The organism is Pseudomonas parakoreensis, assembly GCF_021602155.1.
In the GTDB taxonomy this organism is placed as follows: domain Bacteria; phylum Pseudomonadota; class Gammaproteobacteria; order Pseudomonadales; family Pseudomonadaceae; genus Aquipseudomonas; species Aquipseudomonas parakoreensis.
The window spans coordinates 402004-492170 of the sequence record NZ_BQHY01000003.1; the positions used below are offsets into that span (position 1 = coordinate 402004).

Below are 90167 nucleotides of genomic sequence, written 5' to 3' on the forward strand. Positions count from 1 at the left end.
AGCGCCGATACGCAAATCCACGCCTTGCTCGCACCGCTGCATCATGCCGATACCGCTTCGCGCGTGACCGCTGAACGTGCTCTGAACAAACATCTGAATGGCGGCTGCCAAGTGCCGATCGCCTGCTACGCCGTGCTTGAGGGTGAGCAATTGTGGCTACGTGGCCTGGTGGGCGAGCCGAGCGGTGGCAAGCTGCTCAGCGCCCAGGCCCGTGCGTCGCGCGCCGATGCTGAAACGCTGGGTGTGAAGGTCGCTGAAGACCTGCTCAGTCAGGGTGCCGACGAGATTCTCAAAGCGGTGTATGGCGAGGCAGGTCACGAGTGACTGCCTGGCGCCTGCTGCTGACGCGTCCTGCGGATGACTGCGCGGCGCTGGCCGGGGTGTTGGCCGCAGAAGGTTTTTTCAGCAGTTGCCTGCCGCTTCTGGACATCGTGCCGCTGCCGGTCTCTGACAAGATACGTCGGGCACTGGCGCAGCTTTCGGGTTGCAGCGCGGTCATTGTGGTCAGCAAACCGGCGGCGCGGATTGCGCTTGATCTGCTGGACGCTCATGGGCCTGGGTCGTTGTCGATGCCGTGGTTCAGCGTCGGCGCGGCGACCGCGCAGATTCTTCGCGATCACGGTCTCGACGTACACTTTCCCGCCGACGGCGATGACAGCGAAGCTCTGCTGCAATTGCCGCGTCTGCGCGAAGCGGTCAGCGGGGCCGACGCGCAGGTGCTGATCCTGCGCGGGGAGGGCGGTCGCGAGTTGCTCGCCGAGCGCCTGCGTGCGCTAGGTGCTAGTGTCGAGTATCTGGAGTTATACAGGCGTGACCTGCCAGCCTATGCCCCGGATGAACTGCCAGGACGGATCGAAGCGGAACGCTTGAACGGGCTGGTGGTCAGCAGTGGACAGGGTTTCGAGCACCTGTGCCAACTGGCCGGCGCTGCCTGGCCGGCGATTGCGCAGTTGCCGTTGTTTGTGCCAAGCCCAAGGGTCGCCGAGCTGGCACGTGCCGCCGGGGCCCAAACAGTTGTGGATTGCCGTGGCGCGAGTGCTGCGGCTTTGCTGACGGCGTTACGGGAGCATCCCGTGCCCGTTCTCTAATGCAAAGGATGGATACGTGAGCGAAACAGCCTTGCCTAAAGATGATGTCCAGCCTGTGATCGATGCCCAGGTTGAAACGCCACCGCCGGCCCAAGCGCCGCGCCGAGGCAACGGCCTGGCCATTGTCGCCCTGTTGCTCGGCGCTGCCGGCGTGGCGATCGGTGGCTGGGGTGTCTGGCAGGTGCGTCACCTGCAGACCAACACTGCGCAGCAGTCCGGCCAGGTGCAGGCGTTGAACGATCAGGCGCAGAGCCTCAAGCTCAACGAACAGCGCCTGACCGAGCGCCTCGCGCAACTGCCCGGTGCCGATGAGCTCGCCGAGCGCCAGCGTCTGGTGACGCAACTGCAGGGTGATCAGCAACGCCTCAATCAGCGCCTGGAAACCGTCCTCGGTGCCAGCCGCAAGGACTGGCGTCTGGCCGAGGCCGAGCATCTGCTGCGACTGGCCAGCCTGCGCCTTTCGGCCTTGCAGGACATCAGCAGCGCGCAGGCGCTGGTGCAGGGCGCTGACGAAATTCTCCGTGAGCAGAATGATCCGGGATCGTTCGCCGCCCGCGAGCAAGTGGCGAAAACCCTCGTCGCGCTGCGCAGCACCGAACAGCCGGATCGCACCGGCCTGTTTCTGCGCATTGGTGCCTTGCGTGACCAGGTCATCGAACTGACCGAACTGGCCCCGGAGTACAAGGATCGTGGCGAGTCACTGCTGGGCCTGACCGCTGACGGCGATGGTGCCAGTCGCTGGGCGCAGTGGTGGGATCAGGTGTCGCGTTACATCCGCATCGATTTCAATGCCGACAAGAACGTGAAGCCACTGCTGGCCGGGCAAAGCCTGAGTCAGGTGCGTCTGGCCCTGAGCCTCGCGCTGGAGCAGGCGCAATGGGCGGCGCTCAATGGCCAGGCGCCCGTCTACACCCAGGCGCTGACCGAAGCGCGGGACGTGCTCAAGGGCAATTTCAACCCGGACAATCCGCAGAGCAAAACCATGCTCGAACAGGTTGCCGAACTGAGCCAGCAACCGGTCACCGTCAAGACGCCGGACCTGACCGGCACATTGAGCGCGGTGCAGGCTTATCTGGAGCGGCGTAACGTCAACGCTGAAGAGTCGGTCAAACCGTTCGCCAAACCTGCCGCCAGCACCGCGCAGGAGACCACGCCATGAAACGCCTGTATGTGATCGTGTTTCTGGTGATTGCGGCGACAGCGGCACTGGGCCTGGCGATTGCCGAGCACTCCGGTTACGTGCTGATCGCCTACAAGAGCTTCCGTTATGAATCGAGCCTGTGGGCGACGCTGGCACTGATCGCCGTGTTGTGGCTGCTGATTTGGGGCATCAAAGCCCTGATCGAGCTGGTCATGGCCTCCAGTGGTGTGGTCAACCCGTGGTCGCGACGTAATCGCAGCCGGCGGGTGCAGGTGGCCATCGAACACGGGCAACTGGATCTGGCCGAAGGTCGCTGGGCCAGCGCGCAACGTCATCTGTCTCGCGCCGCCGAGGCCGAGCGCCAGCCGTTGTTGTATTACCTCGGCGCGGCGCGCGCGGCCAACGAGCAAGGCAAGTACGAGGAGTGCGATCAGTTGCTTGAGCGTGCGCTGGAGCGCCAGCCGCAGGCCGAACTGGCGATTGCCTTGAGTCATGCGCAATTGCAGACCGATCGCGGTGATACCGACGGCGCCCTGGTGACCCTGCAAACGATGCACGAGCGGCATCCGCATAACGTGCAGACTTTGCGGCAGTTGCAGCGTCTGCATCAGCAGCGCGGCGACTGGTCGGCGGTGATTCGCCTGTTGCCGGAACTGCGCAAGGACAAGGCTCTGCCGCCAGCCGAACTGGCTGAACTGGAAAGGCGAGCCTGGGGTTACAACCTGTCGCTGGCGGCGCATCGTGACGAGGACGGCAAGGTTGGTCTGCAGTCACTCACCCGTGCCTGGGAGCAATTGACGTCCGCGCAGCGCCAAGAGCCGGCACTGGTGCTGGCATACGCCGAGCAACTGCGTCAGCTGGGCGCACAGGTTGAAGCGGAAGAAGTCCTGCGCAGCGCCCTCAAGCGCAAGTACGACAGCCATCTTGCACGGCTGTATGGCCTGGTGCGCGGCAGTGATCCGGCGCGTCAGTTGCAGACCGCCGAAGGCTGGCTCAAAGAGCATCCGGCCGATCCGAGCCTGTTGCTGACCCTCGGTCGTCTCTGTCTGCAAACCAGTTTATGGGGCAAGGCACGGGATTACCTGGAAAGCAGTCTGCGGCTGCAGCGCAATCCGGAGGCCTGTGCAGAGCTAGCGCGTCTGCTCGCGCAACTGGGTGACACCGAGCGCAGTAACCAGTTGTTCCAGGAAGGTCTCGGATTGCTGGATGAGCGCCTGCTGGCCGCGCCGTTGCCAGTGCCGGTTCACGCCTGATATCGCGAGGGAGCATGCTCCCTCGTGAACGTTCAGTGAGCGAATAATTACCTCCGGCGGGCGTCTTGGGCGATGTCCTACAGCGGACTACGCCTATTCCTCTCGCGTCTGTCGGGTTTTCCCTACACTTCTGGTGAACTGTCGCCAGAGCTCCGCCTTGAAAGGCTGACAAGCTTTCCTCTACCGTAACTGCCTGTCTCCATTGCTACGGAAAAGCCATGTCGTTGGCCTGTTCACGCTCCTTGTTATTCACGGCTTTCACTGCAGGGGCTATGGCCCTGGGAGCTTCCTATTATCTCGAGTATGCGGTCGGGCTGACGCCCTGCAGCCTGTGCCTGGCGCAAAGATTCTTCATGGCGGTGCTGACGTTGTGTTGCGGGGTGGCGGCAGTCCATGGACCACGGCGTTTCGGCCTGTCGCTGTACTGGGGCGCTGCGCTTGGCCTGAGCCTGGGCGGGACGACGGCAGCCTGGCGACAGGTGTTGTTGCAGAGTGACCCTCTGGTGCAGATGACGAGATGCGCGCCAGATTCCGAAGCGTTGTTCAGCAATCTGCCATGGTTGTGTGCCACGGTGCGGATGCTCAGAGGGGGTGGTGATTGCGCAGAAATTTCCTGGACACTGTTCGATTTGAGTATCCCCGAGTGGAGCCTGCTGTTCTTTGTGGCAATGTTCATCCTGTCTGTGTACCAATTGCTGAGGCTGGTCTGGAGCGCTCTGCAGCGCTCCCCCAGCGGCGAAGCGTCGCACCGCGCGCTGGTCAGGGATTAAACACTTGTATGAACTTTATCTCCTGCGTACCTTGAAGCCACAGGCGTGCGGGCATAATCTGGCCCGCACGTGTCATTGGATTTATGTTGCTCGATGACGCTCTGCCCGGTTCGCCTCCAAGCGATAACAGCCAGAAAAGGGGCGCGGGTGTAGAGCAGCATGACCCACAAGGGAAGAGAGATCGCCATGCTCGAAAGTTGTCAGAATGCTCAGGAACGCTGGGGTGGAGTTCATCTGCTGATCGACCGCTGGTTGCAAGAGCGTGAAGAACTGATCGGTGCCTACGACAAGCTGGGCGACAAGCCGCAGGCTCTGTCCGAGAACCGTAAACCCTTGCTGGAATTCTGCGGTGTGCTTGTCGATTATGTCTCGGCCGGGCACTTCGAGATCTACGAACAACTGACCGGTGAAGCCAAGGCGTTCAACGACAAGCGCGGCCTCGAACTCGCCGAAACCCTTTACCCACGCATTGACGTCATCACCGAAAAACTCCTCGCGTTCAACGACCTTTGCGATGCGGGCAAATGCGTCGCCGAGAAGTTCAAGGAACTGGGTGGCCTGCTGCACGAGCGCTTCGAGCTGGAAGACTGTCTGATTGAAGTGCTGCACACGGCACACAAGCAGGAAGATCCGGTTCAGGCCTGACAGGTTTCTCGCAGGCATAAAAAAACGCGGTGCGCCGAAAGCGCATCGCGTTTTTTTATGCCCGTGAATCGGCGTGAATCAGCTCGTTGCACCGCGCAATTCGATCTCAAACACCAGCGGTGTGAACGGCGCGATCAGATCGCCCGCACCGTCGGCGCCATAGGCCTGATCCGATGGAACCACCAGTCGCCATTTGGCACCTACCGGCATGTTCTGCAATGCGGTACGCCAGCCGGCAATCACACTGTCGAGGCTGAACCATTGCGGTTGAGTGTTCTGGTCGAACACCGTGCCATCCGGCAGTCGACCGACGTACAGCACCTGCACTTTTCCATCGGGCCCGGCCTTGGCACCAGTGCCTGGGGTCAGCTCGGTCAGGAGAATGCCGTCGGCCAATTCTTTCACCCCCGGTTTGGCTTTTTCGGCGGTGAGAAAACGTTGTTCGTTTTCCATCGCGGCATCGCTTGAAGGCAGCGTTGAGTGTTCGGCGTTTTGCGATTCGTGATCGGCGAGGATCTGCTCGATCCGTGCTTCGCTCAGTGCCAATGGCTTGCCTTGATAGGCCTGCTGCAATCCGTCGACCAACGCCTGAATCTGCAATTGCGGGACCTCTTGGCGCAAGCGCTCACCGAGGCTGGCGCCGAGGCTGTAGGCCAGATCGTGAGCATCGTTCGCGGTGGCTTTTTCGTCGGCGTGGGCGGCGGAAAAAATCATCCAGAGGGATAAAACAAGGTAGCGCGACATGGGCACACTCCGTCCTGAGATGCGGGCGATTATGCCAGCGCGAACGTCTGCAACGGTGAACTGCTTTTGTCTTTGTGCAGAACATTTTCGCTTCGTTGCAACGCAACGGTTTCGTTACTGTCAAGATGACCTAGCGGCGGTAACTGCAGAGGTCTAGTATGAGCCGCACTCACGTCAGCCAGGAGGTAAACCATGTCGGCCACCAAGAAGCCTGTAAACACTCCGTTGCACTTACTCCAACAACTCTCGGGCAGCCTGCTCGAGCATTTGGAAAACGCTTGCTCCCAAGCCTTGGCTGATGCTGAAAAACTGCTCGCCAAACTGGAAAAGCAACGCGGCAAGGCGCAAGAAAAGCTGCACAAATCCCGCACCAAATTGCAGGACGCAGCCGCTGCCGGTAAAGCCAAGGCGCAGAACAAGGCCAAGGCTGCGGTCCAAGAACTCGAAGATCTGCTCGATGCGCTGAAGAATCGCCAGTCCGACACTCGCAGCTACATTCTGCAACTCAAGCGAGACGCCCAGGAAAGCCTGAAACTGGCCCAGGGTGTCGGTCGTGTGCAAGAAGCCGCCGGCAAGGCGTTGACCTCTCGCGCAGCAAAACCTGCAGCAGTGCCTGCGAAGAAAGCGGCCGCGAAACCTGCGGCGGCAAAAGCGCCGGCGAAAACTGCTGCAGCCAAACCAGCGGCAAAACCCGCGGCCAAGGCACCGGCTAAAACCGCCGCCAAACCTGCTGCCAAAACCGCAGTGAAAAAACCGGCTGCAGCGAGCGCTGCGAAACCGGCTGCTCGTACTGCCGCTGCCAAACCTGCAGCGACAAAACCGGCTGCCAAGCCAGCGGCAAAACCTGCTGCGCGCAAAGCCGCTCCGGTAAAAACCGCTGCTGCTAAACCAGCTGCCAAAGTCGCGGTAAAACCGGCTGCCAAACCTGTCGCGAAAACCGCCGCTGCCAAACCGGTCGCGGCAAAACCTGCTGCCAAGGTTGCTGCCAAACCAGTGGCCAAGCCTGCTGCTAAAACCGCGGCCAACCCAGCGACCAAACCGGCAGCAGCAAAACCTGCGACCGCTGCGGCCAAGCCTGCTGCCAAACCAGTAGCCGCTAACCCAGCCGCCAAGCCGGTTGCAAAACCCGCCGCGAAAAAACCGGCCGCTGCCAAACCCGCTGCCGCCAAACCGGCCACCGCACCTGCCGCCAAGCCAGCTGCTCCAGCGCCAGCCGCGGCACCTGCTCCAGCCGCTTCCACCTCGACCACCTCGACTGCGCCAACGCCAGCCGCTGCGTCGAGCGTCAGCAGCAACCCGACCAGCGCTTCCTAAGTGCCGGTTGCCGCGACGCGCAGCACTTGCAGCGCGTCGCGGTTCGGGCTGGTGGTCGCCCCCGCAAGACTCTCCAGCCATTGCCCCGACGCTGAGGCGTCATCGCGAGGCCAGTGCTGAGCGACCTGTTCCAGCTGCCACAGCAGATGCCGTTCGGCTTCCAGCTCCAGCGCTTTCATTTGTTCTCGCAGACCCTTGAGTACCGGATCATCTTCGGCCAGGGTTTTCCATTGAGTGCGCAGCGCACGCAGTGGCTGCACCACCTCCCGATCCCAAGGCCCCACCAGTTTTTTCAGCTGCTCTACGCGCTGTTCGTCACAGGCCGCGCCACGTTGCTCAAGCCACAAACCACAGAGCAGCAGGCAGACGTTGGCCCCCGCCGTTTGCAGTTGCAGGCAGGCAGGTTCCACGCCCGGTCGGGCGTAGGTGGCAAGGGAAAAGCTCCACAGGTCAGAGGACATCGTGCTACTCGCGCCAGTTGTGAGCGAAGCTGGTAGACTCCGCCGCCATTATGATCCGACTTCAGAACCTGACTTTACAGCGTGGCCCGCAACGTCTGCTAGAAGACGCCGAGCTGACCCTGCACGCCGGCCACAAAGCCGGCCTCATCGGTGCCAACGGCGCCGGCAAATCCAGCCTGTTCGCCTTGCTGCGCGGCGAGTTGCACCCGGACTCGGGCGATTGCCTGCTGCCGGCCGACTGGCGCATCGCGCACATGCGCCAGGAGGTCGACACCCTCGAGCGTCTGGCGGTCGACTATGTGCTCGATGGCGACCTGCGTCTACGTGAGGTGCAGCGTGACCTCGCCGTCGCCGAAGCGGCCCACGATGGCACGGCGCTGGCCCGCCTGCACGCCGAACTCGACAGCGCCGACGGCTATACCGCCGACGCTCGCGCCCGCAAACTGTTGGCCGGCCTCGGGTTCACCAATGAGCAGATGGACCGTCAGGTAGGCGATTTTTCCGGTGGCTGGCGGATGCGTCTGAACCTGGCGCAGGCCCTGATGTGTCCGTCGGATTTGCTGCTGCTCGACGAACCGACCAACCACCTGGATCTCGATGCGATCATCTGGCTCGAAGAGTGGCTGAAAAGTTACCCGGGGACCTTGCTGCTGATTTCCCACGACCGCGACTTCCTCGATGAAGTGGTCGATCACGTGGCCCATGTCGATCAGCGCAAACTGACCCTGTACCGGGGCGGCTATACCGCGTTCGAGCGTGCCCGTGCCGAGCGTCTGGCCCAGCAGCAACAGGCCTACGAGAAGCAGCAGGCGCAACGTGCGCACATGGAAAGCTACATCGCCCGCTTCAAGGCCCAGGCCACCAAGGCCCGTCAGGCGCAGAGCCGGATCAAGGCGCTGGAACGCATGGAAGAGCTGTCGGCGGCCCACGTCGATTCGCCGTTCGACTTCGTCTTTCGTGAATCGACCAAGATCTCCAGCCCGCTGATCGACCTGTCCGATGCGCGTCTGGGTTACGGCGAAAAAACCATCCTGGAGAAGGTCAAGCTGCAACTGACCCCGGGTGCGCGGATCGGCCTGCTCGGGCCGAACGGTGCCGGTAAGTCGACCCTGATCAAGAACCTCGCCGGCGAGCTCGAACCGCTGGCCGGGCGCCTGACACGCGGCGAGAACACCGTGGTCGGCTACTTCGCCCAGCATCAGCTCGACTCGCTGGATGCCAAGGCCAGCCCGTTGCTGCACCTGCAGCGTCTGGCGCCGACCGAACGCGAGCAGACCCTGCGCGACTTCCTTGGCGGTTTCGACTTCCGTGGCGCGCGTATCGACGAGCCGGTACTGAATTTCTCCGGTGGCGAAAAAGCGCGTCTAGCCCTGGCGTTGATCGCCTGGGAGCGGCCGAACCTGTTGCTGCTCGACGAACCGACCAACCACCTCGACCTGGAAATGCGCCTGGCGCTGACCATGGCGCTGCAGGAATTCAGCGGCGCGGTACTGGTGGTGTCTCACGATCGGCACTTGCTCAAGAGCACCACCGACAACTTCTACCTCGTCGCTGACGGCAAGGTCGAAGAGTTCGATGGCGACCTTGAAGACTACGCGCGCTGGCTGGTGGAATATCGCCAGCGCAACGCGCCGGTCAGCAACACGCCGGTTAACCCGGACAAAACCGACAAGAAGGCCCAGCGCCAGGCCGCCGCTGCATTGCGTCAGCAACTGGCGCCGCACAAGCGCGAAGCCGACAAGCTCGAAGCCGAGCTCGGCAAACTGCACGAGAAACTCGCCAAGGTCGACGCCAGCCTCGGTGACAGCGACATCTACGAGCCGGCGCGCAAGAACGAGTTGCGTGATCTGCTGGCCGAGCAGGCCAGGCTGAAAGTGCGCGAAGCCGAGCTGGAAGAAGCCTGGATGGAGGCGCTCGAGACGCTGGAAAGCATGCAGGCGGAGCTGGAGGCGCTGTCCTGATGGACGCGTTCAAGTGGCCATTGCCGGCGGTGTGGGTCGAGCCGATCTGGCTCGGCGTGCAAATTCTGTTGATCCTGCTGGCCGGCTATCTGACCCAGCGTTTCGTTGCCAAAGGCCTGACCCGTCTGGGTGAGCGCTACCCGTTTCCGCCGCAGTTGCTGATGCCGCTGCGCGGCGGTCTGCGCTGGCTGATCATGGGCAGTGCGCTGATCTTTGTGCTGGAGCGCCTCGGCGTGTCGGCCACGGTGTTGTGGACGGCGCTGTCGGGTTTCGTCGCAGTGGCGGCGGTGGCGTTCTTCGCGATGTGGAGTGTGCTGTCGAACCTGCTCTGCGCGATCCTGATCTTCACCGTCGGCCCGTTCCGCCTCGGCGATGTGGTGGAGCTGGTCGACACCACTGACAAACCCGGGGTCAAAGGCCGGGTGGTGGCGATCAATCTGCTTTACACCACGTTGATCGAGGCAGAGGAGCTCGGGACGGGCAGCGCCATGGTACAAGTGCCGAACAGCCTGTTCTTCCAGCGCTCGGTGCGACGTTGGCGCGGCAGCGATGTGTTTCCGTCCAGCGGGTTCGAGAAGTAGTTTTTCCAGACACGATCAAAAGATCGCAGCCTGCGGCAGCTCCTACAGAGATCGCACTTCAATGCAGGAGCTGCCGCAGGCTGCGATCTTTTGCTTTTAGGCCCAAACCGCATTAGCTTTGACGTCTGTCACGATTCAAAGTCGAGGTGTGCGATGGAGCTTCAAACATGGCTGGCATTTTTCGCCGCCTGCTGGGTGATCAGTCTGTCCCCGGGTGCTGGCGCCATTGCGTCGATGTCCAGCGGCCTGCAATACGGATTCTGGCGCGGTTACTGGAACGCGCTGGGCCTGCAAGTGGGTCTGGCGGTACAGATTGCGATTGTCGGTGCTGGGGTCGGCGCGATCCTCACTGCTTCGGCCACCGCGTTCTATGCGATCAAATGGTTCGGTGTGGCCTATCTGGTCTATCTGGCGGTCAAGCAATGGCGTGCGCTGCCCATGGACATGAGCGATGACGCAGCAGTCCGGCCGATCGGCAAACCGCTGGCGCTGGTGTTTCGCGGCTTCCTGGTCAACATCAGTAACCCCAAGGCGCTGGTGTTCATGCTGGCGGTGCTGCCGCAGTTCATCAATCCCCATGCACCGCTGCTGATGCAGTACCTGGTGATCGGCGTGACCATGATCTGCGTGGATCTGGTTGTCATGGCTGGCTACACGGGTTTGGCGTCCAAGGTGCTGCGTCTGTTGCGCACGCCGAAGCAGCAGAAACGCATGAACCGCACGTTTGCCGGGCTGTTCATTGGTGCGGCTGCCTTTATGGCGACGTTGCGTAAAGCGGCGGTCTAAAAGCTTCGGCCAGAAAAAAGGCGACCTCTTGAGGTCGCCTTTTTCGTCTCTGACGATACATCTGGGTTACACCCAACTGTGGTGAGGGAGCTTTTGTGGTGAGGGGATTTATCCCCGATGGGCTGCGTAGCAGCCCCTTCTTTCAAGATCAAGAGGGGCTCGCTTCGCGAGCCATCGGGGATGAATCCCCTCACTACAGAGTTGTTCACTCAGCCGGTCAGTGCAAAATCACCGGCGCCGTATCACGGGGCAGGTTGTTGCGCTGCTGTGCCTCGCGCGGCTGCTCGTAACCGCCGCCACCGAGCTGCATGCTCAGTTGCCCGGCGACGTCTTCGCCCAGGGCTTTCGACACTTCACGCACCACCCGCGGGCGGTTCAGCGAGATCTTGATGTCGCGACCATTCACCAGTTTGGTGTCCTGCGCTTCGCCCATCGCCGTGAAGGCCGAGGTGATCTCGTAGGTCTTGGTGTTGATCAGACTGAAATCCGCCACCAGCGTCAGACCCAACACCGCCGAATAGCTGTCGGTGTGCGCCAGCTCGTTCATGTCCTGGGTGAAGTCGATGTCGGATACGGTGCCGAACAGCACGTAGTCGGCGCCTTTGAAGCTGCCGGCCTTGATCCGCTTGATCACGTCATAGACGTCACCCTTGGACGACGCCGTATACGGCGTGCCCTGCACCAGCTGGAACATCCCGGTGCGCAGGATCTCGCCCTTGATGTCGCCGGTGAATTTACGCAGTTCACCCTGTTCGATGTAGCTGGTGGTCGCTTCCAGCTCGTTGTAGTTCGACGAACCACTGGCGCTGTAGTAACCCTCGCGGTAATTGCTCTGCGCCGAAACGATGTGGATGTACTGCTCCACGCGCTCCTGATACGCCAGATCCGTTACCGCGACTTTCGGGGCCGCTTGCACGCTGAACGCGCAAGCCAGGGCCATCATGCCAATCCATGCGCGCATTGCTTAACGCTCCGTGGTTTTGCGGATCTCTTTTTCGTCCATCCACTCGGCCAGACCGCTTTCAACGTCGATCAGTTGCAGGCTGAATTTGTAGAAGACGTCCTTGTAGTCGCTGCTGCGCTTGACGATCGAGCTGATCGAGCCTTCCAGACGGTATTTGGCGGCGATCATGTTGCCGGTCTTGGCCACGGTGCTCTTTTTGTACAGACCGCTCTGGTTTTGCAGCTTGAGCTGATCGACCTGGCTCTGCATCGCGGTGTTGTCGCTGGCGAAGCGGGCAGTGCCGGACTTCATCAGTTGAGTCTTGATGCTGGTGGTGATTTCGCGGGTATCGATGTACTCGCTGGTCTTGTTTTTCACGTCGTAGACCTGCACCACCGGGCGGCCCTGCAGAATGCCGGACTGGGCCAGGGAGCGGGTCATCGATTCGGCGATCATCTGCAGGTCGGTCGAACCGAATTCGTTGGTCACGGTTTCAACCGCTTTGGTGTCGCCGTAGCTGATGTTCTTGCTACCCAGGGTCGGCGAGGTGTTGGCGCAACCGGAGGCCAGCAGGGCGAGGACAGCGATCAGGGAAAAGCGTGCAAACATGGGGATGCTCTCTAATACAGGAATAGGTTGGCGGGCTTAAGGCGTCTTGAGTTCGAGACGGAAGTCCACGGCTTTCGGGGTCGGGGCGATGCCCTGGATGAAGCTGGTCTGAGCGCCGTACATCATCTGGCTTTTCCAGACCTCTTCCTCGGCGATCGGGAAACCTTCCGCACCGAGCCAGGCGAAGCGGTAGTAGAACGTCTTGTTGCTGTTGAGGGTGTTGGTCAACTGCACATTGACGGTCATGAAACCGTTCTCGCGGGCGACGCGCATGGCGCCGACCGCGACGTGTTTCTGCGGGCCCATGGCCACGACCTTGCTCGCGGCGCTGCCCGGCTCCGGCGGTGGCGGGGTGGCGCAGCCGCTGGCCAGGACGGCGAGGGCGGCAACGGCGATGAGTTTCAAGCGCATGCAAAGACTCCGTTCTTAAGGTTGTTTGAGGCTGGCGACGTTGGTCGCGCCGGCGCTCGGGATGACGTGGGCGGCGACGCCACCGGCAAATACCTGGTTGCCCACCGCTCGCAGGCTGATCACTTGATAACGCTGATCGACGGTGACCTTGACCAGCGAACCGCCGACGGCGCTCGGCAGGCTGACTTGATGCTCGCCTTTCTTCAAGCGCAGACGTACCACTTGGGTGTTGTCCGGCAGGGTGCGCCACGTACGGGTATCGGCACCTTCCAGCACGGCTGAAGAGATACCCACGGCCAGACCGGCCAGCGGATTGGTTTCGTTGATCTTCTTCTGTGCCACGCCTTTGGTGATTGCGCGCACGGTGGTGCGCACAATGATCCCCGGCATGTCATCGCGCAGGGCGCGGCGGGACATGGCGGTGGTGCTGTTGAGGGCCGTCAGGTTGACTTGCTGGCCATCGACACCGATCTGCGCAAGCGGTGCGGTGGAGGTGTCCGGCTTGATGATCGGGAACGACAGTGGAGTGATCACCACATTGTTGGAGATCGGCAATGGCAGCGGCACGCGGATCGAATCGCGCGAAGGTGCCAGACCGCTTTGCACCACGATCAGGATGTCGCTGTCGTCGGATTTGCTCGGCTTGTCGAGGTTGACCAGCGCCTGCTCCAGCAGCGGGGTGTTCGGGCGCAGTTCGGCCGCCTTGCGGTAGCCCGGTGCAGCCAGGTCTTTCTCGCCCAGGGCTTCGTAGACGAAACCGGCCAGGTAATGGCTGAACGCACTCTGGTAGCTGTTTTTCAGGCTGACCACTTCCGGCGCGTCGAGGCTGGCGACCGGGTAGCCTTGCAGATCCTTGTACTGAGTCTTGATCCCTTCTTTTTCGGCCTCTTCCTCACTCTTGAGGTATTCCTTGTCGCGCAGGTCGGCGATCACCGCTTCACGTTCGTGGGTTTTCTTGATCGCGGTGCGGGCGCCTTCGAAGTCGTTGACGGCCAGCAGGTTGAGGGCCATCTGCGTGGTCAGCATGACTTTCTCGTAGTCGTAACCTTCGTAGCGACGGACCTTGTCGTTGACGATGAAGCTGCCGAACTGGGCCAGGTATTTGCCGGAGTCGAGCTTGACCGAATCCTCCCACTGACCGACCACCTGGTCGGCGCTGGTCCAGGCGTTCTGGCTGCCGGACAGGTCACCCTTGGCGCGCAGCAACTCACCTTTCTCGAAGTAATAGAGCAGATCTTTGTCGGGGCCGGTGTTGTTCTTTTCCAGCAGGCTCAGCGCGGCGTCGACGTTGCCGGTGGCCAGTTGCTGGTTGGTCTGGGCCAGTTCCGAATCGTAGTTGCGAAACGCCGAACAGCCGGACAGCAGAGTGACAGCGCTGAGCGCGATCAAGGTGGGAGTGCGCAATGCCATGGGGGTACTTCTTCCCTGAGCTAGTAACTGCATCAGCCGCCGGTGCTGGTCGGGCTGGTGTGACCCATCGGCAGTGGCGCTGGCCTCCTGCCAATTCCTCATAACCAGAGGAGCTTTTATGCCGCGTCGCTATAGCGAGGGCGCGGCATTATAAGCGGGCGATGCTGGCCATGTAATAGCTTTTTAATCGCACTTGTTAGTTTGGTGCCATTACTTATTTCAGGCTGGATACTCGATTTTCCACTGAGATGCGGGACTGAAAAGCGCTGCCGTTGGCGTAAATCTGTCCACCGAGCACGCGCAGGCCGATCATCTGCCGGTGCTGGTCGATACGGATCTTCAGCGGCGCCGTGGTATTCGACAGGCTGATCAGATGCTCGCCCTTTTTCAGGCGCAGGCGCACAACCTGTGTCAGGTCAGGCAGGGTGCGCCAGGTGCGGGTGTCGGCGTGTTCGAAATTGTCCCAGTGGGTCACGTAGGACGCCTTGCTCGGGTCGCGTCGATTGTCCGTGCCTTGAACATCTGCGGCGAGGAATGCCCGATAGGTCGTGCGCTGGATAATCCCGGGCATGTCGTCACGCAGCGTGCGCAAGGACATTTCGGTGATGCTGTTGACCGTGATCAGTTTCTTCTGGCGACCATCGATACTCACCTGGGTAAGCGGCGGGGTTGAGGTGTCCGGCACCATCACTGGAAACGAAATGTTGGCGACGATGACTTGCCCGTCTGCCAGCTTCACCGGGTACGGCACGCGTACTGAACTGCGAGCAGGTGCCAGCCCGCTTTGCACAATGATCAGCACGTCGCTTTCATCGGCCTTGAGTCCGGGGCTGTCGAGGTCGCGCAGTGCCTGTTGAAAAAAGGCTACGTCCGGGCGCAGTTCAATGGCCTGACGATATCCGGGCGCGGCAAGATCCTTTTCACCCAGCGCTTCATAAGTGAAGCCCGCGAGATAGTGACTGAATGCACTTTGGTAACCGTTTTTCAGGGCAATCACCGCAGGCGATTCGAGCATTACCACCGGGTAGCCCTGCAGATCCCTGTAATGCACACGTGCGCCCTGGGCCTTGGCTGCTTCCTCGATTTTTTCGTATTCCAGCTCCCGTTGCCGAGCGATCAGCGCTTCGCGCTCGTGGGTTTTCTTGATGTCGGCGCGAGCGCCATCGAAGTCATTTAGCGCCAACTGATTGAGGGCCATTTGCGTGGTCAGCATGACCTTTTCATAGTCGTAGCCATCGTAGCGGCGCAGCTTGTCGTTGATGATGCTGCCCCAGTGATCGCCCATTGCAGCAAGCAACTTGTCGCCAGTGGTCTGGATCGTGTCCTGGCGTTCGATAATCATCTGTTCGGCGCTGCGCCAAGTGGTCTGGCTTTGCGCAAAATCGCCGCCGGCACTGAGTACGGCGCCTTTTTCGAAGTAGTAGAGCAGGTCTTTTTCCGGGTCCGGATTGTTCGCTTCGATCACCGACAGGGCACCTTCGATGTTGCCGTTTTTGAGCGGCGCGGTGGTCTGTTGCAGCTCCAGATCGTAATTGCGATACGCACCGCAACCGTTCAGTTGCACAACGGTGGCGATCAACAGGGGTAGCAGCAAGCTATGGCGCATGAAGAGGGTTCGTCCTTGAGCGGCGAATGCAATGAGGTGGCGCAGTATAGAGTGCGGTAGTGGCCAAGTGATTTTTCCGTTTTCGCAGGTTCATGGCCCCCGTCCCAGGTGGCGTACGTCGACAACGCTTGAGTGAAAAGCGTTCGAAGTGAACAATATGTAACTTCGCATTTCCATTTGAGACTCATTCATGACTGCCGCGTCCCGATTTCTGGCCTGGCTGGTGTTCCCGTTGTGCGCCCTGAGCAGCTTCAACCTGCTGGCCGACACGGTGGAAGGCGCCCCGCAAGCGCTGCACCTGCTCGATTACATCAGCGCCGACTACCCGCCGACGGTCGAAGCGGGCAAGGTCGTCGACGACGGCGAATACCGCGAGCAGCTGGAATTCACCCAAGTGCTGCAAGGACTGATCGGCGGTCTGCCGGCCAAACCGGAGAAGGCTGCGCTGGAGCAGGGCGTCGAGGCTCTGCATGCGGCTATCACGGCAAGGCAGGACGGTGCCGACGTCGCCCGTCAGGCCCGGCAACTGGGGGCGAAACTGGCGGTGGCGTATGAGGTCAGCCAGGCGCCGATCATCACGCCGGATCCGACCCGTGGCGCGCCGCTGTATGCGCAAAACTGCTCGGTTTGTCACGGTGCCAACGGGGCCGGTGACGGTCCGGCAGGTCTCGGCATGGCGCCGCCACCGGCCAACCTGCGCGATGCCGCGCGGATGGATCACCTGAGCCTGTACGCGATCTACAGCACCCTCGGCCAAGGTGTCGAAGGCACCGACATGCCGGCGTTCGCCGATCAACTGGACGACCGTCAGCGCTGGGACCTGGCGACCTACATCGCCGGTTTCAGCGCCGACCCGGCCGCCGCCAAGTCCGACAAGACCTTCAATATCGCTGATCTGGCACGCCAGACGCCGGCCGAAGTACAGGCTGCCGAAGGTGCGCCAGTCGCCGCGACCTTCCGTGCCCAGCGCGCCCAACCACCGCAGGTCAAACGCGGCCCGGCGCAATTGCTCGACTACACTGCCGCGACGCTGGACAAAAGCCTGGCGGCGTACCGCGCCGGTGATCGTGATCAGGCCTATGACCTGTCGGTGGCGGCGTATCTGGAAGGTTTCGAACTGGTCGAAAGTTCGCTGGATAACGTCGACGCCAACGTACGCAAGGACACCGAAAAATCGCTGATGGCCTACCGTCAGTCGTTGCAGGACGGTCTGCCGGTGGCGCAGGCTGAAGAGCGCCTGGCCGCGGCCAAGGGCAAGCTCAAAGCGTCTGCCGAGCTGCTCGGCAGCGATGGCCTGAGCTGGTCGCTGAGCTACATCTCCGGTTTGCTGATTCTGCTGCGCGAAGGCCTCGAAGCGATTCTGGTGCTGGCGGCGATCCTCGCGTTCCTGCGCAATACCGGCCAGCAATCGGCGGTGCGCAGCGTCAACGTCGGCTGGGGCCTGGCGCTGCTCGCCGGTCTGGGTACCTGGGCGCTGGCGGCGTATGTGATCGACGTCAGCGGCTCGCAGCGTGAACTGCTCGAAGGCGCGACGGCGCTGTTCGCCAGCGTCATGGTGCTGTGGCTCGGTGTGTGGATGCACGACCGGCGCCACGCTGCAGCCTGGCAGGACTACATCAAACAGAGTCTGGTGGGCGGCGGCGGGCGTTTCGGCTTCGCGATCCTCGCGTTTTTCTCGGTGTATCGCGAGTTGTTCGAAGTGATCCTGTTCTACGAAACCCTGTGGCTGCAGGCCGGTCCCGCCGGGCATGATGCGGTGCTGGCCGGTGGTGCGACGGCGCTGGTGCTGCTGATCGGTCTGGCCTGGGTGATCCTGCGTGGCTCGGCGAAACTGCCGCTGGCGCTGTTCTTCAGCATCAACGCCGGTCTGCTCTGCGCGTTGTCGGTGGTGTTCGCCGGGCATGGCGTGAAGGCGTTGCAGGAAGCCGGGATCTTCGGCACACGACCGGTGGCGTTCTTCGATTTCGACTGGCTGGGGATTCATGCCGACGCTTATTCGCTATCGGCGCAGGCCGTGGCGATTCTGGCGATTGTCGTGTTGTATGGGCGCAGCCGGATGGTTGAGAAGAAGCGGGTGATTGCTTAAGAGCATTCGCTGCGCTCACATTCGCGGGCAAGCCACGCTCCCACAGGTTTAGCGTTAACCTTGTGGCTGCGCGGCTTGCCCGCGATGCTTTTAGAAGAGGAAAAAATGATGCGCGTATGGATCGATGCCGACGCCTGCCCGCGGGCCGCCAAGGAGCTGGTGGTGAAGTTCGCCCTCAAGCGCCGGTTCGAAGTGGTGCTGGTGGCGGGGCAACCGCAGATCAAGCCGGGGCTGGCCATCGTCAAACTGATCGTGGTGCCCAGCGGCCCGGATGCGGCGGACGATTACCTGGTCGAACACGCGGTGCCCGGTGAGCTGGTGATCTGCAGCGATATCCCGTTGGCCGATCGCCTGGTGAAGAAAGGTGTGGCAGCGCTGGACCCGCGCGGCAAGGAGTTCGACGCGCAGAACATGGGCGAGCGCCTGGCCGTGCGCAACCTGTTCACCGACCTGCGTGAGCAGGGGCAGATCAGCGGCGGCCCGGCACCGTTCGGCGAGCGTGAGAAGCAGGCGTTTGCCAATGCACTGGACAGGATCCTCACGCGCCTTGCACGTCAGTCCTGATTCAACCGTATTCCTGTGGTGAGGGGATTTATCCCCGATGGCCTGCACAGCAGGCCCAATGCTTCAAGATGCAAAGGGCTGCTGCGCAGCCATCGGGGATAAATCCCCTCACCACGAAAACCCTTCAGAAAGGTCGCATCAAACATCGTTCTCGTGCGTCAGTTCGAGCACCCGGTCGACCAGCTTGTTGATCCCCGAAGCCGCCTCACTGATGTTCTGCGCCAGCATGTAGGCCGGGGTGGTCACCAGTTTGCGCGCCTTGTCTTCGATGATCTCGCTCACCGCACAGTCTTCGTGGGTGGCGCCCATCTTGTTCATCGCGGTGGCGGTATCGGCATCGTTGCCGATGGTGCAGGTTACGCCCGGGCCGTAGATTTTCGCCGCCAGTGCCGGCGAGATGCACATCAGACCCACCGGTTTGCCCGCTTCGGCAAACGCTTCAGTCAAGGCCAGCACCTCAGGCTGTACCGTGCAGCCGGCACCTTCGATGGCGAAGTTCGAGAGGTTCTTCGCGGCGCCAAAGCCGCCGGGCACGATCAGCGCGTCGAAGTCTTCGACGTCGGCCTCACGGATGTCCTTGATGTTGCCGCGGGCAATGCGCGCCGATTCCACCAGGACGTTGCGCGTTTCGGGCATTTCTTCACCGGTCAGGTGATTGATCACATGCAATTGCGCGATGTTCGGCGCGAAGCACTGCACCTGCGCGCCGCGTTGATCCAGGCGCAACAGGGTGATGACGCTCTCGTGGATCTCGGCGCCGTCGTACACGCCGCTGCCGGACAGGATCACTGCAACTTTTTTGCTCATGGGTTTCTCTCCAGATTCATGGCGCTAAATGTCCACTAAATTGTCGTACGTTGCCATAGGGGAAAAGGGCGGCTAGACCTAGGATCTGTCCATAGAATCCGACCGGGGCGCGCCATGGACTTCATTCTGTATGCAGTGCCGTTTTTCTTCGTGCTGATTGCCGCCGAACTGCTTGCCGATCGCTGGCGCGGGACCCGACACTATCGCCTCGCCGACTCGGTCAACAGCCTCAGCGCCGGGGTGTTGTCGACCACTACCGGGCTGCTGGGCAAGGGTGTCGGGCTGCTCACGTATGCGTTTGCCCTGGAACACCTGGCGCTGCTCAGGTTGCCGGCAGACAGTCTCTGGGTCTGGGTGCTGGCCTTTGTCTTCTATGACTTCTGCTACTACTGGCTGCATCGCCTGGGCCACGAGCGCAACATCCTCTGGGCCGCGCATTCGGTGCATCACCAGAGCGAGGAGTACAACCTCTCCACGGCGTTGCGCCAGACCAGTACCGGATTTGTGCTGGGCTGGATCTTCTACCTGCCGATGGCCGTGCTTGGCGTGCCGCTGCTGGTATTCGTCAGCGTCGCGGCGATGAATCTGCTGTATCAGTTCTGGGTTCACACCCGGCACATTCCCAAGCTCGGCTGGTTCGAGTGGTTCTTTGTCACGCCATCCAATCATCGGGCCCACCATGCACAGAACGCTCTCTACATGGATCGCAACTACGGCGGGGTGTTCATTCTTTGGGATCGGTTGTTCGGTACGTTTCAGGAAGAGGACGACAACGAGCCGGTGATTTTCGGTGTGACCACGCCGCTGGCGAGCTGGAATCCGCTGTGGGCCAATGTGCAGTTCTATGTGCAGTTGTGGGACGACGCACGCCGCACCGAAAGCCTTTGGGACAAGCTGCGGATCTGGTTCATGCGCACTGGCTGGCGTCCGGCGGATGTGGCGGCGAAGTACCCGCTGACCAAACCCGACTTGAGCCGCTTCCGCAAGTACGAGGTGCCACTCGACAGCCGTCGCCAGTGGTATGTGGCGCTGCAGTTCTGCGTCTATATCGCGCTGGGCAGTGACCTGATGGGGCGGGCGCAACATCTGTCGACCGCCGCGCTGCTACTGGGGTGGGGTGTAGTGGCGTGGGGTTTGTTCGTACTGGGGGTGATGCTGGAGAATCGCCCGTGGGCGTTGCGGGTCGAGCTGCTGCGGCTGGGGTCGAATGTGCCGCTGGTGTGGCTGGCGCCGCTGCTCGGGCTATGGCCGGCCAGCCCGTTGGCCTGGGCTGGTCTGCTCGGTTACAGCCTGCTCAGTGGCATCGGGCTGTATGGCTGTCGCCAGCGTGTTACTCGGCTGGCGTCTTAGGCTCGGCGGGTTTTGACTGTTCTGCCTGAAGCAGTGCGGCTTTAGCGGCTTGTTCATCGGCGTAAACCTGCTTGGCCAGGCGCGCATTCTTGAAGCGGCGACGCAGCCACAGGCCGACACCCAACACCAGCAGCGCGCCGAGTACCCACAACTCGTACTTTTTGATGCTGCCGAGCATGCCTTCGAGCACCGCGCCGAAATGGTAAGCGGCGGCTGCCAGGGCGGTGGCCCAGATCGCTGCGCCGATGCCGTTGAGCAGCAGGTAGCGTCCCGGCGGATAACCCGACAGGCCGATCGCCACCGGCATCACCGTGCGCAGGCCGTAAACGAAGCGGAAGCTCAGAACCCAGATGTCCGGATGCTTGCGGATATGTTCCAGCGCGCGGTCGCCCATCATCTGCCAGCGCGGCTTGCGCGCGAGCAATTTACGCCCGTGCTTGCGCCCCAGGAAGTACCACAGCTGATCGCCGGCATAGCTGCCGAAGAACGCCACGACCACCACCAGGTTGATGTCCATGTATCCACGGAACGCGAGGAAGCCTGCGAGCACCAGAATGGTTTCGCCTTCGAAGAACGTGCCGAGAAACAGGGCAAAGTAGCCGAAGTCATGCAGAAATTGTTGGAGCATTGTCTGGGTGCTGGCGAAATGAACGCGCAGCCTAACCCTTCGGACACATTCAGGAAAGTGTCGAAATGTGTCTCGACGTGAACAATTCCTACGCTAACAATGGAATGCGGCTACATGTCACGGGGTACGCACAACTGTAATCTGTTCGTCATAATGGCCGTCTATAACTGTCACGCTCGCCCGTATGCGCGGGCTCAGGAGTCTGCCGTGAGCTTTACCCCTGCCAACCGTTTGTTCCCCGCTACCCGTTTGCGCCGCAACCGTCGCGATGATTTTTCGCGTCGGCTGGTACGGGAAAACGTGCTGACGGTCGATGACCTGATCCTGCCGGTGTTCGTGCTTGACGGTGAGAACCGTCGCGAAGCCGTGGCCTCGATGCCCGGTGTCGAGCGCCTGACCATCGATCTGCTGCTGGAAGAAGCGGCGAAATGGGTCGAACTGGGCATTCCGGCGCTGGCGCTGTTCCCGGTCACGCCTGTCGAACTGAAATCCCTCGATGCCGCCGAAGCCTGGAACCCTCAGGGCATTGCCCAGCGCGCCACTCGTGCGTTGCGTGAACGGTTTCCCGAGCTGGGAGTGATCACTGACGTCGCCCTCGATCCGTTCACCACCCATGGGCAGGACGGCATTCTCGACGAAAATGGCTACGTGCAGAACGACATCACCGTCGACGCACTGGTCAAGCAGGCACTTTCCCACGCCGAAGCCGGCGCTCAGGTCGTGGCACCGTCAGACATGATGGACGGTCGGATTCAGGCGATCCGCGAAGCGCTGGAGATCGCCGGCCACGTCAATGTGCGGATCATGGCCTATTCGGCCAAGTACGCCAGCGCCTATTACGGGCCGTTCCGCGATGCCGTGGGTTCGGCAGCGAATCTGGGCAAGGCCAACAAAGCCTCGTATCAGATGGACCCGGCCAACAGCGATGAAGCGTTGCACGAAGTCGGCGCCGACTTGTCTGAAGGCGCGGACATGGTCATGGTCAAACCCGGCATGCCGTACCTGGACATTCTTTTCCGGGTAAAAGATGCCTTCAAAGTGCCGACCTTCGTCTATCAGGTTAGCGGCGAATACGCCATGCACATGGCGGCGATCCAGAATGGCTGGTTGAGCGAGGCGGTGATTCTCGAGTCACTGACCGCCTTTAAACGTGCCGGCGCTGATGGCATCCTGACTTACTTTGCTGTCCGCGCCGCTCAATTGTTACGAGAGCAGAAATAGCCCTCCCAGGAACATTCGATGAATACCGAAGGACTCACTGAAGTTGCCGTAAAAGAAGCTCAACCGGTGGTGGAGCAAATCACCGAAACCCCGCCGGAACTCGAGCCTGCGCCACCCGCGCCGGTCACCGAAGCCGTCGCGGCGGCGCCAGTGATTGCGATCCCGGGGCTGGATGACAGCAGCCTGTATATCCATCGCGAGCTCTCGCAACTGCAGTTCAACATCCGCGTGCTGGAACAGGCGCTGGATGAGTCCTATCCGTTGCTGGAGCGGCTGAAGTTCCTGCTGATTTTCTCCAGCAACCTCGACGAATTTTTCGAAATCCGCGTCGCCGGCCTGAAAAAGCAGATCACCTTCGCCCGGGAACAGGCCGGTGCCGACGGTCTGCAACCGCATCAGGCGCTGGCGCGGATCAGCGAGCTGGTGCACGGTCACGTTGATCGCCAGTACGCGATCCTCAACGACATCCTCCTGCCGGAGCTGGAAAAGCATCAGGTGCGCTTCATCCGTCGCCGTCACTGGACGACCAAGATCAAAACCTGGGTGCGCCGCTACTTCCGCGACGAGATCGCGCCGATCATCACCCCGATCGGCCTCGACCCGACGCATCCATTCCCGTTGCTGGTAAACAAGAGCCTGAACTTCATCGTCGAACTGGAAGGTATCGACGCTTTCGGTCGCGATTCCGGTCTGGCGATCATTCCGGCACCGCGCCTGCTGCCTCGGATCATCAAGGTTCCGGAAGAAGTCGGCGGCCCGGGCGACAACTATGTGTTCCTGTCGTCGATGATCCACGCCCACGCCGATGACCTGTTCCAAGGCATGAAGGTCAAGGGCTGCTACCAGTTCCGCCTGACCCGAAACGCCGACCTGGCGCTCGACTCCGAAGACGTGGAAGACCTTGCGCGCGCCCTGCGTGGCGAGCTGTTCTCGCGGCGCTACGGCGATGCGGTGCGTCTGGAAGTCGCCGACACTTGCCCGAAACACCTCTCGGACTACTTGCTCAAGCAGTTCAACCTGAGCGAGACCGAGCTGTATCAGGTCAACGGCCCGGTCAACCTGACCCGCCTGTTCAGCATCACCGGTCTGGACAGCCACCCGGAGCTGCAATACACGCCGTTCACCCCGCAGATCCCGAAACTGCTGCAGAACAGCGAGAACATTTTCAGTGTCGTCAGCAAGCAGGACATCCTGTTGCTGCACCCGTTCGAGTCGTTTACCCCGGTGGTCGACCTGCTGCGCCAGGCGGCGAAAGACCCGCATGTCTTGGCCGTGCGCCAGACCCTGTACCGCTCCGGCGCCAACTCGGAAATCGTCGATGCGCTGGTGGACGCCGCGCGCAACGGCAAGGAAGTGACGGCGGTCATCGAACTGCGCGCACGCTTCGACGAAGAGTCCAACCTGCAACTGGCCAGCCGTCTGCAAGCGGCCGGTGCGGTAGTGATTTACGGCGTGGTCGGCTTCAAGACCCACGCCAAGATGATGCTGATCCTGCGTCGCGAGGCCGGCGAAATCGTGCGTTACGCGCACCTCGGCACCGGTAACTACCACGCCGGCAACGCCCGTCTGTACACCGACTACAGCCTGCTGACTTCCGACGACGCCTTGTGCGAAGACGTCGGCAAACTGTTCAGTCAGTTGATCGGCATGGGTAAAACCCTGCGTATGAAGAAGCTGTTGCATGCGCCGTTCACCCTGAAGAAGGGCATGCTCGACATGATTGCCCGGGAAACCCAGTTCGCCGTCGAAGGCAAACCGGCGCACATCATCGCCAAGTTCAACTCGCTGACCGATCCGAAGATCATCCGCGCGCTGTACAAGGCCAGCCAGTCCGGCGTGCGCATCGATCTGGTGGTGCGCGGGATGTGCTGCCTGCGTCCTGGCATTGCCGGGGTTTCGCACAATATCCATGTGCGCTCGATCATCGGTCGCTTCCTTGAACACACTCGAGTGTTCTACTTCCTCAACGGCGGCGAGGAGCAGATGTTCCTCTCCAGTGCCGACTGGATGGAGCGCAACCTCGACAAGCGCGTCGAGACTTGCTTCCCGGTGGAAGGCAAGAAGCTGCTGACCCGCGTCAAGAAAGAGCTGGAGCTGTACCTGACCGACAACACCCACAGCTGGAGCCTGCAGTCGGATGGTCGATACATCCGCAACACGCCGACCGGCAACCAGAACCCGCGCAGCGCGCAGGCGACGTTGCTGGAGCGGCTGGGCAGCCCGATTCTGCCGGTGAGCAGCTAAGCCTCGGTTTCAGGTGAAATAAAAAGGCGATCCCTCGGGATCGCCTTTTTTGTACGCCAAACACCGACCTGTGTAGGAGCTGCCGAAGGCTGCGATCTTTTGATCTTGCCGTTTAAAGAGCAAAAGATCGCAGCCTGCGGCAGCTCCTACAGGGGTTATCAGTGGACTGTCAGCACGATGCCAACCCGCGTCAGCCACTCGGCCTCCAGGCCAAAGTCAGCCTGAGTCAGCTGATTCTCATCCAGCCAGTGCTCCGGGAATTCCACGTCGAGCGTGTTGCCCTTGGCGTGCAGCGCCACTTGCGGCATCGCCTGGGTGCCACGGATGTGGTGGAACAGGATCGCGAAGCGCAGCAGCACGCACAGGCGGATCAGCTTGTCGCCGTCGTCACCGAACTCGGCGAACTTGTCCTTGGGAATGTTGCGGCGGTGGCCACGCACCAGCAGGGCGAGCATTTGCTGGTCTTCGCGGGAGAATCCGGCGAGGTCCGAGTGCTCGATCAGGTAGGCGCCGTGCTTGTGATAGTGGTAGTGCGCGATGTCGAGGCCGACTTCGTGGACTTTCGCCGCCCAGCCGAGCAGTTCGCGCCAGATGCCGTCATCCAGCTCCCAGTCTGCAGCGACCTGATCAAAGGCGTGCAGCGCTTTGCGTTCAACCCGCGCCGCTTGTTCCAGGTCGACGTGATAACGCTCCATCAACGAAGTCAGGGTGCGTTCGCGCACGTCTTCGTGGTGATGGCGGCCGAGCAGGTCGTAGAGCACGCCTTCACGCAGCGCGCCTTCGCAGTGATCCATGCGTTGCAGTTCGAGGGCGTCGAAGATCGCTTCGAGAATCGCCAGACCCGCGGGGAAGATCGCCCGGCGGTCAGGTTTGATGCCTTCGAAATCGATCTTGTCGACGTCACCCAGTTTGAACAGGCGACGCTTGAGCCAGGCCAGGCCTTCGGCATTCACTTCGCCGGTGCCATGCCCGCCGGCCTTCAGCGCCAGGCCGATGGCGCGGATGGTGCCCGAGGAGCCGATGGCTTCATCCCAGGTCAGGCGGTGCAGGGCGTGTTCGATGCTCATGATCTCCAGCCGCGCCGCCGTGTACGCCTGAGCGTAACGAGCCGGGGTGATCTTGCCGTCCTTGAAGTAGCGCTGGGTGAAGCTGACGCAGCCCATTTGCAGGCTTTCGCGCAGCAGCGGTTCAAACCGCTGCCCGATGATGAATTCGGTACTGCCACCGCCGATGTCGGCCACCAGGCGCTTGCCCGGGGTGTCGGCGAGGGTGTGTGACACGCCCAGATAAATCAGCCGCGCTTCTTCACGGCCGGAGATGACTTCCACCGGGTGACCGAGGATTTCTTCGGCGCGGTGGATGAATTCCAGGCGATTGCGTGCTTCGCGCAGGGCGTTGGTGCCGACGATCCGCACGGCGCCCAGTGGCATGCCGTTGATCAGTTGGGCAAAGCGCTTGAGGCAGTCAAGGCCACGCTGCATCGATTCTTCGTTGAGATGGCGCTCATCGTCGATACCGGCGGCAAGCTGCACTTTCTCTCCGAGGCGCTCCAGGATGCGGATCTCACCGTTCTGGGCCTTGGCCACGACCATGTGGAAGCTGTTGGAGCCCAGGTCGATTGCGGCGATCAGGGACAGATTCTTGGCTTTGGATTGCGGCATGGTCAGGGGGTCTCGGTCGATAACCCCGCCATCGTGCCACGATCAAACGCTGGCGCCAACGCGCATGGTTCAAACCGTTGATCCAACACAGTTTCTGTGGCGAGGGAGCTTGCTCCCGCTGGGCTGCGAAGCGGCACTCAAGCCATTCACCTCGAGATTCAGGTAAATCGCGGTCGGCGGCTTTCACGACTGCTGCGCAGCCGAACGGGAGCAAGCTCCCTCGCCACAGGAGCGTGCCGGCTCAGTTGGCGGCTTCAACGGTACCAATGAAATTCGCCAGCTCCGCCGTCTGCGGGTTGGCAAACAACACCTTCGGATCCCCCGCTTCATGCACCTTGCCATGGTGCATGAACACCAGTTTGTCGCCGACCTCCCGGGCGAAACGCATTTCGTGGGTGACCATGATCAGCGTCATGCCTTCTTTCGCCAGTTGGCGCACCACGGCCAGCACTTCATTGACCAGTTCCGGGTCCAGCGCCGAAGTGATTTCATCGCACAGCAACACTTTCGGCGACATCGCCAGTGCCCGGGCAATCGCCACGCGCTGTTGCTGCCCGCCAGACAACCGATCCGGAAACGCATCGAACTTCTCTCCCAGGCCGACGCGTTCGAGCATCTTGCGCGCCAGTTCGGCCGCCCTGGCCTTCGGTACCTTCTGCACCACTTGCGGCGCGAGCATCACGTTTTCGCCCACGGTCAGGTGCGGGAACAGGTTGAACTGCTGGAACACCATGCCGACTTTCTGCCGCAGGCTGCGCAGGTCGGCGCGGGCGGCGTCGAGGTACTCGCCGTCGACTTCGATTACCCCGTCATTGATCGACTCCAGGCCATTGAGGGTGCGCAGCAGGGTCGATTTGCCCGAGCCGCTGCGGCCGATGATCGCCACCACCTGGCCTTCCTCGACGCTCAGGTCGATGCCTTTGAGCACGTGGTGATCGCCGTAGTATTTATGCAGGGCGGAAATTCTAAGCAGAGGCATGCAGTCTCCTTTCCAGGTAGCGCGCACTGAGCGACAAGGGGTAGCAGAGCAGGAAGTAGCCGAGGGCGACGAGGCCGTAGACCATGAAAGGTTCGAATGTGGCGTTGGCGAGCATGCCGCCGGTCTTGGTCAGCTCGGTGAAACCGATGATCGAGGTCACTGCCGTGCCCTTGACCACTTGCACCGAGAAGCCCACGGTCGGCGCGACCGCGATGCGCAGCGCCTGCGGCAGGATCACGTAGCGCAGTTGCTCCAGCGGATTCAGCGCCAGGCTCGATGACGCTTCCCACTGACCGTGAGGGATCGCTTCGACGCAACCGCGCCAGATCTCCGCCAGATAGGCACTGGTAAACAGCGTCAGGGCAATCGCCGCGGCCATCCACGGCGAAATTTCGATCCCGGCCAGCGCCACGCCGAAGAACACCAGGAACAGCTGCATCAGCAGCGGTGTGCCCTGGAACAGTTCGATCCAGGTGCGGGCAATGTTGCTCGGCAACGGGTTTTTCGAGATGCGCATGACCAGAATCAGCAAGCCGACGATCCCGCCACCAATGAACGCCACCAGCGACAGCGCCAGCGTCCACTGCAGGCCGGTGAGCAGGTTGCGCAGGATGTCCCAGAAGGTGAAGTCGCTCATCGGCTGCTCCTCGCGATATAGCGGCGGCCGACCCAGTTCAGCAACTGGCGGATCAGCAGCGCCATGCACAGGTAGATCAGCGTGGTCAGCGCGTAGGTTTCAAAGGCGCGGAAGTTGCGCGACTGAATGAAGTTGGCAGCGAAGCTCAGCTCCTCGGTGGCGATCTGCGAACACACCGCCGAGCCGAGCATGACGATGATGATCTGGCTGCTCAGTGCCGGCCAGACCTTGCCCAGCGCCGGCAGCAGGATCACATGGCGGAACGCTTCGAAACGGCTCATCGCCAGTGCGGCAGCGGCTTCCAATTGCCCGCGCGGAATCGCCTGGATGCCCGCGCGGATGATCTCGGTCGAGTACGCGCCGAGGTTGATCACCATTGCCAGCACCGCCGCCTGCCACTCGGAAATCTGCACCCCAAGCGACGGCAAGCCGAAAAAGATGAAAAACAGCTGCACCAGAAATGGCGTGTTGCGGATCAACTCGACGTAGACGCCGAAGAGTGCCGAGAACGGGCGAATGTTCCACGCCCGTACCAACGCGCCGACGATGCCCACGCCGACCCCGAATAGCGCGCCAATCGCCGTCAGTTCCAGGGTGAACAGAGCGCCGCGCAGCAGCAGGTCGGTGTTTTGCACCACCGGCATGAAATCGAACTGATAAGCCATCAATTGTCTCCCGCGCGATCGATCAGAGATCGGCCGGCAGCGGCTCTTTGAGCCATGTCTGCGAGTTTTTCTCCAGCGCGCCGTCGGCCTTGGCGGTGGCGAGAATCTCATTGATCTTGCCCAGCAGCGCCGGCTCGTTCTTGTTCACGCCGACGTAGACCGGCGAATCCTTGAGCTTCACTTTCAGCGCCGGCACGCGTTTTGGGTTTTTCTCGCTGATCGCGACCATCACCACGTTGCCGCTGGCGATCAGGTCGACCTGGCCGGCGAGGTAGGCAGCGATGGTCGAGTTGTTGTCCTCGAAGCGTTTGATGGTCACGCCTTCGGGGGCGACCTTGGTCAACTCGATGTCTTCGATGGCGCCACGGGTGACGCTGATGGTCTTGCCCTTGAGGTCGTCGAGGCTGCTGATCGCTGCGTCAGGCGGGCCAAACACCGCGAGGTAGAACGGCGCATAGGCGTGGGAGAAGTCGATGACCTTTTCGCGCTCCGGGTTCTTGCCGAGGCTGGAAATCACCAGATCGACCTTGCCGGTGGTGAGGAACGGGATGCGGTTGGTGCTGTTGACCGGGGTCAGTTCGAGTTTGACCTTGAGCTGCTCGGCCAGCAGTTTGGCCGTGTCGATGTCCAGGCCACGGGGTTTCATATCCGGGCCGACCGAGCCGAACGGCGGGAAGTCCTGAGGCACGGCGACTTTCAGTGTGCCGCGTTTGACCACGTCATCCAGACCGTCGGCGTGGGCGGGCACCTGGCTCAGCATCAGGCTGGCAAACAGGGCGGTGAGGAGGGCGCTGTAACGCAGGCTCATGGCAAATCTCCGGATCGGCGGGAAGTGTTTTCTGCGATCGGACAGAGCATGCGCCGTGCCAACACCGCGCCGGATGCCGCGCAGGCCGCGGATTTGGCGTGTTCTTTCGGTCTTACTGGTCTGAACAGTCAGGATGTTTTTCGCACCTCGATAGCGCATTGCGCCAAGGCGTCGAACCCCGCTGGGGCACGACTTGCCGGATCCGGCGAATAGCTTTACAACTAGCCGCACCTTGGCCTGACTCATCTTAAAAACCATGAACTCGATCTCCCGCGCCGTACCCGAAGTGGCGCTGCAAGCGATTCGCAAACTGATCACCGAACAGGGGTTCGGTGCGGGCGATGCGTTGCCGTCGCAACGGGATCTGGCGGTGCAACTGGGGGTCAGTCGGGCGTCGTTGCGCGAGGCGCTGTCGTCGCTCAGTGCGCTAGGCGTGGTCAGCATCCAGCCGGGCAAAGGCGTGTTCGTGCTGGCACCGGTGGACATTGCGCAGGGTGACCATGCGCCGGGCTGGCCGTTTGCGGCGCAGGCCTCGCCGCTGGACATCTTTCAGTTGCGCTATGCACTGGAGGGGTTTGCCGCCGGGCTGGCGGCGGTGACCTTGAGCACGATCGATCTGGATGCGCTAGAGGACAACGTTGCGGCAATGCGCGAGCAATTGAAGGCTGGGGACTTCGAGGCCGCAGCGAAACTCGACTTCGAATTCCACCGGCGCATTCTGCTGGCCAGCGGCAATCAGGCGATGCTGAGCATCCTCACCGCCAGCGCCGAAATCTTTCTTGAGAGCCAGAAGCTACCGTTCATCCGCGCCGAACGGGCGATGGAGACCTGGCAGGAACACCGCAAGATCCTTCGTGCCCTCGCGCGCCGGGCTTCCGCCGCCGCCCAGAAGGCCATGCAAGAGCACGTGCGCAATGCGGCGCTGCGCACCGGGATCGCCTTCATCGCCCCCGCCACTGCGTGACTTGGGCTATACCCAGACTCATGGGGCGCCATAGCAAGACTCAATCAACTGCGGCTTCCTGAACAAGGGAAGGGCGGATATGATGGGCCACGTTTTTTTGCTTACAACCTGGAGAATTCCATGAGCAGCGATCTGATCAAACACGTTAGCGACGCCAGCTTCGAAGCCGACGTACTCAAGGCCGAAGGCGCTGTACTGGTCGACTACTGGGCTGAATGGTGCGGCCCTTGCAAAATGATCGCTCCGGTTCTGGACGAGATTGCCGAGACCTACAAAGGCAAACTGACCGTTGCCAAACTGAACATCGACGAAAACCAGGAAACCCCGGCCAAGCACGGCGTGCGTGGTATTCCGACGCTGATGCTGTTCAAGAACGGCAACGTTGAAGCGACCAAAGTCGGCGCCCTGTCGAAGTCGCAACTGGCTGCTTTCCTCGACGCCAACATCTAAGCGTCGCTGTAAATCGCCAAAAAAAAGCCTCGCAATTTGCGGGGCTTTTTGCGTATTCAGGGCTAGACGCTCCGAAACTCAGGTGGTACATTCGGCCCCGCACTGGTTTCTCCACTGCCCCCTGCTAGCCGTCGCCGACGCACTCCTTTTCGAACAAGTTCGCGATCCTGTCGCCTTCTCCGCGGCGCGGCCTCATTAAGCCAAAAGCTTAATTTCCCCCCTCCATAAATGATTACGTCATTCCTATATGAATCTGACTGAACTCAAGCAAAAGCCGATTACCGAACTGCTCGAATTGGCCGAACAGATGGGCATAGAAAATATGGCCCGTTCGCGCAAGCAGGACGTGATTTTCTCCCTGCTGAAAAAGCACGCGAAAAGCGGCGAGGAAATCTCCGGTGATGGCGTGCTGGAGATTCTCCAGGACGGCTTCGGCTTCCTGCGCTCCGCTGACGCTTCCTACCTCGCCGGCCCGGACGATATCTACGTCTCGCCGAGCCAGATCCGTCGTTTCAACTTGCGTACCGGTGACACCATCGTTGGCAAGATCCGCCCTCCAAAGGAAGGCGAGCGTTACTTCGCGCTGCTCAAGGTCGACACGATCAACTTCGATCGTCCCGAGAACGCGAAGAACAAGATTCTCTTCGAGAACCTGACCCCGCTGTTCCCGACCGTGCGCATGAAGATGGAAGCCGGTAACGGTTCCACCGAAGACTTGACCGGTCGTGTGATCGACCTGTGCGCCCCGATCGGCAAAGGCCAGCGTGGTCTGATCGTTGCACCGCCGAAGGCCGGTAAAACGATCATGCTGCAGAACATTGCCGCGAACATCGCGCGTAACAACCCTGAAGTTCACCTGATCGTGCTGTTGATCGACGAACGTCCGGAAGAAGTGACCGAAATGCAGCGTACCGTGCGCGGCGAAGTGGTTGCCTCGACCTTCGACGAACCGCCGACCCGTCACGTGCAGGTTGCCGAAATGGTGATCGAGAAGGCCAAGCGCCTGGTCGAACACAAGAAGGACGTGGTGATCCTGCTCGACTCCATCACCCGTCTGGCCCGTGCCTACAACACCGTGATCCCGAGCTCCGGCAAGGTGCTGACCGGTGGTGTCGATGCTCACGCCCTGGAGAAACCGAAACGTTTCTTCGGTGCTGCGCGCAACATCGAAGAAGGCGGCTCGCTGACCATTATCGCCACCGCGCTGGTTGAAACCGGTTCGAAGATGGACGAAGTGATCTACGAAGAGTTCAAGGGTACCGGCAACATGGAGCTGCCTCTGGATCGCAAGATCGCCGAGAAGCGTGTGTTCCCGGCCATCAACATCAACCGCTCCGGCACCCGCCGCGAAGAGTTGCTGACTGCCGATGACGAACTGCAGCGCATGTGGATTCTGCGCAAGCTGCTGCACCCGATGGACGAAGTGGCTGCCATCGAGTTCCTGGTCGACAAGCTGAAAACGACCAAGACCAACGACGAGTTCTTCCTGTCGATGAAACGCAAGTAACATCGCCGCTGAACCGATAAAAATGGCGTCCCGCGCGGGGCGCCATTTTTTTGCCTGAATTTTGCCCGGATTATGGGAGGTTCCCGATCTGGTAAGGTCTGTGATCGGGCACTACAACCAGCAGCGCTCGCGAGCCTCTCGACTCGGGCTCGCGCTGTATAAAAACCACCATCTGATTGGCATTAAAGATTTTATGAGCACACTCGCTTATCGAAGGGATATCGACGGCCTGCGCGCAGTTGCGGTGATCGCCGTGGTGCTGTTCCACTTTGGCGTTCCGGGGTTTACCGGCGGTTTTGTCGGCGTGGACGTGTTCTTCGTGATTTCCGGCTACCTCATCACCTCGATCATCTGGAACCAGCGTCAAGCCGGGCGTTTCAGTTTCGTCGAGTTCTGGGCTCGGCGTGCGCGGCGGATTCTGCCGGCGCTGTTCGCGATGATCATTGCGGTGCTGGCGGTGGGCTGGTTCCTGCTGGCGCCCAAGGACTACGAAGAGCTGGGGCGCTCGGTGCGCTATCAGGTGACGTTCGTCTCGAACATTCTGTTCATGCGCCAGGACGGTTACTTCGACGTCGCCTCTGACTTGAAACCGCTGCTCCATACCTGGTCACTGGCGGTGGAAGAGCAGTTCTACATCTTCTTCCCGCTGCTGCTGACGCTGCTCTCGAGCCGGTTGAAACACTGGCGGCTGGCGCTGTTCGCTGTGCTGCTGGTGTCGTTCGGGCTGAGTGTGTGGGCGATCAATCATCATCCGGAAAAAGCTTTCTTCTTGCTGCCGATGCGTGCCTGGGAGCTGCTGGCCGGGGCGATGCTGGCGATTGCGCCGAAACACGCCTGGCGTTTGAAACCGCTGGCCGCCCAGGCCTTGAGCCTGCTGGGCATGGGGTTGATCCTGCTGGCAGTGTTCGTCTACGACAAGTCGACGCCGTTCCCGGGTGCCACAGCGTTATTGCCGGTACTGGGCGTGGTGCTGCTGATTCTGGCCAACGGTCATCGCGAAACGCTGGTTGGTCAATTGTTGAGCAGTCGGGTGATGGTCGGCCTCGGCCTGATTTCCTATTCCTGGTACTTGTGGCACTGGCCGGTGTTCGTGTTTTCCAGCTACGCCAGCGTCGATGAGCCGGGCGCGCTCGACACGGCCGGGTTGATCCTGCTGACCCTGGTGCTGGGTTATCTGTCATGGAAGTTCGTCGAAACGCCGTTCCGTGAACGGCGTTTGCTCGCCGGCCGTCGGCAGATTCTGTTGGCCGGTTTCTGCGGCATCCTGGTGCTCGGTCTGGCCGGGCAATCGCTGCGCTGGACCGATGGCCTGCCATGGCGCCTGTCCGAGCAGGCCCTGCAATACGCCAAGGGCCGCGAGTGGCGGCCTGAGCTGATGGCGTGTCTGGCGGATGACAAGACCCCGGACGACAAGCTGTTCTGCCATTACGGCATGACGGACCTGCCGAGCCGCGCCATGGTCTGGGGCGACAGTCACGCCACGGCGCTGATCCCGGTGTTCGATGACGGCGCCAAGGCCTACGGCGTGAGCGTGATCCTGGCCAGTTCTCCCGGCTGCATTCCGGTCGATGGGCTGGAACATGACGGTGTCTGTGCGCGTTTCAACCAGCGTGTCGAGCAGGGGCTGAAGGCGCAATCGGTCAGCGATGTGGTGCTGGTTGCGCGTTGGAGCCTGTACCTGTACGGCGATGCCAAAGGTGATCTGGGCCATGTGCTGAGAACCACCGATGGCCGCTATGATCGTGCCGACGCCGAGCGGCGCCTGGCCGAAGGTCTGCGGGCCCGAGTGGCGCAATTGCGTGCCGGCGGGCATCGCGTATGGCTGGTGAAAGAGGCGCCGCTGCAGGCGTTCAGTCCGCCCTATCGGCTGACACGTCTGGCGATGCTTGATCGTCCGGTCGATGACGTCGGGCTGGACGTCGAAGCGCACCACAAACGCCAGGTGTTCATCAGTCAGCTGTTTGCGCAACTTGCGCAGGAGGATCCGGCCGTGCGCGTGGTCGATCCGGCGCCACGGCTGTGCGATGACAAAGGCTTGTGCCACGCTGAACTCGGCGGCTATTCGCTGTACACCGACGACAATCACTTGTCCGAAGTCGGCGCACGCTTCGTTGCGCCGATCCTCGAGCCGCTGTTTATGAGCCTGCAAGCCCGGGAAAACCGGGGGAAAGCGCAGACCAATGCAGCCAAGTAAGCAGCGACAGGCTGCCACAGGGCTGCATAGCAGGTAGGATGTACGCCTATTTTGAGGGTGCCATCGTCAATGAAATTCAAGGATCTTCGGGATTTCGTGCAGCAGCTTGAGCAGCGCGGAGAGTTGAAACGCATCCAGATTCCCGTCTCGCCGGTGCTGGAAATGACCGAGGTGTGCGATCGCACGCTGCGGGCCAAGGGCCCGGCGCTGCTGTTCGAGAAACCCACCGGTTATGACATTCCGGTGCTCGGCAACCTGTTCGGCACCCCTGAGCGGGTAGCCATGGGCATGGGCGCCGAGTCGGTCAGCGAGTTGCGCGAGATCGGCAAGCTGCTGGCCTTCCTCAAGGAGCCGGAGCCGCCGAAGGGCTTGAAGGACGCGTGGTCGAAGCTGCCGATCTTCCGCAAGATCATTTCGATGGCACCGAAAGTCGTCAAGGATGCGGTGTGCCAGGAAGTGGTTATCGAAGGTGACGACGTCGACCTGGCGATGCTGCCGGTGCAGACCTGCTGGCCCGGCGACGTCGGTCCGCTGATCACTTGGGGCCTGACTGTCACTAAAGGCCCGAACAAGGAGCGCCAGAACCTCGGTATTTACCGTCAGCAAGTGATCGGCCGCAACAAGGTGATCATGCGCTGGCTCAGCCACCGTGGCGGTGCGCTGGACTTCCGCGAGTGGTGCGAAAAGCATCCGGGCCAGCCGTTCCCGGTGTCGGTCGCGCTGGGCGCCGACCCGGCGACCATCCTCGGCGCCGTGACGCCGGTGCCGGACAGCCTTTCCGAATACGCTTTCGCCGGCCTGCTGCGCGGTAACCGCACCGAGCTGGTCAAGTGCCGCGGCAACGACCTGCAAGTGCCGGCCACTGCCGAAATCATCCTCGAAGGCGTGATCCATCCGGGCGAAATGGCCGATGAAGGCCCGTACGGCGACCACACCGGTTACTACAACGAAGTCGACAGCTTCCCGGTGTTCACGGTCGAGCGCATCACCCACCGGATCAAACCGATCTACCACAGCACCTACACCGGCCGTCCGCCGGATGAACCGGCGATCCTTGGCGTGGCGCTGAATGAAGTATTCGTGCCGATCCTGCAGAAGCAGTTCCCGGAAATCACCGACTTCTACCTGCCGCCGGAAGGCTGCTCGTACCGCATGGCCGTGGTGACGATGAAGAAGTCGTATCCGGGGCATGCCAAGCGCGTGATGCTCGGTGTCTGGTCGTTTTTGCGACAGTTCATGTACACCAAGTTCGTTATCGTCACTGACGACGATATCAATGCCCGCGACTGGAACGACGTGATCTGGGCCATCACCACGCGCATGGACCCCAAGCGCGACACGGTGATGATCGACAACACGCCGATCGACTACCTCGACTTCGCCTCGCCAGTCTCGGGCCTGGGCTCGAAAATGGGCCTGGATGCCACCCACAAGTGGCCGGGCGAAACCACTCGCGAGTGGGGCCGTGTGATCGTCAAGGACGACGCCGTCACCCAGCGGATCGATGCCATCTGGAATCAGTTAGGAATAGATTGATGCGTGTAACCCTGCAGCCCTCCGGAGCGGTGCTTGAGATACGGCCCGGCGAGCGGATTCTCGATGGTGCGCGGCGCCTGGGCTACGACTGCCCGCAAAGCTGCCGCAACGGCAATTGCCACGTGTGTGCGGCGCTGCTGGTGGAAGGCCGGGTCGAGCAGGCCGGCAAGGTGCAGGACCACGGCGAGTTCTACACTTGCATAGCCGAGCCGCTGGAAGACTGCGTCCTGCTGTGGGATGGCGTGCTCGCGCTGGGAGAACTGCCGGTGCGCAGCCTGTCGTGTCAGGTCATCGAATGCCGGGACGTCGGCGGCGACACCTGGCGCGTGCGCCTGCGTGCGCCGGCCGGCAAGCCACCGCGTTATCACGCCGGGCAGTACCTGATGATCGAGCGCGAGAACGGTGAAAAGTCAGCGTTCTCCATGGCCTCGGCACCGCACGGCGGACGGGATCTGGAAATCCACGTGCTGGCCCGTGAGGCCAGTGCGCTGAGCCTGATCGAGCAACTGCAGCGCAACCCGCTGGTGCGCGTCGAACTGCCGTTCGGCGACACGCATCTTGCCGAATTGCCTGACGGGCCGCTGGTGCTGATCGCCGCCGGCACCGGCATGGGCCAGATTCACAGCCTGATCGAACACTGCCGCGCCAACGGCTTCAAACACCCGGTGCATCTGTACTGGGGCGTGCGTCGCCCGGACGATTTCTACGACATCGAGCATTGGGACGAATGGCTGAAGCTGCCCAATCTGTTCCTGCACAAAGTGGTCAGCGACCAGTGCGGTTGGGAAGGGCGCTGCGGGATGTTGCACCAGGCCGTGTGCGAGGACTTCGCCGATCTGAAGGCCCTCCACGTCTACGCCAGCGGCTCGCCGGCGATGGTCTACGGCACGCTGGATGCGCTGGTGGAAGCCGGGATGGATGCACACCAGATGCGCGCCGACGTATTTGCCTACGCGCCGCGTTCTTGAGCCCCGCCCCTAGAAACGTACGCCGCTAGTCACCATCGCCGCATTGGCGCCGAGAAACACCAGCTCGGCGGCCAATGGGCCGTAGTGAGTCCCGACGGACGGAATGATCACTGGCGCAACGCCATAGCGGTTCAACGGGATCTTGTCCTTGTAGTCACCGCGATAACCCTGCAACAGCCCACCGGTGACTTTCAGATACACCGGATACTCACTGCTGTCATAGCGCTTGCCGGCATAGGCGTAGTTCGAGCGCTGGCGGAACGAGTTACGGAAAGTTGCCCCGCCAAAGACCCAGCCTGAAGCCTCATTGCGTTCGATGCCGATCAAGTCCTGATGATTATTGTGTTCGGGGTCAGGCGAATAATGTCGGGTGTAGACGCTGGTCTGGGCATACCAGAAACCCTTGTCCTGCCCATCGTCCGCGGCCAATGCATGGCCGGTCTGAGTCATCAGCAATACGGTCAGAAGTCTTCGGATGTTCATTGTGCAGCCTCGGTTAAACGGGATGGCTTGCGCCAGAGGAAGGCCGTTATACGTAGGCGTTCAGCGACGGAGAAGAAAGAAAGTCCGACATTTTAGTAGGTAGTTTCCCGCGCCTTCATGAACGAAACCTGAACAAGTGAAGGCTTATGCATATTTCATTCGGGTATTTAAGATATTGCTGCAAGGGTATTAGGCTATATAAAACCGGATAACCGGGCAGATGATCCCGCATTATCGTTGTCAGGCGGGTCATACATCCTTTAGCACTTTTCGTTTTACAGTTACTGCTATATGTTCTATCAAGCGAATTGTGCTTACATCTTGTAATACTTGCGGGGCCGAACACTTCCGTCATGACAGCCATTGAATCTGCTTTTGTGAATCTGGCTTACCCTCCGCGGCTCGATCTGGGGCCGCAGCTGACCCACGAACAACTTCTCGTCTCGATGCAATCGACCATGGCGCGCCACAAGGGTGGACCGGTGTGGCTGTTCGCTTACGGCTCGCTGATCTGGCGCCCGGAGTGCACGGCGGTGGAGCGGGTGCGCGGGCGAGTCCACGGTTACCATCGCGGCTTGTACCTGTGGTCGCATGAGCATCGTGGAACGCCGGAAATGCCCGGGCTGGTGTTCGGTCTGGATCGTGGCGGTTCGTGCAGCGGCTTCGCCTATCGGCTGCCGGAAGAGAATCTGGACGCTGCGCTGTACGCGCTGTGGAAACGCGAGATGCCGTTCCCGTCCTATCGCCCGCACTGGCTGAACTGCCGGCTCGAAGATGGCAGTCAGGTTCAGGCGTTGGGGTTTGTTCTGGAGCGACACCTGCCCAGCTATGCCGGCAACTTGCCGGATCATGTGCTGAGTCAGGTGTTCGAAAGCGCTTGCGGGCGCTACGGCACCACTCGCGATTATGTCGAGCAGACCGCCCACGCCCTGCGCAGCCACGCCATGCCGGATCGAAATCTGGAGGCGCGGCTCAAGCGCTGTCAGGCAAAAGCCGATCAGGCGACGGCTTCGCGGCTCTGACTGGCGACTTGCTTGTGCCATAACGTCGGGGCCAGGAAGGCCATCGACAGCAGGCAAGCGCCCACCAGAAGGACAAAACCACCGTCCCAGCCGAAGTGGTCAACGGTATAGCCCATCGCCGCACTCGCTGCGACCGAACCGCCCAGATAGCCGAACAGACCGGTGAAGCCTGCTGCCGTCCCGGCGGCTTTCTTCGGTGCCAACTCCAGCGCCTGCAGACCGATCAGCATCACCGGGCCGTAGATCAGAAAACCGATCGAGAACAGCGCGATCATGTCCACGGTCGGGTTGCCGGCCGGGTTCAGCCAGTACACCAGCGTCGCCACGGTCACGAGTGCCATGAACACCATGCCGGTGAGGCCACGGTTGCCACGGAAGATCTTGTCCGACATCCAGCCGCACAGCAGCGTGCCCGGAATGCCCGCCCACTCGTAGAAGAAATAAGCCCACGAAGTCTTGTCGACGTCGAAGTGCTTGGCCTCTTTGAGGTAGGTCGGCGCCCAGTCCAGTACGCCGTAGCGCAGCAGGTAGACGAAAACGTTGGCCATGGCGATGTACCAGAGCATTTTGTTGCGCAGCACGTATTTGACGAAGATTTCCTTGGCGCTGAATTCGTCTTCGTGGCTGGCGTCATAGCCTTCCGGGTAGTCGTTCTTGTACTTCTCGATCGGCGGCAGGCCGACCGATTGCGGGGTGTCGCGCATGGTGATGAAGGCAAACACCGCCACGCCCAGCGCTACCGCTGCCGGGACGTAGAACGCCGCGTGCCAGTCATTGAACAGGCCCATGCCGATCAGGAACAGCGGGCCGATCAGACCGCCGCCGACGTTATGCGCCACGTTCCACACCGAGACCACGCCGCCCCGTTCCTTCTGCGACCACCAGTGCACCATGGTGCGCCCGCTCGGCGGCCAGCCCATGCCCTGGGCCCAGCCGTTGATGAACAGCAGGATGAACATCATGGTCACGCTGGACGTCGCCCACGGCGCGAAACCGAAAATGAACATCACTCCAGCCGACACCAGCAAGCCGAACGGCAGGAAGTAGCGCGGATTGGAACGGTCGGACACCAGGCCCATCAGGAACTTCGACAGACCGTAGGCGATGGCAATGGCCGACATCGCCAGACCCAGATCGCCACGGCTGTAGCCTTCGTCGATCAGGTACGGCATGGCCAGCGAGAAGTTTTTGCGCAGCAGGTAGTAACCCGCGTAGCCAAAGAAGATACCGGCGAAGATCTGCCAGCGCAGGCGTCGGTAAGTGCTGTCTATTTTTTCTTCAGGCAATGGAGCCTGATGTGCGGCAGGACGAAAGAAAGCAAACATTCAAGAGCTCCAGATTTCTTGTTTTGACTGCGGATGCGAATGTTACAGTTTCGTTACCGAAAATAGCACCGGTTCGCATCGGCAAAACAGCGGAAAATGTTGGAAGTCGCATGTTCTTTTACGAACCTGTCGCTCAGCTGTAAAAACAGGACGTTTTCACCACTTATCAACACGGTGTGGCATAGACTCGCGGCCCGTTCAGCCAATTGATCAGCAGAGATAGGAAATGGCCCTGAAGGTTCGCATGTTGGTGCCGAGGTTCTTGGTGGCGGCGGGGCTCGCCGTTGTGCTGCTGACATTGATCGTCACTGATCATCCTTCCCATTCCGGCCTGCGCAACGCTACGGTGCTGATCATCCGGCATGCGGAAAAACCGGATGTCGGATCTGTGCTCAACGCCCGGGGCGAACAGCGTGCAGCTGCCTACGTCGACTATTTCACTGCGCTGCAACTCGACGGCCAGGTGCTCACCCCGCAGCGTTTGATCGCTGCCGGCGACACCCCGGAGAGTTCGCGCTCGCGCCTGACCCTGACCCCGCTGGCCCAACGCCTGAACCTCGCGATCGAGCAGCCCTACGTCAATGGCGATCTGCATCAATTGGTCAAACTGTTGCGCAAGAGCAATCTGGCGCAAACGGTGCTGATCGCCTGGCACCACGGCCACATCAACAAACTGCTCAAGGCCTTTGGTGGCGATCCCACAGCGCTGATGGGGCAGGAAAAATGGCCGGATGACGTCTTCGACTGGCTGATCGTCCTGCGCTTCGATGACAAGGGACGGCTGCTTCCGTCTCGCAGCCTGAAGGTTCAGGAGCATCTATTGCCGGGCGACGCGGCAGCGACCAGCGGCGGCTAAACATCCGTCAGAAAATGTACCTGAAGCCCGTTGCGCAGGGCGTTCGCCTGTTTTCTTGTCAGGATCAGGAAATGTCCTGCATTCAATAGCGAAGCTGCGCCATTCAGTTAACAGGCAGTGCTCCGTAACCTTTCTGTTGTTGCCGGACAGGCATCTCAATCGGGAAGGGGCGAGATCATGCGGTGGTTCTTTGCTGGGCTTTTATTGACGATCTTCAGTCTTGCGCTGGCAGCGGAAGGGTTACTTATACCGGAAAACAATCCCAAGCCGATTTACCCGAAGCTGTTGCACAGGGCCGGGGTCGAAGGCGAAGTCAGGGTCAGTTTTGTCGTCAAGGCGGATGGTTCGGTCAGCGCGATCAGCATTGTGCAAAGTGATCACCCTGATCTGGCTGAGGCGGTCAAAGATGCAATAACACAGTGGCGCTTCAAGCCCTGGACGGCTGAAGACGGGCGGCCTGCAGAACAGCCCGTGGTGGCACCGATGCTCTTTCGACTGGGCCGGGACGAGCCGATCCACCTCAATCAGTGGCTGAAGTCAGTGAAGTGTCATGTCATCAATGGCAGTTTCAGGAGCATGCCTGAGTACGCCTGGGTCGACGCGGACGTGTTTCATTACACCCGCGCTTACCTTTCGAACGCGATCCACAAGAGTCAGTTGGCCGATGATCAACGTCTGGCAATCATCGCCAGGATGAATCGGCGCGTACCGATGATCGTCAGAGGCTGCCGGGAGGCCCCCATGCGGAGATACATGAGTTTTCTGCCGGGAGAGGTTCGTGAGTTGCTTTGATAACCAGCGCCGCTGAGAGTGAAGCTGTGTTGCTGCCTGGCGCGAATCGGGCCGGCTCCAAGGGGCGCCGGCCGGGAAAAACTCAGCGCACCTGCACCACCACCTTGCCCACCGCCTTGCGCTGCCCCAGATCGTTGATCGCCTGCGCCGCGTTGCTCAGCGGGTACACCTGCGACACCAGCGGTTTCAGCTTGCCTTCGGCGAACCAGCCGAACAGTTGCTGGAAGTTCGCTGCGTTGTCCTGTGGCTGGCGCTGGGCGAAGGAGCCCCAGAACACGCCGAGCACGGCTGCACCTTTGAGCAGCGCGAGGTTGACCGGCAGTTCGGGGATGCGTCCGCTGGCGAAGCCGACCACCAGCAGGCGGCCGTTCCAGGCGATGGCGCGAATGGCCTGGTCAAACAGGTCGCCGCCGACCGGGTCGTAGATCACGTCGGCGCCCTGGCCGTCGGTGAGGCGTTTGATTTCGTCCTTGAGGCTGGTTGCGCTGTAGTTGATCAGTTCATCGGCGCCAGCCGCCTTGGCGACGGCGAGTTTTTCCGCGCTGCTGGCGGCGGCAATGACCCGGGCGCCCATGGCTTTGCCGATCTCCACTGCCGCCAGGCCGACGCCACCGGAAGCGCCGAGCACCAGCAGGGTCTCGCCCGGTTGCAGGTTCGCCCGTTGCTTGAGGGCGTGCATCGAGGTGCCGTAGGTCATGCTGAATGCGGCGGCGGTGTTGAAATCCATCGACGGCGGGATTGGCAGCACGTTGTAGCCCGGCACCGCGACCTGTTCGGCGAAACTGCCCCAACCGGTCAGGGCCATGACCCGGTCGCCGACGTTCAGATGGCTGACCTTTTCACCGACGGCGCTGACCACGCCGGCCGCTTCGCCCCCGGGGGAGAACGGGAAGGGCGGCTTGAATTGATACTTGCCCTCGATGATCAGTGTGTCCGGGAAGTTGACCCCGGCGGCGTGCACCTCCAGCAGGATTTCGTTCTTCTTCGCGACAGGACTGGCGACGTCTTCCAGCACCAGCGATTCGGCAGGGCCGAAGGCTTTGCACAGCACGGCTTTCATCAGGGCTATTCCTTTGGGAGTGATGGCCGATAAGTGTAGGTATGTCAGTCAACGGGTCAACGAGCATGCCCGGCCCTGATAGTCAGCCATAAGCTTGTGCTTGCGCGGCGGGTCGTTATGCTAGGCCGCAAACCGGATAAGGAGCGAATTGTGAAAGCGTGGATCATGTTGTTGCTGGCCCTGTCTCTGCCTGTGGCAGCGCTGGCCGAAGAAGCCAAAGAAGGCGAGGCGCCGAAAGTCAACTACATCACCCTGAGCCCGCCGTTTGTGGGCAATTACGGGCTGGACGGCACGCCGAAGCTGAAAGTCTACAAGGCCGACGTGGCGCTGCGTGTGACCGGTGAAGAGGCGACCAAACTGGTCAAGGCCAATGAACCGCTGATTCGCAATCAACTGGTGGCGCTGTTCACTCAGCAGACCACCGAGGCGATGGGCAGCATCGAAGGCAAGGAAAAGCTGCGTCAGGAAGCCCTGAAGCAGACCCAGCAAGTGATGAATGACGAGACCGGCAAGCCGGTGGTTGAAGATCTGTTGTTCAACAACCTGATCATTCAGTAACCACACTGACCGCTGTTCAGGACGCCAGGCTTTTGCGAAAGCGTGCCAGCGCAATGAGGAAGAACAGCAGGCCGATGGCCGTCAGCGCCAGCAAGTCCGGCCAGACCACGCTCAGCCCGGCGTCGCGAAACAGAATCGCGGCGCTGAGGCTGACAAAGTGCGTGGACGGCGAGCCCTGCATCACCCACTGCAACCATTGCGGCATGCTGTCCAGCGGTGTGCTGCCGCCCGACAGCAGCAACATCGGGATGATCACTGGAATCGCCAGCAGGCCGAACTGCGGCGTCGAACGCGCCAGCGTCGCCAGAAAGATGCCCAGCGCGGTGCTGGCAAACAGATAAACCGCCGTCACCAGTAAAAACAGGCTCATCGAGCCGGCCAATGGCACGCCCAGCAGGCCTTTGACCACCACTTCCAGCGACAACCAGGTGCACAGCACCACCACCAGCAGGTTGCTCCAGATTTTCGCCAGCATGATTTCCAGCGCCGTCAGCGGCAGCACCAGCAAGTGGTCGAGCGTGCCGTGTTCGCGTTCGCGCAGCAGCGCCGTGCCGGTGAGGATGATCGCCAGAATGGTGATGTTGTTGACGATCTGAATCACCGCCAGAAACCAGCCACCCTCCAGATTGGTGTTGAACAGGGCGCGAGTAGTCAGTAGCACCGGCGCCTTGGTCGCTGCTTCACCCTGATCTGCATAGTCGAGTAACTCGCGTTGAAAGATCCGGCCAATGTAGCCAGCGCCCATGAATGCCTGGCTCATGGCCGTGGCGTCGACATTGACCTGAATCGCCGGTTGCCGCGCCGCCAGCAGATCGGTTTGAAACCCCGCCGGAATGTTGATGACGAAGGTGTATTGACCGCTGTCCATCACCTGGTCCAGCTGAGGGTAAGGCAACAGTACAGGCGTCTGGAACTCTGGCGGCTGCAGGGCTTGGGCCAACTGACGCGAGAGGGCGCTGTGGTCTTCGTCGACGATGGCCACGCTGGCGTTGTGTACGCCAATCACCGAACCCGCGGCGGGCATGTAGATCGCCACGGTGAAGGCGTAGAACAGAAACAGCAGCAACACGCTGTCATGGCGCAGGCTGGTCAGTTCCTTGAGTCCCAGGCGCAAGATATGTGCGAACTTGTGCATCAGGCCTCCTGCTTTTTCAGCATGATCAGGCTCAGCCCGGTGAACCCGACAAAGAACCCGAACAGCGCCAGGCACTGCGGCCATAGCTGACGCACGTCCAGCGCTTTGGTGAACGTGCCCACCGCGATGTCGAGGAAGTGCCCCGCGGGAAACAGCATGCCCATCACCGCAGCCGCACCCTCCAGTGACGAGCGCGGCACGATCAACCCGGAGAACTGGATGGTCGGCAAGCTGGTGATGATCATGGTGCCGAGGATCGCGGCGATTTGTGTGCGGGTGAACGCCGAAATCAGCAGGCCCATGCTGGTAGTCGCCAGCACGTACAGCAGGCCGCCGAATGCCAGCGTCAGCAGGCTGCCCTTGAACGGCACGCCGAACAGCCAGCGATTCATCGCCACCAGCAGCGCGAGGTTGACCAGACTGACCAGCAGGTACGGCGCCTGCTTGCCCAGCAGAAACTCCAAGCGGGTCAGGGGCGTGGCGTAGAAATTGGTGATCGAGCCCAATTCCTTTTCGCGCACGATGCCCAACGCCGTCAGCATCGCTGGAATGAAGGCGAGGATCAGCGCCATGACCCCGGGGCCGATGGCGTTGACGCTGACCACGTCCTGGTTGTAGCGAAAACGGGTTTCCAGACTGGCCGCTGTCGGGCGGGCCAGCGCAGGGCTGCTTTGCTCGGCCAGTTGTTGAAGATTGGCCAGGTGCACGGCTTCAACATAGTTGCGGCTGGTTTCGGCGCGAAACGGCATGCCGCCATCCAGCCACGCCGCCACAGCGGGTTGGCGCCCGGCGTACAAATCGCGGCCGAATCCGGGCGGGATCTCCAGTGCCAGTTTGATTTCCGAGCGTTGCAGGCGCCGGTGCAGCTCCTGTGGGTCATGAATGGCCGGCTGTTCGTCGAAGTAGCGGGAGCCGCGAAACGCCTCAAGATAAGCCCGGCTCTGCGGCGTCTGATCCTGGTCGTACACGGCGAACGCGAGGTTTTCCACGTCCAGGGAAATCCCGTAGCCGAAAATCACCATCATGAAAATCGCCCCCGCCAGTGCGAACGCCATGCGCACCTTGTCGCGCAGCAGTTCCTTGCCTTCGCGACGGGCCACCGCCAACAGGCGACCGAGGCTGAAACCGTGACGCGGCATTGGCGTTGTCGCTGCGCTCGGCGGCGCCATTTGCGGCTCGGCCTCAGGCGCCGATGCCTGAACGCCCTGCGCCTGTTCCAGGCAAGTGACGAAGGCCGCTTCCAGCGTCTCTCCGGCGAACTGGCGTTGCAGAGCCGCCGGGGTATCGCACGCGAGGACCTTGCCGGCGTGCATCAGTGAGATGCGGTCGCAGCGCTGGGCTTCGTTCATGAAATGCGTGGAGAGGAAAATCGTCACGCCTTGTTCACGGGACAACTCGATCAACAGTCGCCAGAAGTCATCGCGGGCTGCGGGATCGACACCGGAGGTCGGCTCGTCGAGGATCAGCACTTCCGGGCGGTGCAGCACTGCCACCGCCAGCGACAGACGCTGGCGCAGTCCCAATGGCAATGCCCCGGAAGGCTGGTCGGCGACCGCGAGCAGATTGAAGCGCTGAATCAATGCCTCGATGCGCTGTGCGCTCTCGGTTGTGGGCAGGTCGAACAGCCGCGCGTGCAGCTCGAGGTTCTGTCGCACACTGAGTTCGCCATACAGCGAAAAGCTCTGCGACATGAACCCGACCCGCTTGCGCGTGGCCAGATCCTTGGCGTTCACCGGGTTGCCGAGCAGCGTTGCACTGCCTTCACTGGCCGGCATCAGCCCGGTCAGGACTTTCATGGTGGTGGTCTTGCCGCAGCCGTTGGAGCCAAGAAAACCGAAAATCTCGCCACGGCCAATGGCAAAACTGACGTGATCCACAGCGGTGAAGTCGCCGAAGCGCAGCGTCAGGTCGTGGGCTTGGATGGCGATGTCATTGCTGTTGCCGGTGCGCGGTGGAATCACCAACGGTTGAGCGTCGTGCTGGCTGTCACCCTGGAAATGGGTAAAGGCGTCATCGAGTTTGCCGCTGGGGGTGACGGCCGCCAGCTCGCGGCTCAAGCCGGTGGCGATCAACTGGCCGGCGTCGAGCATCAGGCAATGCTCGAACTGCTCGGCTTCTTCCATATACGCCGTGGCGACCAGCAGCGTCAGTTGCGGGCGCTGGCTGCGCACGTCGTCGACCAGCTCCCAGAAACGCCGGCGCGAGAGCGGGTCGACGCCAGTGGTCGGCTCATCGAGGATCAACAGGTCGGGCTCATGGATCAGCGCGCAGCACAGCCCGAGTTTCTGCTTCATGCCGCCGGACAACTTGCCGGCGGGGCGCTCGGCAAATTTCAGCAAGTCGGTCGCGAGCAACAGGCTGTGCATGCGTTGCTTGCTTTCAGCCCTGGACAGGCCGAACAGCGTCGAGAAGAACTGGATGTTCTCGCGGATCGACAGTTCGGGGTACAAGTTGCCGCCCAGCCCCTGCGGCATGAAGGCGATGCGTGCATAGAGTGTGTCCCGATGTCGGCGATCCTGGATCGCGCCTCCGAGCACTTCCAGTTGTCCTTGTTGCAGGGTTTTCACGCCGGCGATCAACCCCAACAGGCTGGACTTGCCCGCGCCATCGGGGCCGATCAACCCGCAGCGGGTTCCGGCGGGCAGGCTGAAGGCGATCTCGTTCAGCGCTTGCTGTTTGCCGTAGCGGTGGGCGATACCGTTCGCTTGAACCGCAAGGCTGCTCATTGCAGATTGGCCGGCCATTCGACGGGTGCGATCCGCACATAGCCGGCGCCGGGCATGCCGGGCTTGGCCTGTGGCACGGCGCTGGGCTGGGTCAGGCGCAACTTGACGCGGAACACCAGTTTTTGTCGCTCGTCGCGGGTCTCGACTTCTTTGGGGGTGAATTGCGATTTGGCCGCGACGAAACTGATTTTTGCCGGCAGCGGTTTATCGGGCAAGGCATCAAGCAACACGCGCGCCTCGTCGCCCACGGCCAGGCGCCCGGACACCGCAGCTGACAGATAGAGGTTCATGTACTGGTCGTTGGGATCGATCAGCAACAAGACCCGGCCGCCGGCACCCAGCACTTCGCCGGGTTCGGCCATGCGCAGCTGGATCACGCCATCAATCGGCGCGCGCAGAAGGCTGTCGTCGATTTCGCTGGTCAGCTGCGCCACCTGCGCCTGCGCTGCGCCGATTGTTGCGCTGACGGCAGATACCTGGGCGCGGGCTGCGGTCACCGCAGCGTTGCCGGTGCCAATGCGCGACTGCAATTGATCGATGATCTGCGCGCTGACGTAACCGTGCTTGAACAGTGACTGCGAGCGGCCGAGCTCTTGCTGGGCCAGCAGTAGCTCACTCTGACGCAACTGCACATTGGCCTGAGCGGCGTTGAGATTCTCCCGGGCGCGCAGGACTTCGGCTTCGGCCTGATTGCGCTGGGCTTCGAGGGTGCGGGTGTCCATGCGCGCCAGCAGTTGTCCTTTGCTGACCTTGTCGCCTTCATCCACCAGCACCTCGGCCAGGCGCCCGGGAGTCTTGCTGGCGATCTGCACCTCGGTGGCTTCCAGGCGCCCGTTGCCCATCGACAGCCCCTCGACCAGCCGGCTGCTGATCGACATCCAGTAACCGAGGCCACCAGCGGCGGCGAGTAACACCAGGAGCGAACCGGCATATAGAAGTGAAGAACGGCTGTGCGTCGACATGGGGGCATCCTGCGGCTGTGGCGTCCAGTCTGACTGTTCAAGCGTTTCACTCGCTTGATGTCAGTCAAATGAGCGCCAAGCCTAGCCCTTTTTTCGGGTAAAAAACCGTGACCGGAGAGTTCTCAACGCAATCCGAGCACGACGGCCCACTGGTCGGCGGTCACCGGCATGACCGAAAGACGGCTGCCTTTTTGCACCAGCGGCATCTCGGCCAGTGCGGTCTGCTGCTTCAGATAATCCAGTTTCAGCACCCGGGCAAAGGTCTCGACGTGTGCAACATCGATGGCACTCCAGGCGTTTTTCTCGGGCGTGGCTTTCGGGTCGAAGTAATGGCTTTCGGGGTCCAGTGCGGTGGGATCCGGGTACGCTGCCTGAATAATCCTGCCGATTCCGGCAATCCCCGGTTCCGGGCAACTGGAGTGGTAGAAAAAGAACTCATCCCCGACCGCCATCGCCCGCAGGAAATTGCGCGCCTGATAGTTGCGAACCCCGTCCCAGCGCGCTTTTCCGAGTGTCTCCAAGCCTTTGATCGAGAGTTCGTCCGGCTCGGATTTCATCAGCCAATAGGCCATGTCTTTTGCTCCTCAAGCGGTGATTGGACAGGTTGTCGGGCAATTTTATGACAAACCGACGGTCGGTTGACGTCAGCATTTGCGCCCGGGTTCACGTTGTCGCAAAATGCCGGCCTTTAAAGCTTGACGCTGCTGCACGGCCTACGAACGGAAACCGCTGCTGTCATCGTGATGATGTGCCTTGAGGGGGGCAATCGATGAAACGCAAACCGGATTTGCTATGGACTTTGGTTATTTTGTTCGGCCTCGGCGTCGTAACCACCGGTTATGCGCAAAGTCTGTGGACCAGCAAGACCGATGCACCGATTGAAGTCGCGCAACAGGTCCAACAGTCGACCGCGTTCAAGCGCTGAAACAGCCTTCCCGACGCCGCTGACCTGCGCGGCGTCTATCCTGCGAAATACCACGCCTTATCGGTGACCGTGCCCTGCAACGGTACATCCCAGCTGGCCTGCGCCAGGCGTTCGACCTTCTGACATTCATGGGCCAGCCCCAGCAACGTCGGCTTGCGCCAGGTTTTGCGCCGGGCCAGGTAGGCCAGACTGCGGTCGTAGAATCCGCCGCCCATCCCCAGCCGTCCGCCGACATCGTCAAACCCAACCAGTGGCAGCAACACCAGATCCAGGGTCCAGATCCTGCGTTGCTGAGCCAGATTGGCTCGCGGTTCGAGAATGCGAAAGCGATTGGGCTTGAGCTTGTCGCCCGGGCGAATCCGCTGGAACACCATCTTGGTTCGCGGCCAGGCACTGAGCACTGGCAGGTAGGTGGCCTTGCCGCGCCGCTGGGCTTCGCGCAGCAGCAGGCGCGGGTCGATTTCACCGTCGGTGGGCAGGTACAGGGAAATGTGTCTGGCCCGGCGAAAGTGCGGGTCTTGCGCCAGTTGGCGGAACAGGCCTTTGGCGGCCTGGCGTTGTTCGCTCGGGGTCAATGCGCGGCGCGCCTTGCGCAGCAGACGGCGGAGTTGCGGGCGGGGCAGCAGCGCGGGTTCGGTCATGGTTCGGCTTCGGCAGGTGAGGGCGGAAACGCACGCATAAAAAATCCGATGCCGGCAAAAACCGGCATCGGATTCGAATCAGGCTCCCCGGATGAACCGCTGTCAACTTAGCCCTTGAACCCGAAAGTTCAAGGTGGAGGATGCAGTAGACTTTAAGGCTTTCCGTCTGGCGGACATGCACACCAGCCCAACGTGCAACCTCCAGGGTAGTGCAAATCGGCTCAGGGACATCGTCAACTGGCAAGCACCCCAGGGAGTGCCGCGAGTATACCTCAAGCGGCCCGGCGAATCAGCCCTTGGTGACGTCCGGATCGGTCGCCAGCACCAGATCGACACGATCGAGCAAGTCGCGCACCTGTTCACGGGTCGAGCCGCTGGCCTGGATGTCCGGGCGCTCTTCTTTGTGCAAGAGGTCGTGGGTGATGTTCAGCGCGGCCATCACGGCGATACGGTCGGCGCCGATGACTTTGCCGCTGCTGCGGATCTCGCGCATCTTGCCGTCCAGGTAGCGGGCGGCGCTGACCAGATTGCTGCGTTCTTCCTGGGGGCAGATGATCGAATATTCTTTGTCGAGGATCTGCACGGTAACGCTATTGCTTGAACTCATGAGTCTTGCTCCAGGGCCTTGAGGCGCGAAATCATCGATTCGACCTTACGCCGGGCGATTTCGTTTTTTTCAATGAGGTGAGCGCGTTCCTCGCGCCAGGTCTTTTCCTGAGCTAGTAAGAGTGCGTTTTGACTCTTAAGTTGCTCCACTCGACTAATCAGCAGTTCGAGTCTGGCCATCAGCGCTTGCAGGTCGGTGTCTTCCATTGTGTCCACTGAGTCGGAGTCTGTCTGATGGGATAGCTGGCGGACAGCCTTTAATAGTCTTGGCGAGTCTGTCGATGTAGGATACAAGGCCTTCATTCTAGACATAGCGCCGTCTGGCGCCTAGCTGCCCATGACCATTGCGAATTCCCCGTACCAAGCCTTTGCCACCCTGCTGACTGCCAGCGGCCACAACGTCTCGCCTGCCGAACTGCATGGCCTGCTGCTCGGCCGCAGCTGCGCCAGCGCCGGCTTCGATAACGAAGGCTGGTTGATCGACGCCGCCGAACTGCTCGAAGGCGATATCCAGGACAACGTCCGCAACGCCCTGATCGGCCTGCAAGAAATGGTCAAGGGTGAGTTGACCGGCAGCGACGTGACCGTCGTCCTGCTGCTGCCGACCGATGACGCGCCGCTGGCCGACCGCGCTGCTGCACTGGGCCAATGGTGCCAAGGCTTCCTCAGCGGTTTCGGCCTGAACTGCCGCGACAGCAGCATGCTCAGCACCGAAGCTACCGAAGTGCTGCAGGATCTGGCGGCGATTTCCCAGGTACAAGATGCCCTGGAAGAGTCCGAAGACGGCGAAACCGACTACATGGAAGTCATGGAATACCTGCGCGTCGCGCCGCTGCTGCTGTTCTCGGAAACCAGGAAAGCCGACGTGCCGCCAGCCGCCAAGCCGTCGCTGCATTAATCGCGTGCCAGGGAAAGCCATCTGCCCATGACCCATATCCCCAAAGCGGAATACAGCCGTCGCCGCAAGGCCCTGATGGCGCAGATGGAACCCAACAGCATCGCGATCCTGCCCGCCGCCGCGGTGGCGATCCGCAACCGCGACGTCGAGCATGTCTATCGTCAGGACAGCGACTTTCAGTACCTCAGTGGATTCCCCGAACCGCAGGCGGTCATCGTCCTGATGCCCGGCCGCGAGCATGGCGAGTACGTGCTGTTCTGCCGTGAACGCAACGCCGAGCGTGAGTTGTGGGACGGCCTGCGCGCCGGGCAGGAAGGCGCGATCCGTGATTACGGCGCCGACGACGCGTTCCCGATTACCGACATCGACGACATCCTGCCGGGCCTGATCGAAGGCCGCGACCGGGTGTATTCGGCGATGGGCAGCAACCCGGAGTTCGACCGGCACCTGATGGACTGGATCAACGTGATCCGCTCCAAGGCGCACCTCGGCGCCCAGCCACCGAACGAATTCGTTGCCCTGGATCACCTGCTGCACGACATGCGCCTGTATAAATCGGCGGCAGAAGTGAAGGTGATGCGCGAAGCAGCGCGGATTTCCGCTCAGGCCCACATCCGGGCGATGCAGGCCAGTCGGCCGGGTTTGTACGAGTACAGCCTTGAAGCCGAACTCGATTACGAGTTTCGCAAGGGCGGGGCGAAGATGCCGGCTTACGGCTCGATTGTCGCCGCCGGACGCAACAGCTGCATCCTGCATTACCAGCAGAATGACGCGCTGCTCAAGGACGGCGATCTGGTATTGATCGACGCCGGTTGCGAAATCGACTGCTACGCCAGCGACATCACTCGCACCTGGCCGGTCAACGGCAAGTTCTCGCCAGAGCAAAAAGCGATTTACGAGTTGGTGCTGGCCTCGCAGGAAGCCGCATTCGCTGAAATCGCCCCGAACAAAAACTGGAATCAGGCGCACGAAGCCACGGTTCGGGTGATTACCACGGGGCTGGTAAAACTTGGATTGCTGCAAGGCGAGGTCGACGAATTGATCGCGACCGAAGCTTACAAGGCGTTTTACATGCACCGTGCCGGGCACTGGCTGGGCATGGATGTACACGACGTCGGCGAATACAAGGTCGGCGGCGAATGGCGGGTGCTGGAGGTCGGCATGGCGCTGACCGTGGAGCCGGGCATCTACATCGCCCCGGACAACCAGAACGTAGCAAAGAAATGGCGCGGCATTGGCGTGCGCATCGAGGATGACGTGGTAGTGACCAAAACCGGTTGTGAAATATTCACCAGCGGCGTACCGAAAACCGTCGCCGAGATTGAAGCGCTGATGGCGCAAGCACGGACCCACGCGGCATGAGTCGAGTCAATCTGGCAATCATCGGCGGCGGCCTGGTCGGCGCCAGTCTGGCGCTGGCCTTGCAGGCCGGGGCCAAGGCGCGCGGCTGGAAAATCGTCCTGATCGAACCGTTCGCCCCCGGCGACAGCTGGCAGCCAAGCTACGACGCCCGTTCATCGGCGCTGTCCTTCGGTTCGCGGCAGATCTACCAGCGGCTGGGTGTGTGGCAGGAGATTTCCCGCCGCGCCGAGCCGATCAAACAGATTCACGTCTCCGACCGTGGCCGCTTCTCCACTGCCCGTCTGTCGGCGATGGAAGAGGGCGTGCCGGCCTTGGGTTACGTGGTGGAAAACGCCTGGCTCGGCCAGTGCCTGTGGCAGCACCTCGATAAAGACGTGATCAGCTGGCGTTGCCCGGCGGAAGTCACGCGCATGGAGCCGCTGGCTGACGGCTATCGCCTGACCCTCAACGATGAAACCACGCTCGAATGTGATCTGGCGGTGCTGGCCGATGGTGGCCGCTCCGGTCTGCGCGAGCAGTTGGGCATCAACGTACGCAAGCGTCCGTACAACCAGAGCGCGCTGATCGCCAACATCACCCCGAGCGAGGCGCACAACGGCATGGCCTTCGAGCGCTTCACCGACGAAGGGCCGATGGCCTTGCTGCCGCTGCCGGACAACCGTTGCGCACTGGTCTGGACCCGCCTGGGCATGGACGCGCAGCGTTTGGCCGATTTGAGCGAGCGCGATTTCCTCAGCGAACTGCAGGGCGTATTCGGCTACCGCCTCGGCACCCTGAAACAGGTTGGCGCGCGGCATCTGTACCCGTTGTCGCTGGTCGAGGCCGAAGAGCAGGTGCGCTCGCATCTGGCCGTACTCGGCAACGCTGCACACAGCCTGCACCCGATTGCCGGGCAGGGTTTCAACCTGTCCCTGCGTGATGCCGATGCCTTGGCCGCCGCACTGCTCGCCAGCGACCAGCCGCTGGGCGACTTCGCCACGTTGCAGGCCTATCGCGAGCGCCAGCGGCTGGATCAGGACCTTACAGTAGGCTTCTCCGATCAGGTCACCCGCCTGTTCGGCAGCACCCAGCCGCTGGTGTCGCTGGGGCGCAACATTGGCTTGCTCGGTCTCGATCTGCTGCCACCGGCCAAGCGCTGGTTTGCCCGTCAGGCCATGGGGCTGGGGACGCGGCCGGATGCTTGAGCGGCGGATCGTCACTTTCACTTTCAGCAGCGCGCCGCCCACTGGCGCGCTCGCTAAAACCCTTTACGGGCGGCGCATGCCGCCAGCGAGACAGGCTTAAAGCATGGAAATGCGCGCAGATCTGCTGATTGTCGGAGCCGGAATGGTTGGCAGCGCCATCGCGCTGGCGTTGCAGGACAGTGGCCTTGAAGTGCTGCTGCTCGATGGCAGCCCGCTGAGCGTCAAACCGTTCGACGCCGCCGCAGCGTTTGAGCCGCGAGTGAGCGCCTTGTCGGCGGCCAGCCAGCGGATACTCGAACGCCTTGGCGTGTGGGACGGTATCGCCAAACGCCGCAGCAGCCCGTACACCGACATGCATGTGTGGGACGGCAGCGGCACCGGGCAGATTCATTTCTCGGCGAGCAGTGTGCACGCCGATGTGCTGGGACATATCGTCGAAAACCGCGTGGTGCAGGATGCCTTGCTCGATCGTTTGCACGATTGCGATCTGGGTATGCTGGCCAACGCACGGCTGGAACAGATGCGCCGCTCCGGTGACGACTGGCTGCTGACTCTGGCCGACGGTCGCCAGTTGCGTGCGCCGCTGGTGATTGCGGCGGACGGCGCCAATTCGGCGGTACGTCGCCTGACCGGCGTCGCCACCCGCGAGTGGGATTACCTGCACCACGCCATCGTCACCAGTGTGCGCAGCAGCAGGCCGCATCGGATGACCGCGTGGCAGCGTTTTACTGATCACGGGCCGCTGGCGTTTCTGCCGCTGGAGCGTGACGGGCAGCAAGACTGGTGCTCGATTGTCTGGTCGACCACGCCGAGTGAAGCCGAACGCCTGATGGCGCTGGATGAAGCCGCGTTCTGCCGAGAACTGGAGCGTGCGTTCGAAGGTTGCCTGGGCGAAGTGCTAAGCGCTGACCCACGGTTGTGCGTGCCGTTGCGTCAACGGCATGCCAAGCGCTACGTCGCCGAAGGGTTGGCGTTGATCGGCGATGCGGCGCACACCATTCACCCGTTGGCCGGGCAGGGCGTCAACCTGGGTTTCCTTGATGCGGCGGTGCTGGCTGAAGTGCTGCTGCAAGCTGCGGAACGTGGCGAACGGCTGGCGGACGTGAAAGTGCTGAGTCGTTACGAGCGTCGGCGCATGCCGCACAACCTCGCGCTGATGGCGGCGATGGAGGGCTTCGAACGCTTGTTCCAGGCCGACCCGTTGCCAGTGCGCTGGTTGCGCAACGCCGGGTTGAAGCTGGTGGAGCAGATGCCCGAGGCCAAGGCTCTCTTTGTTCGTGAAGCACTTGGCCTCACAGGCGACCTCCCCGCGCTCGCCAAACCCTGAGTCGATAACGCTCCCTGTAGGAGCTGCCGAAGGCTGCGATCTTTTGATCTTGTTTTAAGATCAAAAGATCGCAGCCTCGTTTCACTCGGCAGCTCCTACAGGGGGTGTGTTGCCCTGTGCAACATCTGGTAACTCCTTGGAAAAGAGTTCGATTGAGGTGGTAAATGTGAGTCCTTATCATTTGGCCCACATTTTCCGACCGAGAGATCACTCCCATGTTGGCACCCAAGCGTCTTCTGACTGCACTGGCCCTGACCCTGATCGGCAGCACTACCGCCCAGGCCGCCGACGAGGTGGTGGTCTACTCCTCGCGTATCGATGAGCTGATCAAACCGGTGTTCGACGCCTACACCGCGAAAACTGGGGTGAAGATCAAGTTCATCACCGACAAGGAAGCGCCGCTGATGCAGCGGATCAAGGCCGAAGGTGCAAACGCCAGCGCCGACCTGCTGCTCACCGTCGATGCCGGCAACCTCTGGCAAGCCGAACAGATGGGCATCCTGCAGCCGTTCACCTCGAAGACCATCGACGCCAATATTCCCGCGCAATACCGTTCGTCCACCCATGCCTGGACCGGCCTGAGCCTGCGCGCGCGGACCATCGCTTACTCCACCGAGCGCGTTAAGCCGGGCGAACTGACCACCTACGAAGCGCTGGCCGACAAGAATTGGGAAGGACGCCTGTGCCTGCGCACGGCGAAGAAGGTCTACAACCAGTCGCTGACCGCGACCATGATCGAAGTGCACGGCGCCGAGAAGACCGAGAAGATCCTCAAAGGCTGGGTCAACAACCTGTCCACCGATGTGTTCTCCGACGACGTCGCGGTGCTGGAAGCGATCAACGCCGGGCAGTGCGACGTCGGCATCGTCAACACCTACTACTATGGTCGCCTGCACAAGCAGAAACCGGACCTGCCGGTAAAACTGTTCTGGCCGAATCAGGCCGATCGTGGCGTGCATGTCAACCTGTCCGGTATCGGCCTGACCCAACATGCACCGCACCCGGAGGCAGCCAAGGCGCTGGTCGAATGGATGACCACACCTGAAGCGCAGAAAATCTTCGCCGACGTGAACCAGGAATTCCCGGCCAACCCGGCGGTGGCACCTTCGGAGGAAGTGGCGGCGTGGGGCAAGTTCGTCGCTGACACCTTGCCGGTGGAAGTGGCGGGCAAGCGACAGGCTGAAGCGATCCGCATGATGGATCGTGCGGGCTGGAACTAAAACCTGGGTATATCCTGTGGCGAGGGGATTTATCCCCGATGGGGTGCGAAGCACCCCCAATGCCCTTAATCAAAGCGTACTGATACACCGCGGGCATAGTTTTTAAGAATGCTGCGCATCCGATCGGGGATAAATCCCCTCGCCACAATTGGGGCTGGCATTACTCTTGCGCCGACCCACGATTTATTAGAGAACCCCCTTGGCCCACCCCGCCCAACGCCGCTGGTACCCCATCGTCCTCGCCATTGCCGCGCTGGTGCTGCTGCCCCTGAGTGTCCTGCTGCTGTCGTGGCAGACCATTGATCAGCAAATCTGGTCGCACCTGTGGCAAACCCAGATGCCGCGCCTGCTGGGCAATACCCTGACGCTGGTGCTGGGCGTTGGCGTCGGCGTGACGCTGCTCGGCGTCAGTCTGGCATGGCTCACCAGCCTCTGCGAATTCCCCGGGCGGCGCTGGCTCGACTGGGCGCTGATGCTGCCGTTCGCCATTCCGGCCTACGTGCTGGCGTTCGTCTTCGTCGGCCTGCTGGACTTCGCCGGCCCGGTGCAAACCCTGTTGCGTGAGTGGTTCGGCAGCGGCTTGCGTCTGCCACGGGTACGTTCCACCGGCGGGGTGATTGTGGTGCTGGTGCTGGTTTTTTATCCCTACGTCTACCTGCTGGCGCGCACCGCGTTCCTGGCGCAGGGCAAAGGCCTGATGGAAGCGGCGCGGGTCCTCGGGCAATCGCCCTGGCAGGCGTTCTGGCGGGTGGCGTTGCCGATGGCGCGGCCAGCGATCGGTGCCGGTGTGGCGCTGGCGCTGATGGAAACCCTGGCGGATTTCGGCGCGGTGTCTGTGTTCAACTTCGACACCTTCACTACCGCGATCTACAAGACCTGGTACGGCTTCTTCAGTTTGCCAAGCGCGGCGCAACTGGCGAGCCTGTTGCTATTGGTGGTGATGCTGGTGCTTTACGGCGAGCGGCGTGCGCGTGGCGCCAACCGGGCGAGCAACGAACGGCCGCGGGTCAAGGCGCTGTATCACTTGCAGGGACTCAAGGCGTTCGCGGCGACCGGCTGGTGCGCTCTGGTCTTTGCCTGTGCGTTCGTGATTCCAGTCCTGCAACTCATTGTGTGGTTCTGGCAGCGCGGGCGCTTTGATCTCGATGAGCGCTACGCCGGACTGATCCTGCACACCTTGTACCTGGGTGGCATGGCAGCCTTGATCACCGTCAGCGTCGCGCTGCTGCTGGCTTTTGCCCGACGACTGGCGCCGACCCGGGCGATCCGTTCCGGAGTCAGTCTGGCCAATCTCGGTTATGCGTTGCCGGGTTCGGTGCTGGCGGTGTCGATCATGCTGGCGTTCAGTTATCTCGATCGCGAACTGGTGATTCCGCTGTCGGGCTGGCTCGGTGGCGCCGGCAAGCCGCTGCTGCTGGGCAGTCTGGCGGCGTTGCTGATGGCCTATCTGGTGCGTTTCATCGCCGTGGCGTACGGGCCGCTGGAAAACAGTCTGGCGCGTATACGGCCTTCATTGCCCGAAGCAGCACGTAGTCTGGGGGTCAGTGGGCCGCGACTGTTTTTCAAAGTGTATCTTCCGCTGTTGCTGCCTGGCACGTTGAGCGCGGCGTTGCTGGTGTTCGTCGATGTGCTCAAGGAAATGCCCGCGACCCTGCTGATGCGCCCGTTTGGCTGGGACACGCTGGCGGTGCGGATCTTCGAAATGACCAGCGAGGGCGAGTGGGCACGGGCGTCGCTGCCGGCGCTGACCTTGGTGTTGGTCGGCCTGTTACCGGTCATTGGCCTGATCCGCCGCTCGGCGCACCGAAACACTTAGTAGTGAGTCCTGAATCATGCGGCTACAATGCGCGGCATTCGGTGCGGTTCGTCTGACAGACCCGTTCGCTGAAATCGGCTGAAAGCCTTCTATTTCGCGGCTTTCATCCCGTACAGCGGCTGTCCGCACCTTCGCCACGCCCGGAAGGAGAAACCCATGGGACAGCGTACGCCTCTGTATGACCTGCATCTCGCCCTCGGCGCGAAGATGGTCGATTTTGGCGGTTGGGACATGCCACTGCATTACGGCTCGCAGGTCGAGGAACACCATGAGGTGCGCCGCGATTGCGGGGTGTTCGATGTTTCCCACATGACCGTGATCGATGTCGCCGGTGTCCAGGCCAAGGCCTGGCTGCAGCATTTGCTGGCCAATGACGTCGAGCGCCTGCATCGCCCCGGCCGCGCGCTCTACAGCACGATGCTCAACGAGCGTGGCGGCATCGTCGACGACATGATCGTCTATCGCCTCGAAGACCGTTATCGTCTGGTATTCAACGCCTCCACTCGCGACCAGGATCTGGCGTGGATGCAGGCGCAGGTCGCCGGTTACGACGTGCAATTGCATGAGCGTCAGGATCTGGCGATGCTCGCCATTCAAGGCCCGCAGGCCCGGCAGAAAATTGCCGAACTGGTGACCCAGTCCCGCGCCGAACTGATCAAACATCTCAAACCGTTCGAAGCTCACGTCGATGGCGACTGGTTCATCGCCCGCACCGGATATACCGGTGAGGATGGCCTGGAAATCGCCTTGCCGGCCGAGCAAGCGCCGGGATTTTTCAACGATCTGGTCGGTGCCGGCATTTCGCCGATCGGCCTCGGCGCCCGCGACACGCTACGGGTCGAGGCAGGGATGAACCTCTACGGCCAGGACATTCATCAGGATGTCTCGCCGCTGGCGTCCAATATGGCCTGGAGCATCGCCTGGGAACCGGCCTCGCGGCAGTTCATCGGGCGTGCTGCGCTGGAAGCGGAAAAAGCCGCCGGCGTTGCGCACAAACTGGTGGGGCTGGTGCTTGAGGAACGCGGTGTTTTACGCGCCCATCAGGTGGTTCGTATCGCCGATGTTGGCGAAGGAGAGATCACCAGTGGTAGTTTCTCTCCTACGCTGAGCAAATCGATTGCCCTGGCGCGTGTACCGATGGCCACCGCCGACCGCGCCGAAGTGGAAATCCGTGGCAAGTGGTATCCGGTACGAGTGGTCAAACCGACCTTCGTGCGCCATGGCAAAACCTTGATCTAACCTTTTCCGGCGGGCCTGACCGCTGACAATTTTTTGAGGACACCAAGCATGAGCAATATCCCCGCCGAACTGCGTTTTGCCGAAAGTCATGAGTGGGCGCGTCTGGAAGCCGACGGCACCGTTACCGTGGGCATCAGCGATCACGCGCAGGAAGCACTGGGCGATGTGGTGTTCGTCGAGTTGACTGAAGTGGGCAAGGTGTTTGCTGCTGAGGATCAAGCTGGCGTGGTTGAGTCGGTGAAAGCGGCCTCCGATATCTACTCGCCGATTGCCGGCGAAGTCATCGCCGTCAACGAAGAGCTGAGCGGCTCTCCGGAATTGCTGAACTCCGATCCGTACGGGGCGTGGATCTTCAAGCTCAAGCCAGCCAACGCTGCTGATCTGGACAAGCTGCTGGACGCCGCCGGCTACAAGGCTGCAATCGGCGAATAATCCTCGCTCTGTAGGAGCTGCCGCAGGCTGCGATCTTTTGATTTTGTTTTTGAAGCAAGATCAAAAGATCGCAGCCTGCGGCAGCTCCTACAGGCATGGCGGTTCAGGGCTTCAATACGGCTTTGACTGCCGCCACTGAACGCTCGACGTCGTCCTTGGTCATGCTGGTGAACATCGGCAACGACACAATCAATCGTCCGACCCGTTCGGCCACCGGCAACATCCCTTCCTTGAAACCGCGCTCGCGGTACAGACTCAACAAGTGAATCGGCGGGTAGTGATAGCCGATGCCGATGCCTTTGGCCTGCATCTGTTCCATGAACGTGGCCCGCGCCGGCAAGCCGTCCTTGCGCTCCGGCAGGACCAGCTGGAACAGATGCCAGTTGCTGTGGGTGAAATCCGCTGGCGGCAGTTGTGCGCCAGAGGTCACTTCGAAGTCATCGCCAAAGCATTTGAAGTAATGACGGGCCAGTTCCTGACGATGGGCGGTCAGCGCCTCGATATGGGCGAATTGGCCCAGACCGATGGTCGCGGCGACGTCGGTCATGTTGAACTTGCCGCCGAGCACATCAACGTCGAGACCGTCGAAGCCGTTGCGGGTCACGCCTTGCAGGCGATATTTCTCCGCCAGCCGCGCTTCTTCCGCAGTGTTCAGCACCAGACAGCCGCCTTCGGAGCAGGTCACGTTCTTGTTGGTCTGGAAACTGAACGACACGAAGTCGCCAGTGGCGCCGATGCGCTGGCCGTTCCAGCTCGAACCCAACGCCTGCGCGGCGTCTTCGACAATCCGCAGATTGTGTTTGCGCGCGATGGCATATAGCCGATCCATGTCCACCGGCAGGCCTGCGAGGTACACCGGAATCAGCGCTTTGGTGCGCGGGGTGATCGCTGCTTCGAGCTTGTCCAGATCAATGTTGCGGGTCACCGGGTCGATGTCGGCGAACACCGGCGTGGCGCCGACTTCGAGGATCACGTTGGCGGTGGCGACCCAGGAAATCGGCGTGGTGATCACTTCGTCACCCGGGCCGATGCCGGCGATGCGCAGGGCGATTTCCATGGTGCAGGTGCCGGAGTTGAACGTGCGCACCGGGCGCCCGCCGAAGTATTCCGACAGCTGTGCTTCAAAGGCCTGTACCTTCGGCCCGCTGGTGATCCAGCCGGAGCGCAGTACATCGCCGACGGCGGCAATCGTGGCTTCATCGATGACAGGTTTGGAAAACGGCAGGAACGGCAGTTGGCTCATGAGGGTTCGATCATCCGCAAGTTGGACGCCTGATGCAGGCGCTACAGCATGCCCCGGAACACCCGGCGCCGCCAAGCCGTGCGCGTCGGGATCGGCTGCTATGCTGGTTTGACCGTGTTGCATTGACGCCGAGCGCCAGCCAAGAGAGAGCCTGTCATGTCCCAGTTGCCATCCTTGAGCCAGTTACGCGACCCCGAAGCCTTCCTGCGCCGCCATTTGGGTCCCGATGCCGCCGAACAACAGGCGATGCTCGATAGCCTGGGCCTCGGCAGCCGGGTCGAACTGATCGAGCAGACGGTGCCGCCGGGCATTCGCCTGAACCGGGCGCTGGACTTGCCGCCGGCCCTCGACGAGCAGGCGGCGCTGGCCAAACTGCGCGGTTACGCCGAGCAGAATCAGGTGTGGACCAGTCTGATCGGCATGGGCTACTACGGCACGCTGACGCCGACCGTCATTCTGCGTAACGTGCTGGAAAATCCTGGTTGGTACACCGCGTACACCCCGTATCAACCGGAGATTGCCCAGGGCCGTCTTGAGGCGCTGCTGAATTTCCAGCAACTGACCATCGACCTCACCGGGCTGGAACTGGCCAACGCCTCGTTGCTCGACGAAGCTACCGCTGCGGCGGAAGCCATGGCCCTGGCTAAACGCGTGGCGAAGTCGAAGAGCAATCTGTTCTTCGTCGACGAAAACTGTCATCCGCAGACCATTTCCGTGGTGCAGACCCGCGCCGAAGGCTTCGGCTTTGAGCTGATCGTCGACGCTGTGGATAACCTCAGCCAGCATCAGGTGTTCGGCGCATTGCTGCAGTATCCCGACACCCACGGCGAGATTCGTGATTTGCGCCCGGTCATCGATCAACTGCACGCGCAGCAGGCGCTGGCCTGCGTCGCTACGGATCTGCTGAGTCTGTTGCTGCTGACGCCACCGGGTGAACTGGGCGCTGACGTGGTGTTCGGATCATCCCAACGCTTTGGCGTGCCAATGGGCTACGGTGGCCCGCACGCGGCGTTTTTCGCCAGCCGTGAGGCGTACAAACGGGCGATTCCCGGACGGATCATCGGCGTGTCGAAAGACGCTCGTGGCAATGTCGCGTTGCGCATGGCCCTGCAAACCCGCGAGCAACATATTCGCCGCGAGAAGGCCAATTCGAACATCTGCACCGCGCAGGTGCTGCTGGCCAACATCGCCAGTTGCTACGCGGTGTATCACGGGCCGCAAGGCTTGAAACGGATAGCGCAGAGGGTGCATCGGCTGACCTGCATTCTGGCGGCAGGCCTTGAACGCCATGGTATTGCGCGAGTCAACGGGCAGTTTTTCGACACTCTCACGCTGGAGGTCGGCGGCGCGCAGAGCGCAATCATCGACAGCGCCAGGGCTGCGCAGATCAATCTGCGGATTCTCGGCCGTGGTCGAGTCGGGTTGAGCCTCGACGAGACGTGCGATGAAAGCACGGTGGCCAAACTGTTCGACGTGCTGCTCGGTGCCGATCATGGTTTAAACGTCGAGCAACTCGATGCAGAAACGTTGGTTTCAGGCATCCCCGACAGCCTCCAGCGCAAGACGCCTTACTTGCGCCATCCGGTGTTCAACGCACATCACAGCGAAACCGAGATGCTGCGCTACCTCAAGCAACTGGAGAACAAGGATCTGGCGCTCAACCAGTCGATGATCCCGTTGGGTTCCTGCACCATGAAGCTCAACGCCACCAGTGAGATGATCCCGATCACCTGGCCGCAGTTCGCCAATCTGCACCCGTTCGCGCCTCGGGAGCAGGCAGTCGGATACACCTTGATGATCGAAGAACTGCAGCGCTGGCTGTGCGCGATCACCGGGTTCGATGCGATCTGCATGCAGCCCAACTCCGGGGCTCAGGGCGAGTACGCCGGGCTGCTGGCGATTCGCAAATATCACGAGAGCCGGCAGCAGGGCGCACGGGATATTTGCCTGATTCCGTCCTCGGCCCACGGCACCAACCCGGCCTCGGCGCAGATGGCCGGGATGCGCGTGGTGATCGTCGAATGCGACGAGGCCGGCAACGTCGATCTGGACGACCTGAAAACCAGGGCGGCCGAGGCGGGGGACAAGTTGTCGTGCCTGATGGCGACCTATCCGTCGACCCATGGCGTGTACGAGGAAGGCATCAGCGAGATCTGCGAAGTTATCCACCAGCACGGCGGGCAGGTGTATATGGACGGCGCCAATCTCAACGCGCAGGTCGGGCTGGCGCGGCCGGCGGACATCGGCGCCGATGTGTCGCACATGAACCTGCACAAGACGTTCTGCATTCCCCATGGCGGTGGCGGGCCGGGCATGGGGCCGATCGGCATTCGCGCGCACCTGGCGCCGTTCGTCGCCAGTCATCCGGTCGTGCCGATTGACGGCCCGCTGCCGCAGAATGGCGCGGTCAGTGCGGCGCCGTGGGGCAGTGCGAGTATTTTGCCGATCAGCTGGATGTACATCGCAATGATGGGGCCGCAATTGGCGGATGCCAGCGAAGTGGCAATCCTCGCGGCGAACTATCTGGCCCAGCATTTATCCGGCGCATTTCCGGTGCTGTATACCGGGCGCAACGGGCGGGTGGCCCATGAATGCATTCTCGATCTGCGGCCGTTGAAGGCGCAGACCGGGATCAGCGAAGAAGACGTCGCCAAGCGCCTGATGGATTACGGCTTTCACGCGCCAACCATGTCATTCCCGGTGCCGGGGACGTTGATGGTCGAGCCGACCGAGAGCGAATCCAAGGCCGAACTGGACCGGTTTATCGGCGCCATGCTGAGCATCCGTGCAGAAATCACCGAAGTGCAGAACGGCAACTGGCCGGCGGAAGACAACCCGCTCAAGCGTGCGCCGCATACCTTGGCCGATGTCACCGGAGTCTGGGAGCGGCCTTACAGCATCGAGCAGGGCATCACCCCGGATGCGCACACTAAGGCGCACAAGTATTGGCCGGCAGTGAATCGGGTGGATAACGTTTATGGCGACCGCAATCTGTTTTGCGCCTGCGTCCCGGTGGACGATTACCGCTGATTTCCAGGTTGTACAACCGCCCAAATGTGGGAGCGAGCCTGCTCGCGAAGGCGTCGTGTCAGAAGACAAACATGTATCTGACCCACTTTATTCGCGAGCAGGCTCGCTCCCACAGAGGTTGTGGTGAATTCGACATTACGGGCAAAAAAATGCCGCTCGATCGAGCGGCATTTTTGTTGGCGCCCGGTTTACTCGGAAGCCACTGCGTTCTTCGCCAGAATCGCATTCGCCAGTTCCATGTCCGTGGCCTGCAGGCCCGGATTGTCGGCGCGGACTTTCTGCATGGCTGCTTCCAGGTATGGCCCACGAATGCCGCCATCGCTGGCGACGAAGCTGCCGGCGTCGTCCTGCGCGGCAACGATCAGCTTGTGATCCTTGAAGGTCAGGTAGGTCGAACCGGTGGTGGCGCCGGACGAAATGACGTTACGCCAAAAGCTGTCGGCCATCGCTGAACCAACGGGAAGGGACAGCAAGGCAAGGGTGGCGACAGCAAGTTTGAGACGCATGATTGAGTGACTCCTGGGGGTTAACTACGGCGTTGGATAACGATTCCCCGGTCCGGTTCCGTAGCGGCCTATTTCTGCTCGCTCTGCGGTGTCACCCGCAGCACCTCTTCAAGGGTGGTCAGCCCTGCCGCGACCTTCTGCGCACCTGAAAGGCGCAGGCTGCGCATACCTTCCTTGAAGGCTTGCCGTCGGATGGAGGTAAGGTCGGTGTCCGGGGTGATGAGGGTTTTGAGGCTGTCGCTCAGTTGCATGATTTCGTAAACCCCGGCGCGGCCGCGATAACCGGTGTCGCGGCACTCCAGGCAGCCGATCGCCCGTTGCGCATTGCCCGGCAGCGGCGCCTGCCACGGGCGGGTCAGGGTCTGCCAGTCCTCCTCTTCCAGCGTCAGCGGCGCCTTGCAGTGCGGGCACAGGGTACGCACCAGACGCTGGGCCATGACCCCGAGCACCGTGGCCTTGATCAGATAGTGCGGCACGCCGAGTTCGAGTAACCGGCTGATGGCACTGGGGGCATCGTTGGTGTGCAGGGTCGACAGCACCAGGTGGCCAGTGAGTGCCGCCTGAATCGCCATTTCCGCGGTTTCCAGGTCGCGGATCTCGCCGATCATGATGATGTCCGGGTCCTGTCGCATCAACGCACGCACCCCGGCGGCGAAACTCAGGTCGATGTTGTGCTGCACCTGCATCTGATTGAACGCCGGCTCGACCATTTCGATCGGGTCTTCGATGGTGCAGAGGTTGATCTCCGGCGTCGCCAGTTTCTTCAGCGTGGTGTAGAGCGTGGTGGTCTTGCCCGAACCGGTCGGCCCGGTGACCAGGATGATGCCGTTGGGCTGGCGGGTCATGTCCTGCCAGCGGCGAAGGTCATCGGCAGAAAAGCCCAACTGATCGAAGTCCTTGAGCAACACTTCCGGGTCAAAGATCCGCATGACCATTTTTTCGCCAAATGCGGTGGGCAGCGTCGAGAGCCGCAGTTCCACCTCGCCGCCGTCGGGGGTCTTGGTCTTGACCCGGCCGTCCTGGGGTTTGCGCTTCTCGGCGACGTTCATCCGCCCGAGGCTTTTCAGGCGGCTGACGATCGCCATGGTCACCTGCGGCGGGAATTGATAGACGTTGTGCAACACGCCATCGATGCGAAAGCGCACGGTGCCTTGTTCGCGGCGCGGTTCGATATGAATATCGCTGGCGCGTTGCTGGAAGGCGTACTGGAACAGCCAGTCGACGATGTTGACGATGTGTGCGTCGTTGGCGTCCGGCTCCTGATCGCTGGCGCCGAGGTTGAGCAGTTGTTCAAAGTTGCCGAGGTTGCCGCTTTGCTGATCGGCATTGCTGGCGCCGCTGACCGATTTGGCGAGGCGGAAGAACTCGACGCTGAAGCGCTGGATGTCCACCGGGTTGGCGACCACCCGTTTGATCGGCAGCTTCAGCACGTGAGTCAGGTCGGCTTCCCAAGCGGTGACGTAGGGCTGGGCACTGGCCACGACCACGGCGTCGCGGTCGACCGCCACCGCAAGAATCCTGTGCCGCTGGGCAAACGCGTAGGACATCAGCGGGGTGATGGCGGCGACGTTGATCTTCAACGGGTCGATACGCATGTACGGCTGGCCGGCCTGCTGCGCCAGCCACAAGGTCAGGCTTTCCAGATCCAGATGTTTACCCGGACGGCTGAGGTCATCCAGCTGCTGGCTGGAAATGAACTCCAGCGGGTGCTGCTGGCCGTGGGTCGCGTGGCGGCGCCGGGCGTTGAGCGCCTGCTCCGCCGAATCCTGGCTGATGAAGCCTTGGGCGACCAATTCACGCAACACATCGTTGAGATCCAGCCAGCGGTCCTGAGTGGCGAGTTGAACGGACATGCAGGCTCCTTTTGAACGACAGTTCGCAAAGGATAGTCGTGGCCCCGCAGACCGTTGGGCCACTACCCGACAAAGCCGTTGCCGGATTTTTCAGCCAACCGCTTGCGCGGGCGTATCCCACGTCGTGTCGGCGTTTTGCAGGTTGACCGAGCAGACGCTGATCAGGTTACGAAGTTTTTCCGCAATCACTTGGGCGCGATGCCAACTGAAACCACCCATGACGATGTCGATCGACATCAAGTCGTCCATCCGCTGCACATTGACCTGTTCAGGCGTCAGGAACTGCAGCGCGAACAGGTTCAGCACCCGCACCAGCAGATCCGGCTCGGCTTCGGCGAGGATCTGATACTGCGCCAGGCAATGGCTGTTGTTGACGTTCCAGACATCGGCCCGGGTTGGTGCGGTATTCACGGCTTCGAGGTGCGGCATGGCGAGTCTCCAAAAAACACTGGAGAAATTTTTACATTCGGTGCCGGGCATTTCTTGGCTAAGATCGATGTGATTGGCGAATGATCGACCGGTTTGATTCGCATTAATTCATATTTGAGGTTTTTCTATGCACAGCGAGCTGGACAGCTACGACCGCAGGATTCTCGCCCTGCTGCAAGAGGACGCTTCCTTGTCCAGCGCTCAGATCGCCGAGCAGGTGGGCCTGTCGCAGTCACCGTGCTGGCGGCGTATTCAGCGAATGAAGGAGGAGGGGATTATTCGCGGTCAGGTGACCTTGCTTGATCGCAAGAAGATCGGCCTGAACACGCAGATCTTCGCCGAAATCAAGCTCAACGCCCACGGGCGGTCGAACTTCACCGAATTCACCGAGGCGATTCGCGGTTTTCCGGAGGTTCTGGAGTGCTACGTGCTGATGGGCGCGGTAGATTTTCTGTTGCGGATTGTCGCGGCGGACATCGAGGCGTATGAGCGGTTTTTCTTCGAGAAGCTGTCGCTGGTGCCGGGGATTCAGGAAGTGAATTCGATTGTGGCGCTGTCGGAGATCAAGTCCACCACCAGCCTGCCGGTAATGCGCTGATGGCCTCTGTGGCGAGGGGATTTATCCCCGATGGGTCGCGAAGCGGCCCCGCTTTAGTCGAAAGCAGGGACTGCTGCGCAGTCCATCGGGGATGAATCCCCTCACCACACAGTCATCACATACGCAGCAGCATTTTCCACGCACGATTCTGATAAACCGCAATCGCCTGCTGCTTGCGCGCATCGAGCAGTTCGTCAGTGATCGTCGGCTCATTGGCCAGTTGTGCCAGTTTGTTCAGTTCGCCGTACAGGCGATCCATTTCCGCGATCTCCAGCACGTTGCGCGCGTGGTGCAGCCATACCTGGATGCGCTCGATGCGCGGCAGTTGTTCGGCCAGATCTTCCGGTTGCTGCTGATAGCGCTGCAATTGCAGGGAGGTGGCTTCTTCGCCCAGCAGGCGCGGCAGCCAGCTGTGCAATTGCGCGGCGCCCTGGCGGTTGCCGCGGGTGTTGCGCTCGGCGGTCCAGGCGCGGGCCAGCAGCCAGCGTGATGCGGTCAGCGAGAACAGGCCCCAGCGCGGGTCTTCCAGTTCTTCGAGGAATTGCTCCGGCGCCGCCTTGCGTACGTCTTCGTCTTCGATGCCGACCTGAACCAGCGGGCGCCAGTCTTCAAGCAATGCGTCCAGCGCCACGCGCAGGTCGTGAGTGGCCGAACGCGGTGCGGCCTGGCCGAGGCTGCTGAGCAGGGCGCGCATTTCGGCGAGGTTCTCGACCCAGTCCTGCAGCAGGCGCCAGTGGCCATTGAAGCGATATTGTTCGGCCAGACGCTGGCTGCTGCCGAGCAAGTGCCAGGCCAGTGCGGCGAAGGCGTCGTCGAGTGGGGTTTCCGGGGTCAGTTGCGGCGCCGGCAGGCTCAGCGAGTAGCTGTTGGCGTCGTACAGACGGTAGCCGCGCTCGGCCTTGCTGATGTCGCACGGCATCAGGGCCAGGGTTTCGGCCAGCTCGGCGGCCAGTTCCAGCAGTGCGGCCGGCTCGCCTTCGCGCAGTTCCAGTTCCAGCTCGCAGATTTCTTCTTTCTGTTTGCCGACCACCACATGACCGAGGTCCAGCGCAGCTTCGATGACCACTTTGGCCTTGCCGCGGCCCCAGGCGATTTCCGCACGCTCGCGGACGAAATCGGTGGTGAAAATCGGTTTCAGGGTTTTTTTGTCCAGCTCGGCCAGCGACTCGGGCCAGCATTCGCCGTCGAGTTTCTTCACGTCGAGCTTGGCTTTGGGCAACTTCCAGTCGTATTCATTACGCTCGGACAGACCGGCAACGCTCTGGCCGCGGGTCTTGAGGGTCTGAATCACTTCGTCACCGTCCTTGCGCAGGCGCAGGGCGACTTTGGCCTGGGCCAGGTCACGCTCGGGGGTGTCGAAGTACTGGTTCATCAACTCACGGCGTTCCCAGCCATTTTTGTTGCGTTTTTTCAGTAGCGGGTGCTCGCGCAGGGCGGCGAGGGTTTCGCGGCTGACGCGGAGTTTGATTTCGGTTTCTTTCTGCATGGCCGGAAAATCCAGGATCGGGAGCGCAGCCGGGGGAATGTGTGGCTGCCAAGGCCGTGCAGTGTACAGGACTCAAACTTCCTACGCCCTGCGGCGGTTTATTCCTGGCGCCGGATGGCTCTATGATGGACTTCAAATCGGAGTTGGAGTCAGCGATGCCTTTGCCGTCTATGCAAGACCAGTTCGCTGCACTGATCGCCGCACCGTCGGTCAGCTGCACCCAACCGGGCCTGGATCAGTCCAACCGGGCGGTGATCGATTTGCTCGCCGGCTGGCTGGGTGATCTGGGCTTCAGTTGCGACATCCAGCAGGTCAGCCCCGGCAAATTCAACCTGCTCGCCACTTTCGGCAGCGGCCCCGGCGGCCTGGTCCTGGCCGGGCACAGCGATACCGTGCCTTATGACGATGCGCTGTGGCAGACCGATCCGCTGAAGCTCACCGAAGTTGACGGCCGCTGGGTCGGGCTGGGCAGTTGCGACATGAAGGGCTTTTTCGCGCTGATCATCGAGGCCGTGCAGCCGCTGCTCGATCAACCGTTCAAGCAACCGCTGCTGATTCTCGCCACCTGTGATGAAGAAAGTTCGATGTCCGGTGCCCGCGCCCTGGCCGAGGCCGGCAAGCCGCTGGGCCGTGCGGCGGTGATCGGCGAGCCGACCGGGCTCAAGCCGATTCGCATGCACAAGGGCATCATGATGGAGCGCATCGATATCCTCGGACAAAGCGGCCATTCGTCGGATCCGCGTTTGGGGCACAGTGCACTCGAAGCGATGCACGATGCCATCGGCGAGCTGCGCGGTTTGCGCCTGTTGTGGCAGCGTGAATTCAACAATCCGCAGTTCAGTGTGCCGCAACCGACGATGAACTTCGGTTGTATTCATGGCGGCGACAACCCGAATCGCATCTGTGGCCAGTGTTCGCTGGAGTTCGACCTGCGTCCGTTGCCGGGCATGGACCCGAAAGTGCTGCGTGCGGAGATCCTGCGCAAGCTCAATCCCGTGGCCGAGCGGCACCAGGTGAAGATCGATTACAAACCGTTGTTCCCGGAAGTACCGCCGTTCGAACAAGCCGAAGACGCCGAATTGGTACGCATCGCCGAAAAGCTCACCGGCCATCGTGCCGAAACAGTGGCGTTTGGCACCGAAGCGCCTTATCTTCAGCGCCTTGGCTGCGAAACCATCGTGCTCGGTCCCGGCGACATCGCCTGTGCCCACCAGCCCGGCGAATACCTCGAAATGTCACGTTTGCAGCCTACCGTGCATCTATTGCGGCAGTTGGTTGAACATTACTGCCTGAAGAATTGAACACATCCCTTGTAGGCGCTGCCGAAGGCTCGGGCCGCGTTCGGACGATCTTTTGATCTTGTCTCTTAAAAACAAAGTCAAAAGATCGCAGCCTGCGGCAGCTCCTACAGGGGAAGACGTTAAATTAGTGGGAATCCAACCCGTATTCATGAGGAGAACGCGCGTGTCGCCAAGCCTGTTCCGACGATAACCATCAGCCCGCTGTGCGTTTTCCGTTTCGCCCTTTTTTCCGGCTGCTATTTATTACAGGCCCAGGTTCATGCCCGAATACGTCAATTGGCTTCGTCACGCGTCCCCTTACATCAACGCTCACCGCGACTGCACGTTCGTCGTCATGCTACCCGGCGACGGTGTGGAGCATCCGAACTTCGGCAACATCGTCCACGACCTGGTGCTGTTGCACAGCCTCGGTGTGCGTCTGGTGCTGGTCCACGGTTCGCGTCCGCAGATTGAAACCCGCCTCGCCGCTCGCGGCCTGACCCCGCACTATCACCACGGCATGCGCATCACCGATGCGGCAACCCTGGAATGTGTGATCGATGCAGTCGGTCAGTTGCGCATCGCCATTGAAGCGCGGCTGTCGATGGACATGGCCTCGTCGCCGATGCAGGGCTCGCGTCTGCGGGTGGCCAGCGGCAACCTGGTCACGGCGCGGCCGATCGGCGTGCTCGAAGGCGTCGACTATCACCACACTGGCGAAGTGCGCCGCGTCGACCGTAAAGGCATTAATCGCCTGCTCGACGAGCGCTCGATCGTGCTGCTGTCGCCGCTGGGCTACTCGCCGACCGGGGAAATCTTCAACCTCGCCTGCGAAGACGTCGCCACCCGCGCCGCCATCGACCTCGGTGCCGACAAGCTGTTGCTGTTCGGCGCTGACCTCGGTCTGATCGACGAAAACGGCAAACTGGTACGCGAACTGCGGCCGCAACAGGTGCCTGCGCATCTGGCGCGTCTGGGCAACAACTATCAGGCCGAACTGCTGGATGCCGCCGCCGAGGCCTGCCGTGGCGGCGTGGCGCGCAGCCATATCGTCAGCTACGCCGAGGACGGTGCACTGCTGACCGAACTGTTCACCCGCGATGGTGGCGGCACGCTGGTGGCTCAGGAGCAATTCGAACTGGTGCGCGAGGCGGCGATTGAAGACGTCGGCGGTTTGCTCGACCTGATCAGTCCGCTGGAAGAGCAGGGGATTCTGGTGCGTCGCTCGCGCGAAGTGCTGGAGCGCGAGATCGAGCAGTTCAGTGTGGTTGAGCGTGAAGGGATGATCATTGCCTGTGCGGCGCTGTACCAGATTGCCGATTCGGACGCCGGTGAGCTGGCGTGCCTGGCGGTGAATCCGGAGTATCGCCATGGCGGTCGCGGCGATGAGTTGCTGGAGCGCATCGAGACCCGTGCCCGGGCGCAAGGGCTGAAAACCCTGTTCGTGCTCACTACCCGTACCGCGCACTGGTTCCGCGAGCGCGGGTTCGAGCCTAGCAGCGTCGAACGCCTGCCGGCGGCGCGGGCGTCGCTGTACAACTATCAGCGCAATTCGAAGATCTTCGAAAAGACCCTGTAATCCGAGTCCCCTGCAGGAGCTGCCGAAGGCTGCGATCTTTTGATCTTGATTCAGAAAACCAAAGTCAAAAGATCGCAGCCTTCGGCAGCTCCTACAGGGTTTTGTGTTTACTCAGCGATGAACTTCGCACTGACGTACGGCGAATAGTCCGGCAGCACCGTCTCGACCTTGCCCTGTTCCTTCAAAAACTTCGCCGTCTCACCAATCGCTTTCGCCGTGCCACCGTCCAGCAGTGCGGTGGATTGCTGCGCCTTGGCATCCGGGAAGGCCGAACCGGCCAGCAGCTCCGGCACGTCGGCCGCATTGGCACCCGTCAGTTTTGCGATTTTCTGCACCGGCGCCGAGTCCGCTGTCCAGCTGTCCTTATGGCTGGCGTAATCGGCAAACGCATCTAGAGTGACCTTGGCAAACCTGGCCACCACCTCAGGATGCTTTTCGACGTAGTCCTTGCGCGCGACCCAGACTTCGAAGGTCGGTGCGCCCCATTGGCCGACTTGTGCGGCATCGGTCAGGGTCTTGCCGGTCTTGCGGATTTCCCCCAGCGCCGGCGACCAGACAAACGCGCCATCTATATCTCCACGCTTCCACGCCGCTGCGATTTCTGCGGGCTGCAGGTTCACCACTTTGACTTTCGAGGTGTCCAGGCCCCAGTGCTTGAGTGCGCCAAGCAGGCTGTAGTGGGAAGTGGAAACGAAAGGCGTGGCGATGGTCTTGCCGACCAGGTCCTGCGGGGTATTGATCCCGCTGCCATTGCGCACCACCAGCGCCTCGGCGGCGTTGATCTGCGCTGAAACAATGAAGGCGACGATCGGCAGATTGCGCGATGCGGCCGCTGCAAAAGGACTGGAGCCAAGGTTGCCGATCTGTACGTCGCCTGATGCGATGGCTGTCACAACTTCCGGGCCGCTATTGAAGCGACGCCAGTTGATTTTCTCGCCGATGGTCTTCTCGTAGACGCCGTCGGCCTGAGGGACTTTGCTCGGGTCGATACCGGTTTGATAGCCAACGGTGAGGTTGGCGGCATGGGCGGAAAAAGAAATCAGCGCCGATACACAAACTGTAACAAATTGACTAGATAGTGCGCGTTTGGCCATCATGGCGTCGCCTTTTCGATAGGGTTTGACGAATCGGGGTTGCGCCAAAGCTAATCGATATAAAAAAAGGCTAACAAATACCATTTAGGAATGAGCTTAGTCGCCGATACGCTGTTTCCCGGCGGAGGTGGCACGATACTGGCCATATTTCGAAATGATATTAAAAAGAATGAATAAATTCTTTTTGGGTTTATCAGAAAATCTTTAATCTGCACGGACCAAATCACGGCGATTAGACCTTGGTCGTAGACACACAAGGTTACGATTGACTTGTCAGTCACGGTCTGGCGCTAATCGCGCATCTTAGGATCCAGGGCATCAGACCCCGGGCCAGGAACACAAGAATTAGAAACGAGAGGAGCTTTACATGAACAAGTCCACCTTGGCCCTGGCTGTGGCCGTAGGGGTTTTGGCGCAGCAGGCAGGCGCCGCCGGTTTCATCGAAGACAGCAAAGCTACTTTGGGGCTGCGTAACTTCTACATCAACACTGATAACCGTGACTCCGGCACCAAAGCGGCTGGCGCTCAGAACAAGAACGAAGAATGGGGCCAAGGCTTCGATCTGCGTTTCATCTCCGGTTACACCCAAGGCACCGTAGGCTTCGGTATCGATGCCATCGGCCTGTTGGGCGTGCGTCTGGATTCGGGCGGCGGCACCAACGGTGCAACCTCGACGTCCTACGGTGGCACAGTGTTCCCGAGCAAGTCCAATGGCGAAGCTGTTGATAACTTCTCGAGTCTGGGCCTGACCGCCAAGGCCAAAATCTCTCAGACCGAACTGAAGCTGGGCACGTTGCAGCCAAAGAACCCGGTCATCGTGACCAACGACGGTCGTCTGCTGCCACAAACCTGGCAGGGTGGCCAGATCACTTCCGGCGAGATCAAGGACCTGACTCTGGTCGCTGGTCAGATCGAAGCAGTGAAAGGGCGTAACTCCAGCAACAACGAGAACCTGTCTGTTGGCGGTGCGAACGCTCGCGTGGCCAACAGCAACAAGTTCTACTACGCCGGTGGTGACTACAAAATCACCAAGGACCTGACTGCCCAGTACTACTACGGCAACCTGGAAGACTTCTACAAGCAGCACTTCCTGGGTCTGGTTCACAACTGGGCAATCGGCCCAGGCGTACTGAAGTCTGACTTCCGCTACTTCCACAGCAGCGACGACGGCGCCAACGGCAACACCGCCGCCTACTTCGGCAACGGTAACTACGTCGGCAATGTCAGCGGTAAAGGTCCGATCGACAACAACCTGTACAGCGGCCTGTTCCTGTATACCGTTGAAGGTCACACTTTCGGTGGCGGCTATCAGGTTTCCAACGGCAGCTCCGACTTCCCTTGGCTGAACCAGGGCGACGGTTCGTCGAACTACACCATTACCGACATGCAGATCCAGAAGTTCGGTCGTGCTGGCGAGAAAACCTGGCAAGCACGCTACTCGTATGACTTCGCCAAAGTCGGCCTGCCAGGCCTGACCGCCGGCATGGTCTACCTGCGCGGCAGCGACATCGACACCGTGGGTTCCAACCGTCGTGAGAACGGCAACGGCAACTCCGAGTGGGAACGCGATCTGACCATCGGTTACGTTATTCCTGAAGGTCCGGCCAAGAACCTGGGCTTCATGTGGAAAAACGCTACCTGGCGCAACGACATCCCAGGTCAGCGTGACCAGGATGAAAACCGCCTGATCGTCAGCTACTCGATCCCGCTGCTGTAATAGCGCGCTCAAGCTACTGATGTAAAAAAGCCCCGTCCGGCATTGCGCCGGACGGGGCTTTTGCATTTTCGGGTCAGGCTCACCCCCGTAAGCCTGTCCCGACATTCCCTTCTTTTGCAGCTACTCAAGGCCTTCTCGAACCTTGGGGTCGATGTTCGTCGCGATGACGACGAGCGTCCAGTGAACGATGTTTAATATTCAATTAAATTCTAAATATCTAGTTATTTATTCTTTTTCATGATGGCAAATCCCAAGCTACAGTTGAGTTCTCCAACAACTCATCAGGAGCAGCATCATGAGCCTCAGACTCGGCGACATCGCCCCCGACTTCGAACAGGATTCCAGCGCCGGCAAGATTCGTTTCCACGAGTGGCTGGGCGATAGCTGGGGTGTGCTGTTCTCCCACCCGGCCGACTTCACCCCGGTGTGCACCACCGAGCTGGGCTTCACCGCCAAGCTCAAGGATGAGTTCAGCAAGCGCGGCGTCAAAGCCATTGCGCTGTCGGTGGACCCGGTGGACTCGCACCACAAGTGGATCGAAGACATCAACGAAACCCAGAACACCATCGTCAACTTCCCGATCCTGGCCGATGCCGATCGCAAGGTGTCCGATCTCTATGATCTGATCCACCCGAACGCCAACGACACGCTGACCGTGCGTTCGCTGTTCGTCATCGATCCGAACAAGAAGATCCGCCTGACCATCACCTACCCGGCGAGCACCGGGCGCAACTTCCACGAGATCCTGCGGGTGATCGATTCGCTGCAACTTACCGACAACTACAAGGTGGCCACGCCGGCCAACTGGCAGGACGGTGAGGAGGTGGTGATCGTGCCGTCACTCAAGGACGAGGAAGAGATCAAGCAGCGCTTTCCGAAGGGCTACCGCGCGGTGAAGCCATACCTGCGCCTGACGCCGCAGCCGAATCGTTAAGATCAAAAGATCGCAGCCTGCGGTGCTCCTACAGGAGGAGGCCGCTCCATGTAGGAGCTGCCGAAGGCTGCAATCTTTTGATGCATCCAAATAGCAGGGGATTTCAGGCCGTTTCGACGGCCTTTTTTTTGCGCGCAGTTTGTTGAAATTTATATCTCTAAAATGCATAACCAAATGAATAAATATGATTTATGGATATATAAATCAGCTGGTAAGGTCACTCCATCGAAGCGAGATCGCAACCCGCGAATCGCCTGTAACGCGCAAGGAATCGTCTGAATGCTGGTCGTCTCACTCGGTGGCAGTCCCAGCCAACGCTCCCGTTCCGGGGTGTTGCTGGAGCGCTCGCAACGCTGGTTGCAGGAGCAGGGGGTGGAAGTGGTGAGTTATCAGGTGCGGGACTTCCCGGCCGAAGACTTGCTCCACGCCCGCTTCGACAGCCCGAAGGTGCTCGACCTGCTGGCGCAGATTGAAAACGCTGACGGTCTGCTGATCGCCACGCCGGTGTACAAGGCGTCGTTTTCCGGCGCGCTGAAGACCGTGCTCGATCTGCTCCCGGAACGCGCCCTGAACCACAAAATTGTGCTGCCGATGGCCACGGGCGGCAGCATCGCCCACATGCTGGTGGTCGATTACGCCCTCAAGCCCGTGCTGTCGGCATTGAAAGCCCAGGAAATGCTGCAAGGGATTTTTGCCGAGGACAGCCAGATTGCTTACGGCGAAGGCAGTGCCCAGGCGCAACTGGCGCCGGCGCTGGAGCAGCGTCTGCACGAAGCACTGGAGCAGTTTGTCAGTGCCATGGCCCGCCGGCCGAAACCGCTGGAGCCGGGACTGTTGAATGAACGTTTGTTGAGTGCTCGCTGGAGCATTTAAGCCTCACCGAAATTGAAGTACTGGCCTTACTCGCCCGCCAACGGGCAAGCAGGTGCAGCCACAACCCAACAGCAAAAAGGAGAGCGCTATGCGCACTGTATTTTTGCGTCGTGGTCTGGTCGCTCTGTTTGCTGCGGCTGTGTCCTTCGGCGCCATCACCCAGGCTCAGGCCGAGACGCTAAGAATCGGTTATCAGAAGTACGGCACGCTGGTGCTGCTCAAGGCCAAAGGCACACTGAAAAAACGTCTGGCTGCCCAAGGCGTGGACGTGCAATGGACTGAATTCCCCGGCGGCCCGCAATTGCTCGAAGGCCTGAACGTAGGCTCGATCGACTTCGGTGTTACCGGCGAAACCCCACCGGTATTCGCTCAGGCTGCCGGCGCTGACCTGCTCTATGTCGCCTACGAACCGCCAGCGCCGAACAGCGAAGCGATCCTCGTACCGAAAGACTCGCCGATCAAATCGGTCGCCGATCTGAAGGGCAAGAAAGTCGCGCTGAACAAAGGCTCCAACGTGCACTACTTGCTGGTGCGCGCCCTTGAAGACGCCGGCCTCAAATACGCCGATATCCAGACCGTGTACCTGCCGCCGGCCGATGCCCGCGCCGCGTTCGAACGTGGCAGCGTCGACGCCTGGGTGATCTGGGATCCGTACCAGGCCGCTGCCGAGCAACAGCTGCAAGCGCACACCCTGCGTGACGGCAAAGGCATCGTCGACAACCATCAGTTCTACCTCGCGACCAAACCTTACGCGCAGAAAAATCCCGAGGTGATCAAGACCCTCGTCGAAGAAGTGCGCGCCGTGGGCGAGTGGTCCAAAGCCAATCCTGAAGACGTGACCCGACAGGTCGCGCCACTGCTCGGCCTGCCGGCTGACATCACCCTGACCTCGGTGAAACGCCAGGGCTACGGTGCGCTGTTCCTGACCCCGGACGTGGTCGCCGCGCAACAGAAAATCGCCGACACCTTCTACCAGCTCAAGCTGATTCCCAAGCCGTTGAGCATCAAGGATGTGATCTGGACACCACCGGCCGCTGTGGCCCAAAGCTCGGTCAGCCAAGCCCAGTAAATCGAATCCCCAAGGAGACCACTCCATGAGCCTTAACATCTTCTGGTTCCTGCCTACCCACGGCGACGGCCATTACCTTGGCACCGCCGAAGGCGCCCGCGCCGTTGACCACGGTTATCTGCAACAGGTCGCGCAAGCGGCGGATCGTCTGGGTTTTGGCGGCGTGCTGATTCCCACCGGCCGTTCGTGCGAAGACTCGTGGCTGGTGGCCGCGTCGTTGATCCCGGTGACCCAGCGTCTGAAATTCCTTGTCGCCCTGCGCCCCGGGATCATTTCCCCGACGGTGGCGGCGCGGCAGGCAGCGACCCTGGATCGTCTGTCCGGCGGGCGTGCGCTGTTCAACCTGGTGACCGGTGGCGACCCGGAAGAGTTGGCCGGTGATGGTCTGTTCCTCGATCACGAAGCGCGTTATCAGGCTTCGGTGGAATTCACCCGCATCTGGCGTCGGGTGCTGGAAGGCGAAACCGTCGATTACGACGGCGAACACATCAGCGTGAAGGGCGCCAAACTGCTCTATCCGCCGATCCAGCAACCGCGTCCGCCGCTGTACTTCGGCGGCTCTTCGGAAGCGGCGCAGGATCTCGCTGCCGAACAGGTCGAGATGGTCCTGACCTGGGGCGAACCGCCAGCGGCGGTGGCCGAGAAGATCGAGCAGGTGCGCGCCAAGGCCGCCAGGCTCGGGCGTACCGTGCGCTTCGGCATTCGTCTGCATGTGATCGTGCGCGAAACCAACGCCGAAGCCTGGCAAGCAGCCGACCGGCTGATCTCGCATCTGGACGACGACACCATCAAACGTGCGCAAGCATCGCTGGCGCGCTTCGACTCGGTCGGCCAGCAACGCATGGCCGCGCTGCACGGCGGCAGTCGCGACAACCTCGAAGTCAGCCCCAACCTGTGGGCCGGCGTCGGTCTGGTGCGCGGCGGTGCCGGTACCGCGCTGGTCGGCGATGGTCCGACCGTGGCCGCCCGCGTGAAGGAGTACGCGGATCTGGGGATCGATACGTTCATCTTCTCCGGTTATCCACACCTCGAAGAGTCGTACCGCGTCGCTGAACTGCTGTTCCCGCACCTCGACATCGAGCGTCCGGAGCTGCCGAAAAGCGCCGGTTATGTCAGCCCGTTCGGCGAGATGGTGGCTAACGACATTCTTCCCAAAGCCGCGTCGCAGAGCTGAGGCGCGCCATGAAGAAACTTATCCACAACCTCGCGCCCTGGGCGTTGCCGGTGTTGTTGCTGGCGGTGTGGCAGTTATCGGTGTCGGCCGGTTGGTTGTCGACGCGGATTCTGCCGGCACCAGTGGCGGTGATCGAGGCCGGTGTCAGCCTGGTGCGCAGCGGCGAAATCTGGACGCACCTGGCAATCAGCGGCTGGCGCGCCGCGCTGGGCTTCACCATCGGTGGCAGCATTGGCCTGGTGCTGGGCTTCATCACCGGCCTGTCGAAGTGGGGCGAACGCCTGCTCGACAGTTCGGTGCAGATGATCCGCAACGTGCCGCACCTGGCGCTGATTCCGCTGGTGATCCTGTGGTTCGGCATCGACGAGTCGGCGAAGATTTTCCTGGTGGCGCTGGGCACGTTGTTCCCGATCTACCTCAACACCTATCACGGCATCCGTAACGTCGATCCGGCGCTGGTGGAGATGGCGCGCAGTTATGGCTTGAGCGGTTTCAGCCTGTTCTGGCAGGTGATTCTGCCGGGTGCGTTGCCTTCGATTCTGGTCGGTGTGCGCTTTGCGCTGGGCTTCATGTGGTTGACGCTGATCGTTGCCGAAACAATCTCCGCCAGCTCCGGCATCGGCTATCTGGCGATGAATGCCCGGGAGTTTTTGCAGACCGATGTGGTGGTGCTGGCGATCCTGCTTTACGCGGTGCTCGGCAAACTCGCCGACCTCGCGGCCCGTGGACTTGAACGTGTGTGGTTGCGCTGGCATCCGGCTTATCAGGTTGCCAAGGGAGGTGTGGCATGACCGCTCAACAACCTCCACGCCTGCTGCGCGGGATTCCGCTGGTGGTGCGCAACCTGCAGAAAACCTTTGGTGCGCGACAGGTGCTGCGCGACATCGACCTGCACATTCCGGCGGGGCAGTTCGTCGCCGTGGTCGGGCGCAGCGGTTGCGGCAAGAGCACGTTCCTGCGTCTGCTCGCCGGCCTCGATCAACCGACGGGCGGCGACCTGTTGGCCGGTGCCGCCCCGCTGAGTGATGCGCGGGAAGACACCCGGCTGATGTTCCAGGAAGCCCGGCTGCTGCCGTGGAAAAAGATCATCGACAACGTCGGGCTCGGCCTTAACGGCAACTGGCGCCCGCAAGCGCTGGAGGCGCTGGAAGCGGTGGGTCTGGCCGATCGTGCCAGCGAATGGCCGGCCGCCTTGTCCGGTGGGCAGAAGCAGCGTGTGGCGCTGGCCCGCTCGCTGATTCATCAACCACGCCTGCTGCTGCTCGACGAGCCGCTGGGTGCGCTGGATGCGCTGACCCGGATCGAGATGCAGCAACTGATCGAACGCCTCTGGCAACAGCATGGCTTCACCGTGCTGCTGGTGACTCATGACGTCAGCGAAGCGGTGGCGATTGCCGACCGGGTGATTCTGATCGAGGACGGCGAAGTCGGCCTCGACCTGCCAGTGGAGCTGCCACGTCCGCGCGTGCGCGGATCGCATCGACTGGCGGCGCTGGAAACCGAAGTGCTCAACCGTGTTCTGTCCCTGCCCGGCGAGCCGCCGGAGCCGGAACCTGTTTCACCACTGCCTACGCAATTGCGCTGGGCTCAATAACTCAAGTTACCTCCAACGACAGGAATCAAAGCCATGACTATCAAAGCCATCAACGTGCGCAACCAGTTCAAAGGCTCGATCAAGGAGATCGTTCTCGGCGACGTGCTGTCGGAAATCGACGTGCAGACCGCCTCCGGCATCGTCACTTCGGTGATCACCACCCGCTCGGTCAAGGAGCTGGAACTGGCGGTGGGCAGCGAAGTGATCGCCTTCGTGAAATCCACCGAGGTGTCGATCGCCAAGTTGTAAGCCTGTGGATAAAAACAAACCCCGAAAGGCGTGAGCCCGTCGGGGTTTGTTATCTGCATCAGATGAGAATGGTGTCGCGGCGCTCCCACAGGTTATCTGTCGGTCACCAAATCTGCATACACAGCAGCTCCTTGTGGGAGCTGGCTTGCCAGCGATGAGGCCATTCAGTTCACCAGATGTCTCTTGGGCAGATAAGGCGGCAGATACAACCCGAGGTAGGCATCAAACACCCGCATCCCTTCCTCGGCCATGCGCGGCGTGATCTGCCCGTACTGCTGCACCGAACGTGCATACACGCGGTCGCCCAGTTCCATCGCCAGCGCAAACACGTCGACATCGGTCGGCAGGCGCGGCAATTCGAAGTGATGGTCGAACAGCTTGTGCATCAGGTCGCCGAGTTCGATGTCGTGCTGGCGGTCGGCCTGGGTCACTTCGGTCAGGCCGTGCTGGGCGAGGATCAACTGACGGGCCGCCGCGTCTTCGCCGTAGATCTCCAGCATTCGTTCCTCGATCAGCCGCGACAGGTCGCGCCAGTCGCGCAGGGCATCGTGGTCGATCGGCGCTTGCAGGCAGGCACGAAACGCCGCGTGCACGTCGGCGGTCAATGCTTCGAGCAGCGCCGGGACGCTGGCGAAGAAGTGGTAGACCGAGGAGGGCGGAATCTGCGCGCGTTCGGCGACGCTGTAGATCGACAGGCTGGCCACACCCTCGGCAGCCAGCAGCGTGCGCGCGGCGTCGAGTATCGAGTCGATGCGCGCCTGACTGCGGGCACGGGGTTTACGGACGGGGGCGGGACGCGTCATGAAAGTCTCCTGCGGGGCAGCGGGCATTGTACGAGCCGGGTTCGATGTTGTCTGCCCGGACGCCATCGCTGGCAAGCCAGCTCCCACAGGTATCCGTGTTGAACACAAATTTTGATTACACAACAGAACCCTGTGGGAGCTGGCTTGCCAGCGATCCGCCGCAGGCGGCCATGCATCCCAAACACAGAGATGTGTGTTTAGCCATAAAAAAAACGCCGTTGGCTGCAAGAGCCGACGGCGTTCTGTTTGGCACTACAACCGCTTAAACGGTATGCAGATACCAGTTGTACTCAAGGTCGGAGATGGAGTGTTCGAACTCCTCCAGCTCGCTTTCCTTGCAGGCGACGAAGATATCGATGTATTTCGGATCGATGTACTTGGCCATCACCTCGCTGTCGTCCAGCTCACGCAGGGCATCGCGCAAGTTGTTCGGCAGGCTTTGTTCGTTCTGCTCGTAGCTGTTGCCTTCGACCGGAGCGCCCGGTTCGATTTTGTTCACCAGACCGTGATGCACACCGGCCAGGACCGAAGCCATCAGCAGGTACGGGTTGGCGTCGGCACCGGCCACGCGGTGTTCGATCCGTACGGCGTCGGCAGAGCCAGTCGGCACGCGGATCGCCACAGTGCGGTTGTCCAGGCCCCAGCACGGCGAGTTCGGTACATAGAACTGCGCGCCGAAGCGACGATACGAGTTGACGTTCGGGCAGAGAAAAGCCATCTGCGCCGGCAGGGTCTCGAGCACACCGCCGATCGCGTGACGCAGCGCGGCGTTCTGCTCGGGATCCTCGCTTGCAAAGATGTTCTTGCCATCTTTGTCGAGCACCGAGATGTGGACATGCAGACCGTTACCGGCCTGGCCCGGGTACGGCTTGGCCATGAAGGTGGTGTCCATTTCATGGTCGTAGGCGATGTTCTTGATCAGACGCTTGAGCAGTACCGCGTAATCGCACGCCTTGATCGGGTCGGCGACGTGGTGCAGGTTCACTTCGAACTGCGCCGGGGCACTTTCCTTGACGATGGCGTCGGCCGGGATGCCTTGCTCTTTGGCGCCTTCCAGAATGTCCTGGAGGCAGTCGACGTATTCGTCGAGGTCGTCGATCAGGTAGACCTGAGTCGAGTGCGGGCGTTTGCCGGAAATCGGCGAGCGTGGCGGCTGTGGACGGCCGTTCACGTTTTCCTGGTCGATCAGGTAGAACTCCAGTTCGAAGGCTGCGCAGATGGTCAGGCCCAGCTCGTCAAACTTTGCAACAACTTGACGGAGCACTTCGCGCGGATCGGCGAAGAACGGGTCGCCTTCGAGTTCGTGCATGGTCATCAGCAGTTGCGCGGTCGGGCGCTTCTGCCATGGCTCGTTGCACAGGGTATCGGGGATTGGATAGCAGATCCGGTCGGCGTCGCCGATGTCCAGACCCAGGCCGGTGCTTTCCACCGTAGAACCATTGATATCCAGAGCAAATAGAGAGGCCGGCAGGTTGATGCCTTTCTCGTAAACCTTGTGGAGGCTGGTGCGTTCGATGCGCTTGCCGCGCACCACACCATTCATATCCGCAATCAGAAGGTCAACGTACAGAACCTCAGGATGTTCCTTAAGGAACGCGTTCGCTTCGTTAAGCTGAACGGCACGCGGGGGTACCGACATGATGCAACACCTTTGTTGTTAAAAATATCAATCATTGATCTTTTCTGGTTTCAGTCAACCCGAACGGCATGCCGAAGTCAAGCGAGGCCTTTTTTGCCCTAAAAAAGCGCTGCGAGGGCATTTATGGGGCACTTTGGGGCGGTTTTTTGTCCTTGGGACGCTTGGCACCCGCGGGCTTGAGCAGGCCGTGTTGTATTTTTTACGGGGGTGTTGTGTAAAAAAATGAACAAGGCTAAGCTCCGATCAAACCCATAACAGCAATAATACCGGGGTGCTTCATGTCTCGCCTGCCGTTAATCGGCATCACCGACTGCTCGCAACAGTCCGGTCTGCATGCTCAACACATCAGTGGCGACAAATCCGTCCGTAGTGCAGCCCGCAAGGCTCGCGGGCTGTCGACGATGTCCTCGTTCGCATCAGGCCAAACGGCAGCGTCCGTTATTCTGGACGTACGGCAAAGCATTCTGTTTATGGCGCCTTCCTTCAATATAGATCCCTTTGAGTCCCAAAGCCTGTGCCGCTTCCCCAGCCGTGCTCATGATTCTGCACGCCTTGAATGTGCACAGGAAATGCAACGCCAGCGTAAAGGGCAGGTAAGCTCCTCTTTCATTGTCGATGCGCGGTGCCAGGCGTAAGCCGGCACTGCGCGCAAGCAAGCCCCCTTTAACGCGACGCCACGGCGTCAAACTTTGCCTGACACGATGTCAGGAGACTCAGCCCAGAGGCATTTATGAGTAACAACCTCGACCAGCTCACCGATTGGTTGAAAGACCACAAGATCACAGAAGTCGAATGCATGATCGGCGACTTGACCGGTATCACCCGGGGCAAGATCTCGCCGACCAACAAGTTCATCGCCGAAAAGGGCATGCGTCTGCCGGAAAGCGTGCTGTTGCAGACCGTGACCGGCGACTACGTCGAAGACGACATCTATTACGAACTGCTCGACCCGGCCGACATCGACATGATCTGCCGCCCCGATCAGAACGCCGTATATCTGGTGCCATGGGCCATAGAGCCGACCGCTCAGGTGATCCACGACACCTACGACAAGCAAGGCAACCCGATCGAGCTGTCGCCGCGCAACGTGCTCAAGAAGGTCCTGAAGCTCTACGCCGACAAGGGCTGGCAGCCGATCGTGGCGCCGGAGATGGAGTTCTACCTGACCAAGCGCAGTGACGACCCCGACTATCCGCTGCAGCCGCCAATCGGCCGCTCGGGCCGTCCGGAAATCGGGCGTCAGTCGTTCTCCATCGAAGCGGCGAACGAGTTCGACCCGCTGTTCGAGGACGTCTACGACTGGTGCGAACTGCAGGAGCTGGACCTCGACACGCTGATCCACGAAGACGGCACGGCACAGATGGAAATCAACTTCCGTCACGGCGATGCACTGTCGCTGGCCGACCAGATCCTGGTGTTCAAGCGCACCATGCGCGAAGCCGCGCTCAAGCACGACGTGGCCGCCACCTTCATGGCCAAGCCGATGACCGGCGAGCCGGGCAGTGCGATGCACTTGCACCAGAGCATCATCGACATCGAGACCGGCAAGAACGTGTTCTCCAATGAAGACGGGACCATGAGCCAGCTGTTCCTGCACCACATCGGTGGCCTGCAGAAACTGATTCCGGAATTGCTCCCGCTGTTCGCGCCGAACGTCAACTCGTTCCGTCGCTTCCTGCCGGACACTTCGGCGCCGGTGAACGTGGAGTGGGGCGAAGAGAACCGCACCGTGGGCCTGCGCGTCCCGGATGCCGGCCCGCAGAACCGCCGCGTGGAAAACCGCCTGCCGGGCGCCGACGCCAACCCGTACCTGGCGATTGCCGCGAGCCTGCTCTGCGGTTACATCGGCATGGTCGAGGGCCTCAATCCGAGCGCGCCGGTGGTCGGTCGTGGCTATGAACGCCGCAACCTGCGCCTGCCGCTGACCATCGAAGACGCGCTGGAGCGTATGGAAAACAGCGCAACCATCGAGAAATACCTGGGCAAGACCTTCATCACCGGCTACGTCGCGGTCAAGCGGGCCGAGCATGAAAACTTCAAGCGCGTGATCAGTTCCTGGGAGCGTGAGTACTTGCTCTTCGCCGTCTGATACGCCGGGCGCGGCTGGCAGCAGCCGCGCCTTCACCGATAACAAGGAGAATTGGCATGACCAGCAACAACCCGCAAACCCGTGAGTGGCAAGCCCTGAGCAGCGAACACCACCTGGCCCCGTTCAGCGACTTCAAACAACTGAAAGAGAAGGGCCCACGGATCATCACCAACGCCAAGGGCGTGTACCTGTGGGACAGCGAGGGCAACAAGATCCTCGATGGCATGGCGGGTCTGTGGTGCGTGGCGATCGGTTATGGCCGCGATGAGCTGGCTGACGCCGCCGCGAAGCAGATGCGCGAATTGCCTTACTACAACCTGTTCTTCCAGACCGCGCACCCGCCGGCGCTCGAACTGGCCAAGGCCATCGCCGACGTGGCGCCGGAAGGCATGAACCATGTGTTCTTCACCGGCTCCGGCTCCGAAGGCAACGACACCATGCTGCGCATGGTTCGCCACTACTGGGCGATCAAGGGCCAGCCGAACAAGAAAGTCATCATCAGCCGCAAGAACGGTTATCACGGTTCCACCGTGGCCGGTGCGAGCCTGGGCGGCATGACCTACATGCACGAACAGGGCGATTTGCCGATCCCGGGCATCGTCCACATCGCGCAGCCGTACTGGTTCGCCGAGGGCGGCGACATGTCGCCGGAAGAGTTCGGCATCTGGGCCGCCAATCAGCTGGAAGAGAAGATTCTAGAAGTCGGCGTGGACAACGTCGGTGCGTTCATTGCCGAGCCGATCCAGGGCGCCGGCGGCGTGATCATTCCGCCTGATACCTACTGGCCGCGCATCAAGGAAATCCTCGCCAAGTACGACATTCTGTTCGTGGCGGACGAAGTGATCTGCGGTTTCGGCCGTACCGGCGAGTGGTTCGGTTCGGATTTCTACGACCTGAAACCGGACATGATGACCATCGCCAAAGGCCTGACCTCCGGCTATATCCCGATGGGTGGCCTGATCGTCCGTGATGAAGTGGTGAAAGTGCTCAACGAAGGTGGCGACTTCAACCACGGCTTCACCTACTCCGGGCACCCGGTGGCGGCGGCGGTGGGTCTGGAAAACATCCGGATTCTGCGCGACGAGAAAATTATCGAGAACGCGCACAACGAAACGGCACCGTATTTGCAGAAACGTCTACGCGAACTCAACGACCACCCGTTGGTGGGCGAAGTGCGCGGCGTCGGGTTGCTGGGGGCGATCGAGCTGGTGCAGGACAAGGCCACTCGCAAGCGTTACGAAGGCCGGGGCGTGGGCATGATCTGCCGGCAGTTCTGCTTCGATAACGGCCTGATCATGCGCGCCGTGGGCGACACCATGATCATTGCGCCGCCGCTGGTGATCAGCAAGGCGGAGATCGATGAGCTGGTGACCAAGGCACGCAAGTGCCTGGACCTGACCCTCAGTGCGTTGCAAGCCTAAGTGCTAGGCTTCGAGCGGGGGAGCTGCGGCGCTCTCGCTCGAAGGTGTCAGAAAGGTGGGCCTTTTCTTGAAAGACCGCCTCCGATCTTGCCAGACTAGCCGCAGTTCCAGTTGTCGGGGTTCGGCCGCTGAACAAAGTGGTTCAAAAAAGAAAAATTTGGAGCATGACGCATGAAGGCATTAGGTAAAAAGCTTGCTGGCAAGACTCTTCTCGCGCTGTCCGTCGCGAGCATGATGGCGGGTGCGGTTCACGCGGACGACAAGGTACTGCACGTTTACAACTGGTCCGACTACATCGCTCCGGACACCATTGCCAATTTCGAGAAAGAGTCCGGGATCAAAGTCGTCTACGACGTATTCGACAGTAACGAAACCCTGGAGGCCAAACTGCTGGCGGGCAAATCCGGTTACGACGTCGTTGTGCCGTCGAACAACTTTCTGGCCAAGCAGATCAAGGCCGGTGTTTATCAGGAGCTGGACCAGTCCAAGCTGCCTAACTGGAAAAACCTGAACCAGGACCTGCTCAAGGCCGTGTCGGTCAGCGATCCGGGCAACAAGCACGCCTTCCCGTACATGTGGGGTTCGATCGGTATCGGTTACAACCCGGAGAAGGTCAAGGCTGCGCTGGGCGTCGACACCATCGACTCGTGGGACGTGCTGCTCAAGCCGGAAAACATCGCCAAGCTCAAGGGCTGCGGTGTGAGCTTCCTCGATTCGCCGACCGAAATGCTCCCGGTCGCACTGCACTACCTGGGCCTGCCTACCGACACCCAGAAAAAAGAAGACATCAAGAAAGCCGAGGACCTGTTCCTCAAGATTCGTCCTTCGATCACCTACTTCCACTCCTCCAAGTACATCTCGGACCTGGCCAACGGCAACATCTGTGTAGCGGTCGGTTACTCGGGTGACGTGCAGCAGGCCAAGTCCCGTGCCGCCGAGGCCGGTGACAAGGTGAAAGTCAGCTATGCCATTCCGAAAGAAGGCGCTGGCAGCTTCTTCGACATGGTCGCCATCCCTAAAGATGCCGAAAACGTCGAAGGCGCCTACAAGTTCATGACCTTCCTGCAGAAGCCTGAAGTCATGGCCGGCATCACCAACGCCGTACGCTTCCCGAACGGTAACGCTGCTGCGACCGCTCTGGTGGAAAAAGACATCACCAGCGATCCAGGCATTTACCCGCCAGCCGACGTGCAGGCCAAGCTGTATGCGATCGCCGATTTGCCGGCCGCTACCCAGCGCGAAATGACCCGCAGCTGGACCAAGATCAAATCCGGTAAATAAGCCGGTTTGAAGCAGCAACCGCTGGCTGTCGTCGCCATGACGGCGGTCAGCGGATCAATTAAATGACAGAAAGTTTTGCTGGATCGGTTTTTCGAAGGTAAGTTGCGCGCCGGTTTTGTTGCCGGGCAACCGTGACTGTCTTGCAGCACGGGGCAACTTGGGCCCAACTCAATTAGAGGACCTCCACTTGCCTATTTTTTCTTCTTTGCGCAAAGCCCTGCTGGCCACTGCCGGCCTGACGATCGCTGTCGGAGCCCAGGCCGCCGGTACGGTGCATATTTATAACTGGTCGGATTACATCGGCGAGACCACCCTGGCCGACTTCCAGAAAGAAACCGGGATCAAACCGGTGTACGACGTGTTCGATTCCAACGAGACCCTGGAAGGCAAGCTGCTGGCCGGGCGTACCGGTTACGACGTGGTCGTGCCGTCGAACCACTTCCTTGGCAAGCAGATCAAGGCGGGCGCGTTCCAGAAGCTCGACAGGTCGCAGTTGCCGAACTATGCGAATCTCGATCCGGTGCTGCTCAAGCGCCTGGAGCAGAACGACCCGGGCAACCAGTACGCCGTACCGTACCTGTGGGGCACCAACGGCATCGGCTACAACGTCGACAAGGTCAAGGCCGTGCTCGGTATCGACAAGATCGATTCCTGGAGCGTGCTGTTCGAGCCGGAGAACATCAAGAAGCTGCACAGCTGCGGCGTCGCGTTCCTCGACTCGGCCGATGAAATGATGCCGACCGTGCTCAACTACATGGGCCTGAACGCCAACAGCACCAATCCGAAGGATTACGCCAAGGCCACCGACAAACTGCTGGCCGTGCGTCCTTACGTCACCTACTTCCACTCCTCGAAATACATCGGTGATCTGGCCAACGGCGACATCTGCGTGGCCATCGGTTTCTCCGGTGACATCTTCCAGGCCAAGCACCGTGCCGAGGAAGCCAAGAAGGGTGTGAACATCGCCTACTCGATTCCGAAAGAGGGCGGCGCGCTGTGGTTCGACATGCTGGCGATTCCGAAGGACTCGTCCAACGTCAAAGAGGCCCACGCCTTCATCAACTATTTGCTGAAACCTGAGGTGATCGCCCAGGTCAGTGATTACGTCGGTTACGCCAACCCCAACCCGGGGTCGGACAAGCTGATGGAGCAGTCCATCCGCACCGATGAAGCGGTTTATCCACCGCAAGCAGTCCTCGACAAGACTTACGTGTCGGTCGAGTTGCCACCCAATATTCAGCGTTTGATGACCCGTAGCTGGACCAAGGTCAAGTCGGGCAAGTAAGGCACAAACTATCCTGGGTTCGTCCGCATGGGGCGAACTGCACTGTTTTTTTCTGGGAGTTTCGTAAATGGCAGTTGCCTCCGGCGCCTATAAGAAAGCCCTCGAGGGCGACCAGACACCTAAGCAGGTGTTGGTCAAAATCGACCGGGTCACGAAGAAGTTCGACGAGACGATTGCCGTGGACGATGTGTCCCTGGAAATCAAGAAGGGCGAAATTTTCGCCCTGCTCGGCGGTTCGGGATCGGGCAAATCCACACTGCTGCGGATGCTGGCAGGGTTCGAACGGCCCACGGAGGGGCGCATTTTCCTCGACGGCGTCGACATCACCGACATGCCGCCGTACGAGCGACCGATCAACATGATGTTCCAGTCGTACGCCTTGTTCCCGCACATGACCGTGGCGCAGAACATCGCCTTCGGCCTCAAGCAGGACAAGATCCCCAATGCCGAGATCGATGCGCGCGTCGCTGAGATGCTCAAACTGGTGCAGATGAGCCAGTACGCCAAGCGCAAGCCGCATCAACTGTCCGGCGGTCAGCGTCAACGTGTGGCACTGGCGCGTTCGCTGGCCAAGCGGCCGAAGCTGCTGCTGCTCGACGAACCCATGGGCGCACTGGACAAGAAACTGCGGTCGCAGATGCAACTGGAGCTGGTAGAGATCATCGAGCGCGTGGGCGTGACCTGCGTGATGGTGACCCACGACCAGGAAGAGGCCATGACCATGGCCGAGCGCATCGCGATCATGCACCTGGGCTGGATCGCCCAGATCGGCAGCCCGATCGACATCTACGAAACCCCGACCAGCCGTCTGGTCTGCGAATTCATCGGCAACGTAAACATCTTCGAAGGTGAAGTGATCGACGATGCTGAAGGCCACGCGACCATCACCTGCAAGGACCTCGACCGGCAGATCTACGTCGGCCACGGCATCAGCACCTCGGTGCAGGACAAATCCGTGACCTACGCGATTCGTCCGGAGAAGCTGCTGGTCACCGCCGAGATGCCGACCTGCGAATACAACTGGTCCAGCGGCAAGGTGCATGACATCGCCTACCTCGGTGGGCATTCGGTGTTCTACGTCGAATTGCCGAGTGGCAAGCTGGTGCAGTCGTTCGTCGCCAACGCCGAGCGTCGCGGTCAACGTCCGACCTGGGGTGATCAGGTTTACGTGTGGTGGGAAGACGACAGCGGCGTGGTACTTCGCTCATGAACATGCGCAAATTCAAACGCCGGCTCAATCGAATAATTCCCGGTGGCCGCCAGTTGGTCATCGGGGTTCCCTTCATCTGGCTGTTCCTGTTCTTCATGCTGCCGTTCTTCATCGTCCTGAAGATCAGCTTTGCCGAAGCCGATGTGGCCATTCCGCCGTACACCGAGATC

The 90167-nt window shown here is 61.1% G+C and carries 84 protein-coding genes, 1 other RNA gene and 1 pseudogene (1 of these 86 running past the window's edge); 53 read left to right on the forward strand and 33 right to left on the reverse strand.

The annotated features are described in order from the left end of the window. The 6 genes from hemC to rsd all read left to right on the forward strand — a co-directional run. On the forward strand, positions 1 to 324 hold the final stretch of the coding sequence (hemC, locus tag L6D63_RS06545) for a hydroxymethylbilane synthase (RefSeq protein ID WP_095668034.1). Its footprint begins 618 nt before the window's first position; 324 of the gene's 942 nt are visible here — the last part of the coding sequence; its start codon lies beyond the left edge, outside the window; its stop codon occupies positions 322 to 324. After that, positions 321 to 1088, forward strand: a complete 768-nt coding sequence (locus L6D63_RS06550; RefSeq protein ID WP_095668035.1) for a uroporphyrinogen-III synthase — start codon at positions 321 to 323, stop codon at positions 1086 to 1088. The genes hemC and L6D63_RS06550 overlap by 4 nt, the downstream gene beginning before the upstream one ends. A gap of 16 nt (positions 1089 to 1104) precedes the next feature. Continuing rightward, on the forward strand, positions 1105 to 2247 hold the full coding sequence (locus tag L6D63_RS06555) for a uroporphyrinogen-III C-methyltransferase (RefSeq protein WP_047297252.1): 1143 nt from the start codon (positions 1105 to 1107) through the stop codon (positions 2245 to 2247). Continuing rightward, on the forward strand, positions 2244 to 3482 hold the full coding sequence (locus L6D63_RS06560; RefSeq protein ID WP_131670682.1) for a heme biosynthesis protein HemY: 1239 nt from the start codon (positions 2244 to 2246) through the stop codon (positions 3480 to 3482). The genes L6D63_RS06555 and L6D63_RS06560 overlap by 4 nt, the downstream gene beginning before the upstream one ends. A 218-nt stretch (positions 3483 to 3700) precedes the next feature. Continuing rightward, positions 3701 to 4252: a disulfide bond formation protein B gene (locus L6D63_RS06565; RefSeq protein WP_121182588.1), complete on the forward strand. Its 552-nt coding sequence runs from the start codon at positions 3701 to 3703 to the stop codon at positions 4250 to 4252. A gap of 186 nt (positions 4253 to 4438) precedes the next feature. Further along, the gene (gene rsd / locus L6D63_RS06570; protein WP_131670681.1) at positions 4439 to 4897 is read left to right on the forward strand and encodes a sigma D regulator; all 459 of its coding nucleotides are present in this window, start codon (positions 4439 to 4441) and stop codon (positions 4895 to 4897) included. A gap of 78 nt (positions 4898 to 4975) precedes the next feature. Here the strand turns inward: rsd and L6D63_RS06575 are convergent, their stop codons facing one another. Further along, entirely contained in the window at positions 4976 to 5641 is a 666-nt protein-coding gene (locus tag L6D63_RS06575) for an FKBP-type peptidyl-prolyl cis-trans isomerase (RefSeq protein ID WP_131670680.1), read from the reverse strand. Between the two features lie 192 nt (positions 5642 to 5833). Here L6D63_RS06575 and L6D63_RS06580 point away from each other — a divergent pair, with 192 nt between their 5' ends. Continuing rightward, positions 5834 to 6955, forward strand: a complete 1122-nt coding sequence (locus tag L6D63_RS06580) for an AlgP family protein (protein ID WP_236170292.1) — start codon at positions 5834 to 5836, stop codon at positions 6953 to 6955. Here the strand turns inward: L6D63_RS06580 and L6D63_RS06585 are convergent. After that, positions 6952 to 7416, reverse strand: coding sequence for a TIGR02444 family protein (locus L6D63_RS06585; RefSeq protein WP_131670678.1), 465 nt, complete (start codon positions 7414 to 7416; stop codon positions 6952 to 6954). The genes L6D63_RS06580 and L6D63_RS06585 overlap by 4 nt on opposite strands. Positions 7417 to 7466: 50 nt before the next feature. Between L6D63_RS06585 and L6D63_RS06590 the strand changes: the two genes are divergently transcribed. The 3 genes from L6D63_RS06590 to rhtB all read left to right on the forward strand — a co-directional run bounded on the left by L6D63_RS06590 (position 7467) and on the right by rhtB (position 10744). Then, positions 7467 to 9377, forward strand: a complete 1911-nt coding sequence (locus L6D63_RS06590) for an ATP-binding cassette domain-containing protein (protein ID WP_041072019.1) — start codon at positions 7467 to 7469, stop codon at positions 9375 to 9377. After that, positions 9377 to 9958, forward strand: coding sequence for a mechanosensitive ion channel family protein (locus tag L6D63_RS06595; RefSeq protein ID WP_047297244.1), 582 nt, complete (start codon positions 9377 to 9379; stop codon positions 9956 to 9958). Before L6D63_RS06590 ends, L6D63_RS06595 begins: the two co-directional genes overlap by 1 nt. 153 nt (positions 9959 to 10111) lie before the next feature. Further along, a complete protein-coding gene (gene rhtB, locus L6D63_RS06600) occupies positions 10112 to 10744 on the forward strand; it encodes a homoserine/homoserine lactone efflux protein (protein WP_041072021.1) in 633 nt (210 codons plus the stop codon). Positions 10745 to 10961: 217 nt separating this feature from the next. Here rhtB and L6D63_RS06605 read toward each other — a convergent pair whose 3' ends face one another. The 5 genes from L6D63_RS06605 to L6D63_RS06625 all read right to left on the reverse strand — a co-directional run bounded on the left by L6D63_RS06605 (position 10962) and on the right by L6D63_RS06625 (position 15723). Beyond that, positions 10962 to 11705, reverse strand: a complete 744-nt coding sequence (locus L6D63_RS06605; RefSeq protein ID WP_131670677.1) for a penicillin-binding protein activator LpoB — start codon at positions 11703 to 11705, stop codon at positions 10962 to 10964. Between the two features lie 3 nt (positions 11706 to 11708). Continuing rightward, complete coding sequence (gene lpoB, locus L6D63_RS06610; protein WP_003229365.1) at positions 11709 to 12296, reverse strand: penicillin-binding protein activator LpoB; 588 nt, start codon at positions 12294 to 12296, stop codon at positions 11709 to 11711. A gap of 36 nt (positions 12297 to 12332) precedes the next feature. After that, on the reverse strand, positions 12333 to 12707 hold the full coding sequence (locus L6D63_RS06615; RefSeq protein ID WP_131670676.1) for a YcfL family putative periplasmic lipoprotein: 375 nt from the start codon (positions 12705 to 12707) through the stop codon (positions 12333 to 12335). Between the two features lie 15 nt (positions 12708 to 12722). Next, positions 12723 to 14117: a COG3014 family protein gene (locus L6D63_RS06620; protein WP_047297241.1), complete on the reverse strand. Its 1395-nt coding sequence runs from the start codon at positions 14115 to 14117 to the stop codon at positions 12723 to 12725. Positions 14118 to 14331: 214 nt separating this feature from the next. Continuing rightward, the gene (locus L6D63_RS06625) at positions 14332 to 15723 is read right to left on the reverse strand and encodes a COG3014 family protein (RefSeq protein WP_131670675.1); all 1392 of its coding nucleotides are present in this window, start codon (positions 15721 to 15723) and stop codon (positions 14332 to 14334) included. A gap of 190 nt (positions 15724 to 15913) precedes the next feature. On the opposite strand from L6D63_RS06625, the gene L6D63_RS06630 reads away from it, so the two are divergent. Beyond that, complete coding sequence (locus L6D63_RS06630) at positions 15914 to 17809, forward strand: FTR1 family protein (protein WP_047297239.1); 1896 nt, start codon at positions 15914 to 15916, stop codon at positions 17807 to 17809. 108 nt (positions 17810 to 17917) lie between these two features. After that, the gene (locus tag L6D63_RS06635) at positions 17918 to 18373 is read left to right on the forward strand and encodes a YaiI/YqxD family protein (RefSeq protein ID WP_047297238.1); all 456 of its coding nucleotides are present in this window, start codon (positions 17918 to 17920) and stop codon (positions 18371 to 18373) included. A gap of 138 nt (positions 18374 to 18511) precedes the next feature. Here the strand turns inward: L6D63_RS06635 and elbB are convergent, their stop codons facing one another. Beyond that, a complete protein-coding gene (elbB, locus tag L6D63_RS06640; protein ID WP_131670674.1) occupies positions 18512 to 19180 on the reverse strand; it encodes an isoprenoid biosynthesis glyoxalase ElbB in 669 nt (222 codons plus the stop codon). Between the two features lie 114 nt (positions 19181 to 19294). Between elbB and L6D63_RS06645 the strand changes: the two genes are divergently transcribed. After that, positions 19295 to 20530, forward strand: a complete 1236-nt coding sequence (locus tag L6D63_RS06645; RefSeq protein WP_047297236.1) for a sterol desaturase family protein — start codon at positions 19295 to 19297, stop codon at positions 20528 to 20530. Here the strand turns inward: L6D63_RS06645 and L6D63_RS06650 are convergent. Continuing rightward, entirely contained in the window at positions 20511 to 21158 is a 648-nt protein-coding gene (locus L6D63_RS06650) for a DedA family protein (RefSeq protein WP_095668047.1), read from the reverse strand. The two genes, L6D63_RS06645 and L6D63_RS06650, sit on opposite strands and share 20 nt — an antisense overlap. A 207-nt stretch (positions 21159 to 21365) precedes the next feature. Between L6D63_RS06650 and hemB the strand changes: the two genes are divergently transcribed. Next, on the forward strand, positions 21366 to 22379 hold the full coding sequence (hemB, locus tag L6D63_RS06655) for a porphobilinogen synthase (RefSeq protein WP_131670673.1): 1014 nt from the start codon (positions 21366 to 21368) through the stop codon (positions 22377 to 22379). Between the two features lie 18 nt (positions 22380 to 22397). Next, positions 22398 to 24623, forward strand: a complete 2226-nt coding sequence (gene ppk1 / locus L6D63_RS06660; RefSeq protein ID WP_041072035.1) for a polyphosphate kinase 1 — start codon at positions 22398 to 22400, stop codon at positions 24621 to 24623. A 158-nt stretch (positions 24624 to 24781) separates the two neighbouring features. Here ppk1 and ppx read toward each other — a convergent pair whose 3' ends face one another. The 5 genes from ppx to L6D63_RS06685 all read right to left on the reverse strand — a co-directional run bounded on the left by ppx (position 24782) and on the right by L6D63_RS06685 (position 29373). Beyond that, positions 24782 to 26284, reverse strand: coding sequence for an exopolyphosphatase (gene ppx, locus L6D63_RS06665; RefSeq protein WP_047297233.1), 1503 nt, complete (start codon positions 26282 to 26284; stop codon positions 24782 to 24784). Positions 26285 to 26525: 241 nt separating this feature from the next. Beyond that, positions 26526 to 27263 (reverse strand): amino acid ABC transporter ATP-binding protein, encoded by a 738-nt coding sequence (locus L6D63_RS06670; protein ID WP_131670672.1) that lies wholly within the window; start codon positions 27261 to 27263, stop codon positions 26526 to 26528. Then, positions 27250 to 27900, reverse strand: coding sequence for an amino acid ABC transporter permease (locus L6D63_RS06675; RefSeq protein WP_041072041.1), 651 nt, complete (start codon positions 27898 to 27900; stop codon positions 27250 to 27252). Before L6D63_RS06675 ends, L6D63_RS06670 begins: the two co-directional genes overlap by 14 nt. Next, positions 27897 to 28565, reverse strand: coding sequence for an amino acid ABC transporter permease (locus tag L6D63_RS06680; RefSeq protein WP_047297230.1), 669 nt, complete (start codon positions 28563 to 28565; stop codon positions 27897 to 27899). The genes L6D63_RS06675 and L6D63_RS06680 overlap by 4 nt, the downstream gene beginning before the upstream one ends. Positions 28566 to 28587: 22 nt before the next feature. Further along, complete coding sequence (locus L6D63_RS06685) at positions 28588 to 29373, reverse strand: transporter substrate-binding domain-containing protein (protein ID WP_131670671.1); 786 nt, start codon at positions 29371 to 29373, stop codon at positions 28588 to 28590. 256 nt (positions 29374 to 29629) lie between these two features. Between L6D63_RS06685 and L6D63_RS06690 the strand changes: the two genes are divergently transcribed. From L6D63_RS06690 to L6D63_RS06715, 6 genes are all read left to right on the forward strand, one after another. Then, positions 29630 to 30337 carry a FadR/GntR family transcriptional regulator gene (locus L6D63_RS06690; protein WP_131670670.1) on the forward strand — a complete coding sequence of 236 codons (708 nt, stop codon included), beginning with the start codon at positions 29630 to 29632 and terminating at the stop codon, positions 30335 to 30337. 120 nt (positions 30338 to 30457) lie between these two features. After that, entirely contained in the window at positions 30458 to 30787 is a 330-nt protein-coding gene (gene trxA, locus L6D63_RS06695) for a thioredoxin TrxA (protein ID WP_003206727.1), read from the forward strand. Between the two features lie 247 nt (positions 30788 to 31034). Next, positions 31035 to 32294, forward strand: coding sequence for a transcription termination factor Rho (gene rho, locus L6D63_RS06700; RefSeq protein WP_003229334.1), 1260 nt, complete (start codon positions 31035 to 31037; stop codon positions 32292 to 32294). Positions 32295 to 32487: 193 nt separating this feature from the next. Continuing rightward, a complete protein-coding gene (locus tag L6D63_RS06705; protein ID WP_131670669.1) occupies positions 32488 to 34488 on the forward strand; it encodes an acyltransferase family protein in 2001 nt (666 codons plus the stop codon). A 69-nt stretch (positions 34489 to 34557) separates the two neighbouring features. Then, positions 34558 to 36024, forward strand: coding sequence for a 4-hydroxy-3-polyprenylbenzoate decarboxylase (gene ubiD / locus L6D63_RS06710; RefSeq protein WP_007968427.1), 1467 nt, complete (start codon positions 34558 to 34560; stop codon positions 36022 to 36024). Further along, a complete protein-coding gene (locus L6D63_RS06715) occupies positions 36024 to 36992 on the forward strand; it encodes a CDP-6-deoxy-delta-3,4-glucoseen reductase (protein ID WP_047297226.1) in 969 nt (322 codons plus the stop codon). The genes ubiD and L6D63_RS06715 overlap by 1 nt, the downstream gene beginning before the upstream one ends. A gap of 9 nt (positions 36993 to 37001) precedes the next feature. Here L6D63_RS06715 and L6D63_RS06720 read toward each other — a convergent pair whose 3' ends face one another. Then, a complete protein-coding gene (locus L6D63_RS06720; RefSeq protein ID WP_095668050.1) occupies positions 37002 to 37475 on the reverse strand; it encodes a sn-glycerol-3-phosphate transporter in 474 nt (157 codons plus the stop codon). Between the two features lie 353 nt (positions 37476 to 37828). Between L6D63_RS06720 and L6D63_RS06725 the strand changes: the two genes are divergently transcribed. After that, complete coding sequence (locus tag L6D63_RS06725; protein WP_041072057.1) at positions 37829 to 38497, forward strand: gamma-glutamylcyclotransferase; 669 nt, start codon at positions 37829 to 37831, stop codon at positions 38495 to 38497. Here L6D63_RS06725 and glpT read toward each other — a convergent pair. Next, positions 38473 to 39822: a glycerol-3-phosphate transporter gene (gene glpT / locus L6D63_RS06730; protein WP_003229323.1), complete on the reverse strand. Its 1350-nt coding sequence runs from the start codon at positions 39820 to 39822 to the stop codon at positions 38473 to 38475. The genes L6D63_RS06725 and glpT overlap by 25 nt on opposite strands. A gap of 226 nt (positions 39823 to 40048) precedes the next feature. Here glpT and L6D63_RS06735 point away from each other — a divergent pair, with 226 nt between their 5' ends. Beyond that, positions 40049 to 40678, forward strand: coding sequence for a flagellar basal body-associated protein FliL (locus tag L6D63_RS06735; RefSeq protein WP_131670668.1), 630 nt, complete (start codon positions 40049 to 40051; stop codon positions 40676 to 40678). 177 nt (positions 40679 to 40855) lie between these two features. Next, positions 40856 to 41470 (forward strand): energy transducer TonB, encoded by a 615-nt coding sequence (locus tag L6D63_RS06740; protein WP_131670667.1) that lies wholly within the window; start codon positions 40856 to 40858, stop codon positions 41468 to 41470. A gap of 82 nt (positions 41471 to 41552) precedes the next feature. On the opposite strand, the gene L6D63_RS06745 is transcribed toward L6D63_RS06740, so the two are convergent. Further along, entirely contained in the window at positions 41553 to 42530 is a 978-nt protein-coding gene (locus L6D63_RS06745) for an NADPH:quinone oxidoreductase family protein (RefSeq protein WP_047297223.1), read from the reverse strand. 150 nt (positions 42531 to 42680) lie between these two features. Here L6D63_RS06745 and L6D63_RS06750 point away from each other — a divergent pair, with 150 nt between their 5' ends. Beyond that, positions 42681 to 43088 (forward strand): flagellar basal body-associated protein FliL, encoded by a 408-nt coding sequence (locus tag L6D63_RS06750; protein ID WP_027610485.1) that lies wholly within the window; start codon positions 42681 to 42683, stop codon positions 43086 to 43088. A gap of 16 nt (positions 43089 to 43104) precedes the next feature. On the opposite strand, the gene L6D63_RS06755 is transcribed toward L6D63_RS06750, so the two are convergent. The 4 genes from L6D63_RS06755 to L6D63_RS06770 all read right to left on the reverse strand — a co-directional run bounded on the left by L6D63_RS06755 (position 43105) and on the right by L6D63_RS06770 (position 48483). Next, positions 43105 to 44223 (reverse strand): ABC transporter permease, encoded by a 1119-nt coding sequence (locus L6D63_RS06755; RefSeq protein WP_131670666.1) that lies wholly within the window; start codon positions 44221 to 44223, stop codon positions 43105 to 43107. Then, positions 44223 to 46949, reverse strand: a complete 2727-nt coding sequence (gene rbbA, locus L6D63_RS06760) for a ribosome-associated ATPase/putative transporter RbbA (RefSeq protein WP_131670665.1) — start codon at positions 46947 to 46949, stop codon at positions 44223 to 44225. The genes L6D63_RS06755 and rbbA overlap by 1 nt, the downstream gene beginning before the upstream one ends. Beyond that, positions 46946 to 47911: an HlyD family secretion protein gene (locus L6D63_RS06765; RefSeq protein WP_131670664.1), complete on the reverse strand. Its 966-nt coding sequence runs from the start codon at positions 47909 to 47911 to the stop codon at positions 46946 to 46948. The genes rbbA and L6D63_RS06765 overlap by 4 nt, the downstream gene beginning before the upstream one ends. 122 nt (positions 47912 to 48033) lie before the next feature. Beyond that, positions 48034 to 48483, reverse strand: coding sequence for an EVE domain-containing protein (locus tag L6D63_RS06770; RefSeq protein WP_121182555.1), 450 nt, complete (start codon positions 48481 to 48483; stop codon positions 48034 to 48036). 197 nt (positions 48484 to 48680) lie between these two features. Here L6D63_RS06770 and L6D63_RS06775 point away from each other — a divergent pair, with 197 nt between their 5' ends. Further along, positions 48681 to 48836, forward strand: a complete 156-nt coding sequence (locus L6D63_RS06775) for a hypothetical protein (RefSeq protein ID WP_086792358.1) — start codon at positions 48681 to 48683, stop codon at positions 48834 to 48836. A 35-nt stretch (positions 48837 to 48871) separates the two neighbouring features. Here L6D63_RS06775 and L6D63_RS06780 read toward each other — a convergent pair whose 3' ends face one another. From L6D63_RS06780 to L6D63_RS06795, 4 genes are all read right to left on the reverse strand, one after another. Beyond that, positions 48872 to 49477 carry a 5-formyltetrahydrofolate cyclo-ligase gene (locus L6D63_RS06780; RefSeq protein WP_131670663.1) on the reverse strand — a complete coding sequence of 202 codons (606 nt, stop codon included), beginning with the start codon at positions 49475 to 49477 and terminating at the stop codon, positions 48872 to 48874. Positions 49478 to 49557: 80 nt separating this feature from the next. Beyond that, positions 49558 to 49736: non-coding RNA, 6S RNA (gene ssrS / locus L6D63_RS06785), on the reverse strand. 30 nt (positions 49737 to 49766) lie between these two features. Beyond that, a complete protein-coding gene (locus L6D63_RS06790) occupies positions 49767 to 50084 on the reverse strand; it encodes a cell division protein ZapA (RefSeq protein WP_008055229.1) in 318 nt (105 codons plus the stop codon). After that, complete coding sequence (locus L6D63_RS06795; protein ID WP_025112001.1) at positions 50081 to 50290, reverse strand: TIGR02449 family protein; 210 nt, start codon at positions 50288 to 50290, stop codon at positions 50081 to 50083. Before L6D63_RS06795 ends, L6D63_RS06790 begins: the two co-directional genes overlap by 4 nt. Positions 50291 to 50420: 130 nt before the next feature. Here L6D63_RS06795 and L6D63_RS06800 point away from each other — a divergent pair, with 130 nt between their 5' ends. The 8 genes from L6D63_RS06800 (at position 50421) to gcvH (ending at position 59561) form a co-directional block, all read left to right on the forward strand. Then, on the forward strand, positions 50421 to 50981 hold the full coding sequence (locus L6D63_RS06800) for a YecA/YgfB family protein (protein WP_131670662.1): 561 nt from the start codon (positions 50421 to 50423) through the stop codon (positions 50979 to 50981). Positions 50982 to 51008: 27 nt separating this feature from the next. Then, a complete protein-coding gene (pepP, locus tag L6D63_RS06805) occupies positions 51009 to 52343 on the forward strand; it encodes a Xaa-Pro aminopeptidase (RefSeq protein ID WP_131670661.1) in 1335 nt (444 codons plus the stop codon). Next, the gene (gene ubiH / locus L6D63_RS06810; RefSeq protein ID WP_095668056.1) at positions 52340 to 53527 is read left to right on the forward strand and encodes a 2-octaprenyl-6-methoxyphenyl hydroxylase; all 1188 of its coding nucleotides are present in this window, start codon (positions 52340 to 52342) and stop codon (positions 53525 to 53527) included. Before pepP ends, ubiH begins: the two co-directional genes overlap by 4 nt. A gap of 109 nt (positions 53528 to 53636) precedes the next feature. Further along, positions 53637 to 54854: a 2-octaprenyl-3-methyl-6-methoxy-1,4-benzoquinol hydroxylase gene (locus tag L6D63_RS06815; protein ID WP_236170294.1), complete on the forward strand. Its 1218-nt coding sequence runs from the start codon at positions 53637 to 53639 to the stop codon at positions 54852 to 54854. A gap of 215 nt (positions 54855 to 55069) precedes the next feature. Further along, positions 55070 to 56074, forward strand: coding sequence for an extracellular solute-binding protein (locus L6D63_RS06820; protein WP_047297214.1), 1005 nt, complete (start codon positions 55070 to 55072; stop codon positions 56072 to 56074). Positions 56075 to 56273: 199 nt separating this feature from the next. After that, positions 56274 to 57890, forward strand: coding sequence for an ABC transporter permease (locus L6D63_RS06825; RefSeq protein WP_121182544.1), 1617 nt, complete (start codon positions 56274 to 56276; stop codon positions 57888 to 57890). Positions 57891 to 58046: 156 nt separating this feature from the next. Next, positions 58047 to 59129: a glycine cleavage system aminomethyltransferase GcvT gene (gcvT, locus tag L6D63_RS06830; RefSeq protein WP_047297212.1), complete on the forward strand. Its 1083-nt coding sequence runs from the start codon at positions 58047 to 58049 to the stop codon at positions 59127 to 59129. A 48-nt stretch (positions 59130 to 59177) separates the two neighbouring features. After that, positions 59178 to 59561 carry a glycine cleavage system protein GcvH gene (gcvH, locus tag L6D63_RS06835; protein ID WP_041072090.1) on the forward strand — a complete coding sequence of 128 codons (384 nt, stop codon included), beginning with the start codon at positions 59178 to 59180 and terminating at the stop codon, positions 59559 to 59561. Between the two features lie 103 nt (positions 59562 to 59664). Here gcvH and L6D63_RS06840 read toward each other — a convergent pair whose 3' ends face one another. After that, a complete protein-coding gene (locus L6D63_RS06840; protein WP_131670659.1) occupies positions 59665 to 60804 on the reverse strand; it encodes a DegT/DnrJ/EryC1/StrS family aminotransferase in 1140 nt (379 codons plus the stop codon). Positions 60805 to 60960: 156 nt separating this feature from the next. Between L6D63_RS06840 and gcvP the strand changes: the two genes are divergently transcribed. Beyond that, positions 60961 to 63834: an aminomethyl-transferring glycine dehydrogenase gene (gcvP, locus tag L6D63_RS06845; protein ID WP_131670658.1), complete on the forward strand. Its 2874-nt coding sequence runs from the start codon at positions 60961 to 60963 to the stop codon at positions 63832 to 63834. 188 nt (positions 63835 to 64022) lie between these two features. On the opposite strand, the gene L6D63_RS06850 is transcribed toward gcvP, so the two are convergent. The 3 genes from L6D63_RS06850 to L6D63_RS06860 all read right to left on the reverse strand — a co-directional run bounded on the left by L6D63_RS06850 (position 64023) and on the right by L6D63_RS06860 (position 66622). Further along, entirely contained in the window at positions 64023 to 64343 is a 321-nt protein-coding gene (locus L6D63_RS06850) for a DUF2388 domain-containing protein (RefSeq protein ID WP_169843014.1), read from the reverse strand. Positions 64344 to 64408: 65 nt separating this feature from the next. Beyond that, positions 64409 to 66193: a type IV pilus assembly ATPase TfpB gene (gene tfpB / locus L6D63_RS06855; protein ID WP_131670657.1), complete on the reverse strand. Its 1785-nt coding sequence runs from the start codon at positions 66191 to 66193 to the stop codon at positions 64409 to 64411. Positions 66194 to 66283: 90 nt separating this feature from the next. Next, the gene (locus L6D63_RS06860; RefSeq protein WP_047297208.1) at positions 66284 to 66622 is read right to left on the reverse strand and encodes a hypothetical protein; all 339 of its coding nucleotides are present in this window, start codon (positions 66620 to 66622) and stop codon (positions 66284 to 66286) included. A gap of 127 nt (positions 66623 to 66749) precedes the next feature. On the opposite strand from L6D63_RS06860, the gene L6D63_RS06865 reads away from it, so the two are divergent. Then, positions 66750 to 67220 carry an Lrp/AsnC family transcriptional regulator gene (locus tag L6D63_RS06865; protein ID WP_025112016.1) on the forward strand — a complete coding sequence of 157 codons (471 nt, stop codon included), beginning with the start codon at positions 66750 to 66752 and terminating at the stop codon, positions 67218 to 67220. Positions 67221 to 67335: 115 nt separating this feature from the next. On the opposite strand, the gene L6D63_RS06870 is transcribed toward L6D63_RS06865, so the two are convergent. Next, on the reverse strand, positions 67336 to 68706 hold the full coding sequence (locus L6D63_RS06870) for a CYTH domain-containing protein (RefSeq protein WP_131670656.1): 1371 nt from the start codon (positions 68704 to 68706) through the stop codon (positions 67336 to 67338). 155 nt (positions 68707 to 68861) lie between these two features. On the opposite strand from L6D63_RS06870, the gene argE reads away from it, so the two are divergent. Together argE and argA are read left to right on the forward strand one after the other, a co-directional pair. Next, complete coding sequence (argE, locus tag L6D63_RS06875) at positions 68862 to 70007, forward strand: acetylornithine deacetylase (RefSeq protein WP_131670655.1); 1146 nt, start codon at positions 68862 to 68864, stop codon at positions 70005 to 70007. A gap of 259 nt (positions 70008 to 70266) precedes the next feature. Further along, positions 70267 to 71565, forward strand: a complete 1299-nt coding sequence (argA, locus tag L6D63_RS06880) for an amino-acid N-acetyltransferase (RefSeq protein WP_007967974.1) — start codon at positions 70267 to 70269, stop codon at positions 71563 to 71565. Positions 71566 to 71672: 107 nt separating this feature from the next. Here argA and tauA read toward each other — a convergent pair whose 3' ends face one another. Next, the gene (gene tauA, locus L6D63_RS06885; RefSeq protein WP_131670654.1) at positions 71673 to 72662 is read right to left on the reverse strand and encodes a taurine ABC transporter substrate-binding protein; all 990 of its coding nucleotides are present in this window, start codon (positions 72660 to 72662) and stop codon (positions 71673 to 71675) included. A gap of 364 nt (positions 72663 to 73026) precedes the next feature. On the opposite strand from tauA, the gene L6D63_RS06890 reads away from it, so the two are divergent. The 8 genes from L6D63_RS06890 to L6D63_RS06925 all read left to right on the forward strand — a co-directional run bounded on the left by L6D63_RS06890 (position 73027) and on the right by L6D63_RS06925 (position 80269). After that, complete coding sequence (locus L6D63_RS06890) at positions 73027 to 74376, forward strand: OprD family porin (protein WP_047297205.1); 1350 nt, start codon at positions 73027 to 73029, stop codon at positions 74374 to 74376. A gap of 295 nt (positions 74377 to 74671) precedes the next feature. Continuing rightward, positions 74672 to 75310, forward strand: coding sequence for a peroxiredoxin (locus tag L6D63_RS06895; RefSeq protein ID WP_047297204.1), 639 nt, complete (start codon positions 74672 to 74674; stop codon positions 75308 to 75310). Positions 75311 to 75589: 279 nt separating this feature from the next. After that, the gene (ssuE, locus tag L6D63_RS06900) at positions 75590 to 76183 is read left to right on the forward strand and encodes an NADPH-dependent FMN reductase (protein WP_041072109.1); all 594 of its coding nucleotides are present in this window, start codon (positions 75590 to 75592) and stop codon (positions 76181 to 76183) included. Positions 76184 to 76271: 88 nt separating this feature from the next. After that, the gene (locus L6D63_RS06905) at positions 76272 to 77252 is read left to right on the forward strand and encodes a sulfonate ABC transporter substrate-binding protein (protein WP_131670653.1); all 981 of its coding nucleotides are present in this window, start codon (positions 76272 to 76274) and stop codon (positions 77250 to 77252) included. A 25-nt stretch (positions 77253 to 77277) separates the two neighbouring features. Continuing rightward, the gene (gene ssuD, locus L6D63_RS06910) at positions 77278 to 78426 is read left to right on the forward strand and encodes an FMNH2-dependent alkanesulfonate monooxygenase (protein WP_041072113.1); all 1149 of its coding nucleotides are present in this window, start codon (positions 77278 to 77280) and stop codon (positions 78424 to 78426) included. An 8-nt stretch (positions 78427 to 78434) separates the two neighbouring features. Continuing rightward, entirely contained in the window at positions 78435 to 79217 is a 783-nt protein-coding gene (ssuC, locus tag L6D63_RS06915) for an aliphatic sulfonate ABC transporter permease SsuC (protein WP_047297201.1), read from the forward strand. Then, positions 79214 to 80020, forward strand: a complete 807-nt coding sequence (gene ssuB, locus L6D63_RS06920; RefSeq protein ID WP_131670652.1) for an aliphatic sulfonates ABC transporter ATP-binding protein — start codon at positions 79214 to 79216, stop codon at positions 80018 to 80020. Before ssuC ends, ssuB begins: the two co-directional genes overlap by 4 nt. A gap of 33 nt (positions 80021 to 80053) precedes the next feature. After that, positions 80054 to 80269 (forward strand): TOBE domain-containing protein, encoded by a 216-nt coding sequence (locus L6D63_RS06925; RefSeq protein WP_007967989.1) that lies wholly within the window; start codon positions 80054 to 80056, stop codon positions 80267 to 80269. A gap of 164 nt (positions 80270 to 80433) precedes the next feature. Here L6D63_RS06925 and L6D63_RS06930 read toward each other — a convergent pair whose 3' ends face one another. Together L6D63_RS06930 and L6D63_RS06935 are read right to left on the reverse strand one after the other, a co-directional pair. Further along, entirely contained in the window at positions 80434 to 81072 is a 639-nt protein-coding gene (locus tag L6D63_RS06930) for a TetR/AcrR family transcriptional regulator (RefSeq protein WP_131670651.1), read from the reverse strand. A 262-nt stretch (positions 81073 to 81334) separates the two neighbouring features. Further along, positions 81335 to 82711, reverse strand: a complete 1377-nt coding sequence (locus tag L6D63_RS06935; protein ID WP_003229254.1) for a glutamine synthetase family protein — start codon at positions 82709 to 82711, stop codon at positions 81335 to 81337. A 278-nt stretch (positions 82712 to 82989) separates the two neighbouring features. Here L6D63_RS06935 and L6D63_RS06940 point away from each other — a divergent pair, with 278 nt between their 5' ends. The 7 genes and pseudogenes from L6D63_RS06940 to L6D63_RS06970 form a co-directional block, all read left to right on the forward strand. After that, positions 82990 to 83346, forward strand: a complete 357-nt coding sequence (locus tag L6D63_RS06940; RefSeq protein ID WP_131670650.1) for a glutamine amidotransferase — start codon at positions 82990 to 82992, stop codon at positions 83344 to 83346. A gap of 95 nt (positions 83347 to 83441) precedes the next feature. Continuing rightward, complete coding sequence (locus tag L6D63_RS06945) at positions 83442 to 84800, forward strand: glutamine synthetase family protein (RefSeq protein ID WP_007967993.1); 1359 nt, start codon at positions 83442 to 83444, stop codon at positions 84798 to 84800. Between the two features lie 56 nt (positions 84801 to 84856). Beyond that, the gene (locus tag L6D63_RS06950; RefSeq protein WP_121182522.1) at positions 84857 to 86221 is read left to right on the forward strand and encodes an aspartate aminotransferase family protein; all 1365 of its coding nucleotides are present in this window, start codon (positions 84857 to 84859) and stop codon (positions 86219 to 86221) included. A gap of 171 nt (positions 86222 to 86392) precedes the next feature. Next, positions 86393 to 87502, forward strand: coding sequence for a polyamine ABC transporter substrate-binding protein (locus L6D63_RS06955; RefSeq protein ID WP_131670649.1), 1110 nt, complete (start codon positions 86393 to 86395; stop codon positions 87500 to 87502). A 187-nt stretch (positions 87503 to 87689) separates the two neighbouring features. Then, the gene (locus tag L6D63_RS06960; protein WP_047297196.1) at positions 87690 to 88787 is read left to right on the forward strand and encodes a polyamine ABC transporter substrate-binding protein; all 1098 of its coding nucleotides are present in this window, start codon (positions 87690 to 87692) and stop codon (positions 88785 to 88787) included. Between the two features lie 67 nt (positions 88788 to 88854). Continuing rightward, positions 88855 to 89997, forward strand: coding sequence for an ABC transporter ATP-binding protein (locus L6D63_RS06965; RefSeq protein WP_003229245.1), 1143 nt, complete (start codon positions 88855 to 88857; stop codon positions 89995 to 89997). Beyond that, positions 89994 to 90167: pseudogene (locus L6D63_RS06970) on the forward strand (putrescine ABC transporter permease PotH); the annotation flags it as partial. The gene L6D63_RS06965 and the pseudogene L6D63_RS06970, both read left to right, overlap by 4 nt.

Bases quoted from the DNA above. Each gene is read 5' to 3' on its own strand.
- L6D63_RS06890 (WP_047297205.1), top strand. From the start codon at position 73,027: ATGAACAAGTCCACCTTGGCCCTGGCTGTGGCCGTAGGGGTTTTGGCG.
- L6D63_RS06790 (WP_008055229.1), bottom strand. From the start codon at position 50,084: ATGAGTTCAAGCAATAGCGTTACCGTGCAGATCCTCGACAAAGAATAT.
- L6D63_RS06725 (WP_041072057.1), top strand. From the start codon at position 37,829: ATGACAGCCATTGAATCTGCTTTTGTGAATCTGGCTTACCCTCCGCGG.
- tfpB (WP_131670657.1), bottom strand. From the start codon at position 66,193: ATGTCCGTTCAACTCGCCACTCAGGACCGCTGGCTGGATCTCAACGAT.
- L6D63_RS06580 (WP_236170292.1), top strand. From the start codon at position 5,834: ATGTCGGCCACCAAGAAGCCTGTAAACACTCCGTTGCACTTACTCCAA.
- L6D63_RS06740 (WP_131670667.1), top strand. From the start codon at position 40,856: ATGCGGTGGTTCTTTGCTGGGCTTTTATTGACGATCTTCAGTCTTGCG.
- L6D63_RS06815 (WP_236170294.1), top strand. From the start codon at position 53,637: ATGCGCGCAGATCTGCTGATTGTCGGAGCCGGAATGGTTGGCAGCGCC.
- ssuD (WP_041072113.1), top strand. From the start codon at position 77,278: ATGAGCCTTAACATCTTCTGGTTCCTGCCTACCCACGGCGACGGCCAT.
- L6D63_RS06605 (WP_131670677.1), bottom strand. From the start codon at position 11,705: ATGCGCGCATGGATTGGCATGATGGCCCTGGCTTGCGCGTTCAGCGTG.
- ssuE (WP_041072109.1), top strand. From the start codon at position 75,590: ATGCTGGTCGTCTCACTCGGTGGCAGTCCCAGCCAACGCTCCCGTTCC.
- pepP (WP_131670661.1), top strand. From the start codon at position 51,009: ATGACCCATATCCCCAAAGCGGAATACAGCCGTCGCCGCAAGGCCCTG.
- L6D63_RS06735 (WP_131670668.1), top strand. From the start codon at position 40,049: ATGGCCCTGAAGGTTCGCATGTTGGTGCCGAGGTTCTTGGTGGCGGCG.
- L6D63_RS06945 (WP_007967993.1), top strand. From the start codon at position 83,442: ATGAGTAACAACCTCGACCAGCTCACCGATTGGTTGAAAGACCACAAG.
- L6D63_RS06560 (WP_131670682.1), top strand. From the start codon at position 2,244: ATGAAACGCCTGTATGTGATCGTGTTTCTGGTGATTGCGGCGACAGCG.
- L6D63_RS06930 (WP_131670651.1), bottom strand. From the start codon at position 81,072: ATGACGCGTCCCGCCCCCGTCCGTAAACCCCGTGCCCGCAGTCAGGCG.
- L6D63_RS06615 (WP_131670676.1), bottom strand. From the start codon at position 12,707: ATGCGCTTGAAACTCATCGCCGTTGCCGCCCTCGCCGTCCTGGCCAGC.
- L6D63_RS06765 (WP_131670664.1), bottom strand. From the start codon at position 47,911: ATGTCGACGCACAGCCGTTCTTCACTTCTATATGCCGGTTCGCTCCTG.
- L6D63_RS06575 (WP_131670680.1), bottom strand. From the start codon at position 5,641: ATGTCGCGCTACCTTGTTTTATCCCTCTGGATGATTTTTTCCGCCGCC.
- L6D63_RS06795 (WP_025112001.1), bottom strand. From the start codon at position 50,290: ATGGAAGACACCGACCTGCAAGCGCTGATGGCCAGACTCGAACTGCTG.
- L6D63_RS06820 (WP_047297214.1), top strand. From the start codon at position 55,070: ATGTTGGCACCCAAGCGTCTTCTGACTGCACTGGCCCTGACCCTGATC.
- L6D63_RS06935 (WP_003229254.1), bottom strand. From the start codon at position 82,711: ATGTCGGTACCCCCGCGTGCCGTTCAGCTTAACGAAGCGAACGCGTTC.
- L6D63_RS06595 (WP_047297244.1), top strand. From the start codon at position 9,377: ATGGACGCGTTCAAGTGGCCATTGCCGGCGGTGTGGGTCGAGCCGATC.
- trxA (WP_003206727.1), top strand. From the start codon at position 30,458: ATGAGCAGCGATCTGATCAAACACGTTAGCGACGCCAGCTTCGAAGCC.
- L6D63_RS06955 (WP_131670649.1), top strand. From the start codon at position 86,393: ATGAAGGCATTAGGTAAAAAGCTTGCTGGCAAGACTCTTCTCGCGCTG.
- L6D63_RS06940 (WP_131670650.1), top strand. From the start codon at position 82,990: ATGTCTCGCCTGCCGTTAATCGGCATCACCGACTGCTCGCAACAGTCC.
- gcvT (WP_047297212.1), top strand. From the start codon at position 58,047: ATGGGACAGCGTACGCCTCTGTATGACCTGCATCTCGCCCTCGGCGCG.
- L6D63_RS06950 (WP_121182522.1), top strand. From the start codon at position 84,857: ATGACCAGCAACAACCCGCAAACCCGTGAGTGGCAAGCCCTGAGCAGC.
- argA (WP_007967974.1), top strand. From the start codon at position 70,267: ATGCCCGAATACGTCAATTGGCTTCGTCACGCGTCCCCTTACATCAAC.
- gcvH (WP_041072090.1), top strand. From the start codon at position 59,178: ATGAGCAATATCCCCGCCGAACTGCGTTTTGCCGAAAGTCATGAGTGG.
- ppx (WP_047297233.1), bottom strand. From the start codon at position 26,284: ATGCCGCAATCCAAAGCCAAGAATCTGTCCCTGATCGCCGCAATCGAC.
- L6D63_RS06585 (WP_131670678.1), bottom strand. From the start codon at position 7,416: ATGTCCTCTGACCTGTGGAGCTTTTCCCTTGCCACCTACGCCCGACCG.
- L6D63_RS06745 (WP_047297223.1), bottom strand. From the start codon at position 42,530: ATGAAAGCCGTGCTGTGCAAAGCCTTCGGCCCTGCCGAATCGCTGGTG.
- rhtB (WP_041072021.1), top strand. From the start codon at position 10,112: ATGGAGCTTCAAACATGGCTGGCATTTTTCGCCGCCTGCTGGGTGATC.
- L6D63_RS06860 (WP_047297208.1), bottom strand. From the start codon at position 66,622: ATGCCGCACCTCGAAGCCGTGAATACCGCACCAACCCGGGCCGATGTC.
- L6D63_RS06770 (WP_121182555.1), bottom strand. From the start codon at position 48,483: ATGGCCTATTGGCTGATGAAATCCGAGCCGGACGAACTCTCGATCAAA.
- L6D63_RS06635 (WP_047297238.1), top strand. From the start codon at position 17,918: ATGCGCGTATGGATCGATGCCGACGCCTGCCCGCGGGCCGCCAAGGAG.
- elbB (WP_131670674.1), bottom strand. From the start codon at position 19,180: ATGAGCAAAAAAGTTGCAGTGATCCTGTCCGGCAGCGGCGTGTACGAC.
- L6D63_RS06590 (WP_041072019.1), top strand. From the start codon at position 7,467: ATGATCCGACTTCAGAACCTGACTTTACAGCGTGGCCCGCAACGTCTG.
- L6D63_RS06705 (WP_131670669.1), top strand. From the start codon at position 32,488: ATGAGCACACTCGCTTATCGAAGGGATATCGACGGCCTGCGCGCAGTT.
- L6D63_RS06925 (WP_007967989.1), top strand. From the start codon at position 80,054: ATGACTATCAAAGCCATCAACGTGCGCAACCAGTTCAAAGGCTCGATC.
- ubiH (WP_095668056.1), top strand. From the start codon at position 52,340: ATGAGTCGAGTCAATCTGGCAATCATCGGCGGCGGCCTGGTCGGCGCC.
- glpT (WP_003229323.1), bottom strand. From the start codon at position 39,822: ATGTTTGCTTTCTTTCGTCCTGCCGCACATCAGGCTCCATTGCCTGAA.
- L6D63_RS06715 (WP_047297226.1), top strand. From the start codon at position 36,024: ATGCGTGTAACCCTGCAGCCCTCCGGAGCGGTGCTTGAGATACGGCCC.
- L6D63_RS06670 (WP_131670672.1), bottom strand. From the start codon at position 27,263: ATGCCTCTGCTTAGAATTTCCGCCCTGCATAAATACTACGGCGATCAC.
- gcvP (WP_131670658.1), top strand. From the start codon at position 60,961: ATGTCCCAGTTGCCATCCTTGAGCCAGTTACGCGACCCCGAAGCCTTC.
- L6D63_RS06755 (WP_131670666.1), bottom strand. From the start codon at position 44,223: ATGCACAAGTTCGCACATATCTTGCGCCTGGGACTCAAGGAACTGACC.
- L6D63_RS06720 (WP_095668050.1), bottom strand. From the start codon at position 37,475: ATGAACATCCGAAGACTTCTGACCGTATTGCTGATGACTCAGACCGGC.
- L6D63_RS06780 (WP_131670663.1), bottom strand. From the start codon at position 49,477: ATGACCGAACCCGCGCTGCTGCCCCGCCCGCAACTCCGCCGTCTGCTG.
- L6D63_RS06965 (WP_003229245.1), top strand. From the start codon at position 88,855: ATGGCAGTTGCCTCCGGCGCCTATAAGAAAGCCCTCGAGGGCGACCAG.
- ubiD (WP_007968427.1), top strand. From the start codon at position 34,558: ATGAAATTCAAGGATCTTCGGGATTTCGTGCAGCAGCTTGAGCAGCGC.
- L6D63_RS06895 (WP_047297204.1), top strand. From the start codon at position 74,672: ATGAGCCTCAGACTCGGCGACATCGCCCCCGACTTCGAACAGGATTCC.
- L6D63_RS06645 (WP_047297236.1), top strand. From the start codon at position 19,295: ATGGACTTCATTCTGTATGCAGTGCCGTTTTTCTTCGTGCTGATTGCC.
- ssuC (WP_047297201.1), top strand. From the start codon at position 78,435: ATGAAGAAACTTATCCACAACCTCGCGCCCTGGGCGTTGCCGGTGTTG.
- argE (WP_131670655.1), top strand. From the start codon at position 68,862: ATGCCTTTGCCGTCTATGCAAGACCAGTTCGCTGCACTGATCGCCGCA.
- L6D63_RS06565 (WP_121182588.1), top strand. From the start codon at position 3,701: ATGTCGTTGGCCTGTTCACGCTCCTTGTTATTCACGGCTTTCACTGCA.
- L6D63_RS06775 (WP_086792358.1), top strand. From the start codon at position 48,681: ATGAAACGCAAACCGGATTTGCTATGGACTTTGGTTATTTTGTTCGGC.
- L6D63_RS06650 (WP_095668047.1), bottom strand. From the start codon at position 21,158: ATGCTCCAACAATTTCTGCATGACTTCGGCTACTTTGCCCTGTTTCTC.
- rsd (WP_131670681.1), top strand. From the start codon at position 4,439: ATGCTCGAAAGTTGTCAGAATGCTCAGGAACGCTGGGGTGGAGTTCAT.
- ppk1 (WP_041072035.1), top strand. From the start codon at position 22,398: ATGAATACCGAAGGACTCACTGAAGTTGCCGTAAAAGAAGCTCAACCG.
- L6D63_RS06840 (WP_131670659.1), bottom strand. From the start codon at position 60,804: ATGAGCCAACTGCCGTTCCTGCCGTTTTCCAAACCTGTCATCGATGAA.
- rbbA (WP_131670665.1), bottom strand. From the start codon at position 46,949: ATGAGCAGCCTTGCGGTTCAAGCGAACGGTATCGCCCACCGCTACGGC.
- L6D63_RS06800 (WP_131670662.1), top strand. From the start codon at position 50,421: ATGACCATTGCGAATTCCCCGTACCAAGCCTTTGCCACCCTGCTGACT.
- tauA (WP_131670654.1), bottom strand. From the start codon at position 72,662: ATGATGGCCAAACGCGCACTATCTAGTCAATTTGTTACAGTTTGTGTA.
- L6D63_RS06865 (WP_025112016.1), top strand. From the start codon at position 66,750: ATGCACAGCGAGCTGGACAGCTACGACCGCAGGATTCTCGCCCTGCTG.
- L6D63_RS06905 (WP_131670653.1), top strand. From the start codon at position 76,272: ATGCGCACTGTATTTTTGCGTCGTGGTCTGGTCGCTCTGTTTGCTGCG.
- lpoB (WP_003229365.1), bottom strand. From the start codon at position 12,296: ATGTTTGCACGCTTTTCCCTGATCGCTGTCCTCGCCCTGCTGGCCTCC.
- L6D63_RS06630 (WP_047297239.1), top strand. From the start codon at position 15,914: ATGACTGCCGCGTCCCGATTTCTGGCCTGGCTGGTGTTCCCGTTGTGC.
- L6D63_RS06625 (WP_131670675.1), bottom strand. From the start codon at position 15,723: ATGCGCCATAGCTTGCTGCTACCCCTGTTGATCGCCACCGTTGTGCAA.
- L6D63_RS06620 (WP_047297241.1), bottom strand. From the start codon at position 14,117: ATGGCATTGCGCACTCCCACCTTGATCGCGCTCAGCGCTGTCACTCTG.
- L6D63_RS06675 (WP_041072041.1), bottom strand. From the start codon at position 27,900: ATGAGCGACTTCACCTTCTGGGACATCCTGCGCAACCTGCTCACCGGC.
- L6D63_RS06690 (WP_131670670.1), top strand. From the start codon at position 29,630: ATGAACTCGATCTCCCGCGCCGTACCCGAAGTGGCGCTGCAAGCGATT.
- L6D63_RS06680 (WP_047297230.1), bottom strand. From the start codon at position 28,565: ATGGCTTATCAGTTCGATTTCATGCCGGTGGTGCAAAACACCGACCTG.
- ssuB (WP_131670652.1), top strand. From the start codon at position 79,214: ATGACCGCTCAACAACCTCCACGCCTGCTGCGCGGGATTCCGCTGGTG.
- L6D63_RS06685 (WP_131670671.1), bottom strand. From the start codon at position 29,373: ATGAGCCTGCGTTACAGCGCCCTCCTCACCGCCCTGTTTGCCAGCCTG.
- rho (WP_003229334.1), top strand. From the start codon at position 31,035: ATGAATCTGACTGAACTCAAGCAAAAGCCGATTACCGAACTGCTCGAA.
- L6D63_RS06870 (WP_131670656.1), bottom strand. From the start codon at position 68,706: ATGCAGAAAGAAACCGAAATCAAACTCCGCGTCAGCCGCGAAACCCTC.